Annotated in this window: 94 protein-coding genes and 1 riboswitch (2 of these 95 running past the window's edge); of the genes, 60 read left to right on the top strand and 34 right to left on the bottom strand. The window is 70.2% G+C overall.

Annotation, left to right across the window (positions count from 1 at the left end):
• On the bottom strand, window positions 1–534 hold the 5' portion of the coding sequence (locus ACFQ6X_RS11085; protein WP_383179274.1) for an Fpg/Nei family DNA glycosylase. Its footprint begins 273 nt before the window's first position; 534 of the gene's 807 nt are visible here — the first part of the coding sequence; it begins with the start codon at window positions 532–534; its stop codon lies beyond the left edge, outside the window.
• A gap of 151 nt (window positions 535–685) precedes the next feature.
• Window positions 686–5,374 (bottom strand): DEAD/DEAH box helicase, encoded by a 4,689-nt coding sequence (locus ACFQ6X_RS11080; protein WP_383179271.1) that lies wholly within the window; start codon window positions 5,372–5,374, stop codon window positions 686–688.
• Window positions 5,375–5,476: 102 nt separating this feature from the next.
• On the opposite strand from ACFQ6X_RS11080, the gene ACFQ6X_RS11075 reads away from it, so the two are divergent.
• The 3 genes from ACFQ6X_RS11075 to ACFQ6X_RS11065 are packed head-to-tail and all read left to right on the top strand — an operon-like array spanning window position 5,477 to window position 7,438.
• A complete protein-coding gene (locus tag ACFQ6X_RS11075; protein WP_383179268.1) occupies window positions 5,477–6,340 on the top strand; it encodes an AraC family transcriptional regulator in 864 nt (287 codons plus the stop codon).
• Window positions 6,341–6,350: 10 nt separating this feature from the next.
• Window positions 6,351–7,136, top strand: a complete 786-nt coding sequence (locus tag ACFQ6X_RS11070) for an AzlC family ABC transporter permease (protein WP_383179265.1) — start codon at window positions 6,351–6,353, stop codon at window positions 7,134–7,136.
• Window positions 7,133–7,438: an AzlD domain-containing protein gene (locus ACFQ6X_RS11065; RefSeq protein WP_351167777.1), complete on the top strand. Its 306-nt coding sequence runs from the start codon at window positions 7,133–7,135 to the stop codon at window positions 7,436–7,438. Before ACFQ6X_RS11070 ends, ACFQ6X_RS11065 begins: the two co-directional genes overlap by 4 nt.
• 15 nt (window positions 7,439–7,453) lie before the next feature.
• Here the strand turns inward: ACFQ6X_RS11065 and ACFQ6X_RS11060 are convergent, their stop codons facing one another.
• Window positions 7,454–8,368 carry a hypothetical protein gene (locus ACFQ6X_RS11060; RefSeq protein WP_383179262.1) on the bottom strand — a complete coding sequence of 305 codons (915 nt, stop codon included), beginning with the start codon at window positions 8,366–8,368 and terminating at the stop codon, window positions 7,454–7,456.
• A gap of 79 nt (window positions 8,369–8,447) precedes the next feature.
• On the opposite strand from ACFQ6X_RS11060, the gene ACFQ6X_RS11055 reads away from it, so the two are divergent.
• Together ACFQ6X_RS11055 and ACFQ6X_RS11050 are read left to right on the top strand one after the other, a co-directional pair.
• On the top strand, window positions 8,448–8,642 hold the full coding sequence (locus ACFQ6X_RS11055; RefSeq protein WP_329206772.1) for a DUF3046 domain-containing protein: 195 nt from the start codon (window positions 8,448–8,450) through the stop codon (window positions 8,640–8,642).
• A gap of 164 nt (window positions 8,643–8,806) precedes the next feature.
• The gene (locus ACFQ6X_RS11050) at window positions 8,807–9,928 is read left to right on the top strand and encodes an AI-2E family transporter (RefSeq protein ID WP_383179323.1); all 1,122 of its coding nucleotides are present in this window, start codon (window positions 8,807–8,809) and stop codon (window positions 9,926–9,928) included.
• A gap of 15 nt (window positions 9,929–9,943) precedes the next feature.
• Here ACFQ6X_RS11050 and ACFQ6X_RS11045 read toward each other — a convergent pair whose 3' ends face one another.
• Window positions 9,944–10,861, bottom strand: a complete 918-nt coding sequence (locus ACFQ6X_RS11045; protein WP_383179259.1) for an SDR family oxidoreductase — start codon at window positions 10,859–10,861, stop codon at window positions 9,944–9,946.
• Between the two features lie 268 nt (window positions 10,862–11,129).
• On the opposite strand from ACFQ6X_RS11045, the gene recA reads away from it, so the two are divergent.
• Window positions 11,130–12,263 (top strand): recombinase RecA, encoded by a 1,134-nt coding sequence (gene recA, locus ACFQ6X_RS11040; protein ID WP_383179255.1) that lies wholly within the window; start codon window positions 11,130–11,132, stop codon window positions 12,261–12,263.
• 3 nt (window positions 12,264–12,266) lie between these two features.
• Entirely contained in the window at window positions 12,267–12,959 is a 693-nt protein-coding gene (recX, locus tag ACFQ6X_RS11035) for a recombination regulator RecX (RefSeq protein WP_383179252.1), read from the top strand.
• A 150-nt stretch (window positions 12,960–13,109) separates the two neighbouring features.
• Here recX and ACFQ6X_RS11030 read toward each other — a convergent pair whose 3' ends face one another.
• The 9 genes from ACFQ6X_RS11030 to ACFQ6X_RS10990 form a co-directional block, all read right to left on the bottom strand.
• Complete coding sequence (locus ACFQ6X_RS11030; RefSeq protein WP_383179249.1) at window positions 13,110–13,745, bottom strand: hypothetical protein; 636 nt, start codon at window positions 13,743–13,745, stop codon at window positions 13,110–13,112.
• A 224-nt stretch (window positions 13,746–13,969) separates the two neighbouring features.
• Window positions 13,970–14,377, bottom strand: coding sequence for a rhodanese-like domain-containing protein (locus tag ACFQ6X_RS11025; protein ID WP_383179247.1), 408 nt, complete (start codon window positions 14,375–14,377; stop codon window positions 13,970–13,972).
• On the bottom strand, window positions 14,374–14,925 hold the full coding sequence (locus ACFQ6X_RS11020) for a cysteine dioxygenase (protein ID WP_383179244.1): 552 nt from the start codon (window positions 14,923–14,925) through the stop codon (window positions 14,374–14,376). The genes ACFQ6X_RS11025 and ACFQ6X_RS11020 overlap by 4 nt, the downstream gene beginning before the upstream one ends.
• Window positions 14,926–15,000: 75 nt before the next feature.
• The gene (locus ACFQ6X_RS11015; RefSeq protein WP_311605579.1) at window positions 15,001–15,087 is read right to left on the bottom strand and encodes a putative leader peptide; all 87 of its coding nucleotides are present in this window, start codon (window positions 15,085–15,087) and stop codon (window positions 15,001–15,003) included.
• A 32-nt stretch (window positions 15,088–15,119) separates the two neighbouring features.
• Window positions 15,120–16,754 carry an FAD-dependent monooxygenase gene (locus ACFQ6X_RS11010; protein WP_383179241.1) on the bottom strand — a complete coding sequence of 545 codons (1,635 nt, stop codon included), beginning with the start codon at window positions 16,752–16,754 and terminating at the stop codon, window positions 15,120–15,122.
• A 183-nt stretch (window positions 16,755–16,937) separates the two neighbouring features.
• A complete protein-coding gene (locus tag ACFQ6X_RS11005) occupies window positions 16,938–17,852 on the bottom strand; it encodes an amino acid ABC transporter permease (RefSeq protein WP_383179238.1) in 915 nt (304 codons plus the stop codon).
• Window positions 17,849–18,517, bottom strand: a complete 669-nt coding sequence (locus ACFQ6X_RS11000) for an amino acid ABC transporter permease (RefSeq protein ID WP_383179235.1) — start codon at window positions 18,515–18,517, stop codon at window positions 17,849–17,851. The genes ACFQ6X_RS11005 and ACFQ6X_RS11000 overlap by 4 nt, the downstream gene beginning before the upstream one ends.
• 98 nt (window positions 18,518–18,615) lie before the next feature.
• Window positions 18,616–19,458, bottom strand: a complete 843-nt coding sequence (locus ACFQ6X_RS10995) for a glutamate ABC transporter substrate-binding protein (RefSeq protein WP_383179232.1) — start codon at window positions 19,456–19,458, stop codon at window positions 18,616–18,618.
• Window positions 19,459–19,522: 64 nt separating this feature from the next.
• Window positions 19,523–20,308 (bottom strand): amino acid ABC transporter ATP-binding protein, encoded by a 786-nt coding sequence (locus ACFQ6X_RS10990; protein ID WP_329206762.1) that lies wholly within the window; start codon window positions 20,306–20,308, stop codon window positions 19,523–19,525.
• A 342-nt stretch (window positions 20,309–20,650) separates the two neighbouring features.
• Here ACFQ6X_RS10990 and ACFQ6X_RS10985 point away from each other — a divergent pair, with 342 nt between their 5' ends.
• Both ACFQ6X_RS10985 and ACFQ6X_RS10980 read left to right on the top strand, forming a co-directional pair.
• Window positions 20,651–21,343, top strand: a complete 693-nt coding sequence (locus ACFQ6X_RS10985; protein ID WP_383179228.1) for a response regulator transcription factor — start codon at window positions 20,651–20,653, stop codon at window positions 21,341–21,343.
• 15 nt (window positions 21,344–21,358) lie between these two features.
• Window positions 21,359–22,753, top strand: coding sequence for a sensor histidine kinase (locus tag ACFQ6X_RS10980; RefSeq protein ID WP_383179225.1), 1,395 nt, complete (start codon window positions 21,359–21,361; stop codon window positions 22,751–22,753).
• 10 nt (window positions 22,754–22,763) lie between these two features.
• Here ACFQ6X_RS10980 and ACFQ6X_RS10975 read toward each other — a convergent pair whose 3' ends face one another.
• The gene (locus tag ACFQ6X_RS10975) at window positions 22,764–23,762 is read right to left on the bottom strand and encodes a TAXI family TRAP transporter solute-binding subunit (RefSeq protein ID WP_383179222.1); all 999 of its coding nucleotides are present in this window, start codon (window positions 23,760–23,762) and stop codon (window positions 22,764–22,766) included.
• 99 nt (window positions 23,763–23,861) lie between these two features.
• Between ACFQ6X_RS10975 and miaB the strand changes: the two genes are divergently transcribed.
• Both miaB and ACFQ6X_RS10965 read left to right on the top strand, forming a co-directional pair.
• Complete coding sequence (gene miaB, locus ACFQ6X_RS10970) at window positions 23,862–25,382, top strand: tRNA (N6-isopentenyl adenosine(37)-C2)-methylthiotransferase MiaB (protein ID WP_383179219.1); 1,521 nt, start codon at window positions 23,862–23,864, stop codon at window positions 25,380–25,382.
• A 123-nt stretch (window positions 25,383–25,505) separates the two neighbouring features.
• On the top strand, window positions 25,506–26,225 hold the full coding sequence (locus ACFQ6X_RS10965) for a class III extradiol dioxygenase subunit B-like domain-containing protein (RefSeq protein ID WP_383179216.1): 720 nt from the start codon (window positions 25,506–25,508) through the stop codon (window positions 26,223–26,225).
• Between the two features lie 87 nt (window positions 26,226–26,312).
• On the opposite strand, the gene ACFQ6X_RS10960 is transcribed toward ACFQ6X_RS10965, so the two are convergent.
• On the bottom strand, window positions 26,313–26,567 hold the full coding sequence (locus tag ACFQ6X_RS10960) for an antitoxin (protein WP_383179213.1): 255 nt from the start codon (window positions 26,565–26,567) through the stop codon (window positions 26,313–26,315).
• A 163-nt stretch (window positions 26,568–26,730) separates the two neighbouring features.
• On the opposite strand from ACFQ6X_RS10960, the gene miaA reads away from it, so the two are divergent.
• From miaA to hflX, 6 genes are all read left to right on the top strand, one after another.
• Window positions 26,731–27,669, top strand: coding sequence for a tRNA (adenosine(37)-N6)-dimethylallyltransferase MiaA (miaA, locus tag ACFQ6X_RS10955; RefSeq protein ID WP_383179210.1), 939 nt, complete (start codon window positions 26,731–26,733; stop codon window positions 27,667–27,669).
• Between the two features lie 107 nt (window positions 27,670–27,776).
• Window positions 27,777–28,214: a hypothetical protein gene (locus ACFQ6X_RS10950; protein ID WP_329215016.1), complete on the top strand. Its 438-nt coding sequence runs from the start codon at window positions 27,777–27,779 to the stop codon at window positions 28,212–28,214.
• 104 nt (window positions 28,215–28,318) lie between these two features.
• The gene (gene dapF / locus ACFQ6X_RS10945) at window positions 28,319–29,191 is read left to right on the top strand and encodes a diaminopimelate epimerase (protein WP_383179207.1); all 873 of its coding nucleotides are present in this window, start codon (window positions 28,319–28,321) and stop codon (window positions 29,189–29,191) included.
• Between the two features lie 140 nt (window positions 29,192–29,331).
• Window positions 29,332–31,479: a RelA/SpoT family protein gene (locus ACFQ6X_RS10940; RefSeq protein WP_383179203.1), complete on the top strand. Its 2,148-nt coding sequence runs from the start codon at window positions 29,332–29,334 to the stop codon at window positions 31,477–31,479.
• Between the two features lie 179 nt (window positions 31,480–31,658).
• Window positions 31,659–33,149, top strand: coding sequence for a M1 family metallopeptidase (locus ACFQ6X_RS10935; RefSeq protein ID WP_383179200.1), 1,491 nt, complete (start codon window positions 31,659–31,661; stop codon window positions 33,147–33,149).
• A gap of 132 nt (window positions 33,150–33,281) precedes the next feature.
• A complete protein-coding gene (gene hflX / locus ACFQ6X_RS10930) occupies window positions 33,282–34,802 on the top strand; it encodes a GTPase HflX (protein WP_329206745.1) in 1,521 nt (506 codons plus the stop codon).
• A 118-nt stretch (window positions 34,803–34,920) separates the two neighbouring features.
• On the opposite strand, the gene ACFQ6X_RS10925 is transcribed toward hflX, so the two are convergent.
• Together ACFQ6X_RS10925 and ACFQ6X_RS10920 are read right to left on the bottom strand one after the other, a co-directional pair.
• On the bottom strand, window positions 34,921–36,096 hold the full coding sequence (locus tag ACFQ6X_RS10925; RefSeq protein WP_383179197.1) for a trypsin-like serine peptidase: 1,176 nt from the start codon (window positions 36,094–36,096) through the stop codon (window positions 34,921–34,923).
• Between the two features lie 228 nt (window positions 36,097–36,324).
• On the bottom strand, window positions 36,325–37,545 hold the full coding sequence (locus ACFQ6X_RS10920; protein WP_383179194.1) for a trypsin-like serine peptidase: 1,221 nt from the start codon (window positions 37,543–37,545) through the stop codon (window positions 36,325–36,327).
• Between the two features lie 341 nt (window positions 37,546–37,886).
• On the opposite strand from ACFQ6X_RS10920, the gene ACFQ6X_RS10915 reads away from it, so the two are divergent.
• Genes ACFQ6X_RS10915 through ACFQ6X_RS10895 form a run of 5 tightly spaced genes read left to right on the top strand, consistent with a single transcriptional unit; the run spans window position 37,887 to window position 45,961 of the window.
• Window positions 37,887–39,278, top strand: coding sequence for a diaminobutyrate--2-oxoglutarate transaminase family protein (locus tag ACFQ6X_RS10915; RefSeq protein ID WP_383179191.1), 1,392 nt, complete (start codon window positions 37,887–37,889; stop codon window positions 39,276–39,278).
• Window positions 39,279–39,307: 29 nt separating this feature from the next.
• A complete protein-coding gene (locus tag ACFQ6X_RS10910; protein ID WP_383179188.1) occupies window positions 39,308–41,257 on the top strand; it encodes an IucA/IucC family protein in 1,950 nt (649 codons plus the stop codon).
• A 40-nt stretch (window positions 41,258–41,297) separates the two neighbouring features.
• On the top strand, window positions 41,298–42,026 hold the full coding sequence (locus ACFQ6X_RS10905) for a GNAT family N-acetyltransferase (RefSeq protein WP_383179185.1): 729 nt from the start codon (window positions 41,298–41,300) through the stop codon (window positions 42,024–42,026).
• A 60-nt stretch (window positions 42,027–42,086) separates the two neighbouring features.
• Entirely contained in the window at window positions 42,087–43,943 is a 1,857-nt protein-coding gene (locus ACFQ6X_RS10900; protein ID WP_383179182.1) for an IucA/IucC family protein, read from the top strand.
• Between the two features lie 50 nt (window positions 43,944–43,993).
• Window positions 43,994–45,961: an ATP-dependent DNA helicase gene (locus ACFQ6X_RS10895; protein WP_383179179.1), complete on the top strand. Its 1,968-nt coding sequence runs from the start codon at window positions 43,994–43,996 to the stop codon at window positions 45,959–45,961.
• Between the two features lie 63 nt (window positions 45,962–46,024).
• Here the strand turns inward: ACFQ6X_RS10895 and lexA are convergent, their stop codons facing one another.
• Window positions 46,025–46,822: a transcriptional repressor LexA gene (gene lexA, locus ACFQ6X_RS10890; RefSeq protein ID WP_329206735.1), complete on the bottom strand. Its 798-nt coding sequence runs from the start codon at window positions 46,820–46,822 to the stop codon at window positions 46,025–46,027.
• Window positions 46,823–47,364: 542 nt separating this feature from the next.
• Here lexA and nrdR point away from each other — a divergent pair.
• Both nrdR and ACFQ6X_RS10880 read left to right on the top strand, forming a co-directional pair.
• Window positions 47,365–47,880: a transcriptional regulator NrdR gene (nrdR, locus tag ACFQ6X_RS10885; RefSeq protein WP_383179175.1), complete on the top strand. Its 516-nt coding sequence runs from the start codon at window positions 47,365–47,367 to the stop codon at window positions 47,878–47,880.
• 157 nt (window positions 47,881–48,037) lie between these two features.
• A complete protein-coding gene (locus ACFQ6X_RS10880; protein ID WP_329206731.1) occupies window positions 48,038–50,947 on the top strand; it encodes a vitamin B12-dependent ribonucleotide reductase in 2,910 nt (969 codons plus the stop codon).
• Window positions 50,948–51,164: 217 nt separating this feature from the next.
• On the opposite strand, the gene ACFQ6X_RS10875 is transcribed toward ACFQ6X_RS10880, so the two are convergent.
• Window positions 51,165–51,701 (bottom strand): TerD family protein, encoded by a 537-nt coding sequence (locus ACFQ6X_RS10875; RefSeq protein WP_383179172.1) that lies wholly within the window; start codon window positions 51,699–51,701, stop codon window positions 51,165–51,167.
• Window positions 51,702–51,903: 202 nt separating this feature from the next.
• Between ACFQ6X_RS10875 and ACFQ6X_RS10870 the strand changes: the two genes are divergently transcribed.
• The 4 genes from ACFQ6X_RS10870 to ACFQ6X_RS10855 all read left to right on the top strand — a co-directional run bounded on the left by ACFQ6X_RS10870 (window position 51,904) and on the right by ACFQ6X_RS10855 (window position 56,152).
• Entirely contained in the window at window positions 51,904–52,509 is a 606-nt protein-coding gene (locus tag ACFQ6X_RS10870; protein ID WP_383179170.1) for a YdbC family protein, read from the top strand.
• A 96-nt stretch (window positions 52,510–52,605) separates the two neighbouring features.
• A complete protein-coding gene (locus tag ACFQ6X_RS10865) occupies window positions 52,606–53,265 on the top strand; it encodes a histidine phosphatase family protein (protein WP_383179167.1) in 660 nt (219 codons plus the stop codon).
• 12 nt (window positions 53,266–53,277) lie between these two features.
• Window positions 53,278–54,186, top strand: coding sequence for an ADP-ribosylglycohydrolase family protein (locus tag ACFQ6X_RS10860; RefSeq protein ID WP_383179164.1), 909 nt, complete (start codon window positions 53,278–53,280; stop codon window positions 54,184–54,186).
• 193 nt (window positions 54,187–54,379) lie between these two features.
• Window positions 54,380–56,152: a DUF4153 domain-containing protein gene (locus ACFQ6X_RS10855; protein WP_383179161.1), complete on the top strand. Its 1,773-nt coding sequence runs from the start codon at window positions 54,380–54,382 to the stop codon at window positions 56,150–56,152.
• Window positions 56,153–56,234: 82 nt separating this feature from the next.
• Here ACFQ6X_RS10855 and ACFQ6X_RS10850 read toward each other — a convergent pair whose 3' ends face one another.
• Entirely contained in the window at window positions 56,235–57,788 is a 1,554-nt protein-coding gene (locus ACFQ6X_RS10850) for an MFS transporter (RefSeq protein ID WP_383179159.1), read from the bottom strand.
• A gap of 195 nt (window positions 57,789–57,983) precedes the next feature.
• Here ACFQ6X_RS10850 and ACFQ6X_RS10845 point away from each other — a divergent pair, with 195 nt between their 5' ends.
• The 3 genes from ACFQ6X_RS10845 (at window position 57,984) to ACFQ6X_RS10835 (ending at window position 60,177) form a co-directional block, all read left to right on the top strand.
• Window positions 57,984–58,601, top strand: a complete 618-nt coding sequence (locus ACFQ6X_RS10845; RefSeq protein ID WP_383179156.1) for a TetR/AcrR family transcriptional regulator — start codon at window positions 57,984–57,986, stop codon at window positions 58,599–58,601.
• A 126-nt stretch (window positions 58,602–58,727) separates the two neighbouring features.
• Complete coding sequence (locus ACFQ6X_RS10840) at window positions 58,728–59,438, top strand: ribonuclease HII (RefSeq protein ID WP_383179153.1); 711 nt, start codon at window positions 58,728–58,730, stop codon at window positions 59,436–59,438.
• Between the two features lie 49 nt (window positions 59,439–59,487).
• Window positions 59,488–60,177, top strand: coding sequence for a hypothetical protein (locus ACFQ6X_RS10835; RefSeq protein ID WP_383179320.1), 690 nt, complete (start codon window positions 59,488–59,490; stop codon window positions 60,175–60,177).
• A 58-nt stretch (window positions 60,178–60,235) separates the two neighbouring features.
• Here the strand turns inward: ACFQ6X_RS10835 and ACFQ6X_RS10830 are convergent, their stop codons facing one another.
• On the bottom strand, window positions 60,236–60,877 hold the full coding sequence (locus ACFQ6X_RS10830; protein ID WP_383179150.1) for a hypothetical protein: 642 nt from the start codon (window positions 60,875–60,877) through the stop codon (window positions 60,236–60,238).
• 216 nt (window positions 60,878–61,093) lie between these two features.
• Window positions 61,094–63,265, bottom strand: coding sequence for a RecQ family ATP-dependent DNA helicase (locus ACFQ6X_RS10825; RefSeq protein WP_329206714.1), 2,172 nt, complete (start codon window positions 63,263–63,265; stop codon window positions 61,094–61,096).
• Window positions 63,266–63,376: 111 nt separating this feature from the next.
• On the opposite strand from ACFQ6X_RS10825, the gene ACFQ6X_RS10820 reads away from it, so the two are divergent.
• The 6 genes from ACFQ6X_RS10820 (at window position 63,377) to ACFQ6X_RS10795 (ending at window position 71,476) form a co-directional block, all read left to right on the top strand.
• Window positions 63,377–64,714, top strand: coding sequence for a DUF4192 domain-containing protein (locus ACFQ6X_RS10820; RefSeq protein WP_383179147.1), 1,338 nt, complete (start codon window positions 63,377–63,379; stop codon window positions 64,712–64,714).
• A gap of 222 nt (window positions 64,715–64,936) precedes the next feature.
• Complete coding sequence (locus tag ACFQ6X_RS10815; RefSeq protein ID WP_383179144.1) at window positions 64,937–65,701, top strand: NUDIX domain-containing protein; 765 nt, start codon at window positions 64,937–64,939, stop codon at window positions 65,699–65,701.
• A gap of 135 nt (window positions 65,702–65,836) precedes the next feature.
• Window positions 65,837–67,591 carry an ATP-binding cassette domain-containing protein gene (locus ACFQ6X_RS10810; RefSeq protein WP_383179141.1) on the top strand — a complete coding sequence of 585 codons (1,755 nt, stop codon included), beginning with the start codon at window positions 65,837–65,839 and terminating at the stop codon, window positions 67,589–67,591.
• Between the two features lie 181 nt (window positions 67,592–67,772).
• Window positions 67,773–68,639, top strand: coding sequence for a FadR/GntR family transcriptional regulator (locus ACFQ6X_RS10805; protein ID WP_383179317.1), 867 nt, complete (start codon window positions 67,773–67,775; stop codon window positions 68,637–68,639).
• Window positions 68,640–68,963: 324 nt separating this feature from the next.
• On the top strand, window positions 68,964–70,511 hold the full coding sequence (locus tag ACFQ6X_RS10800; RefSeq protein ID WP_329206708.1) for an RNA polymerase sigma factor: 1,548 nt from the start codon (window positions 68,964–68,966) through the stop codon (window positions 70,509–70,511).
• Between the two features lie 131 nt (window positions 70,512–70,642).
• Window positions 70,643–71,476: a S1 family peptidase gene (locus ACFQ6X_RS10795; protein ID WP_383179138.1), complete on the top strand. Its 834-nt coding sequence runs from the start codon at window positions 70,643–70,645 to the stop codon at window positions 71,474–71,476.
• A gap of 106 nt (window positions 71,477–71,582) precedes the next feature.
• Here ACFQ6X_RS10795 and ACFQ6X_RS10790 read toward each other — a convergent pair whose 3' ends face one another.
• Entirely contained in the window at window positions 71,583–71,816 is a 234-nt protein-coding gene (locus tag ACFQ6X_RS10790; protein WP_014153643.1) for a hypothetical protein, read from the bottom strand.
• A 433-nt stretch (window positions 71,817–72,249) separates the two neighbouring features.
• Between ACFQ6X_RS10790 and ACFQ6X_RS10785 the strand changes: the two genes are divergently transcribed.
• The 6 genes from ACFQ6X_RS10785 to ACFQ6X_RS10760 all read left to right on the top strand — a co-directional run bounded on the left by ACFQ6X_RS10785 (window position 72,250) and on the right by ACFQ6X_RS10760 (window position 79,031).
• Window positions 72,250–74,376, top strand: a complete 2,127-nt coding sequence (locus ACFQ6X_RS10785; RefSeq protein ID WP_383179135.1) for a type IIA DNA topoisomerase subunit B — start codon at window positions 72,250–72,252, stop codon at window positions 74,374–74,376.
• A 138-nt stretch (window positions 74,377–74,514) separates the two neighbouring features.
• Window positions 74,515–75,042 carry a DUF1453 domain-containing protein gene (locus tag ACFQ6X_RS10780; protein WP_383179132.1) on the top strand — a complete coding sequence of 176 codons (528 nt, stop codon included), beginning with the start codon at window positions 74,515–74,517 and terminating at the stop codon, window positions 75,040–75,042.
• Window positions 75,039–76,202, top strand: a complete 1,164-nt coding sequence (locus ACFQ6X_RS10775; protein ID WP_383179129.1) for a sensor histidine kinase — start codon at window positions 75,039–75,041, stop codon at window positions 76,200–76,202. Before ACFQ6X_RS10780 ends, ACFQ6X_RS10775 begins: the two co-directional genes overlap by 4 nt.
• Entirely contained in the window at window positions 76,199–76,867 is a 669-nt protein-coding gene (locus tag ACFQ6X_RS10770) for a response regulator (protein WP_383179126.1), read from the top strand. The genes ACFQ6X_RS10775 and ACFQ6X_RS10770 overlap by 4 nt, the downstream gene beginning before the upstream one ends.
• 131 nt (window positions 76,868–76,998) lie before the next feature.
• Window positions 76,999–77,442 carry a DUF485 domain-containing protein gene (locus tag ACFQ6X_RS10765; protein ID WP_383179123.1) on the top strand — a complete coding sequence of 148 codons (444 nt, stop codon included), beginning with the start codon at window positions 76,999–77,001 and terminating at the stop codon, window positions 77,440–77,442.
• Window positions 77,439–79,031, top strand: a complete 1,593-nt coding sequence (locus ACFQ6X_RS10760; protein ID WP_383179120.1) for a cation acetate symporter — start codon at window positions 77,439–77,441, stop codon at window positions 79,029–79,031. Before ACFQ6X_RS10765 ends, ACFQ6X_RS10760 begins: the two co-directional genes overlap by 4 nt.
• Before the next feature lie 23 nt (window positions 79,032–79,054).
• On the opposite strand, the gene ACFQ6X_RS10755 is transcribed toward ACFQ6X_RS10760, so the two are convergent.
• The gene (locus tag ACFQ6X_RS10755) at window positions 79,055–79,732 is read right to left on the bottom strand and encodes a response regulator (RefSeq protein ID WP_383179117.1); all 678 of its coding nucleotides are present in this window, start codon (window positions 79,730–79,732) and stop codon (window positions 79,055–79,057) included.
• Complete coding sequence (locus ACFQ6X_RS10750) at window positions 79,729–81,402, bottom strand: ATP-binding protein (protein WP_383179114.1); 1,674 nt, start codon at window positions 81,400–81,402, stop codon at window positions 79,729–79,731. Before ACFQ6X_RS10750 ends, ACFQ6X_RS10755 begins: the two co-directional genes overlap by 4 nt.
• 186 nt (window positions 81,403–81,588) lie before the next feature.
• Between ACFQ6X_RS10750 and ACFQ6X_RS10745 the strand changes: the two genes are divergently transcribed.
• Window positions 81,589–82,608, top strand: coding sequence for a LacI family DNA-binding transcriptional regulator (locus tag ACFQ6X_RS10745; protein WP_383179111.1), 1,020 nt, complete (start codon window positions 81,589–81,591; stop codon window positions 82,606–82,608).
• Window positions 82,609–82,614: 6 nt separating this feature from the next.
• Here ACFQ6X_RS10745 and ACFQ6X_RS10740 read toward each other — a convergent pair whose 3' ends face one another.
• Window positions 82,615–83,967 carry a citrate/2-methylcitrate synthase gene (locus tag ACFQ6X_RS10740; RefSeq protein ID WP_383179108.1) on the bottom strand — a complete coding sequence of 451 codons (1,353 nt, stop codon included), beginning with the start codon at window positions 83,965–83,967 and terminating at the stop codon, window positions 82,615–82,617.
• Window positions 83,968–84,098: 131 nt separating this feature from the next.
• Here ACFQ6X_RS10740 and ACFQ6X_RS10735 point away from each other — a divergent pair, with 131 nt between their 5' ends.
• Window positions 84,099–85,262 carry a citrate/2-methylcitrate synthase gene (locus tag ACFQ6X_RS10735; protein WP_383179105.1) on the top strand — a complete coding sequence of 388 codons (1,164 nt, stop codon included), beginning with the start codon at window positions 84,099–84,101 and terminating at the stop codon, window positions 85,260–85,262.
• 22 nt (window positions 85,263–85,284) lie between these two features.
• Window positions 85,285–86,349, top strand: a complete 1,065-nt coding sequence (locus tag ACFQ6X_RS10730; protein ID WP_383179101.1) for a CobW family GTP-binding protein — start codon at window positions 85,285–85,287, stop codon at window positions 86,347–86,349.
• Between the two features lie 27 nt (window positions 86,350–86,376).
• On the opposite strand, the gene ACFQ6X_RS10725 is transcribed toward ACFQ6X_RS10730, so the two are convergent.
• Window positions 86,377–88,827: a DNA topoisomerase (ATP-hydrolyzing) subunit A gene (locus tag ACFQ6X_RS10725; RefSeq protein WP_383179098.1), complete on the bottom strand. Its 2,451-nt coding sequence runs from the start codon at window positions 88,825–88,827 to the stop codon at window positions 86,377–86,379.
• Between the two features lie 248 nt (window positions 88,828–89,075).
• On the opposite strand from ACFQ6X_RS10725, the gene ACFQ6X_RS10720 reads away from it, so the two are divergent.
• The 4 genes from ACFQ6X_RS10720 to ACFQ6X_RS10705 all read left to right on the top strand — a co-directional run bounded on the left by ACFQ6X_RS10720 (window position 89,076) and on the right by ACFQ6X_RS10705 (window position 93,938).
• Window positions 89,076–90,440 (top strand): pitrilysin family protein, encoded by a 1,365-nt coding sequence (locus ACFQ6X_RS10720; RefSeq protein ID WP_329206691.1) that lies wholly within the window; start codon window positions 89,076–89,078, stop codon window positions 90,438–90,440.
• Window positions 90,441–90,466: 26 nt separating this feature from the next.
• Complete coding sequence (locus tag ACFQ6X_RS10715; RefSeq protein WP_383179314.1) at window positions 90,467–91,849, top strand: M16 family metallopeptidase; 1,383 nt, start codon at window positions 90,467–90,469, stop codon at window positions 91,847–91,849.
• A gap of 192 nt (window positions 91,850–92,041) precedes the next feature.
• Window positions 92,042–92,210: riboswitch (cyclic di-AMP (ydaO/yuaA leader) on the top strand.
• Between the two features lie 12 nt (window positions 92,211–92,222).
• Window positions 92,223–93,011, top strand: a complete 789-nt coding sequence (locus tag ACFQ6X_RS10710) for a M23 family metallopeptidase (protein WP_383179094.1) — start codon at window positions 92,223–92,225, stop codon at window positions 93,009–93,011.
• Between the two features lie 222 nt (window positions 93,012–93,233).
• Complete coding sequence (locus tag ACFQ6X_RS10705) at window positions 93,234–93,938, top strand: GntR family transcriptional regulator (RefSeq protein WP_383179091.1); 705 nt, start codon at window positions 93,234–93,236, stop codon at window positions 93,936–93,938.
• A gap of 170 nt (window positions 93,939–94,108) precedes the next feature.
• Here the strand turns inward: ACFQ6X_RS10705 and ACFQ6X_RS10700 are convergent, their stop codons facing one another.
• Window positions 94,109–94,390 carry an HPr family phosphocarrier protein gene (locus ACFQ6X_RS10700; RefSeq protein WP_329206688.1) on the bottom strand — a complete coding sequence of 94 codons (282 nt, stop codon included), beginning with the start codon at window positions 94,388–94,390 and terminating at the stop codon, window positions 94,109–94,111.
• 161 nt (window positions 94,391–94,551) lie between these two features.
• On the opposite strand from ACFQ6X_RS10700, the gene ACFQ6X_RS10695 reads away from it, so the two are divergent.
• From ACFQ6X_RS10695 to ACFQ6X_RS10680, 4 genes are read left to right on the top strand one after another with little or no spacing between them, the layout of a single operon-like run.
• Window positions 94,552–97,554, top strand: coding sequence for a GNAT family N-acetyltransferase (locus ACFQ6X_RS10695; RefSeq protein WP_383179088.1), 3,003 nt, complete (start codon window positions 94,552–94,554; stop codon window positions 97,552–97,554).
• Window positions 97,555–97,614: 60 nt separating this feature from the next.
• Entirely contained in the window at window positions 97,615–98,211 is a 597-nt protein-coding gene (locus ACFQ6X_RS10690; RefSeq protein WP_329206686.1) for a DUF5998 family protein, read from the top strand.
• The gene (locus tag ACFQ6X_RS10685) at window positions 98,211–99,398 is read left to right on the top strand and encodes an alkaline phosphatase family protein (protein ID WP_383179084.1); all 1,188 of its coding nucleotides are present in this window, start codon (window positions 98,211–98,213) and stop codon (window positions 99,396–99,398) included. The genes ACFQ6X_RS10690 and ACFQ6X_RS10685 overlap by 1 nt, the downstream gene beginning before the upstream one ends.
• 48 nt (window positions 99,399–99,446) lie before the next feature.
• Window positions 99,447–100,097: a thymidine kinase gene (locus ACFQ6X_RS10680; protein ID WP_383179081.1), complete on the top strand. Its 651-nt coding sequence runs from the start codon at window positions 99,447–99,449 to the stop codon at window positions 100,095–100,097.
• Window positions 100,098–100,173: 76 nt separating this feature from the next.
• Here ACFQ6X_RS10680 and ACFQ6X_RS10675 read toward each other — a convergent pair whose 3' ends face one another.
• Complete coding sequence (locus ACFQ6X_RS10675; RefSeq protein ID WP_383179078.1) at window positions 100,174–103,962, bottom strand: S8 family serine peptidase; 3,789 nt, start codon at window positions 103,960–103,962, stop codon at window positions 100,174–100,176.
• Between the two features lie 628 nt (window positions 103,963–104,590).
• On the opposite strand from ACFQ6X_RS10675, the gene ACFQ6X_RS10670 reads away from it, so the two are divergent.
• Window positions 104,591–105,274 (top strand): hypothetical protein, encoded by a 684-nt coding sequence (locus ACFQ6X_RS10670; protein WP_383179075.1) that lies wholly within the window; start codon window positions 104,591–104,593, stop codon window positions 105,272–105,274.
• Between the two features lie 49 nt (window positions 105,275–105,323).
• Here the strand turns inward: ACFQ6X_RS10670 and ACFQ6X_RS10665 are convergent, their stop codons facing one another.
• Complete coding sequence (locus tag ACFQ6X_RS10665; protein WP_383179071.1) at window positions 105,324–106,100, bottom strand: VOC family protein; 777 nt, start codon at window positions 106,098–106,100, stop codon at window positions 105,324–105,326.
• Window positions 106,101–106,339: 239 nt separating this feature from the next.
• On the opposite strand from ACFQ6X_RS10665, the gene ACFQ6X_RS10660 reads away from it, so the two are divergent.
• Window positions 106,340–107,167 (top strand): sulfurtransferase, encoded by an 828-nt coding sequence (locus tag ACFQ6X_RS10660; RefSeq protein ID WP_383179068.1) that lies wholly within the window; start codon window positions 106,340–106,342, stop codon window positions 107,165–107,167.
• An 82-nt stretch (window positions 107,168–107,249) separates the two neighbouring features.
• Here ACFQ6X_RS10660 and sepH read toward each other — a convergent pair whose 3' ends face one another.
• Window positions 107,250–108,311 carry a septation protein SepH gene (gene sepH / locus ACFQ6X_RS10655; protein WP_383179065.1) on the bottom strand — a complete coding sequence of 354 codons (1,062 nt, stop codon included), beginning with the start codon at window positions 108,309–108,311 and terminating at the stop codon, window positions 107,250–107,252.
• Between the two features lie 497 nt (window positions 108,312–108,808).
• On the opposite strand from sepH, the gene ACFQ6X_RS10650 reads away from it, so the two are divergent.
• Complete coding sequence (locus tag ACFQ6X_RS10650) at window positions 108,809–109,795, top strand: hypothetical protein (protein WP_383179062.1); 987 nt, start codon at window positions 108,809–108,811, stop codon at window positions 109,793–109,795.
• 27 nt (window positions 109,796–109,822) lie between these two features.
• Here the strand turns inward: ACFQ6X_RS10650 and ACFQ6X_RS10645 are convergent, their stop codons facing one another.
• Window positions 109,823–111,145, bottom strand: coding sequence for a D-arabinono-1,4-lactone oxidase (locus ACFQ6X_RS10645; protein WP_383179059.1), 1,323 nt, complete (start codon window positions 111,143–111,145; stop codon window positions 109,823–109,825).
• Complete coding sequence (locus ACFQ6X_RS10640) at window positions 111,102–112,349, bottom strand: MFS transporter (protein WP_383179056.1); 1,248 nt, start codon at window positions 112,347–112,349, stop codon at window positions 111,102–111,104. The genes ACFQ6X_RS10645 and ACFQ6X_RS10640 overlap by 44 nt, the downstream gene beginning before the upstream one ends.
• Window positions 112,350–112,476: 127 nt before the next feature.
• Here ACFQ6X_RS10640 and ACFQ6X_RS10635 point away from each other — a divergent pair, with 127 nt between their 5' ends.
• Together ACFQ6X_RS10635 and ACFQ6X_RS10630 are read left to right on the top strand one after the other, a co-directional pair.
• On the top strand, window positions 112,477–113,604 hold the full coding sequence (locus tag ACFQ6X_RS10635; protein WP_383179053.1) for a ferrochelatase: 1,128 nt from the start codon (window positions 112,477–112,479) through the stop codon (window positions 113,602–113,604).
• Window positions 113,605–113,645: 41 nt separating this feature from the next.
• Window positions 113,646–114,446, top strand: coding sequence for an inositol monophosphatase family protein (locus ACFQ6X_RS10630; protein ID WP_383179050.1), 801 nt, complete (start codon window positions 113,646–113,648; stop codon window positions 114,444–114,446).
• Window positions 114,447–114,542: 96 nt separating this feature from the next.
• Here the strand turns inward: ACFQ6X_RS10630 and ACFQ6X_RS10625 are convergent, their stop codons facing one another.
• Window positions 114,543–114,716: a hypothetical protein gene (locus ACFQ6X_RS10625; RefSeq protein ID WP_383179047.1), complete on the bottom strand. Its 174-nt coding sequence runs from the start codon at window positions 114,714–114,716 to the stop codon at window positions 114,543–114,545.
• A 363-nt stretch (window positions 114,717–115,079) separates the two neighbouring features.
• On the opposite strand from ACFQ6X_RS10625, the gene ACFQ6X_RS10620 reads away from it, so the two are divergent.
• Window positions 115,080–115,343, top strand: partial view of a response regulator transcription factor gene (locus ACFQ6X_RS10620; RefSeq protein WP_329206664.1) — the beginning only. Its footprint extends 390 nt past the window's final position; 264 of the gene's 654 nt are visible here — the first part of the coding sequence; the start codon lies at window positions 115,080–115,082; the stop codon falls past the right edge of the window.

The following is a 115,343-nucleotide window of genomic DNA, read 5'->3' as shown; positions in this document are numbered from 1 at the left end:
GGTGACGCGGGCCAGGAAGCAGAGCTCGCACTTGTAGACATTGCCGATGCCGGCCAGGTTGCGCTGGTCCAGGAGCGCTTCCCCGAGGGGGCGTGCGGGGTCGCTGAGCAGATTGCGCAGAGCGGTGTGCGGTTCCCAGTCGGGCCCCAGCAGATCAGGGCCGAGATGGCCGACGACCTGCTCCTCGTCCCGGGTGCGGAGCAGCTCGAGGACGGGGAGCCGGTAGCCGACGGCGGTGTGCTCCGCGGTGGCGAGGACGGCGCGGATCTGGTGGGCGGGCCCGCCGCTCCAGCGTTCTCCCGCCTCGTAGACGCGCCATGCACCGTCCATCCGCAGATGGCTGTGAAGGGTGAGACCGTCTTCGATGCGGGTGAGGAGATGCTTGCCCCGCGCGGTGACATCGAGCACAGCACGGCCGGTCAGGTCCGCGGTGGCGAACCGGGGGACCCGTAGGTCGGAGCGGGTCAGCACATGACCTGCGAGCGCGGCGTCAAGACGCTTGGCGGTCTGCAGGACGGTGTCACCTTCGGGCATGTCTCCATGATGCGCGGCCCCCGGCATGGGCGGGAGCTGCCGACCGTCGCCGTCACCTGAGGCAGGCAGGCGGCGTCGCCGTCACCTGAGGCCGGAAGGCAGCGCCGCCGTCACCTGAGGCCGGAAGGCAGCGCCGCCGTCACCTGAGGTCTCAGGCGCGCAGACGCAGCCCTCTGGGTGTGGCGAGGAAGCCGGCTGCTTCCAGGGTGCGGCCCAGCGGGGAGGTGAGGGAGGAAGCACCGTTGGTGCGCTCCACCGTCACGGTGCCGAGGGTCCCGGCGCGGGCTGCCGACGCGAGCGCCTCGGCCGCCGCCAGAAGTGCGGGATCGGCGGGGTCGGTCGGCCACGCCAGCAGGGTCTTGCCGCCGCGCTCCATGTACAGCGTCAGCTCGCCGTCGACGATGACCACCAGAGCACCGGCCTTGCGGCCGGGCTTGTGCCCGGCGCCGTCCGGGGAATCGGGCCAGGGCAGGGCGGCGCCGTACGCGTTGGCCGGATCGGCCGCCGCGAGAACGAGCGCGCGGGGAGTCGCGCCGGGGTCCGTACGGTCACGGGCGGTCGACGTTGCCCTGAGCCGGTCCACGGCACCGTCCATCGCGAACTGGGCTGCTCCCAGGCCCTCGACGACATACCCGCGGCGTGCCTGGCCGCTGTCCTCGAACGCGGCCAGGATGCGGTACGTCGCGGAGAACCCGCCCTCGACACCTTCGGCCTGCACGGCGCCACGGGTCACCACACCGTGGCGGTCCAGGAGCGTGCGGGCCAGGGCGTGTGCGCGGTGGGTCGGTTCGGGCTCGGCCGGGGGCAGCAGGGACCAACGGCCCGAGACGGTCGGCGGACCGGTGCGGGACGCCGGACGAGCCGCGGCGCTCAACGAGCCGTAACGGCCGCGCGGGACACTGCGCTTCGCGCGGTGGGCGGTGGATCCCGCCGTGCGCCCCGAGCCCAGGAGCGAGCGCAGCGGGGCGAGGGTGTCGTTGGTGAGGCGGCCGGACCAGACAAGGTCCCACAGTGCGTCCGCCAGTTGCGGATCGGTGCAGTCGGGGTGGGTGGTGGCGCGGACCTGATCGGCGATCTGCCGGAAGAACAAGCCGTATCCGCCCACCAGGGCCGTGAGGACCGACTCGTGCAGCGCGGTCTGCTCCAGCGGGTGGGGCGGTGGCAGGAGCAGCGGCGCACTGTCCGCAGGGTAGAGGGAGAGCCAGCCGTCCTTCCCGGGCAGCGCGCCCGCTCCGGCCCAGACGACTTCGCCGGTGGTCGTGAGCTCGTCGAGCAGGGCGGGGGTGTATCCCGCGACGCGGCTCGGCAGGATCAGCTTCTCCAGAGCCGATGCGGGGACCGGGGCACCCTGCAACTGCTCGATGGCGCGGGCCAGTCCGTCGATCCCCCGCAGGCTGTTGTCGCCGAGGTGCTGCCACTGGGGGAGGAAGCCGGCCAGGGCGGCGGGTGGCACAGGCTCCAGCTCCTGGCGGAGCGCTGCCAGCGAGCGGCGGCGCAGGCGCCGCAGGACCGTGGCGTCGCACCACTCCTGTCCGATTCCTGCCGGGTGGAACTCGCCCTGGACGATCCGGCCGGACGCGGCGAGCCGTTGCAGCGCGCCGTCGGTGACAGCGCTGCCGAGACCGAAGCGGGCGGCGGCCCGTGTGGTGGTGAACGGGCCGTGGGTACGGGCATGGCGGGCCAGGAGGTCGCCGAGAGGATCCTTCACCGGCTCGGTGAAGGCCTCGGGAACCCCCACGGGCAACGCGGTCCCCAGGGCGTCCCGCAGCCGGCCCGCGTCCTCGATGGCCGCCCAGTGGGCGGATCCGCCGATGCGCACCTGGATCGCGCGCCGCGCCGAGGCGAGCTCGGGCGCCCATGCGGGCTCGGCACCGCGCGCGGCAAGTTCGTCGTCGGTGAGCGGACCGAGGACGCGCAGGAGATCGGCGACACCTTCGATGTCCTTGATCCTCCGGTCCTCCGTCAGCCACTGCAGCTCCCGCTCCAGTTCGTCGAGGACGTCGGCGTCGAGCAGCTCGCGCAGTTCCGCCTGGCCGAGCAGCTCGGCCAGGAGATGGGAGTCGAGCGAGAGTGCGGCGGCACGCCGCTCGGCGAGCGGGGAGTCACCCTCGTACAGGAACTGTGCGACGTAACCGAACAGGAGGGAGCGGGCGAACGGTGAAGGCTCGGTGGTCGTCACCTCGACCAGACGGATACGGCGCGCCTCCAGATCGCCCATCAGCTCTGTGAGACCCGGGACGTCGAAGACGTCCTGGAGGCACTCACGGACCGCTTCGAGAACGATCGGGAACGAGCCGAACTCGGAGGCCACCTGAAGCAACTGGGACGCTCTCTGACGCTGCTGCCAGAGCGGGGTGCGCTTTCCGGGGCTGCGGCGGGGCAACAGCAGGGCACGCGCCGCACATTCACGGAATCTGGACGCGAACAGGGCCGATCCGCCCACCTGGTCGGTGACGACCTGGCCGATCTCCCCCTTGTCGAAGACCACATCAGCGGCGGCGACGGGAGGCTGCTCACTGTCGTACCCGCCGCCACCCGGGAAGCCCGGGGCCACATCGTCCCGCCCGGAATCAGGTCCCGGCTGCTGTCCGGGACCCGCCTGCACCGGATCGAAGTCGAGGAGGTCGAGTCCCATCAGATCGGCGTCCGGAAGCCGCAGGACGATGCCGTCGTCCGCATGCATGATCTGGGCGTCCATGCCGTACCGCTCGGCGAGCCGGGCGGACAGGGCGAGCGCCCAGGGGGCGTGCACCTGGGCGCCGAACGGCGAATGCACCACGATGCGCCAGTCGCCGAGCTCGTCGCGGAACCTCTCGACGAGGATGGTCCGGTCGTCGGGGACATGACCGCAGGCGCGACGCTGCTCGTCCAGGTACGACAGGATGTTGTCCGCGGCCCACGTGTCGAGGCCCGCGGCGAGCAGCCGGTCCCGGGCGTCCTCGGGCGACAGCCCGCCGATCTCCCGGAGAAAAGCGCCCAGCGCACGGCCCAGCTCCAGTGGCCGACCCAACTGGTCGCCCTTCCAGAACGGCAGCCGTCCCGGTACGCCCGGGGCGGGCGAGACCAGGACCCGGTCCCTGGTGATGTCCTCGATCCGCCAGGACGTGGTGCCCAGGGTGAAGACGTCGCCGACCCGGGACTCGTACACCATCTCCTCGTCCAGCTCGCCGACCCGCCCGCCGCCCTTCTTGGGGTCCGCTCCGGCGAGGAAGACCCCGAAGAGCCCGCGGTCGGGGATGGTGCCGCCCGAGGTGACGGCGAGCCGCTGGGCACCGGGGCGGCCCGTGACCGTACCGGCGACGCGGTCCCAGACGACGCGCGGGCGCAACTCCGCGAAGGCGTCGGACGGATACCGCCCGGCCAGCATGTCGAGCACCGCGGTGAACGCGGACTCGGGGAGCGAGGCGAACGGGGCGGCCCGCCGGGCCAGTGCCAGCAGATCATCGGCCTGCCAGGTGTCGAGCGCGACCATGGCGACCAGCTGCTGGGCCAGCACGTCCAGAGGGTTGGACGGGATCCGGAGGGCCTCGATGGCACCCTGGCGCATCCGCTCGGTGACCACCGCCGCCTGCACCAGATCACCGCGGTACTTGGGGAAGACCACCCCTGTCGATACGGCACCCACCTGGTGACCGGCGCGGCCCACCCTCTGCAGCCCCGAGGCGACGGACGGCGGGGACTCGACCTGGATCACCAGATCGACCGCACCCATGTCGATACCGAGCTCCAGGCTCGAGGTGGCGACCACAGCGGGCAGCCGGCCTGCCTTGAGGTCCTCCTCGACCTGGGAGCGCTGCTCCTTGGACACCGAACCGTGGTGCGCACGAGCGAGCAGGGCGGGCGCGCCCTTGGCCGCCCCGGACTCGGCCATGATCTCGGCGGGGGAGTGGGCCTCGGGCATGGCTTCGCCCGTTGCCCGCTCGTAGGCGATCTCGTTGAGCCGGTTGCAGAGGCGCTCCGCCAGCCGCCGTGAGTTGGCGAAGACGATGGTGGAACGGTGGGACTGGACGAGATCCGCGATCCGCTCCTCGACATGCGGCCAGATCGACGGCTTCTCCGCCTGGTCCGCGCCGCCGTCCGTGGCGGGGGAGCCGCCCAGTTCACCGAGATCCTCGACCGGAACCACGACCGACAGGTCGAACTGCTTGGTGGACGGAGGCTGGACGATCTCCACCTTCCGCTGCGGCGACAGGAAGCGCGCCACCTCGCCCACCGGACGCACGGTCGCCGACAGCCCGATGCGACGCGCAGGCCGCGGCAGTAGCTCGTCCAGGCGTTCCAACGACACGGCGAGGTGGGCACCACGCTTCGTGCCCGCGACGGCATGCACCTCGTCCAGGATCACCGTCTCGACCCCCGCGAGCGCCTCCCGGGCCGATGAGGTGAGCATCAGGAACAGCGATTCGGGGGTGGTGATCAGGATGTCCGGCGGCTTGGTCGCCATCGACCGGCGCTCGGCCGGCGGGGTGTCGCCGGAACGGATCCCGACCCGCACTTCCGGCTCGGGAAGCCCCAGACGCACCGACTCCTGGCGGATCCCGGTCAGGGGCGAGCGCAGATTGCGCTCCACGTCGACCGCGAGGGCCTTCAGCGGCGACACGTACAGCACCCGGCAGCGCTTCTTCGCCTCGGCCGGCGGCGGGACCGCGGCCAGCCGGTCCAGCGAGGCGAGGAACGCGGCGAGCGTCTTGCCCGAACCGGTCGGCGCGACGACCAGGACGTCCGAACCCTCGCCGATGGCCCGCCAGGCACCCTCCTGCGCCGCGGTGGGCGCGTCGAAGGCACCCGAGAACCAGCTACGGGTCGCAGGTGAGAACGAATCGAGTGCGGAACCGGCCATGTCCCCCATCGTGCACCCCACCACTGACAACGGCCGCCGAGCCCGCCCGACGTCCACCGACCGGACCTGCGGGCACCGGCCCGGACCTGCGAGAATGCCAGCATGGCGGCTACGGGAGCAGCGAGGGAGTGGGCGAGGTACTGGCAGCACGCCGAGCTGCCCGAGCTCGATCTGCTGCGCGCCCGGTACGTCCGTCACACCTTCCCGCGCCACAGCCACGAGGGCTACGTCTTCGGCACGATCACCCGCGGGATCGAGGACGTCGGGCTGCCCGACGGCACCGTGCACGCCGGTCCGGGCACCGTGGTGATGATCAACCCTGAGGTGCCGCACACCGCCCGCGCCGGAGACCCAGAAGGCTGGGTGTACGCCACGCTCTACCCGTCCGCCCAGGTGGTCAACGACATCGCGGCCGACCTGACGAGCCTGCGCGGCACGGTCGGTTTCGCCGAGACCAGCACGGTGGACCCGGAGGCCGCCCGGCTGATCACGGAGGTCCACCGGGCGGCGGAGGAGAGCAACGCGCTGGCGGCCGACAGCCTGCTGAGGGTTCTGGTCGCCCGGCTGCTCGACCGCCACGGCCGGGTGCTGCCCACCCGCACGCCCCGCTCCGCGGGCGCCGGCGACGCAGCCCGTGCGCGGGCGGCACTGGAGGCGCGGATGGAGCGGCCACCCACCCTGGACGCGCTCGCCACCGAGCTCGGCACCAGCCCCTTCGCGCTGCTCCGGGCCTTCAAGAAGCAGTACGGGATGCCACCGCACACCTGGCTCACCGACGCCCGGGTCCGCCGGGCACGGCAGTTGCTGGACACGGGGGCCACGCCCGCCGATGCCGCCACGGCTGTCGGCTTCACCGACCAGCCCCACCTCAACCGCCACTTCACCCGGATCGTGGGAGTGCCCCCGGGCGCGTACCGGCGCGAGCGTGCAAGAACGTACAAGACCGGCGCGCATCTAGCCACGTAACGTTCCGGGCGTGGCAGAACAGACAGCACCCCCCGAAAGCAGCGGCGTCATAGCCGCAGACCCGCCCGCCGTCGAGGAGAAGACGGACGCGGCGGTCGTCCGCGACGCCCTCGGCGTGGGCGTCGCGGTAGGTCTCTCCGGCTTCGCGTTCGGGGTCACCTCGGCAGGCTCCGGGCTGACCCTCCTCCAGACCTGCGTCCTCAGCCTCCTCGTCTTCACCGGCGCCTCGCAGTTCGCCCTCGTGGGCGCGCTCGCGGCCGGCGGCAATCCCTACACCGCCGCGGCCGGAGCGTTCTTCCTCGGCGTACGCAACGCCTTCTACGGGCTGCGGCTGTCGCAGCTGCTCGCCCTGCCGCGCGCGGTACGGCCCTTCGCCGCACACTGGGTCATCGACGAGACGACCGCGGTCACTCTGCCCCAGCCCACCCGCCGGGCGGCGCGCATCGGCTTCACGGTCACCGGACTCACCCTCTACGTGCTGTGGAACCTGACCACGCTGGTGGGCGCACTCGGCGCGGAGGCGCTCGGCGACACGGACACCTGGGGGCTGGACGCCGCGAGTCCGGCGGTGTTCCTCGCCCTGCTCGCGCCGATGCTGAAGAGCACCACGGAGCGCGTCACGGCCGGCGTCGCCGTCCTGCTGGCCCTCGGACTGCTGCCGGTACTGCCCGCCGGCGTACCCGTACTGCTGTCCGCGCTGGCAGCCCCCGTAGTCCTCTTCCTGATGGGACGTGGGAAGACCGCACAGACCGACGCCGCCGCAGGCGACACGGACAAGCCCCAGGAGCGCCGATGAACGTCTGGATCGCCATCGGACTCACCGTGGCCGGCTGCTATCTCGCCAAGCTCGCGGGGCTGCTGGTTCCCGCCGGAGTACTGGAACGACCGGTCGTCCAACGACTGGCCGCGCTGCTGCCGGTGGCGCTGCTCGCGGCCCTCACCGCGCAGCAGACCTTCGGCGACGGACAGCAACTGGTCCTGGACGCCAGAGCGGCCGGACTGGCCGCGGCGGCCCTCGCCCTCGTTCTGCGGGCACCCTTCCTGGTCGTCGTCGGCGCCGCCGTCGTGGTCACCGCGGGGGTACGCGCCCTGGGTTAGGCGCCCGGCACCGGTTCAGCGGAGGCTGCGCCCGTGCGCCCGTAGGGTCTGCAGGGCCTTGAGCGTCACGATCGGGCGCCCCTCCAGAGCCGTGCCCGGTGCCCACTGCCGCCAGGTGACCGGCCAGCCGCCGTCCTCCTGCTGCCCGGCCTCCAGATGATCGAGCGAACGGTCCAGCTCGGCGTCGCTGAACCAGCGGCGCGCGAGCGACCCGGGCGTACGCACGTAGTCGTACGGGAAGTGGTGCTCACCCGGGGCGTATCCGGGAGCCACCGGGTGGTCCGCGGACCGCTGCGGATCCAGCACCACCAGCCGCTGCTCACGCACCAGCCGCCCCAGACGGTCGGCGGCGGCCTCGGCGCGCGCCCGGTCCGGGACACCGTCCAGGAAGGCGACGGCCGCCTCGATCTCGTAGGGGTGGGACTGCTCCAGCGCGTCCACGGCGGACCAGCAGAAATCGGTGGCCCGGAAGAGCCAGGCGTGCCACACCTGATTACGGTGCAGCAGCCCGACGACGGGGCCCGTGGCCAGCAGTTCGGCGGGCGGCTCGTCGACGACCGGGATGAACGGAGCGGCGGGATAGCCGCGCTGGGAGGGAAGCAGTGCCGGCAGCGCGCCCTCCTTGGTCGACACGTCGGTCAGATAGCGACAGATCCGTTCCACGCGCAGACCGCTGCAACGACCGATCGAATCGAGAACACTCAGCGCGTGGGCGGTGTGCAGCGGCTGGCTCACGGGCCCGCGAAGGTCGGGTTCGAGCGCGTGCCCGTAGCCGCCGTCCTCGTTCAGAAAGGCGGCGAGCGCGGTCTCGACCACATCCGCACCCCCGTCCAGGAAGTGATGGGCGAACCGCCGCTGCTCGAGGACACGTGCGGTGAGCCAGATGAACTGCTCGGCGCGGGCGAGGGAATTTGCTCCGGTTCCAGCCATGGACCGACCGTAGAGGGGAAAGCGCCGCCGGTAGGGCGTACCGGCTCGGCTGCACTCTCAGGAGCGGGATACTGAAGGCATGCGGTTGACGATTTTCTGGGAGCGGATGGCGGACCACTTCGGTGAGGGGTACGCGGATTCCTTCGCGCGCGACCACGTGATGGCCGAGCTCGGCGGCCGTACGGTGCACGAGGCGCTCGCCGCGGGCTGGGAGACCAAGGACGTCTGGCGCGGGGTCTGCTCGGCGGTCGGCATCCCCGCCGACAAGCGCTGACCCGGAAGGTCCGGCACCGGGGCGGGGCACCCGCTGTCACCGGAGTGAGCGAGACTTGTCCCGTGGCACCGACAGACGAGACCGCCGAGATCCAGCCGCCCGACTCACCACCCGTCCCGCCCGCCGAGCCACCGACCCCGCCGCCCGGCAGCGGTCCGGTCCGGATGCCTGCCTGGCTGCCGCGCGCGATGATCCTCGCCCTGGCGCTCTACGGGTGCTTCCAGCTCGGCAGCTGGGCGTTCGACCAGCTCATCGGGTTGCTGACCAACATCCTCATCGCCTTCTTCCTGGCGCTCGCCATCGAGCCGGCGGTCAGCCGCATGGCGACGCGCGGGATGCGCCGCGGACTCGCCACCTTCCTGGTCTCCCTCGGTGTGCTGATCTTCGGAGTCGGCTTCGTCGTCCTGCTCGGCTCCATGCTCGCGGGCCAGATCGTCGACATGGTCGAGGACTTCCCCCAGTACCTCGACTCGGTGATCAACTGGGTCAACGAGACCTTCCACACCTCGCTCTCGCGGGTCGAGGTGCAGGACAGCCTGCTCCACTCGGACTGGCTCCAGAAGTACGTACAGAACAGCGCGACCGGAGTACTCGATGTCTCCACGACGGTGCTCGGCGGGCTCTTCCGGCTGCTGACGATCTTCCTGTTCTCGTTCTACTTCGCGGCCGACGGCCCCCGGCTGAGGCGGGCGCTGTGTTCCGTACTGCCGCCCGCCCGGCAGGCCGAGGTGCTGCGCGCCTGGGAGATCGCGGTCGACAAGACCGGCGGCTACATCTACTCGCGCGGCCTGATGGCGCTGATCTCCGGAGTGGCGCACTACATCCTGCTGGTGATCCTCGGTGTGCCGTACGCTCCGGCGCTCGCGGTCTGGGTCGGTCTGGTCTCCCAGTTCATCCCGACGATCGGTACGTATCTCGCGGGTGCGCTGCCCATGCTGATCGCCTTCACCGTGAATCCCTGGTACGCGCTGTGGGTGCTCGGATTCGTCGTGGTCTACCAGCAGTTCGAGAACTACGTGCTGCAGCCCAAGGTCACCTCGAAGACGGTCGACATCCACCCCGCGGTCGCCTTCGGATCCGTGGTCGCGGGTACCGCTCTGATGGGCGCGGTCGGTGCGCTGATCGCCATTCCCGCGGTGGCGACGCTCCAGGCGTTCCTGGGCGCGTACGTGAAGCGCTACGCCGTGACGGACGACCCGAGGGTGGGCGGCGGCCACGGCCGACGCCGCGGTGAGCCGGTGCTGTCACGGATCCGCCGCGCTGTCAGGCGCCGCCGGGACCGGTGACGCGGGGCTGCCGGCTCAGCGGTAGCCGGAGACGTCGGCGGGCAACCCGGGGTCCTGGACCTCGGTGAGGTACCTCCAGGCGTCGGGCCGGCTGCCGTCGAGATCCGTGAAGCCGTAGACCTGCGCCAGCTGCCCGCTGGACAGCGAGTCCCCGTTCCAGCGAGCCACCTCGGGATCCTGGGCGAGCGCGGCCACGGCCCGCCCGACGAACGCCGGTGACTCCGAGATGGCGAAGTGGGGCGAGTGGGCGACCGCGTCACGCCAGTTCGCCTCGGTGACGCCGTGGGCCTGGAGCATGGCCTCGGACCTGAGCCAGCCCGGAGTGAGTGACACAGCGGTCGCCCCGTGCGGCTCCACCTCGTGCGCCAGGGCGAAGGCCATGCGGTTCACCGCGGCCTTCGCGAGGTCGTAGAAGAACGACACCCGGTAGTTGGTGGCGTTGTACTCGTCCGTGCCGTCCGTCACCTCGACCACGAGGCCGCCCGGTGTCGCGATGAGCAGCGGGATCGCGAAGTGGCTGGTGATCGCGTGGGTGTCCACGGCCAGGCGCAGCGTGTGCAGCCCGGTGTCCAGGGACGACTCCCACACGGTCTTGTCCCACTCGATCTCTGCGCCCCAGATGTCGTTCACCAGGACGTGCAGAGCCCCCTGCTCGCTCCGGATGCGTGCCACCAGCGCGCTGACCTGGGCGGGCACGAGATGGTCGACCCGGACGGGGATGCCGTGACCGCCCGCCTCGTCGACGAGCGCCGCGGTCTCCTCGATGGTCTCGGGGCGGTCCATCTCCGAGCGCTCGGAACCGCTGGTGCGTCCGGTGACGTACACGGTCGCTCCGGCCGCCCCCAGCTGTACGGCGATTCCTCGGCCCGCACCGCGCGTACCACCGGCGACAAGAGCGACTTTTCCTGACGGACCACTCGGAGGCATCTCCATGACGCCGGAACCTAGCATGGCTCCTGTCACTTTTCGTTGACTCGGTCGACCTCGACTGTTATAAGCCACTACGCTCGGCTGTGCCGGCCCGGCGTGGTGTGCTTGACACCAAAATCGAACATCCATTCTCATTGGATTCCGGCCGGGTTTTCCCGGGCACGACCGTGGAGTTGTCCACAGGTCGGGAGGACGTCGAGGCCCATTGTCAGTGGCAGGGGTTAGCGTCTTTGACGTGAAGCGATCGACTCAAGCAAATCGGGTGGAACCCATGGCAGGTAACGACCGCGAGAAGGCGTTGGACGCCGCACTCGCACAGATTGAGCGGCAATTCGGCAAGGGCGCGGTGATGCGCCTCGGTGAGCGGCCGAACGAGCCCATCGAGGTGATCCCCACCGGGTCGACGGCACTCGACGTCGCGCTCGGCGTCGGCGGCCTGCCGCGCGGCCGTGTGGTGGAGGTGTACGGACCGGAGTCCTCCGGTAAGACGACGCTGACGCTGCACGCCGTGGCGAACGCGCAGAAGCTCGGCGGCACGGTGGCCTTCATCGACGCCGAGCACGCCCTCGACCCCGAGTACGCGAAGAAGCTCGGCGTCGACATCGACAACCTCATCCTGTCCCAGCCGGACAACGGTGAGCAGGCTCTCGAGATCGTGGACATGCTGATCCGCTCGGGCGCCCTCGACCTGATCGTCATCGACTCCGTCGCGGCCCTGGTGCCCCGTGCGGAGATCGAGGGCGAGATGGGTGACTCGCACGTGGGTCTGCAGGCCCGCCTGATGAGCCAGGCGCTCCGGAAGATCACCAGCGCGCTCAACCAGTCCAAGACCACCGCGATCTTCATCAACCAGCTCCGCGAGAAGATCGGCGTGATGTTCGGCTCGCCGGAGACCACCACCGGTGGCCGCGCGCTCAAGTTCTACGCCTCGGTGCGCCTCGACATCCGGCGGATCGAGACGCTCAAGGACGGTACCGACGCCGTCGGCAACCGCACCCGCGTCAAGGTCGTCAAGAACAAGGTCGCGCCCCCCTTCAAGCAGGCCGAGTTCGACATCCTCTACGGCCAGGGCATCAGCCGCGAGGGCGGTCTGATCGACATGGGCGTGGACCACGGCTTCGTCCGCAAGGCCGGCGCCTGGTACACGTACGAGGGCGACCAGCTCGGCCAGGGCAAGGAGAACGCCCGCAACTTCCTCAAGGACAACCCCGATCTCGCCAACGAGATCGAGAAGAAGATCCTGGAGAAGCTCGGCATCGGTGTGCGGCCGAAGGACCCGGCGGCAGAGCCCGCAGCCGACGCGACGGCCACCGCGGGTGGTGTCGCGGCCGACGGGACGGCGAAGTCTGTGCCCGCTCCTGCGACCAAGGCGAAGCCCGCCAAGACCGCGGCGGCCAAGAGCTAGGCCGTGACGCGTCGCACGGAGTGGCAGGACAGCGCCGCCGGCGCGGGTCCCGGCCCCGAATTCGCCGCAGAGTCCGCAGACGGTCCCCCGGGTTCCGGCCCGGGGACCGGGTTCGGTGAGGGGGCGGGCCGTCGTTCCCGCTCCCGTTCCAGAAGCAGCGGTTCCCCCGCCCCGTCGAGGGCCGGGAAGGGGGAACCGCTCGACCCGGTCGAGCAGGCACGCAACATCTGCCTGAGGCTGCTCACCGGGACCCCGCGCACGCGCAAGCAGCTCGCCGACGCCCTGCGTAAACGGGAAGTCCCCGACGAGGCGGCCGAGGAAGTGCTGTCGCGCTTCGAGGATGTCGGGCTGATCAACGACGCGGCGTTCGCGGGCGCCTGGGTCGAATCCCGGCACCACGGCAGGGGGCTGGCCCGTCGTGCTCTCGTGCAGGAGCTGCGCACCAAGGGCGTGGACTCCGCGCTGATCGACGAGGCGGTCGGACAGCTCGATGCCGAGCAGGAGGAGGAGACCGCCAGGGAGCTTGTCGCGCGCAAGCTCCGGTCCACCCGAGGGCTGGACCGGGACAAGCGGCTGCGCCGGCTCGCGGGCATGCTCGCGCGCAAGGGGTACGGGGAGGGGATGGCCCTGCGCGTGGTCCGTCAGGCGATCGAGCAGGAGGGCGAGGACGTGGACGGGCTGGACGAGACCTACTGAGAGTGGTCGGCGGTAGCGGAGGGGGCTGTCGCCGGCCGGTGTCGGAGGGGATCGGCGTCCCACGTACCTGGTCCCGAGCCCCGCATGCGTGGGGTGCGGCAGGCTCGGAGTCCCGCAGGTTGCGGTGTGGGCAGGGGCCGGGGGGCCGACTCAGTGTCCGGCGAGGGAGGCCCGGCGGATCGTGGCGTCGAGCAGGGCCAGCGCATCGGAGGCGGTACGCCCGGGTTGGCGGTTCCACGGGCCGATCAGTCCGGTCCAGCCCTGTGAGCGCAGTTCGGTGATCAGCCAGGCGCCCGCCCGGTCCACGGTGCCGAGAGAGCCGTAGCCGAGCCTGTGCGCGGTCAGCATGGCCCCGCACACGCAGCGGGCACCACGGGCGTTGCGCAGACGGTACGGCGTGTTCTGCCAGCCCCACTCGGTCAGGATCTGCCGCGCGTAGCCGAGATGGGTGGAAGGGCGGACATCCGGCTGCCCGATGCGGCGCCACGCGTGCAGGCGCTCGGGCAGGACCGCACCCAGCCGCCCGGGGAGCGGGCGCTCGCGGGGGAGGGCCACGGGCATCGCCCGCAGCGATTCGTCGATGAGCTCGTCGACGGGTACGGACAGCAGATCCCGCCAGTCGGCCGGGGGCAGGGACGGTGCTGCGTGTGAAGGCGTGGGTGCCGGAAGGTCCGGCTCGGGGACGGTGCGCCCCCAGCCCGTGACGATCTGCTGCCACACCTGCGTGTCATGGAGCAGCGAGGCCTGGGCGTCGAGCTGGTCAGGGGTGAGGCGAGCGGTTTCCATCGGCGCGACATCTCCGTACATTCCGATCCTCAGTGATGAGGTGAATGTCCGTCGCGCGGGGCGAATGCTCCACCGGGGAGCGGCGTTCGGGTGGGGCGGGGCACCATTCGGTCCTGCGAGCGGCAACGCGGACTGCTCCGGCGTCCATCGGACCGGGACCGATGGTGGGGGCCTCCGGGCGGAGGCCCCGGCACCCGTACAGGTTCAGCTGCCAGGTCCGCGGGTCAGCGAGCGACCGGAAGCCCGGCGGAACGCCACGCCTGGAAACCGCCGACCAGGTCGGTGGCCCGGTGCAGTCCCAACTGCCGCAGGGAATCGACCGCGAGACTCGACGCGTACCCCTCGTTGCAGATCACCACGACCCGCAGATCGTGGCTCACGGCCTCCGGAGCGCGGTGGCTCCCCTGCGGATCGAGCCGCCACTCCAGCTCGTTGCGCTCGACGACCAGTGCCCCCGGGATCAGGCCGTCCGCCTCGCGCAGCGCCGCGTAGCGGATGTCGACCAGGAGCGCCCCGTCCGCCGCTGCGGCAGCGGCCTCCTCGGGGCCGATCCGCTCGTAGCCGGCCCGGACCCGCTCCAGCAGCTCGTCGATCCCGACCCGCTCCGCCCGCTGCTCCTGTGTGCCGCTCACTGCCAGTCCTCCGGGCGTTCGGTCTGCTCCAGACGGAGCACCGCACCCGTCCGGCTGAACCGGCGGATCTGCGGCAGGGGCGGGTAATAGGCGTGCACCGATACGGCGTGTTCGTTCTCGGACTCGTTGAGCACCTCGTGCACGTGGTGCCGGCCGAACGCCCTGCCCCGGCCCTTCGTCAGCTGTCGGATCCGGTCGATCCCGTCCGTCAGCTCAAGGGTCTTCCAGCCATCGGTGGGCAGCCGGGCGGCCAGCGAGTGCTCGGTGAGGGAGCCTGCGGCCAGGGTGAAAGCGCCGATCGACTCGGCGTGGTCGTGCCAGCCGGTGCCGGTACCCGGTGGCCAGCCGATCAGCCAGGCCTCACTGCCACCGGGACCGTCGAGCCGGAGCCAGGTGCGGCCCTCGGGATCGAGCGGGAGCGAAGCGATGAGCGCGGTGTCGTCCGCGGTACGGCGGACGAAGTCGAGGAGCTCCGTGGCCGTCGGCCCGGGGGTGCTGGTGCCGACGGCGGACGCGGGCGTGGGTACGGAGGGGGAAGGTGCAGACACGGTGACCGTCCTGAGAGTTCGCTTGGAGGCACGCGTCCGTACGGAAAGCAGCACGGCGCGGCATGACGAGGCGATTCAGCAGGACGGACGACACACGCAGCCCGCATAGCGGACGAGGTCCATATGGACCCTCCGCCACAGGCGCACATCGGTGTCGGTCATGATCTGGAGTACACCATGCGCGTGTGAGACGGTCAATTGACGTCCGCAGTCCGGTCGGAGGCCGCGGTCGCACGACCTGTGTCACCGTCGGCGGCTTCGACCGCACCGCCGCGCGCCGCGTCGGCCGCGGCGAAGAGCTCCGCGGACCGGACTCCGCTGAACGCGGCCACGAGGTGTCCGTCCGGCCTGACCAGCAGCACGGTGTGCGCCGTTGCCCCGGGATAGCTCTCGGTCACCAGGAGCTCGGCCTTCACCGGCAGCGCGTCCACGGCCTCGACGAGCCTGGGCATGACCCCGGCGGTCAGCCAGTGCCGCCGGTCCCACACCCCGGTGCCCGGCGCGACCAGGATCACCAGCAGATGCCCCTGCCCGAGCCGGTCGCGCAGCCGCACGGCCTTCCCGTCGGGCGCCGTCACCCGTGTGTCGGCGACCGGCGCACCGGGGGGCGTGCCGACGGCAGTGTGCGCCCCGGCGCGTTGAGGTGAAAGAGGGGACTGGGTGTAGGAGGGGGGCGCACCCAGGGGACCGCATCCCAGATGGCCATCGGCCAGCAGGGTGTCGTGCCCGCGTCCGCTGCCCGGTACCAGCGTCCGCAGGCCGGGCCCGCCACGCAGTATCGGCAACGACTGATCGGCGGCACGCAACCGGGAGGCGACGGCAGCCCGCCGTTCCGCCTGGTAGCTGTCGAGCAGCAGCTCGGAGGCGCCGTGGTGCCAGGCCTGGGCGAGCTTCCAGGCCAGGTTCTCGGCGTCCCGCAGGCCCTCGTCCAGCCCCTGGGTGCCGAGAGCCCCCAGCAGATGGGCGGCGTCGCCGGCCAGGAAGGCGCGCTTCGACCTCCAGCGCAGGGCCAGGCGGTGGTGCAGCGTGTACACGCCGGTGTCCAGCAGTTCGTAGGCCGGGGTCTCGCCGCACCAGCCCGCGAGGGTGTCTCGGATCCGGGTCACCAGGGCGTCAGGCGTGACGAGCTCACCACGCGGCGGCAGGAGCCAGTCCAGCCGCCAGACGCCGTCGGGCAGGGGCCGCGCGGTGACCTCCGCACCCCCGGTGCGCCACGGCGGCGCCCGGTGCAGCACGGCCTCGTCGGGCCACGGCAGTTCGGCTCGGAGCGCGGCCACGGCATGCCGTTCCACCGCCGTACGGCCGGGGAACCGGATGTCCAGGAGCTTGCGCACCGTGGACCTGGCCCCGTCGCAGCCGACCAGATAGCTGCCGCGCCACCATGTCGAACCGGGCTCCCTGGTGTGCACGGTGACACCGTGCGGGTCCTGTTCCAGAGTGTCGATCCTGCTGAACGGGACCATGCTGATCAGGCGCTGCGCGGCGGCAGCGGCCCGCAGACCCCGGGTGAGGGCGTGCTGGGGAAGGTGAACGGGCGAGGGCAGCGGAACAGGGCCTTCCGCGTCACCGAGCGGAACCGCGCGCACCAGCTGCTTGCGCCGCACCGAGCGCCACCCCGCCCAGCGCAGCCCCTCGTCGCGGAGGCTCTCGCACCCGAGCCGTCCGACCAGGTCCGCGGTGTCCTCGCGCAGAACCACGGTGCGGGCGGGGCGGGGTTCGTCCTTGCCCGGCCCTTCGTCCAGCACGACGGAGGGCACGCCCTGGGCGGCGAGGGCGAGCGACAGTGCCAGGCCGACCGGCCCGGCACCGACGACGATCACCGGGTCCACGGTGTGAACCCTCCGGCGCTGACGGTCGACGAAGTGGGGGAGGAAGGGGTGGCGGAGGCTCGGGGCGCGATCACAGAACGTATGCAACCCACTGCCGGTGCTTGCGTCAAGTGACAACGGAACGTGGCGGGGGGCGCGGCATCTGCGCCGGCGCCCCCCAGTGGTTCTTCGACCGACGATCCGTCAGGCCTGGTGCGTGCCGTCCGACTTGACCGGCGGTGCCTCGATGGTCTCCAGACCACCGTCCGGCGCGACGCCGACCACTGCGCCCGTGCTCTTCTTCGCGCGGCGCAGCCGGCCTTCGAGCCAGCTCGCGAACGAGGTGAGCGCGAAGTTCACCGCAATGAAGATCAGCGCGATGATCGTGAAGCACGCGATGGTGTTCGCGCCGTAGTTGGCGCTCATCGGACGGACCGACGCGAGCAGCTCGGGGAAGGTGAGCACCGCACCGCCGAGAGCGGTGTCCTTCACGATGACGACGATCTGGCTGACGATCGCGGGCAGCATGGCGGTGACCGACTGCGGCAGCAGCACGTACCGCATGGTCTGGCCCTTGCGCATGCCGATCGCCTTCGCGGCGTCGGTCTGCCCCTGCGGGAGGGACAGGATCCCGGCCCGCACGATCTCGGCGAGGACCGAGGCGTTGTACAGCACCAGACCCGTGACGACGGCGTACAGCGGACGCACGTCGCTGGCGATGTTGGTGAACTCCGAGTACGCGGCGTTCGCCGTGATCATCAGGATCAGGACGGGGATGGCGCGGAAGAACTCCACGACGATGCCGGACGGCATCCGCATCCAACGGTGGTCGGAGAGCCGGCCGATACCGAACAGCGCTCCGAGCGGCAGAGCGATCAGCAGGGCGAAGAACGCGGCCTTGAGCGTGTTCTGGAGCCCCGGCCAGAGATAGGTCTCCCACGGCTGGGAGCTCGTGAAGAACGGCTCCCACTTGACCCAGTCGAGCTGGTGCTTCTCGTCGAGGGCGCCGTAGACCCACCAGACCAGCGCGGCGAGAGCCACTACGAAGATGGCCGAGTACAGGACATTGCGCCGCTTGGCGCGGGGCCCCTGTGCGTCGAAGAGGACAGACGTCGTCATCGCTTCACCGCCACCTTCTTGCTCACCCAGCCGAGGAGGAGCCCGGTCGGGAGGGTGAGGCAGATGAATCCGAACGCAAAGATGGCGGAGATCAGAATCAGTTGAGCCTCTGCTTCGATCATGTCCTTCATCAGGTACGCCGCTTCGACCACGCCGATCGCCGCGGCGACGGTGGTGTTCTTGGTCAGCGCGATCAGCACGTTGGCCAGCGGGTTGACGACCGATCGGAAGGCCTGCGGGAGGATGATCAGGCGCAGGACCTGGGTGAAGCTCAGCCCGAGTGCCCGTGCCGCCTCGGCCTGGCCCGCCGGCACCGTGTTGATGCCCGAGCGCAGCGCCTCGCAGACGAAGGCGGCCGTGTAGAGGGCGAGCGCGAGTACCGCGAGCCGGAAGTTGATGACCTCGAAGTTGTCGCCGCCCCCGAGGGTGACCTGCAAGGTCTGGAAGAGGCCCAGCGACGCGAAGACGATGATCACGGTCAGCGGGATGTTGCGGACAATGTTCACATAAGCGGTGCCGAACCCGCGCATCAGGGGGACCGGGCCGACCCGCATACCGGCCAGCAGCGTTCCCCATATGAGGGAACCGAGGGCGGAGTAGACGGTGAGTTTCACCGTCACCCAGAAGGCCCCCAGTAGGTCGTAACCTTCAAGAAAGTCGAACACGATCTCCCGTGCTTCCAGGTGTGGGGAGGGCTCGGTGCGCCGCCTCGACGGCGGCGCACCTCATCAGCCCGGTTTCGGACCGCCCGGCGATGGGAGCCCTACTTGACGATGTTGCCGACCTTCGGCGCGGGCTCGTACTTGTAGTTGGCGGGACCGAAGTTGGCCTCGACCGCCTTCTCCCACGAGCCGTCCGTGACCATCTTGGTGAGCGCGGCGTCGATCTTCTTCTTGAGGTCGGCGTCGCCCTTCTTCAGGCCGATGCCGTAGTTCTCGTTGGTCATCTTGAAGCCGGCCAGCTTGAACTTGCCCTTGTGGGCGTCCTGCGCCGCGTATCCGGCGAGGATGGAGTCGTCCGTGGTCAGCGCGTCAACAGCCTCGTTCTCCAGGCCGGTGAGGCACTCGGAGTAGCCGCCGTAGTTCTGCAGCTGAGCCTTGGGGGCCAGCTTTTCCTTGACGTTCTTCGCGGAGGTCGAACCGGTGACGGAGCACAGCTTCTTGTCGTTGAGGTCCTCGGGCGACTTGATGGAGTCGTCGTCGGCACGGACGAGGACGTCCTGGTGAGCCAGGAGGTACGGGCCCGCGAAGTCGACCTTCTGCTGACGCTCGTCGTTGATGGAGTACGTCGCCGCGATGAACTTCACGTCGCCGCGCTCGATGGCGGTCTCGCGGTCGGCGCTCTTCGTCTCGACGAAGTTGATGTTCTTGGCGTCGTAGCCGAGTTCCTTGGCGATGTACGTGGCGACGTCGACGTCGAAGCCGGCGAACTTGCCGTCGGGCGTCTTCAGGCCCAGACCGGGCTGGTCGATCTTGATACCGATGGTGATCTTCCCGCCGCCGCCGGAACCCGCGGCGTCGTCCTTGTTGTCGGAACCACAAGCGGTGGCGGTGAGGGCGAGCGCGAGCACGGCGGCCGAGGCGGCGGTGACCTTACGAAGCTGCATGGTGAAATTCCCTGGGTTGACGCGATGTGAGTGTTCAGCTGGTCCGGAGAACAGTCGTGCGGGGTCAGTGGTGAAGGATCTTCGACAGGAAGTCCTTGGCCCGGTCACTGCGCGGGTTGCTGAAGAACTGGTCGGGCACTGCCTCTTCGACGATCTTTCCGTCCGCCATGAAGACGACGCGGTTGGCCGCGGAGCGGGCGAAGCCCATCTCGTGGGTGACGACGACCATGGTCATCCCGTCCCGGGCGAGCTGCTGCATGACCTCCAGCACCTCATTGATCATTTCCGGGTCGAGCGCGGACGTCGGCTCGTCGAACAGCATGACCTTGGGGTCCATCGCCAATGCGCGCGCGATGGCGACGCGTTGCTGCTGACCGCCGGAAAGCTGTGAAGGGTACTTGTCGGCCTGTGTTGCCACGCCCACCCGGTCGAGCAGCGAACGTGCCTTGTCCTCTGCGGCCGCCTTGTCCATCTTGCGGACCTTGAGCTGGCCCAGCATCACGTTCTCGAGCACCGTCTTGTGCGCGAAGAGATTGAACGACTGGAAGACCATGCCGACGTCGGCGCGCAGCCTGGCCAGCTCCTTGCCCTCCTGGGGCAGTGGCTTGCCGTCGATCGTGATCGCGCCCGAGTCGATCGTCTCCAAGCGGTTGATCGTGCGGCACAGCGTGGACTTCCCGGACCCGGAGGGTCCGATGACGACGACGACCTCGCCACGGGCGATGGTCAGGTCGATGTCCTGGAGCACATGCAGCGCGCCGAAGTGCTTGTTGACGTTGCTCAGTACGACAAGGTCGTCTCCCGCAGGTGCGGCATCCTCGGCGGCCTTGGTCACTGAAACTCCGCTCATCGGCTTTTTGCTCCGTCCTCCTCGGTTAGGGAAAGACCCTAGTGACGCAGTGCTACCAGCGTCATTACATCTGAGCGGAAATTGAGCATAACGATCCGGCCGCAACCGGACACACCGTGTGAACAGGGCGTCACGAGGCGCACGTCGGAGTACCGGGTGGGTAACGGAAACCCGGTGGTAACGGGCTGGGCCTTGACTGGCATACCCGTCATCGGAGTGGATGCCCTGGTACGGGATGGCGTGAATCGTCGCCGTACGAGAAGGTTCGCGGAGCGGAACAGCCGCGCAACATCACCCATAGTTTCAATCGTCCCGAAATGTCGGGAAGCGGAGAGGGGGGCCATGAGACTGCTGCTCGTCGAGGACGACGATCACGTCGCGGCGGCCCTGTCCGCCGTGCTCGCGCGGCACGGGTTCCGGGTCGTGCACGCCCGCAACGGCGAGGAGGCCCTGCAGGCGCTGCTGCCCGCGGACAAGGAGCCCTTCGGGGTGGTCCTCCTCGATCTCGGGCTGCCCGACCAGGACGGCTACGAGGTGTGCGGGAAGATCCGCAAGCGTTCCGCGATCCCGGTGATCATGGTGACGGCACGTGCCGACGTACGCTCACGGATCCACGGCCTCAACCTCGGCGCGGACGACTACGTCGTCAAGCCCTACGACACCGGCGAGCTCCTTGCCCGGATCCATGCGGTCGCCCGGCGCAGGACGGCCGGCGAGGACACCGGGCAGACCCCCCTCGCAGCTCTGCGGATCGGCCCGGTGAACATCGAGCTGCCCACCCGCAGGGTCAGCGTCGACGACCACGAGGTCCAGCTCACGCGCAAGGAGTTCGACCTCCTCGCGCTGCTCGCCCAGCGTCCGGGTGTCGTCTTCCGCCGGGAACAGATCATCAGTGAGGTGTGGCGGACCAGTTGGGAGGGGACGGGGCGCACCCTCGAGGTGCACGTCGCGTCGCTCCGTTCCAAGCTGCGTCTCCCCGCACTGATCGAGACCGTGCGGGGCGTCGGCTACCGGCTCGTCCCGCCGTCCGCGTAGGGGCGAACGTTCCAGGTGCGCACCCGTCTGCTTCCCCTGCTCATCGTTCTGATGGCCGCCGTTCTGCTCGCGCTGGGCTTCCCGCTGGCCGTGCGGGTGGCCGCCGCCGAACAGCAGCGGGTCGTCATCGACCGGATCGACGACACGGCGCGCTTCGCCGCACTCGCCCAGTTCGTCAGTGAGCCCGTCGGGGGCAACGACGAGCGGCAGCGGATACTCCAGACCGAACTCGAGGCCTACGACTCGGTGTACGGGATCCGGGCAGGGGTCTTCTACCGGGACGACAGGGCCCTCGCGAAGGCGCCCGCCTCCTGGAGCCTGCCCGTCGAGGGGGAGGGGCGTGAAGCGTTCAAGGAGGCACTCCTCGGCCGCCGTTCCCACGACCCGCCCCAGGTGTGGCCGTGGCAGAACGGCCGGATCGTCGTCGCTTCACCCGTGGTGCGCGACGGCGACGTGGTCGCTGTCGTCGTGACCGACTCGCCCACCGGTGAGATGCGGTCCCGCACCCTGCGCGGCTGGCTGCTGATCGCTCTCGGCGAGGCCGTGGCGATGCTGGTGGCGGTCGGCGCCGCGTTCCGGCTCACCGGGTGGGTGCTGCTGCCCGTACGGATCCTGGACGCGGCGACCCACGACATCGCCAGCGGCCGGATGAGGTCCCGGGTCGTCGCGTCCGGAGGCCCGCCCGAGCTCAGGCGCCTGGCACGCTCGTTCAACGAGATGGCCGACAACGTCGAGGACGTACTGGAACAGCAGCGCGCCTTCGTCGCCGACGCCTCGCACCAACTGCGCAACCCCCTGGCCGCGCTGCTGCTGCGTATCGAGCTCCTCGCACTCGAACTCCCCGAGGGCAACGAGGAGATCGCCTCGGTGCGCACGGAGGGCAAGCGCCTGGCCCACGTCCTGGACGATCTGCTGGACCTGGCACTGGCCGAACACGCCGCGGCGGATCTCCAGCTCACGGACATCGGGGCGCTCACCGCTGAACGCGTGGCCTCGTGGCGCCCGGTGGCCGAGGACAAGGGCGTACGGCTGGTGCTGGACGGTGCGTCCGCCGTGACCGGCTGGGCCGACCCCATCGCGCTCTCCAGCGCCCTGGACGCCGTCGTCGACAACGCGTTGAAGTTCACCCCGGAGGGCGAGGAGGTCCGGGTCACCGTCGCCTCCGACGGTGCGGTCGCCACGGTGGTCGTCGCCGACCGCGGGCCAGGGCTGACCGAGCAGGAACTCGAGCGCATCGGTGACCGCTTCTGGCGCAGCAACCGGCACCAGAACGTCAAGGGGTCGGGCCTCGGGCTCTCCATCGCCCGGGTGCTGCTCGCCGCGGGCGGCGGGACGGTCGGCTACGACAAGCACGAACCGCACGGTCTTCGGGTGACGGTCAGCGTGCCGCGCAACCTTCCGCACGCGTGATGCGGAGAGATCAGGGCTTGGCCGAGCGGTAGTAGCGCTTGGCGCCTTCGTGCAGCGGCAGCGGATCGGTGTAGATCGCGGTCCGCAGGTCCACCAGTTGCGCCGCGTGCACCTCGCGGCCTATCCGGTCCCGGCTGTCGATCACGGTCCGGGTGAAGGCCTCGGTCATCAGCGGATCCGTGCGATCCGTCGTGATCAGCAGATTGGCGACCGCGACGGTCTGCACGGCCTGACCCTGCTGCGCGTGCAGGTACGCGTCGGCGGGCATCACGGCCGAGCGGTAGTGGCGGGTGGACCCGCCGGCTGCCTGGAGCTCGGTGATCAGCGGGTCCTCCAGCGGCACCAGGCGGATGGCGAACCGCTCCGAGAGCTCCTGCACCGCGCCGGTCGGCAGACCTCCCGACCAGAAGAAGGCGTCCAGTCGGTCGTCCATCAGCCGGGCCGGCATCGTGTCGATACCGGCGGGGACCGCAGTGATGTCCCCGGCCGGGTCGACGCCCGCCGCCGTCATCAGCCGGTCGGCGACCAGGCGCACCCCCGACCCCTTCTGGCCCACGCCGACTCGCTTGCCGCGCAGATCGGCGACCTTCTGGATCTTCGAGCCCCTGGGCACGATCAGCTGGACGTAGTCGTCGTACAGCCGGACGCAGCCGCGCAGCCGTGCGCCACCGGGCTTGCCGCTCTGCAGATAGGTGGTCACGGCGTCGGCGGTGGCGATGGTGAAGTCCGCCTTCCCCATCGCGACCCGTTCGATGTTCTGCTGCGACCCCTCGCTGGTCTGCAGCGCTATCGACACCTTGGGCATGTCCTTGGCCAGCGCACCCTCGAGCCGCTGCCCGTAGCGCTGGTAGACGCCGCTTCGTACGCCGGTGGAGAAGGTCAGCGATCCGCTCGGCTCCGGCTCCCCGAGCGGGAGCACCCACCACAGCAGCAGCCCGAGAACGACAGCGGCGGCGGCGCCCCCCTGAAGGGTGCGTCGTCGGCCGAATCGGGACAGTGCGTGCAGCATGGCGCGATCCTGCCAGGCCGCCCCCCGTCCTGGCCAGGCCGGACGGCGGGCAGAGGCTCCGGCGGCGGGAGGGGCGTCGCCAGCGCCTACCCTTGTCCCATGAGCAGCGGCAACCGGAGCGAAGCAGTGGACGTCCAGAAGAGCTACGAGGTACGCACTTACGGGTGCCAGATGAACGTCCACGACTCCGAACGCTTGTCGGGGCTGCTCGAGGACGCCGGATACGTGCGCGCCCCGGAGGGCTCCGACGGTGACGCCGACGTCGTCGTCTTCAACACCTGCGCGGTACGTGAGAACGCCGACAACAAGCTCTACGGCAACCTCGGCCGGCTCGCCCCGATGAAGACCAAGCGCCCCGGGATGCAGATCGCCGTCGGTGGCTGCCTCGCGCAGAAGGACCGCGACACCATCGTGCGGCGGGCCCCCTGGGTGGACGTGGTCTTCGGTACGCACAACATCGGCAAGCTGCCGGTGCTCCTGGAGCGTGCGCGCATCCAGGAGGAGGCGCAGATCGAGATCGCCGAGTCCCTGGAGGCGTTCCCCTCCACGCTGCCCACCCGTCGCGAGTCCGCGTACGCCGCGTGGGTGTCGATCTCCGTGGGCTGCAACAACACCTGCACGTTCTGTATCGTCCCGGCGCTCCGGGGCAAGGAGAAGGACCGCCGTACCGGCGACATCCTGGCCGAGATCGAGGCGCTGGTCGCCGAGGGCGTCAGCGAGATCACGCTGCTCGGCCAGAACGTGAACGCCTACGGCTCCGACATCGGTGACCGCGAGGCCTTCTCCAAGCTGCTGCGCGCCTGCGGCGGCATCGACGGTCTGGAGCGTGTGCGGTTCACCTCGCCCCACCCGCGCGACTTCACCGACGACGTGATCGCGGCGATGGCCGAGACGCCGAACGTGATGCCGCAGCTCCACATGCCGATGCAGTCGGGCTCGGACACGATCCTGAAGGCGATGCGGCGCTCGTACCGTCAGGACCGTTTTCTCGGGATCATCGAGAAGGTGCGCGCCGCGATGCCGGACGCGGCCATCTCCACCGACATCATCGTGGGCTTCCCGGGTGAGACCGAGGAGGACTTCGAGCAGACGATGCACGCGGTGCGCGAGGCGCGTTTCGCGAACGCCTTCACCTTCCAGTACTCCAAGCGCCCCGGGACCCCGGCCGCCGACATGGAGGGGCAGATCCCCAAGGAGGTCGTCCAGGAGCGCTACATGCGCCTGTCCGCCCTCCAGGAGGAGATCTCCTGGGAGGAGAACAAGAAGCAGGTCGGCCGCACCCTGGAGGTCATGGTCGCCGAGGGCGAGGGGCGCAAGGACGGTGCCACGCACCGCCTCTCCGGCCGGGCACCGGACAACCGCCTGGTCCACTTCACCAAGCCGGAGCAGGAGGTGCGTCCCGGGGACGTGGTGACCGTCGAGATCTCCTACGCCGCTCCGCACCACCTCCTCGCCGAGGGTGCGCCCCTGGGCGTACGGCGGACCCGGTCGGGAGATGCCTGGGACAAGAGGGCCGGGGCGGCTGCCGCCCAGCCCGCCGGAGTGATGCTGGGCCTGCCCGGCATCGGCGCTCCCGCTCCGCTGCCCGCCGCCGCGGCCCCGGGATGCGGCCTCGGCTGACGTTCGTGGGCCGACCCGGGGCGTGACTGACCCGGGTGATGCCCGAATCGCCCCCCCCGGGGTGGCCGCGCGGGAATGCCGCCCGGGGCCGACGCCCGGGGCGGCAGCAGTACGCTGACCGGCATGCTTGTCGCCGCCGCCGTCTGTCCCTGTCCGCCGCTCCTGGTTCCCGAGGTAGCCGCCGGAGCCGCGCCCGAGCTCGACACCGCGAGGGCCGCGTGCGTCGGCGCACTGGGGGTACTGGCCGCCGCGCGGCCTGATCTGCTGATCGTGGTCGGCCCCGCGGGGCCGGAGGACCGTGGGCCCTTCCCCGCAGGCTCGTCAGGTTCCTTCGCCGGGTTCGGCGTCGACCTCACCGTGCGGCTGGGGGAGGCATCCGCAAAGGCCGCGGCTCCCGAACGCCCGCTTCCGCCGTCCCTTGCCGTCGGCGCCTGGCTGCTGGCCCGCGCCCGGTGGGCCGGGGCGCCCGTCGAAGCGCTCGGGGTGGGCGAGCCGCTGGCCGCCGACCGCTGCGCGCAGGCCGGACGGGACCTGGCCGGCAGGGCGGACAGGGTGGCCCTGCTGGTGATGGGCGACGGAAGCGCCTGCCGCACGGTCAAGGCGCCGGGCTACCTGGACGAGCGTGCGATCGACTTCGACACGGCGGTGGCCCGTGCGCTGGGTGCCGCGGACCTCGCCGCACTGGGCTCGCTGGACGAGGAGCTCGCGTACGAGCTGAAGGCGGCGGGCCGGGCGCCGTGGCAGGTGCTCGCGGGCGCCGCGCAGGGGGCCGGGCTCGGCGGGCAGCTCCTGTACGAGGACGCTCCATACGGCGTGGGTTATGCCGTTGCCGCGTGGTCGTGATCCGCGGGAAGGGCTGACAGCCGACGACACACTTGAGGCCCGTGGAGCGCTCACGCGCCACGGGCCTCAAGTGTGTTCACTCCCGGGTCAGGAAGCGGGCGGCGCGGGCGGCGCCGGAGGCGTACCACCGTCGTTCTTGTGACCCAGGCGGTCGACCGCGTCCTTGGCCTTCTGCGTGCCGGACACGATCTTGTCGCTGTACTTGCCCTTGGTCTTTTGGTCGACTGTCCGAGCGGCCTTGTCGAGGCCCTGGTCGATCTTGCCCCCGTGTTGCTGCGCGAGGTCACCGACCTTTTCCTTGGCCGGGGCCAGCTTGGCCTTCAGGCTGTCCAGGAAACCCATGGGTCACCTTCCGTGCTGGGGGACTGTCGTCACATTTTACTCGTGCGGGATGGAAAGTGCGTGACTCGGAGTGTCCGGTCGAGCCGACCGGGCGAGGAGTCCGCATCCGGTGTGTGAAGCGCACGTGTCCGGGAAGCGTCCCGGGGTTTGGGACACTGTCGCGGTGAGAAGATCAGGTCCCGTACCCCGCGTCATCACCGTCGTCGGTCCCACCGCAGCCGGAAAGTCCGATCTGGGAGTGTTCCTTGCCCAGCAGCTCGGTGGTGAAGTGGTCAATGCCGACTCCATGCAGCTCTACCGGGGGATGGACATCGGCACAGCGAAGCTGACGGTCCCCGAGCGCGGTGACATTCCCCACCATCTGCTGGACATCTGGGACGTCACCGAGGCCGCCAGTGTCGCCGAGTACCAGCGGCTCGCCCGTGCGGAGATCGACCGGCTGCTCGACCAAGGGCGTACGCCCGTCCTGGTGGGCGGTTCCGGTCTCTACGTGAAGGGCGCGATCGACGCCCTGGAATTCCCCGGTACGGATCCCGAGGTGCGCGGGCGGCTCGAACAGGAACTGACGGAACGTGGCTCAGGCGCGCTGCACGCCCGGCTCGCCGCTGCGGACCCCGACGCCGCGCGGGCCATTCTGGCCAGTAACGGACGCCGCATCGTCCGCGCCCTGGAAGTCATCGAGATCACGGGCAAACCCTTCACGGCCAACCTCCCGGGGGACGAGCCGGTCTACGACGCCGTCCAGATCGGTGTGGACGTCGAGCGCCCGGAACTCGACGCCAGGATCAGCGCCAGGGTGGACCGGATGTGGGAGGCCGGCCTCGTCGACGAGGTGCGCTCCCTGGAGGCCCTGGGGCTGCGTGAGGGGCGCACCGCCTCCCGGGCGCTCGGTTATCAGCAGGTGCTCGCGGCGCTCGCCGGGGAGTGCACCGAGGAAGAGGCGCGCGCCGAGACGGTACGCGCCACCAAACGCTTCGCGCGCCGCCAGGACTCATGGTTCAGGCGCGACCCGCGAGTCCACTGGCTGAGCGGCGCCGAGGAACGGCGCGGGGAACTCCCGGACCGGGCGCTGGCGTTGGTCGAACGAGCGGTTACAGCCTGATCACGTGATGGCATCGGGACGCTCAGCGCGTCATTTCGGTGCCCGGGAGCGTGCCATCATCGAGCATCGATCGACCAGTGGAGTCCGAGTTGGGAGGGCGCGTGGCGATGGAAGCCGGCCCTCGCGATACAGACCAGGACGCACCGGATACGCAGCACGAGGCAGGACGACTGAGCCCTGACGGGCCGGACGAGCACGACGTGACCCCCGAGGTCGAGGTCGAGCTGCGCCCCGCCCGCCGCATGCGGATCTGGCAGCTCGCACCGATCATCATGCTTGCCGCCCTCGGCTCCCTGATGTTCGCCTTCCCGCTCGCCTTCGAGTTCGGCGACGGTGGCGCGGTCGTGGCCATGCTGGGACTGCTCATCAGCTGCTGTGCCGCGGGCTGGGGCATGATGGCGGCCCGCCGTGTCGGCCATACCTGGCCCGGGCTGCCGTCCAGAGGATCGAGCGAGCGCCCCGACTGGCGGGTGATCGGCCTGTACGTCGCCGTGTGCGCCGGACTCGTCGCCCTGGCCGTCTGGCGCGTGGCGCGGCTCCGCTGACGGAGCGGCCCCGGTCCCGCTGAGGAGACCGGGTCCTGCCTGCGGGATCGGGCTCGGCCGACCCGGTTCTGCGGACTGTCGGCGAGGCCTCGTACAGTTGCTTCGTGAGCACTTCGCAGATCCCCTTCCTCAAGGGCCACGGCACGGAGAACGACTTCGTGATCGTTCCCGACCCCGACAACACCGTCGGCCTGCCGGCCTCCGTCGTCGCCCGGCTCTGTGACCGCCGGGCGGGCATCGGCGGCGACGGTCTGCTGCACGTCGTACGGTCCGCGGCGCACCCCGAGGCGCGAGGCATGGCGGACCGGGCCGAGTGGTTCATGGACTACCGCAACTCCGACGGCTCGATCGCCGAGATGTGCGGCAACGGCGTGCGCGTCTTCGCCAGCTATCTGCAGCGCGCCGGACTCGTCGCCGAGGGCGATCTGGCCGTCGCGACCCGGGGCGGTGTCAAGAAGGTGCACATCGCCAAGGACGGCGACGTCACGGTCTCCATGGGACGCGCCGTGCTTCCCGAGGACGGCGTCACGGTCTCGGTGGACGGCCGCAACTGGCCCGCCCGCAACGTGAACATGGGCAATCCGCACGCTGTCGCCTTCGTCGACGACCTGGCACACGCGGGGGAACTGCGCTCGGTGCCGCCGTTCAGCCCCGCTTCCGTCTACCCGGACGGCGTCAACATCGAGTTCGTCGTGGACCGCGGCCCGCGCCATGTCGCGATGCGCGTCCACGAACGCGGTTCGGGGGAGACCCGCTCCTGCGGTACGGGCGCCTGCGCCGTCGCCGTCGCCGCCGCCCGCAGGGACGGCGTGGACCCCGCGGAGACCGGTACCCCCGCCACGTACACGGTGGATCTCCCCGGCGGCACACTGGTGATCACCGAGCATCCGGACGGTGGCGTCGACATGACCGGGCCCGCCGTGATCGTCGCCGAAGGCATGATCGACCCGGCCTGGCTCGAAACGGTGATCGGGTAGAGCTTCGCTCGAATGGGTGATCCGTTTCACGCTGAGCGAGAGCTGGACTGCGCCGCGTGGTGGGGTCGGTAGCATCAAGCACCGGCCCGGAGGCGCAACCGCATCTCCTCACCGCCGGTCGACGTTGCCGGAGGTGCCCCATGAGCGCAGAGGCCACCAATCCAGGTGCTCCCCTTCGCAAGCGCAGTCGTCCGCGGATCGATCTGCGCAGGCTCGGCCGTGTCGCCCTGCTGGGGCCTGCCTCCCGCGGCCGTCTGCCGGACGCCATCGGACACGTTGCGGAGACCCACCGTGCCCATTACCCGGACGCGGACCTCAATAACCTCCGTCGGGCCTACGTGCTTGCCGAGTCGTCCCACCGCGGTCAGATGCGCAAGAGCGGCGAGCCGTACATCACGCATCCGCTGGCCGTGACGCTGATCCTCGCCGAACTCGGCGCCGAGACGACGACCCTGACCGCCTCTCTCCTCCACGACACCGTGGAGGACACCGAGGTGACCCTCGATCAGGTACGGGAGGAGTTCGGCGACGAGGTCTGCTACCTGGTCGACGGAGTTACCAAGCTGGAGAAGGTCGACTACGGCGCGGCGGCCGAACCCGAGACCTTCCGAAAAATGCTCGTCGCCACCGGAAACGACGTCCGGGTCATGTCGATCAAGCTGGCGGACCGGCTGCACAACATGCGGACCCTCGGTGTCATGCGTCCCGAGAAGCAGGAACGGATCGCCAAAGTCACCCGCGACGTACTCATCCCGCTCGCCGAACGGCTCGGCGTGCAAGCACTCAAGACCGAGCTCGAGGACCTTGTCTTCGCGATCCTCCATCCCGAGGAGTACGAGAACACCCGGGCCCTGATCACCGCTTCGGAAAACGCGCAGGACCCGCTCGCGGAGATCGCCGAAAGCGTCAGGTCCACCCTGAGAGACGCCGGCATCACCGCCGAAGTCCTCATCAGGCCGCGCCACTTCGTCTCCGTGCACCGGGTCAGGATCAAGCGGGGTGAGCTGCGCGGCACCGACTTCGGACGGCTGCTGGTCCTGGTCGGGGAGGACGCCGACTGCTATGCCGTCCTCGGTGAACTGCACACCTGTTTCACCCCGGTGATCTCCGAGTTCAAGGACTTCATCGCAGCGCCCAAGTTCAACCTCTACCAGTCGCTGCACACCGCTGTCGTGGGCCCCGAGGGCGCGGTCGCCGAAGTCCTCATCCGTACACACCAGATGCACAAGGTGGCCGAGGCGGGCGTCGTCGCGCTCGGCAACCCGTACACCCCCGACAACGCGACCGCCGTGCTGCAGGCCGAACCCGCCGACGGCGAGCGCGCCGACCCGACCAGGCCCGGCTGGCTCTCCCGGCTCCTGGACTGGCAGGAGTCCGCCACCGACCCCGACACCTTCTGGACCACGCTGCGGGCCGATCTTGCCCAGGACCGGGAGATCACGGTCTTCCGCACCGACGGCGGGACGCTCGGCCTGCCCGCGGGGGCCAGCTGCGTCGATGCCGCGTACGCGCAGTACGGCGAGGAGGCGCACGGGTGCATCGGCGCTCGCGTCAACGGCCGCCTGGCCACGCTCAGCACCGTTCTGAACGACGGCGACACCGTGCAGCTGCTGCTCGCCCAGGACGCCTCCTCCGGCCCCTCTCCCGAGTGGCTCGACCACGCCCGTACCCCCGGGGCACGGATCGCGATCACCGGCTGGCTCGAGGCCAACCCCGACGACGCGCAGGGACCTCACGGAAGCCGCCCGGCCTCCCCGAGGCCGCAGACCCAGCCGGCCGACGAACCGGCCAACGGCCGCGGCAAGGCGGGAGGCCGCGCCGCGAGCGTGGCAGTCGACGGGCCGGGCGCCCCGGTCCGTCTGGCCGGCTGCTGCACTCCTGTTCCCCCCGACGACATCATCGGTTTCACGGTGCGCGGCGGAGCCGTCACCGTGCACCGGCGTGAATGTCCCGCGGTGGCCCGGATGCGGTCGCTCGGCCGGGCAGCTGTCGGGGCCCGCTGGAACGACACGGGTGACTGGAGCGACGCGGCCGACTACCGGGTCACCCTCGTCGCCGAGTCCTTCGGACGCCCCCGGCTCCTCGCCGATCTCACCGAGGCCATCGCGACGGCGGACGCGGCCATCGTCGCGGCGACCGTCGAGCCGCCCAGCGAGCAGCGCGTCCGGCACACCTACACGCTGCAACTCCCGGACGCGGCAGGGCTGCCCGGCCTGATGCGGGCGATGCGCGACGTACCGGGTGTGTACGACGTGAGCCGGGCCCAGCAGCCCGCCGCCACGGCCTGACCCCGCTGCCCGCGACGGCCCTGCTGTCCCGTCACGCCACGTCCCGCGGGCGCCGGTCGTTTCATCGGACCACGCCGGACGTCCGGGCATCCAGCCGTGAGGATCCCTCTACGACCCCGTTCGGGTGGCGCGGCGCGCGGCACCCCCGCGTGGGGCGTTCCCGCTGGTAGCCGTAGTCCATGCCGCTCATCTCCCGTCGACTGCGGGCCGCTCTGCTGGTCACCGCGTCGGCCACCCTTGTCGCCGCGACCGCGCCCACGCCAGTACCGCTCGGCATCGGCGACCGCCTGTTCCCCCAGCTCGGAAACCCCGGGTACGACGTCCTCTCGTACGACATCTCGCTCACCTACCACGGCAGCAACACCAAGCCGCTCGATGCCGTCACCAGGATCGGGGCCCGGACCACCGCGCCACTGGAACAGATCAATCTCGACTTCGCCCGCGGCGACGTCCGGGCCGTGGAGGTCAACGGGCTGCGGTCCGAGTTCGCGCTCAAGGACGAGGACCTGATCGTCCGGGCCCCCGCCCGGCTCCCGGCCGGCGTACCCGTGAACATCACCGTCCGGCACACGAGCGATCCGTCCGGGGACACGGCCGACGGCGGTTGGGTCCGTACGGCCGACGGCCTCGCCATGGCCAATCAGGCCGACGCGGCGCACCGGGTCTTCCCGGGCAACGACCATCCGTCGGACAAGGCGTACTTCACCTTCCGGGTCACCGCCCCGAAGGACCTCACGGTCGTGGCGGGCGGGCTGCCCGGCGGAACGCGACGGCACGGAACCGCGACGACCTGGACGTACCGCACGGAGCACCCGATGGCCACCGAGCTGGCGCAGGTCTCCATCGGCCGCTCCGCCGTCCTGCGGCGGAGCGGCCCGGACGGGCTGCCCGTGCGCGACGTCGTCCCGGCGGCGGACCGGGAGAAGCTGGAGCCGTGGCTGCGCAAGACCCCGGGGCAGCTGGCCTGGATGGAGGCGCAGGTCGGCCCCTACCCGTTCGAGACGTACGGGCTGCTCGTGGCGGACGCGGAGACCGGCTTCGAGCTGGAGACCCAGACGCTGTCGCTCTTCGAGCGGTCGCTGTTCACCACGCCCGGGTACCCCGAGTGGTACGTCGACTCGATCATGGTGCACGAGCTGGCCCACCAGTGGTTCGGCAACAGTGTCTCCCCCCAGGCATGGTCCGACCTGTGGCTCAACGAAGGCCACGCCACCTGGTACGAGGCCCTCTATGCGCAGGAGCACGCACAGAAGCCGATGGAGCGGCGCATGCGCGAGGCCTACACCCGGTCCGACACATGGCGGGCCGCCGGCGGACCGCCGGCGCATCCCGACGCTCCGTCCCCGGAGAACAAGATCAGCCTGTTCAGGCCCGTGGTGTACGACGGCAGCGCGCTCGTCCTGTACGCGCTGCGCCAGGAGATCGGCGCGGAAGCCTTCGACCGGCTGGAGCGGACGTGGGTGCACAAGTACCGGGACGAGTCGGCGAGCACCGCGCACTTCACGACGCTCGCATCGAGGGTCGCGGGGCGGGACCTGACCGCGTTCTTCGACGGCTGGCTGTACGGGGAGAAGACCCCTCCGATGCCGGGGCACCCGGACTGGCGCAGCACGAAGCCCCGGGAAGCGGCGGGCCGGCAGGGTTCGGCACGTACAGCGAAACCCGAGTGACGCTTCCGGCGGGGACATGCCACTATCAGGGCGTCGGCACCGCGGCCGGCCGGGAAATCCATCTGTGGGAATCTTCCGGCAGGGTCACGCGTTGTGACTGACGTATCGGACTTCTATCGACGTAAGGATCCAATGACCTCCTCTTCTTCCCTTCCCCAGGACGCGCAGGACGCGCAGAGCGCCACGGAAAGCAACTCCGAGAGCCTCACCGAGAGCCTTCGGGCCGACGCCCTGATGGAAGAGGACGTCGCCTGGAGCCACGAAATCGACGGTGAGCGGGACGGCGATCAGCTCGACCGCTCCGAGCGTGCGGCCCTGCGTCGCGTGGTAGGACTCTCCACCGAGCTCGAGGACGTCACCGAGGTCGAGTACCGGCAGCTGCGCCTGGAGCGCGTCGTGCTGGTCGGTGTCTGGACCTCGGGGACGGTGCACGACGCCGAGATCTCACTCGCCGAGCTTGCGGCACTGGCCGAGACGGCGGGCGCCCAGGTGCTCGACGCGGTCTTCCAGCGGCGCGACAAGCCCGACCCGGCGACGTACATCGGCTCGGGCAAGGCGCTGGAACTGCGCGACATCGTTCTCGAATCCGGGGCCGACACCGTCGTGTGCGACGGTGAGCTCAGCCCGGGCCAGCTGATCCACCTGGAAGACGTCGTCAAGGTCAAGGTGGTCGACAGGACCGCCCTGATCCTCGACATCTTCGCCCAGCACGCCAAGTCCCGAGAGGGCAAGGCGCAGGTGTCGCTGGCACAGATGCAGTACATGCTGCCGCGACTGCGCGGCTGGGGTCAGTCGCTGTCCCGGCAGATGGGCGGTGGCGGATCCAGCGGCGGCGGCGGCATGGCGACCCGTGGTCCCGGTGAGACCAAGATCGAGACGGACCGGCGTCGTATCCGCGAGAAGATGGCGAAGATGCGCCGTGAGATCGCGGAGATGAAGACCGGCCGCGAGATCAAGCGCCAGGAACGCAAGCGCAACAAGGTGCCGTCGGTCGCGATCGCCGGATACACCAACGCCGGAAAGTCCTCGCTGCTCAACCGCCTCACCGGTGCGGGTGTCCTCGTGGAGAACTCGCTGTTCGCCACCCTCGACCCGACCGTGCGCCGGGCGGAGACCCCCAGCGGCCGGATCTACACCCTGGCCGACACCGTCGGCTTCGTGCGTCACCTTCCGCACCACCTCGTCGAGGCGTTCCGCTCCACCATGGAGGAGGTCGGCGAATCCGACCTGATCCTGCATGTGGTGGACGGCTCCCACCCGGTGCCGGAGGAGCAGCTCGCCGCCGTGCGTGAGGTGATCCGGGAGGTCGGCGCGGTCAACGTGCGCGAGGTCGTCGTGATCAACAAGGCGGACGCGGCGGACCCGCTCGTGCTCCAGCGGCTGCTGCGCACCGAGAAGCACGCGATCGCCGTGTCGGCCCGTACCGGTGCCGGCATCGACGAGCTGCTCGCTCTGATCGACGTGGAGCTGCCGCACCCGTCCGTCGAGATCGAGGCACTCGTGCCCTACATCCAGGGCGGACTCGTCTCCCGGGTCCATGCCGAGGGCGAGGTGATCTCCGAGGAGCACACCGCGGAGGGCACACTGCTCAAGGCGCGGGTGCACGAGGAGCTCGGAGCGGAACTCGCGATGTTCGTGCCGGTCACCGGCTGACGCCGCACGATCTGCTTCCCGGGACATGTCTCCCGGTGCAGCACCGCAGACCGAAGGCCCGGACCCTCTTCGGAGGGTCCGGGCCTTCGGCCGTGGCGCGTGAGCGGCTCCGGGCCGGCTACCGGCCCGCGAACTTCTCGCTCATCATGGTGAAGATGCCCCGCGCGCCCTCACCGAGCTGGGGACCTGCCAGCCAGCCCGAAGTGACCGGGCCGATGGAGGTGTTGGAGACCAGGACGGACTTGCCGTCGGGCCCCGCGACGAACCAGCCGCCGCCGGAGGAGCCACCGGTCATGGAGCAGCCGATGCGGTACATCGTCGGCGTCCCGGGGCTGACCGAGAGGCGGCCGGGGCGGTCGACGCACTTGTGCATGAGCAGTCCGTCGTACGGCGGACCCGCCGGGTAGCCCCAGGCGCCCATGCCGCTGATCTGCTGGATCTCGGGGGCGTCGAAGTCGACGGTGAGGGCGTTGCCCACGGTCTCCTCGAGCGACTTGGTGCCCTTCTCCGGCTTCACGTGCAGCACCGCGTAGTCGTACGGGGCTCCCGCGCCGCCCGTGTGGCCACCGTCGGCGATCCACTCGCCGGAGGACGCGGCCCAGTCCGCCCAGTACGCACCGTACGGAGCGATCTCCTGAGGCTGCGCGTTCTCCAGTGCGGCAGCGGACTTGCCCTGGTCGTTGTACGAGGGGACGAAGACGATGTTGCGGTACCAGCCGCCCTCCGAGCCGGCGTGGACGCAGTGTCCCGCGGTCCAGACGAGGTTGGACCTGCCCGGGTTCTCCGGGTCCTTCACCACGGTGCCCGAACACACCATGGAGCCCTCGGGGGAGTCGAAGAAGACCTTGCCGACCGGGGCCGCATGCTCGTGGTACGGCAGCTTCTCGGGCTCGGCCCGGACGGGGGCGGGCTCGGGGTCGCTCACGCCCTGGTCGCCCGAGAGGTCGCCGGCCGACATGGTTTTCGCCGGGTCCTTGGCCGTCTTCATCCGGTCGGGCTTCCACAGCCCCTCGATGACCGGGTTGACGAAGTCCTTGGCCTCACGCAGCCACTTGTCCTTGTCCCAGTTCTTCCATTCGCCCTTCTTCCACTTCTCCGGATCGACACCGTGCTTCTTGAGGGCGTCGGCCAGATCTGCGGGCGTGTCACCCGATGCGGAGCCCCCGGTGGATCCGGCGGAGTCGGCGGCAGGTTTGCCGGCGGCGTTGTCCTCGCCGGGGCCGCAGGCCGTGGCGGTGAGTGCGAGCGCCGCGACAAGGCCGGTGGCGGCCAGCAGCGGACGTATCGGTCGCATGGAAAAGATCCCCCTGAATGCTGTGCGAATTGCCATGAGCGCGTCATGTGGGTGCGCTGGTGCACCCGCTGACCATCCGTGGTGCGGGGCCCACCCTATGACGTGGCGGGCCGCTGATGACCGCCGCCGGACCCGCACCGGCACCCGGCCCCACGGGCCCCCGGCACGTCAACTGCCGTACCGGGGACCCGCCGTGCAGCCGCTCCTGCGCGCAGGAGCGGCCCCGACCTACTGGCCCGCGTACTTCTTGCTGACCGCCGTGTAGACGCCCTTGGCCTCCGAGCCGAGGCGGGGTCCGGCGAGCCAGCCCGCCGTGACCGGGCCGATGGAGGTGTTCGAGACCAGCGCGGGCTTACCGTCCTGCCCGGCCGCGACCCAGCCGCCACCGGAGGAACCACCGGTCATCGTGCACCCGATGCGGTACATCGTCGGCTCGCTCTCGGCGATGGAGAGGCGGCCCGGCTTGTCGGCGCACTGCAGCGCCTTCTGGCCGTCGAACGGCGGGGCCGCCGGATAGCCGGTCGCGGTCATGCTGTCGATCTCCGGGACGGCCGGGGCGTTGAAGTCGACCGGCAGCGCCGAACCGACGGTCTCCTCGAGGGACTTGCCCGTCGCACCCTTCTCCGGTGTGACCTGCAGGACCGCGAAGTCGTACGGAGCACCCTGTCCGCCCGTCGAGGCGCCCTGGGCGATCCACTGCTCGGAGGTCTGTGCCCACTGGCCCCACCACACGCCGTACGGAGCGATCTCCTCCTTGGTGGCGTCCTGCAGCTCGGCCACCGACATGCCGCTGTCGTTGTACGACGGCACGAAGGCGATGTTGCGGTACCAGCCACCGTTCTTGCCCGCGTGCACACAGTGCCCCGCGGTCCACACCATGTTGGACTTGCCGGGGTGGGCCGGGTCCTTCACCACGGTCGCCGAGCAGACCATCGAGCCCTCGGGCCCGTCGAAGAGGAGCTTCCCGGACTCGGGCGCGCTGCCGTGGTACGGCGTCTTCACGTCCGCGGCCCGGACCGGAACGGGAGTCGGATCCGTCACGCCCTCGTCGCCCGAGATGTCGTTGTCGACAGGCTTCTCCGGGGACTTGTCGGCATCCCGCATCCGGTCGGGGTTCCAGAGGTCCTCGATGATCGGGTTGACGTAGTCCTTGGCCTCACGCAGCCACTTGTCCTTGTCCCAGTTCTTCCACTCGCCGTCCCTCCACTGTTCGATGTCGATCCCGTGCTCCTTGAGCCGGTCCTTCAGATCGTCAGGGATGGTGACCTTGCCGTCGGACGGCTGCTCGGCGGCGGCGCTCGGCTCGCTGCTCGCCCCGTCCTCCTCCGGACCGCAGGCGGTTGTGGTGAGCGTCAGAACAGCGGCGAGGGCGGCTGCGGCAAACACGGGGGAGATGCGACGTGCGCTCCTCCCGCGGCGTGCGGTATCGATCTGGCGGATGGGTCGCATGTGGTGATCCCCCTGGGACTTCGTCACTTACTCCGGTACTGCACTGCGGACTGCTGGGTGCACGCGGCATTGCCTGGTGGTACGGCGGCGCGCACACCGAGGGCGTCGGAGCGGCAGCCCGTCCTGAGTGCGGCCTCCACTATGCCGGTGCCGTTGGGGACGGTACGCGGCAGGGCCACGGTTCCGTCTCCGCAAGGATCTTCCGATTTACCCGTGATCCCCGGCGTCCCGCGTCGTTGGTACGTACGGGGGACCCCCGGACAGCGTTCACCGACGCCGTCCGTTCCCGGGGCACCGTACTGACGTGCAACGCAACTGTGACAGCAGGAGGACGACCAGCCGTGGCCGTGACCGAACCAGCTCCGGTGGCACCGCCCGCTGCGCACGAGGGGATTCTGCGACGTCAGGCACTGCGTGAATCGGCGGCCCGTACGTACGCGCGCTCTCTGCCGATCGTGCCCGTGCGGGCGAGGGGTATGACCATCGAAGGTGCCGACGGGCGGCGCTATCTCGACTGTCTGTCCGGGGCGGGCACCCTGGCTCTCGGACACAACCACCCCGTGGTGCTCGAGGCCATCAGAAAGGTCATCGACTCCGGCGCACCCCTGCACGTGCTCGATCTCGCCACACCGGTCAAGGACGCCTTCACGACCGAGCTGTTCGCCACCCTGCCCCGGCAGTTCGCCGACAATGCGCGGATCCAGTTCTGCGGCCCGGCCGGAACGGACGCCGTGGAGGCGGCGTTCAAGCTCGTGCGCGCCGCGACCGGACGCAGTGAACTCCTCGCCTTCACCGGCGCGTACCACGGGATGACGGCCGGAGCGCTGGCGGCGTCGGGCGGAGCCCCGGACGTACGGGTGACGAGGCTGCCCTTCCCGCAGGACTACCGCTGCCCCTTCGGGGAGGGAGGGGTACGGGGCGCGGACATCGCCGCTCGCTGGACCGAGAGCCTCCTGGACGATCCCAAGGGCGGTGTTCCCGCTCCCGCCGGAATGATCCTGGAACCCGTCCAGGGCGAGGGCGGAGTCAATCCCGCTCCTGACGGCTGGCTGCGCCGGATGCGGGAGATCACCAAGTCCCGTTCCATCCCGCTCATCGCGGACGAGGTGCAGACCGGCGTCGGCAGGACCGGGACCTTCTGGGCGGTCGAGCACAGCGGCATCGTGCCCGACGTGATGGTGCTCTCCAAGGCCATCGGAGGCTCGTTGCCGCTCGCGGTGATCGTCTACCGCTCCGAACTCGACGTCTGGCAGCCGGGCGCACACGCGGGTACCTTCCGGGGCAACCAGCTCGCCATGGCCGCAGGCGCCGCCACCCTCGCCCACGTACGGGAGAACGGGCTCGCCCAGCGGGCCGCGACACTCGGGGCGCGCATGCTCGCCAGTCTCCGCGCGCTGAGCGCGGACCATCCCAGCATCGGCGACGTCCGCGGCCGTGGACTGATGATCGGGATCGAGCTCGTCGACCCCGAAGCCGCGCCGCTCACCCGCACCGCGGGGAACGCCTCGCCCCCGCCGCCGGACCCGGCGCTCGCCGCCGCGGTCCAGCAGGAATGCCTGCACCGGGGCCTCATCGTCGAACTCGGTGGGCGCCACGATGCCGTGGTCCGACTCCTTCCTCCGCTCACCCTCACCGACGAACAGGCGACGGCAGTGGTCGACCGCCTCGCCGACGCGCTGAGGGCCGCCGAGCGCTCGCCGTACCGTCGGGCCGCTGCCGGGCCGACCCGCTGATCCCGGACCTCTCACCAAGGAAGACCGCCGTGAACTCCACCCCTGCGCCCGAGGCCGACGGCCCTCTCACCAGCCAGCAGCGAGGACAGAACCTGCCGGACGGCCCTCTCGCCTTCGAATCGACGAGCGTGCCGCGGCAGAAGGTCGGGCCGCAGGGAAACCGGCGCACTGCGGCCCAAGTCCCCGCGGACGCGCTCCCGGAAGACCTCCTCGACGCCCCGGACGTCCAGAACAGCCTGGGCCGGCCCGATGCGCCCGGTCTGCTGGACCCCCTCGGACACCCGGACCCCCTCCAGGCCGCGGATGCCGCGGGCACGGAGAATCTGCTGCGCTGCTGGGTCAGGGAGAACGATTTGCCCCAGCCGAAGGGCAGCACCCTGCGCATCCCCCTCCCCGCCAGCGGCACGGCCCTCCTCGCCCCCGTCATCCACTGGTCCGCGACGGGATGGCACCGCTTCGGCACCCCCACGCTGGAGAACGCTCCCGGAGCCGCGAGCGCCGACGCCGTCACCGTGGCCGCGCTCATGGGACGCGAGACCTGCAGGAACGCCGGCGTGGACATGGTCGCCCGAGTGGCCGACTCCGTTAGGCGCACAGCCGACTTCATCGCGGACCGGCGCCGCGAACCCGCAGCCCACCCCGGGGCCGACCTCTTCCTCACGGCGGAGCAGTCACTCCTCCTCGGTCACCCGCTGCATCCCACGCCCAAGAGCCGTGAAGGCCTCTCGGATTCCGAAACGCGCCTCTACTCACCCGAGTTGCGCGGCTCCTTCCCCCTTCACTGGATGGCCGTGGACCGGTCCGTGCTGGCCACCGCCTCGTCCTGGACCCAGGGCGAGCGTCCGGTGTCCGCGGAGGAACTCCTGGCACCCCACTCCGAAGGGCTGCGCCTTCCCACCGGGACCACGGCGCTCCCGCTCCATCCCTGGCAGGCCGCGGAGCTCAAGCGCCGTCCCGAAGTCGCCGCACTGTGCGACAAGGGGCTGCTGCACGACCTCGGCCCGCACGGGGAGGAGTGGCACCCCACCTCCTCCGTACGCACCGTGCACCGGCCCGGCGCCGGGATCATGCTGAAGCTCTCCCTGGGCGTACGCATCACCAACTCCCGTCGTGAGAACCTCCGCAAGGAACTCCACCGCGGAGCAGAGGTCCACCGGCTGCTCAGCACCGGCCTGGGGGATCAGTGGCAGAGGGCCCACCCTGGGTTCGACATCGTCAGGGACCCCGCGTGGCTCGCCGTCGACGCCCCGGACGGCAGCCCCGTGCTGGGCATGGACGTCATGCTCCGCCACAATCCGTTCGGACCGGCGGACGACGCTGTCTGCATCGCCGGACTCACCGCACCGCGCCCCTGGCCGGGCCGTCCGGGCATGCACTCACGACTCGCGGAGATCGTGTCCCGCCTTGCCGCGCGGACCGGCAGGACGCCCGGAGCCGTCTGTGCCGAGTGGTTCCTTCGCTATCTCGACCGCGTCGTCCTCCCCGTCCTCTGGTTCGATGCCACCGCCGGTGTCGCCCTGGAGGCCCACCAGCAGAACACCCTCGTCCTCCTCGACCCGGACGGCTGGCCGGTCGGCGGCAGGTACCGCGACAATCAGGGCTACTACTTCCGTGAGTCCCACCGAGCCGCACTCGAGCAACGGCTCCCCGGTATCGGTGCCGTCAGCGACACCTTCGTCTCCGACGCCGTCACCGATGAGCGACTCGCCTACTACCTGGGCATCAACAACGTGTTCGGACTCATCGGAGCCTTCGGGTCCCAGCGGCTCGCCGAGGAACAGCTGCTCCTCGCCGCCTTCCGCCGGTTCCTGGAGGCTGCCGTGCCCCTGGGATCGCCACTGCCCGCGTATCTGCTCGGAACCTCGCAACTCCGCTGCAAGGCAAACCTGCTGACCCGGCTGCACGGTCTCGACGAACTCGTGGGTCCCGTCGACACCCAGTCCGTCTACGTCACCATCGCCAACCCCCTCCGCGCCTGACAGGCAGGACCGTCTGAAACCACGAGAGGAGAGCGTCACGGTGCCCCCCGCCGATGCGCACGCCGATGCCGGAACCGGTGCCGCCCCACCGGGTGTCACGAGTGTCGAGGACACCCTGGAGCTGCGGCTGACCGAAGAGCTTCTCGCCCTGCTCGGCGAGGACCCACCGGTAGCAGCCGTCCGGCCCTCCGACTCCTCCGATCTGCTCGGCAGCCCTGGCGCGTGGCACCCGGTCACCACCTCCGCCGGTGTGTTCCAGCTGGTTACCGTCCAGCCGGCGCGCGACCTCGCGATGATCAGCCGCTGGATGAACGACCCCGCGGTTGCCGAGTTCTGGGAACTTGCGGGACCGGAGTCGATCACCGCCGGTCATGTCCGTCGCCAGCTCGACGGAGACGGACGCAGCGTCCCCTGCCTCGGAGTGCTGGACGGCAGGCCCATGAGCTACTGGGAGATCTACCGCGCGGACCTGGACCCGCTGGCCCGTCACTACCCTGCCCGGCCCCACGACACAGGCATCCACCTCCTCATCGGCGGTGTGGACAACCGGGGCCGGGGCATCGGCGCCACCCTGCTCCGTGCCGTCTCCGACCTCGTACTCGACAACCGTCCTCTGTGCGCGCGCGTCGTCGCAGAGCCGGATCTGCGCAACACCCCCTCCGTCTCCGCCTTCCTGAGCGCTGGGTTCCGCTTCTCCGCCGAAGTGGAACTACCTGACAAGCGAGCTGCCCTGATGGTTCGCGACCGAGCCCACCGTGCACAGCTGTGAACAACTCGCTGCTTTACCTACACCGCTCGAACCCCATCGGTTCCCACCCGAGGAGTCCCCGTGCAGACATACCCTGCGAGCCACAACTCAGCGGAGCCTCACACGCTGCTCGACGCACCAGAACTGAACCGGGCACTCTGGGACCGGGCCGCAGTGCGGCTGCTGGCGAAGATGATCAGTGAGTTCGCCTACGAGGAAGTCATCGAGCCCGCGGCGCGGCCGGGAAACAGCGGCAGCTACGCCCTCCCGCTCGACGACGGCGGGGCACTGCACTTCCGCGCACGGCGCGGCGTCTACGGCAGCTGGCGCGTCGACCCGGACACGATCTGCGAGATGGCGCAGGAGGACACCCCGGCGGCCCAGGCAGGCAACGGCGGCGGCACACCGTTCCGTGACCCGCTGCAGTTCCTCGCCCGCGCCCGCCGCCTGCTCGGACTCGACGGCGCAACGCTCGGCCACCTCATTCGCGAGCTCACCACCACGCTCGCGGCCGATGCCCGGCTCGGTCACACCGCGCTCGGCGCGTCACAGCTGGCCGAACTCCCGTACGCGGAGCTGGAAGGACACCAGACCGGCCATCCCTGGCTCGTGGCCAACAAGGGACGCCTCGGATTCTCCGCCGCGGACGCGGCCCGCTTCACCCCCGAAGCGCGGTCCGCCACCAGGCTGCCGTGGATCGCGGTCAGCACACGCATCGCGGGCTACCGGGGCGTGAAGGCTCTCGCGACCCCAGAACATCTCTACGCCCAGGAACTGGATCCGTCCGTCCGGGACTCCTTCGCCGCCGTTCTGCGTGCCCGCGGTCTCGACCCCCAGGACTACCTGTACCTTCCGGTGCACCCGTGGCAGTGGGACGAGTGGATCGTCCCGCTCTTCGCGCCGGCGATCGCCGACGGTGCGATCGTGCCCCTGCACGCCGACGACGACCTGCGGCTGCCGCAGCAGTCCATCCGCACCTTCACCAACGTCGGACGACCCGACCGGCACACGGTCAAGCTGCCGCTGTCGATCCTCAACACGCTCGTCTGGCGAGGTCTGCCGACCGAGCGCACCCTCGCCGCGCCGGCAGTCACCGCATGGGTCCAGGGACTGTGCGACAGCGACCCCTTCCTGCGCGACACCTGCGGAGTCATCCTGCTCGGAGAGGTCGCGTCGGTGACGGTCGAGCACCCGCTCTACGACCACCTTCCCGAGGCGCCCTACCAGTTCAAGGAGATCCTCGGTGCGATCTGGCGAGAACCCCTGCAACCGAGGCTGGCACCGGGCGAGCGTGCGCGCACGCTCGCCTCTTTGCTGCACACGGACGCGGCGGGCCGTGCCTTCACCGCCGAGTTGGTCGCCCGCTCGGGGCTGACCCCGGCCACCTGGCTGACCAGGCTCTTCGCCGCGCTCCTGCCGCCGCTGCTGCACTTCCTGTACCGCTACGGCACGGTCTTCTCCCCGCACGGTGAGAACGCCATCGTCGTCTTCGACGAGAACGACGTGCCGGTACGCCTCGCGATCAAGGACTTCGTCGACGATGTGAACGTCAGCGCCCAGCCGCTGCCGGAGCAGGACCCGATGCCCCAGGACGTCCGCGGCATCCTGCTGACCGAGGACGCGTCCTTCCTCACCCAGTTCATCCACTCGGGGCTCTTCGTCGGCGTCTTCCGCTATCTGTCCCCGCTCTGCGAGGAACAGCTGGACGTACCGGAGAGTGAATTCTGGTCACTCGTCCGGGCCGAGATCCTCCGCCACCACGCACGGTTTCCCGAGCTGAAGGAGCGGTTCGAGATGTTCGACATGCTGACGCCGAGGATCGAGCGCCTCTGCCTCAACCGCAACCGTCTGCATCTGGACGGCTACCGAGACAGGCCGGAGCGCCCGCACGCAGCAGTCCACGGTTCGGTCCCCAACCCTCTCCACCTGTCCGTGTGAGGCCGGGAGTGAACGCCGGTGTCAGTGGTGCGCCGTAGGGTGGTCGGGCTATGACGAAGCCATCTCTCCCCGAGCTCCTGCACGCCGCCGTCACCGCCGTCGGCGGTACGGAGCGGCCCGGCCAGGCCAGCATGGCCTCGGCAGTCGCCGAGGCGGTCGACGACAATGCCCACCTCCTTGTCCAGGCCGGTACGGGCACGGGCAAGTCCCTCGGGTACCTCGTGCCCGCGCTCGCCCACGGGGAGCGGGTCGTGGTGGCCACCGCGACGCTCGCCCTCCAGCGCCAGCTGGTGGAGCGGGACCTTCCGCGTACGGTCGACGCGCTGCAGCCGCTGCTCCGGCGACGCCCGCAGTTCGCGATGCTCAAGGGCCGGTCGAACTATCTGTGCCTGCACCGTCTGCACGAGGGGGTGCCGCAGGAAGAGGAGGAGGGGCTCTTCGACCAGTTCGAGGCCGCTGCTCCGTCGAGCAAGCTGGGCCAGGACCTGTTGCGCATGCGTGACTGGGCGGACGAGACGGAGACCGGGGACCGCGACGACCTCACGCCGGGCGTCTCGGACCGGGCCTGGGGCCAGATCTCGGTGTCCTCGCGGGAATGCCTCGGTGCGACGAAGTGCGCGTACGGCGCGGAGTGCTTCGCGGAGATGGCCCGGGAGCGCGCCAAGCTCGCCGATGTCGTCGTCACGAACCACGCCCTGCTCGCCATCGACGCGATCGAGGGCGCGCCGGTGCTCCCGAAGCACGAGGTGCTGGTCGTCGACGAGGCCCACGAGCTGGTCTCGCGGGTCACCGGTGTGGCCACCGGCGAGCTCACTCCCGGCCAGGTGAACCGCGCGGTGCGCCGTGCGGCCAAGCTCGTCAACGAGAAGGCTGCCGACGCACTCCAGACCGCCTCGGAGGGCTTCGAGCGGGTGATGGAGCTGGCCCTGCCGGGACGTCTCGAGGAGGTCCCCGAGGACCTCGGCTACGCCTTGATGGCGCTGCGTGACGCCGCGCGCACCGTGATCTCCGCCCTCGGCTCCACCCGGGACAAGTCCGTGCAGGACGAGGACGCCGTCCGCAAGCAGGCCATGGCGTCCGTCGAGTCGGTCCACAGCGTCGCGGAGCGCATCACGCAGGGTTCCGAGTACGACGTCGTGTGGTACGAGCGGCATGACCGCTTCGGGGCGTCCGTACGCGTCGCTCCGCTCTCGGTGTCGGGGCTGCTGCGCGAGAAGCTCTTCACCGACCGGTCCGTGGTCCTGACGTCCGCGACGCTCAAGCTCGGCGGGGATTTCAACGGGGTGGGTGCGTCGCTGGGCCTCGCGCCCGAAGGCACCGCGGGCGAGGACGTCCCCCAGTGGAAGGGGCTGGACGTCGGATCGCCGTTCGACTACCCGAAGCAGGGCATTCTGTATGTCGCCCGGCATCTGGGGACCCCGGGGCGGGAAGGCTCCCGCACCGACATGCTGGACGAGCTCGCTGATCTGGTGGAGGCGGCGGGAGGCAGGACCCTGGGGCTGTTCTCCTCCATGCGGGCGGCTCAGGCCGCCGCCGAGGAGCTGCGCGGCCGGCAGGACCGGCCGATCCTGCTGCAGGGCGAGGAGACCCTCGGCGAGCTGATCAAGAACTTCGCCGCAGACCCGGATACCTGCCTCTTCGGAACGCTGTCGCTGTGGCAGGGCGTCGACGTGCCGGGTTCGAGCTGCCAGCTCGTGGTGATGGACCGGATCCCGTTTCCCAGGCCCGACGACCCGCTGATGAGCGCACGGCAGAAAGCGGTCGAGGAGGCCGGCGGCAACGGCTTCATGGCGGTCGCGGCGACGCACGCCGCCCTGCTGATGGCGCAGGGGGCGGGCCGGCTCGTCCGCGCGACGGGCGACAAGGGCGTCGTCGCGGTACTGGACCCACGCCTGGCCAACGCCCGGTACGGAAGCTACCTGCGTGCCTCGATGCCCGACTTCTGGTACACCACGGACCGGAACCAGGCACGGCGCTCGCTCGCGGCCATCGACGCCGCGGCCAAGCCGGCTCCGTAGCGGACATGGCAGGGCCCCGGGATCGGCGCAGTGGATCCCGGGGCCCGGTCCGAACCGGCGGATTCACACCCGCCGCAGCACCGCCACGACCTTGCCGAGAATGGTCGCCTCGTCACCGGGGATCGGCTGGTACGCGGAGTTGTGCGGGAGCAGCCAGACATGGCCGTCCTCGCGCTTGAAACGCTTGACCGTCGCCTCGCCGTCCAGCATGGCCGCCACGATGTCCCCGTTCTCCGCGACGGGCTGGCGCCGGACGGTGACCCAGTCACCGTCCATGATCGCCGCCTCGATCATCGAGTCACCGACGACCTTCAGCACGAAGAGCTCGCCGTCACCGACGAGCTGGCGGGGGAGCGGGAAGACGTCCTCGACGGACTCCTCGGCGAGGATCGGACCGCCGGCCGCGATCCGGCCGACCAGCGGGACGTACGAAGCCGCGGGCTTCCCCGTGGTGTCCGTCGGCTGGGTGCTGGGCTGATCCGAGCCCCGGACCTCGTACGCCCGGGGGCGATGAGGGTCTCGACGCAGGAAGCCCTTGCGCTCCAGGGCCATCAGCTGATGAGCGACGGACGACGTGCTGGACAGTCCCACCGCCTGACCGATCTCCCGCATCGACGGGGGATACCCCCGGCGCTGTACGGAGTCACGGATGACCTCGATGACCCGCCGCTGCCGGTCCGTGAGCCCCGAGCTGTCCGCCCGGATTCCTGGAGGTCGGCCGGGCAACGAGCGCGCGGGGCGTGTGGGCTCCGGCCCCTCCGTGTTTGTGCCTGAGTCATTCATCGCATGCACCGGCTCAAGTCGGCTCTGGGAGCGGTGGTCCTGGGCAGTGATGGTGGCACTGTCTGCGGTGGTGGTCACGTCGGCCCCTCTCGAATGGTCTCCCTAGTTGGACAACGGTAGTAGCTTTCGAAAGGTTGCGCCAAACACACGTTCGAGTGAAAAACAAATAAAGGGCTGCCGCGGGCTTGTCGTGAGGTGTATGAGCGGACTTCCTGGCGACGGGAACCCGGTCGGTCACGCTAGCGTCCGCGGGTCCGCCGACGGCGCCCGGGGGTCCCGCGAGGGGTGCCCTCGGAGCTCGTGAGGGGGTGCTTCGGAGCGTGTCCAGGAGTCCCGCGCCAGTCTGCCATCCGGCGCCCCCGGATCCGGGCAGTGGTGCGTTTCCCGTACCCTCGTGCCGGGTCCTAGGCTGCGCCAGGGGTGCCCGTCAGGCGCGACACGCGCCGGGGCGAAAATGGAGCCAAACCCTAGATCTAGTGGTTGGATTGACTTAGTCACCCAGAACTTGTGGTCCCGGTCCTTCGGGGCTGAGTCCATCGCCTATGCTTGTGGCTGCCTCGAAGGTCCGTGACGGACCTGAACAGGCCATTCAGTCGTGCTGTGAAGGAGGGTTGGGAGCCATGCACTGCCCCTTCTGCAGGCACCCCGACAGCCGGGTCGTCGACAGTCGCACCACGGACGACGGGACGTCGATCCGACGGCGTCGTCAGTGCCCCGACTGCTCCCGCCGTTTCACGACGGTGGAGACCTGCTCGCTGATGGTGGTGAAGCGCAGCGGCGTGACCGAGCCCTTCAGTCGTACCAAGGTCATCTCGGGCGTCCGCAAGGCATGCCAGGGGCGGCCCGTCACCGAGGACGCCCTCGCCAAGCTCGGCCAGCGGGTCGAGGAGGCGGTACGGGCGACCGGCAGCGCCGAGCTGACCACGCACGACGTGGGCCTGGCCATACTCGGCCCCCTGCAGGAACTCGACCTCGTCGCGTACCTGCGCTTCGCGTCCGTGTACCGGGCGTTCAATTCGCTCGAAGACTTCGAGGCCGCCATCGCGGAGCTCCGCGAACAACGGCCTCCCGCAGAGAAATGCGGGAGCGGCGAGATCATCGAGGTCCCCGCCCCCGCCGCTATCGCCGCAGATTGACCACAGCCGCCGACCGGCAGGAACGACGAGGTCGACGGCGGGCGGCACCAGACCTGCTCCCGGCGCCCCACGCGGCGTCCGGAGTATTCAGACACAGACTGTGCCCTGGGAAGAACTGGGCACTTCAGGGCGTTTTTGCCCACATATGGGAGGCGGCATGACAGAGACGGCGAGCGGCCCGGCACGAGGTTCCCGCACCAAGGGAGCCAAGTCGACTGCGACCAAGCAGGGTCTGCGCATCGAGCGCATCCACACGTCTCCCGGCGTGCATCCGTACGACGAGGTCGCGTGGGAGCGCCGTGACGTCGTCATGACCAACTGGCGCGACGGCTCGATCAACTTCGAGCAGCGTGGCGTCGAGTTCCCCGACTTCTGGTCGGTGAACGCGGTCAACATCGTCACCAGCAAGTACTTCCGGGGGGCCGTCGGCACGCCGCAGCGCGAGACCGGTCTGCGACAGCTGATCGACCGGATCGTGAAGACGTACCGGAAGGCCGGAGAGGACTACGACTACTTCGCCTCGCCCGCCGACGCGGAGATCTTCGAGCACGAGCTGGCGTACGCCCTCCTGCACCAGATCTTCAGCTTCAACTCGCCGGTCTGGTTCAACGTCGGCACGCCTCAGCCGCAGCAGGTCTCGGCCTGCTTCATCCTGGCCGTCGACGACTCCATGGAGTCGATCCTCGACTGGTACAAGGAAGAGGGAATGATCTTCAAGGGCGGCTCCGGTGCCGGCCTGAACCTCTCCCGCATCCGCTCCTCCAAGGAGCTCCTCTCCTCCGGCGGCAACGCTTCCGGCCCTGTCTCGTTCATGCGTGGCGCCGACGCGTCCGCCGGAACGATCAAGTCCGGTGGTGCGACCCGCCGCGCGGCCAAGATGGTCATTCTCGACGTCGACCACCCCGACATCGAGAACTTCATCGAGACCAAGGTGAAGGAGGAGGAGAAGATCCGCGCCCTGCGTGACGCGGGCTTCGACATGGACCTGGGCGGCGACGACATCACGTCCGTCCAGTACCAGAACGCCAACAACTCGGTCCGCGTGAACGACGAGTTCATGAAGGCCGTCGAGTCCGGCGGGAAGTTCGGCCTCCGCGCCCGTATGACCGGTGACGTCATCGAAGAGGTCGAGGCCAAGTCCCTCTTCCGCAAGATGGCCGAGGCGGCCTGGGCCTGCGCAGACCCGGGCATCCAGTACGACGACACCATCAACCAGTGGCACACCTGCCCGGAGTCCGGCCGGATCAACGGCTCGAACCCCTGCAGCGAGTACATGCACCTGGACAACACCTCGTGCAACCTGGCCTCGCTGAACCTCATGAAGTTCCTCAAGGACGACGGCGAGGGCAACCAGTCCTTCGAGGTCGAGCGCTTCGCCAAGGTCGTCGAGCTGGTCATCACCGCGATGGACATCTCGATCTGCTTCGCGGACTTCCCGACCCAGAAGATCGGCGAGAACACCCGCGCCTACCGCCAGCTGGGCATCGGCTACGCCAACCTCGGCGCCCTCCTGATGGCGACCGGCCACGCGTACGACAGCGACGGCGGCCGCGCGCTCGCCGGTGCGATCACCTCGCTGATGACCGGCACCTCCTACCGGCGCTCCGCCGAGCTGGCCGCGGTCGTCGGCCCGTACGACGGCTACGCCCGCAACGCCGAGCCGCACCAGCGCGTCATGAAGCAGCACTCCGACGCCAACGGCAAGGCCGTCCACGTGGACGACCTGGACTCGCCGATCTGGGCCGCCGCGACGGAGGCCTGGCAGGACGTGATCCGCATCGGTGCGAAGAACGGCTTCCGCAACGCGCAGGCCTCGGTCATCGCCCCCACCGGCACCATCGGTCTCGCGATGTCCTGCGACACCACCGGCCTGGAGCCCGACCTCGCCCTGGTCAAGTTCAAGAAGCTCGTCGGCGGCGGCTCGATGCAGATCGTCAACGGCACGGTGCCGCAGGCCCTGCGTCGCCTCGGCTACCAGCCGGAGCAGATCGAGGCGGTCGTCGCCCACATCGCCGAGAACGGCAATGTGATCGACGCCCCGGGTCTGAAGCCCGAGCACTACAGCGTCTTCGACTGCGCGATGGGCGAGCGTTCCATCTCGGCCATGGGCCACGTCCGGATGATGGCGGCGATCCAGCCGTGGATCTCCGGCGCGCTGTCCAAGACGGTGAACCTGCCGGAGACGGCCACCGTCGAGGACGTCGAAGAGGTCTACTTCGAGGCGTGGAAGATGGGCGTCAAGGCGCTCGCGATCTACCGCGACAACTGCAAGGTCGGCCAGCCCCTCTCCGCGAAGACCAAGGAGAAGGAGAAGGCGGCGGTCACCGCCAAGGCCGAGGACACCATCCGTACCGCGGTCGAGAAGGTCGTCGAGTACCGCCCGGTCCGCAAGCGTCTGCCCAAGGGCCGTCCCGGCATCACCACCTCCTTCACGGTGGGCGGCGCCGAGGGCTACATGACCGCCAACTCCTACCCGGACGACGGTCTCGGTGAGGTCTTCCTGAAGATGTCCAAGCAGGGTTCGACCCTCGCGGGCATGATGGACGCCTTCTCGATCGCCGTCTCGGTCGGTCTGCAGTACGGCGTGCCGCTGGAGACCTACGTCTCCAAGTTCACCAACATGCGCTTCGAGCCGGCCGGTATGACGGACGACCCGGACGTGCGGATGGCGCAGTCGATCGTCGACTACATCTTCCGTCGCCTGGCGCTCGACTTCCTGCCCTTCGAGACGCGTTCGGCACTCGGCATCCACTCGGCCGAGGAGCGCCAGCGTCACCTCGACACGGGTTCGTACGAGCCCTCCTTCGGGGACGACCAGCTGGACGTCGAGAGCCTGGCCCAGTCCGCCCCCGTACAGGTGGAGCCGCTGAAGGCGGTCGCGTCGCCCAAGGCGAGCGTTGCCGAGACGCCGGCTCCCAGGACGGCACACACCTCGGCCGAGCTGGTCGAGATGCAACTCGGCATCAGCGCGGACGCTCCGCTGTGCTTCTCCTGCGGTACGAAGATGCAGCGCGCCGGATCCTGCTACATCTGCGAGGGCTGCGGCTCGACCAGCGGGTGCAGCTGACATCGGCTGACTGAAGCGTGAAAGGGGAGGGGCACCGGCTGCTGAGCCGGTGCCCCTCCCCTCGTGCGTGTGAGGTCTCGCGCGCAGCGGGGGCGGGGCGCTCGTGGCGGAGGAGGGCGACTTTCCCTGGCCGAGGATCACCGGGCGGGGTGGACGCAGAGGAGGTACTCGTCGATCAGGTCCTACGGCACGAAAGAGGTGGCGGGACCGATCGGTCTCAGCTCCCGGGGAGGCGGTTTCCCATGACCGCCGCGAACGCGTCAGGGTCACCGTCGAATCCGCGAACGGCCGCGTGGAACCCCCAGGAGCCCGAAGCGTTCCGGGTGAATTCCGCGACGACCGCGGCCGTGGCCGCGGAGACTCCCGAGAAATCGTCCTCATCCAGATTCGTGTATCCCTCGCGGATCTGTACGGCCGTGTGCTCTATCTGGCCGAAGGTCTTCCGCCCGTCGCGCTGCTGGATGGCCACTCCGACGACGACCCTGGTGTACGCGTCCGAGAGCCGGTCCAGCTCCAGGGTCATGACCTCGTCGAAGCCGAAGCCCTGACCTGTCCGGCTGTCCCGGTTCAGGGTGATGGTGCCGTCCGGCGAGCGGCTGTCGAAGTGCACGAGATACGCGGGGCTGCCGTACGGCGCTTCCGACGCGTACGTGGCCGCGATGATGTCGAGGTCGTTGGCGGGCTCACCGGTCTCGCTCGGGTCCCATTTGACCCTCACTTCGACCTTCTCGATGTCCTTGTTGGGAGTGCTCATCGGACTTCCCTCCTTGCTGCTGGGCCGAAGGACCTCTGCCACCCCGATGATGTCCGTAACTGTCCGTGGATCCAACCACGTTGGGTTGGTACGGCGGATTCGGGCCATCGCCTGGCCGAGGATGTCCGGTGCCGCCGACGGCCGGCCGGACGACCGCCCCGGAGCGTGACCCGCGCCACCTCCGGCGCCGTACGATGGCCCCGTGCTGGTCAAGTGGATTCGTTGCACCGTGGTGGACCGTCGCGGTTTCGAACGGGGGCAGCGAAAGTGGGCGGGGCTGCTCGGTGAGCCGGGGTTCAGGGGGCAGAGCGGTGGGTGGAGCCGGGGGAAGCCCGATGTCGCCCATGTGTTCGCATTCTGGGAGAACCGGGTCTTCTACGACTCGTTCATGGCCCGGGAGCACGACCGGCTGGCTGCCGGCCAGTCCGGAATGTACAAGGACATGCAGGTCAAGCTCTTCGAGTGCCGGTTCGACGTGAAGACCGGTTTCGAGCCGCTCTTCACCGACGCGGACGTGCTGAGGGTGGCGCACAGCCGGGTGTACGAGGATCGCGTCGAGCACTTCGCGCTCACGCAGAAGCGGGTGTGGAACCCGGCGATGGCCGGTTCCCCCGGCATGCTCCGCGGCGTGTTCGGAGAAGCGCCGGGACACGAATTCCTGGTGCTGTCCATGTGGCAGTCGAGTGCCGAACGCGGAAAGTACCGGCCGGCGAGCCTCGCCCGGCTGTCCGCACTGGCACAGACGGAGACGGACGTCGAGGCGCTCACCGGGGACGTGGTCCAGCTCGAGGCGTCCTGGACGGTGTGACCGCCCCGCTTCGCGACCGGCGTTCCCTCGGTCACATACGCCGGATGGAGCCGGTACGACCGCTCGGTCACGCCGGACGGCAATTAGGGTCGTTACATGGCACGACCGCAACGCATAGTTCTCGTCCGGCACGGCGAGTCCGAGGGCAATGCCGACGACACGGTGTACGAACGCGAGCCCGACCATGCGCTGAGGCTCACGGCGACGGGTCTGCGCCAGGCACGGGAGACCGGCACGGGGCTGCGCGAGCTGTTCGGGGACGAGCAGGTCAGCGTCTATGTCTCGCCCTACCGGCGCACCCACGAGACGTTCCGGCTGCTCGGCCTCGATGTGCGGCAGGTGCGCATCAGGGAGGAACCACGACTGCGCGAGCAGGACTGGGGCAACTGGCAGGACCGGGACGACGTCAGGCTGCAGAAGGCCTACCGGGACGCGTACGGGCACTTCTTCTACCGCTTCGCGCAGGGCGAGTCCGGGGCCGACGTGTACGACCGGGTCGGAGCGTTCCTGGAGAGTCTGCACCGCAGCTTCGAGGACCCCGACCACCCGGAGAACGTCCTGCTGGTCACCCACGGACTGACCATGCGGCTCTTCTGCATGCGCTGGTTCCACTGGTCGGTCGCCGAATTCGAATCGCTGTCGAACCCGGGCAACGGCGAGACCCGCACCCTGCTGCTCGGCGAGAACGGCCGGTACACCCTGGACCGGCCCTTCGAACGGTGGCGCACCCCCGAGCCGTACGGCCGCACCGGATAGAGTGGCAGAGCGATGACCGTTGACTCCGCTTTTGACCGGCGCTTCGAACGCGCTCTGGCCAGCCTGCGTGGACTGTCCGTGGGAGATGCCCTCGGCTCCCAGTTCTTCGTCCCGGCCAATTACCCGCTCCTCAAGAGGCGAGCCCTGCCGCCGGGTCCCTGGCAGTGGACCGACGACACCGAGATGGCGTGCTCGGTGGTCGCCGTCCTGGCCGCACACCAGCGCATCGACCAGGACGCGCTCGCCCACTCCTTCGCCGAGCACCACGACTTCGACCGGGGCTACGGCCCCGCGGTGAACCGTCTGCTCAGACTGGTCCGGGAGGGCGGTGACTGGCGCGAGCTGGCTTCCGCGCTCTTCCAGGGCCAGGGGTCCTGGGGGAACGGGTCGGCCATGCGTATCGCGCCTCTCGGTGCCTGGTACGCCGACGACCCCGAGCAGGCCACCCACCAGGCCGAGATCTCCTCGTACACCACGCACCAGCACCGCGAGGCCGTCGTGGGTGCCATGGCTGTCGCGGCGGCTGCCTCGCTGGTCGCCTCGCCCGACGGGCCGCCGACGCCCGAGGGCCTGCTGGACGGCGTCGTCGCACTCGTTCCGCGCAGTGCGGTCGGTGCCGGGCTGCGCCGTGCACGCGACATGCTCGACTACCGGGACGCCGGGACGGTCGCGGCCGTCCTCGGCAACGGCCGCCGGACGAGTGCGCACGACACGGTTCCGTTCGCCCTCTGGTCGGCGGCACGCAGCCTCGGTGACTTCGAACAGGCTTTCTGGGTGACTGCTCAAGCAGGCGGCGACGTGGACACCACCTGCGCGATCGTCGGCGGTGTTGTCGCCTCGGGCGAGGCCGGCAGTCCTCCGGCCGAATGGCTGGCCCTCACGGAAGAGCCGCCGCACTGGCTGACCCGGGCGCACGTCTGACGGTCCGACCGGCCGCTTCCACTTGTCACGGTCCTGCCACAGCAGCCCCCCGGACGCCTGGAGTCGCCGGGACGGGGCTAATCTTTCGGCCACGCCGCTCTCATTGATCTTGAAGGGCGTGCGCCGATGAGACGTCGGGGCCGGCGCGCCGCCATGTGGCCGTGCGGAAGGACCCCGGTGGGGGAGGGGTCCCATGTCCGATCAACCGTCCGAGGCAGCCCGCCGGGCCGAGGCGTCACCGCCGCCCGAGGGTGTCCAGGCGTCCAGCACCGTGCCCGAGCCGGCCGACACGGGGTCTCCCGAGGACGCCGGCAGGCAGGAGGCGGCTCCCCGGGAGCGCGCGCAGACACCGGCAGCGGTGCCGGGCCAGGCTTCCGGCCAGGAACCGCCGGTGCGGCCGGCCTACCTCCAGCCGCCGCCCGCCGACCCCTGGCAGCGCCGCGCGCAGAAGCCGTCCCCCGGTGTGCTGTCCGGACTCCGGCCCTCGGCGCCGCCCGCGATCGGGGCCGCGACGTTCTGGTCGGTCCTGGCCACGGCCCTGCTCAGCGCATTGCTGCTCGGCGACGGCCTCGGGCTGAATCTTCTGCTGGTCGCCGTGCCCGCGACCCTGGCGGCGTTCTTCGCGGCGCGTGAGGCAGGCCGCAGGATTCGCCCGTGGACCGTCACGTGGGCGGTCGGAGGCCTGGCGCTCCTGGTGGTTCCGGCGCTCCGGGACGCCGGCTGGCCCACCTTCCTCGCCATGGTGTCGGCACTTGCCCTCGGCTCGCTCGCGCTGCACGGCAGCCGAAGCTGGCCGGGGGTCCTGCTCGGATCGACGGGGCTGTTCCACTCGGTCCCGGCCGGCCTGGGCTGGGGTCTGCGGGGCGTGCGCGACCGTGCCGACGATTCCAAGGGCCGTGTGCGCACGGCGGTACGCAGCGCTGCGGTGGCCATCGTTCTGCTCATCGTGTTCGGAGCGCTCTTCGCCAGCGCCGATGCCGCGTTCGCGGACCTCCTGGGCAACCTCCTGCCCGACGTGTCGATCGGTGAGGCGCCGTGGCGGGTCTTCCTGTTCGTGCTCGGGCTCGTCGGCGCCCTGGCCACCGCGTACACCGCGGCCGCCCCGGTGCGTTGGGACGGCATCACCGTCCGCCCGGGACCGGCCCGCAGCAGGGTCGAATGGGCGCTTCCCCTGATCGTGCTCAACCTCCTGTTCGCCGCCTTCATCGCGCTCCAGCTCGCGGTCCTGCTCGGCGGGTACGACAAGGTCTACGAGGAGACCGGGCTGTACCCGGCCCAGTACGCACGCCAGGGGTTCTGGCAGCTGCTCTGGGCCACGGTCCTCACTCTGGTCGTCATCGCGCTTGCGCTGCGCTGGGCTCCGAGGGGCGGATCGCGTGACCGGACCCTGGTCAGGGGCGTCCTCGGCGTCCTGTGCGTGCTCACGCTTGTCGTCGTGGCCTCGGCACTGCGCCGCATGGACCTCTACGTGGACGCCTTCGGCCTGACGCGGCTGCGGATCTCCGTCGCCGCGGTGGAACTCTGGCTCGGTGTGGTGCTGGTCCTCATCCTCGCGGCGGGAGTGTTCGGCGCCAAGCTGCTGCCGCGCGCGGTCGCCGTGAGTGCCGCTGTCGGTGTGCTCGCCTTCGGACTGCTCTCGCCCGACGGGCTGATCGCGGAACAGAACGTCCAGCGCCACGACAAGGGCAAGACCATCGACATCGACTACCTCGGAGGCCTCTCGGCCGACGCCGTACCGGCTCTGGACAAACTGCCGGAGCCACTGCGGTCCTGCTCACTGGTGAGGATCCAGCGCGACCTCGTCACCTCGGACACCCCCTGGTACGCGTCGAGCTGGGGCGAGGCGAGGGCCCGGGACATTCTCGAGGAGCGCGCGGTCCAGGACCGGGGCAACGAGTGTGACGAACTGGGCAGCGACACCAGTGACCGGGACTACGAGGAGGACGACTCCTACGACCCGTACTGACCGCGCTCGCACCGTGCGGGCCGTCTCCCTCGGGAGAGGCCCGCACGGTGCTTTCCGGGCCCCTTGGCGCCGTCGGGATCCGCTAGGCGCCGGGTCCTGCCGCTGCGGACTTCCCGCTGAGTGCTTCCAGGTCGCTCTTGCGTACCCGGATCACGAGCGCGGCGGTCAGCAGAGCGAGCGCGACCATGGCGACGGCCGCGGTGAAGGCCGTGGAGATGCCGTGGGTGAGCACGTCGTGCCCCCAGGGAGCGGGCAGTTCGTGCGTCCTGGCGAACTCCGCCTTCTGCTCGGGTGTCGCCTGCGCCATGAAGGACGGAAGCTGCTTCTCGGCCTCGTTGCGGCTCGCGGTGCCGAAGACCGTCACCAGGATGGACAGGCCCAGCGAACCTCCGACCTGCTGGCTCGCGTTGAGGAGACTGGAGGCAGCGCCGGCCTCGTGCTGAGCGACGCCGGAGACCGCGGTCAGGGTGAGGGTGACGAAGTTCAGCCCCATGCCGAATCCGAAGAGGAACATCGGTCCGAGCACCCCGCTCACGTACGAACTGTCCGGTGAGATGAGGGTCTGCCAGAAGAGTCCGATCCCGGTGATCGCCGACCCGGTGACCATGAACGGCTTCGGCCCCAGCACCGGGAGCAGCCGCTGGGAGAGCCCCGCGCCGATAATGATCGCGACCGTGACGGGCAGGAACGCCAGACCCGACTCGATCGGGCTGTAGTTCAGGACGTTCTGAACGAACAGCACGATGAAGAAGAACATGCCGAACATGGCCGCAGCCAGGCTGAGCATGATCATGTAGGTGCCGGAGCGGTTGCGGTCGGCGAACATCCGCAGCGGGGTGATCGGTTCCCTGGCACGCGACTCGATGAGCACGAACGCGGCGAGGAGCACCACGGCGGCACCGAAGGACGACAACGTGAGGGTGTCCCGCCAGCCCGCCTCCGAGGCGCGGATGAATCCGTAGACCAGCGAGGCCATGCCGAGTGTCGAGGTCAGGGCCCCGGAGATGTCGAAGCGCCCCGGGTGCTTCTCCGACTCGTTGATGTACATCGGTGCCAGGACCGCGATCAGCACACCGATGGGCACGTTGACGAAGAGGACCCAGCGCCAGTCGAGCCATTCGGTGAGCATGCCGCCGGTCAGCAGTCCGATCGCTCCGCCGCCCGCCGACACTGCGGCGAACACGCCGAACGCCCGGTTGCGTTCGGGCCCTTCGGGGAACGTGGTGGTGATCAGGGCGAGGGAGGTGGGCGACGCGATGGCGCCCCCGACGCCCTGCAGCGCGCGTGCGGCCAGCAACTGCCACGGCTCCTGGGCGAGTCCGCCGAGGAGCGAGGCAAGTGTGAAGAGCAGGATTCCGGCCATGAAGACCCTGCGGCGCCCCAGGATGTCGCCCGCCCTGCCGCCCAGCAGCAGCAGTCCGCCGAAGGTGAGCGTGTAGGAACTCAGCACCCAGGAGAGGTCGGTCGTGGAGAAGCTGAGCGCGTCCTGGATGTGCGGAAGCGCGATGTTGACGATCGTGGCATCCAGTACAACCATCAACTGACACGCGGCGATGACGGCGAGGGCGATCCCCGGACGCCCTGTCCTGCGTGCCGCGCCGGGTTTGCTCTGTGCTTCTAACTGAGATGTTGTCACTATGGATCCCCCACAAGTGAGTTAGTGAACGAACGCGTTCACTGTCTCGCCCACGGTAGTGAGTCCCCATTAGTGAACGCAAGCGTTCACTGACACTGCTGTCGGCGGGATGCGATCGGGGGTGCTCGTCCTCGGTACCGGGTCCGCTCAGGCCCGCGACGATGTGCGCTTCCCTGTTCCGATGGAGAACTGCTGATGACTTCTTCGCGTCCCACGGCCGCCGCTCGGCCCGGGCCGATGTCCCTGCGCCGCCGCGGGCCGGTGCTCGAACGGGCCATCCTCGATGCCGCGCTCGAGCAACTGAGCACGGTGGGATGGGGCGGTCTGACGATGGAAGGCGTCGCAGCCGGCGCCCGGACCGGCAAGGCCGCGGTGTACCGGCGGTGGCCCTCGAAGGAGGACCTGGTCGCGGATGCGCTGCGGGCCGGTCTGCCGACCCTCGACGAGGCACCCGACCGGGGAGGGGTCCGCGAGGACCTCTACGAGGTGTGCCGCAGGATGCGCGACGCGATGCTCTCAGGACCCGGCATCGCCCTGAGGTCGGTCCTGCACGAGTGCGACGTGAACGCTGCCGAGCGATTCCAGGCGGTGATCGTCAACGGCATGATCGAACCCTCCACCGAACTCTTCCGGAGAGTCGTTGCCCGTGGTGTCGCCCGGGGCGAGGTGCGACCGGATGCCATGAGCGGGATGGTCCTCGACGTGATTCCGGCGATGATGATGTACCGCACCAAGGTGAGTGGAAGCGAGTGGCCGGACGACGAGATCGCTCAGATGATCGACCAGGTCATGGTGCCTCTGTTCCGCGTCTGACGCCGCAGGCGGATGCCGGGTCGCGGCGTCCGCCCCGTACCGGCCCCGACCGGGTGCGGGTCCGCCCGTCGTCCGGTGGCCCCGGGGTGTTCTTGCCGTGCCCATCGGCGTACCCTGACAGGCGTCATGCCGTACGAACCGCCCACGCACACCGTCGAGCGCTCACTGCGCGCCACCTCCGGTGCCAGGACCGTCGCAGGTGTCGATGAGGTCGGACGCGGAGCGTGGGCCGGCCCCGTCACCGTGTGCGCGGCCGTCACCGGCCTCCGCAGACCCCCCGAGGGCCTCACCGACTCCAAGCTGATCAGCCCCAAGCGCCGGGCGGAGCTGGCCCCGCTGCTCGAGGGCTGGGTCACGGCCTACGGACTGGGCCACGCGTCGCCGCTGGAAATCGATGATCTCGGCATGACCGCGGCGCTCCGCCTCGCGGCGGTCAGGGCCCTGAATGAGCTGCCGGTGCGTCCGGATGCCGTGATTCTCGACGGCAAGCACGACTACCTCGGACAGCCCTGGAACGTCCGTACGGTGATCAAGGGCGACCAGTCCTGCATCGCTGTCGCCGCGGCGTCGGTGATCGCGAAGGTCCGCCGGGACACGATGATGGCCGAACTGGGAGCGGAATCGGGCGAGTACGCAGACTTCGCCTTCTCCGCCAACGCGGGCTATCCGTCACCGGTGCACCGGGCCGCACTGGAGGAGATGGGGCCCACGCCTCACCACCGCCTCAGCTGGTCCTACCTCGACGCGCTGCCGAGGTGGCAGCACCTGAAGAAGGTCCGACTCTCCGCCGAGGCGGCTGCACTGGAAAGCGGGGGCCAGCTCGGCTTCGACTTCTGATCGCGCAGGCGTAACTCCCCGGCACACCGCCGGTGTTCGACAGACAACCATTCAAGCGTCCTACCCCCTCCTTGAGGAGCCTCAGATTCCCGAGAGCGTCCAGGGTCCCCGCGTCACTCCGGCCGCCGGCCGTACCGCGCCGACCCCCCGTCCCGTACCTGGCCCGCGTTCCGCGGCCACGCCGCGTCCCGGACACCCGGGCCCCGGCCCTGCGCGGCCCGCGCCCCCGGCGCAGCGCCCGCTTCCCACACCCCCGCGTCCCGCTGCCCCGGCTCCCGCTTCGGCCACCGTCGCGGCTCCCGCCCCGGCCGAGCGCAAGCAGCCGGAGAATCGTTCCGCGGCTCAGCTCCAGCTGATCCCGGCCCCGGCCGGCGGTGCGCTCGACGCAGCCGACGAGGCCGTCGATCTGCTCCTGGACTCCGGGCGGGCACCCGGAGACATCCTGGTTCTCACCACAGGTGAGAACCACCCCTGGGCCACACACGAACTCTCCTTCGGAGAGACCGCGTACTGGGCACAGCAGGATGCCGGTGACGATGTCTTCTTCGCCCACACGGCGTCTGTCGACCGCTGTGCTTCCCGTCCCGTGGTCATCGTCGCCGCCAACGGGGACATCGATGACAGTGCCGCCCGTGCGCTGTCCGTCGCCCGGGACCGCGCGGGCGCGCTGCTGATCGTGTGCGGAGACCCGCAGAAGATCAACTCCGCGCTCGGTGCGGGCGTCGGAGTCGTCCGCTAGGTCGTACGTTCGTGGGTCCCGATGGTCCGAAAAGGACCCCCGGGACCCACGTTCCGTTTCACCGGGCGGCGGTCCGCCTCAGCGCCTCCGCCGCTCCGCCGCCCGTGCGCAACGGGACCGGATCATGATCGGTGGATGTGTCGGCGAGAGCTGACGGCTGGGACAGCGAGCTGGGACGGCGGCCGCCCCGGCCCTCACCCAGGACCTGCCAGCCTCCACGCGTCAGGGTGATGTAGGCCCCGCAGCGAAGCCCGTGCAGCGTGCAGGCATCCCTCAGCCCCCACATCCACGCCCCGTCCTCCTCCGTCCACCGTTCGTCACCCTCGCGGCAGTAGAGCAGCACTGCGGTACGCACCGGGGTGCGGCGCCGCAGATCGTGCGGGATCACCCGGCGCAGATGGGCGAGCACCGCGTTGCGGAACTCCCATCCGTCCGCCGTCACCGAGGTGCGGCGGGCGAACGACGCGCTGGCTGTGAGCCGTTCCTCATGATCGAGGACAGCGACCACGGCGGTGGCCGGGGTCGGCCGGTGCCGTGCGTGCAAGCCGCTGACGACCTCGCGCGGGCTGCGCAGCAGGGGTATGCCGGCCGCCGCCCACTCGGCCGGTTCGAGCATCCTGGCAAGGTGGTTGACGGAGTCTGCGGATACCGGGGACGCCGACAGCGATGTGGCTGCGGACGGAGCGAATCCGAAGGTCACGGTCCTCCCTTCGCTACGCGCCCACGGTGCGGGCAGGGTCGAATGAGGGCGCGCCGCGGCACAGCCCTTGCGGGCCCGCGAAAGGACCGTGCGGGGAGCGAGTTCAATTCTTCCTGTCGTATCGGCAGGCGGCAACGAGCAATTGGTGCGCCTGACGGGTATCGGCCGGAATGACACGGATATCCCTGCCCATACGGCGCCGGATGAAGCCTTGAGTCATGCCTGGATGGCGAGGACCAGCGGAAACACACCCTCTGCGCCGGCCCGGCGGAGCAGCCGAGCCGCTACGGCGAGCGTCCAGCCGGTGTCGGAGAGGTCGTCCACGAGCAGGACGGGCCCCTTCGCGGCTGCCAGGGCCTCGGCGAGGGAAGGTTCCACGACGAGGGCCTCGTGCAAGGCCTTCACCCGCTGTGCGCTGTTGGTCTGCGAGATGCGCAGGTCCTCGGCGCCGGGCGCGTAGGTCACGCTACCCAGCAGAGGCATCCTGCCGACCTCGGCGATACGGCTTCCGAGCGAGTGCACCAACTGCGGCCTGCGGCGCGAGGCGACCGTGACGACGCCGACCGGTCTGGCGGCGGCGTCCGGAGCCCCGGAAGCCCAACCACCCGGCCCCTTGGCCCAGTCGGTGATGACAGTGACCACCGCGTTCGACACATCGTCCGGAACGGTGGTGTCCGGGGCCTGAGCTGCGAGCATCGGGCGCAACCGGTTGCCCCAGCCGATGTCGGAGAGCCGACCGAGTGCGCGTCCGGTGAAGGACAGGTCGCCCGCGGGGATCCTGCCTTTGAGGTCGACCCCGACCGCCGCCAGTCCTGTGGGCCACATCTTGCGCGGCTCGACCTCCACGCCCGGCCGGCCGAGCTCGCCCCGCGCACCGTCGAGTGCCGCGGTGGAGACCTTGTCGTCGAAACGGGCGCCTGCGCAGTTGTCACAGCGTCCGCACGCCCTGGCCTCCTCGTCATCCAGCTGGCGCCGGAGGAACTCCATGCGGCAGCCGGTCCCCGAGGCGTAGTCGCGCATGGCCTGCTGCTCGGCGGACCGCTGCCTCGCGACCCAGGCGTAGCGCTCGGAATCGTAGATCCAGGGCTCGCCCGTGGAGATCCAGCCGCCCTTCACCCGCTTCACGGCACCGTCGACATCCAGCACCTTGAGCATGGTTTCCAGACGGGTGCGCCGCAGATCGACCAGGGGCTCCATGGCCGGCAACGAGAGAGGCCGGCCGGCCTGGGCGAGGACATCGAGCGTTCGTCGCACCTGCTCCTCGGGAGGGAAGGCGACCGAGGCGAAGTACTGCCAGATGGCTTCGTCCTCCTTGCCCGGGAGCAGCAGCACCTCGGCGTGCTCGACGCCGCGCCCCGCGCGACCCACCTGCTGGTAGTAGGCGATGGGGGAGGACGGCGAGCCCAGGTGCACGACGAAGCCGAGGTCGGGTTTGTCGAATCCCATACCGAGTGCCGAGGTGGCGACCAGGGCCTTTACCCGGTTGGCCAGCAGATCGTCTTCCGCCTGCTGCCGGTCGGCGTTCTCCGTACGGCCTGTGTACGACGCGACCGTGTGCCCTCCCTGGCGCAGGTACGCCGTGATCTCCTCGGCCGCCGCGACGGTGAGCGTGTAGATGATCCCGGAGCCGGGAAGCTCCCCGAGATGGTCGCCCAGCCATGCCAGGCGATGCGCGGCATTGGGCAGTTGGAGCACGCTGAGACTGAGGCTCTCCCGGTCCAGCGGGCCGCGCAGGACCAGCGCGTCCGTGCCCGCGCCCGTTCCGAGCTGCTCCGCGACGTCCGCGGTCACACGGGCATTGGCTGTGGCCGTGGTGGCGAGGACGGGGACGCCTGCGGGGAGGTCGGCGAGCATGGTCCGCAGGCGCCGGTAATCCGGCCGGAAATCGTGCCCCCAGTCGGAGATGCAGTGGGCCTCGTCCACCACCAGCAGGCCCGTCGCGGCGGCGAGCGCCGGCAGCACCTGGTCGCGGAAGTCGGGGTTGTTGAGCCGTTCGGGGCTGACGAGCAGCACATCCACCTCGCCCGCGGCGACCTCTGCCTGGACGGTCTCCCACTCCTCGGTGTTCGAGGAGTTGATCGTGCGGGCGCTGATGCCGGCCCTGGCGGCTGCGGCGACCTGGTTGCGCATCAGCGCGAGCAGGGGCGAGACGATCACCGTCGGGCCGCTGCCCTGCGCGCGCAGCAGCGAGGTCGCCACGAAATACACAGCGGATTTACCCCATCCCGTCCGCTGTACGACCAGGGCTCTGCGCTTGTCGGCGACGAGGGCCTCGATGGCCCGCCACTGGTCCTCGCGCAGGCGGGCAGCGCCGGTGGTGTCCCCGACGAGTCGGGCAAGTACGGAATCGGCCGAGGCTCTGAGCTCTGCGCGGTCTGCGTTGGTCATGCCCCCATGCAACCCGATGCCTGTGACAAACCGCGAACGGCCGTGCGGTGCCTGTGGATAAAGTTATCCACAGGGGTCGCGGAAATCGGCTGCCCGCGGGACGGTCGTGCCATGAACAAGCACCGCGAATCCACCGGACCGGCCGACGAGCAGCAGATCACCCTGCGCGGCCCCGCCGAACTTGCCGACGCCCTGCCGTACCTCATGGGCTTCCATCCGAACGACAGCGTGGTCATGGTGGCCCTCCACGGCGGGCGGGGCCGCTTCGGCGGGCGGCTCAGGCTCGGCATTCCGCAGTCGCCGACGGAGTGGGCGCCGGTCGCCGACCAGCTTGCGCAGTCCTTGATCTCCGGCAGCGAGCGGCGTGACACGCGTCCGGACGCGATCGTCGTCTTCCTCTGCCAGGACCCTGCCGACGGAGAGAGCGGCAACCAGACCATGGAGCGACTGAGGCCCCTCGCGCAGCGTCTGCGCAGGGCTTGCGGGGCACTCGACGTTCCGGTGCTGGAAGCGCTCTGCATCTCCGACGGCCGCTACTGGTCCTACTGCTGCCCCGATGAGCGGTGCTGTCCGGCCGAGGGGAATCCACTGGCACTTCCTGGTACGACCGTGATGGCAGCGGCAGCCGCCTACGCCGGTATCCAGGTGCGAGGTTCGCTGCGGGAGATGGAGGCGCGGCTCTCGCCCTGGGATTCCGCGGCTGCGGCCGCGGCGGAACAGGAGCGGGCCCTGGACTCCGCGGGAGCCGCGCTGATGTCCAGGCTCCTCGACGCCATGGGGCGGCGTGAGGTGGCCGGGGAGACTCTGACACTCGCGCGTTCTCTCATGAAGCGCCTCGGAAGTGCGCCGGTGCCCGCTCCGTCGGAAGCGGACAGTGGTGATGACCGTCTGATCAGCTCGGACGAGGCCGCCGCTGTGATTCTCGGGCTTCAGGACAGGGAGACGCGGGACAGGGCGGCGGAGTGGATGGAAGGCCGAGAGGCCGAAACCGCACTGCGGCTGTGGCGGGCACTGGCCCGTCGATGTGTCGGCCCGTACGTGGAGCATGCGGCTGCGCCGCTCTCGCTGGCGGGCTGGGTCTCCTGGTCCTCGGGTGATGAACCGGCCGCGAGGGTGGCGCTGGGGCTCGCGCTGCGGGCCGATCCGGACTACACCTTCGCTCAGCTGCTGCACCAGGCGTGCAACGAGGGCCTGGACCCGGAGACCCTGCGGCGGTGTCTTCGCAGCGAGCGCAGCATGCGCTCCGGGCGGGGCGGCGGCCGTGGCGCCGTTGGACATGTTGAGCGGCGTACGGCGGGGCGCACTCGGCCGCAGCAGGCGCGCACCTCGGCCGCACGGCGCAGGAGGGCGTCCCCCGGCTCCGCGCGCCCGGGACCGGCGGCGTCGTCGCGGCGGCGGGTCCGGGATCTCCAGCGGCAGGGCCGACGTGACACCAGGAGCGGCAGGTGACAGGAGGCACGCAGTCGGGCGAGGCGGTCCCGTCCGGAGCGGATACCGAGACCGACAAGTGCAGGAAGCCGGGTCGGTCCGGGAACCGGCCGAATGAACGTGAGCGCCGGTCCGGGCGAAGGCCGTGGAGGAGTAGCGGACGGAGGCCGTGGCGGAGTGGCGGACGGAGTCGGGCACGGCGAAGGGACTGTTTATCGTCAGGCAGACGACTATGATCTCGGCATGCCGCCCTACGACCCGTCGACCTTCCCGCCCTTCGCTGTCACCGTCGACCTGGTTGTGCTCACGGTGCGCCGTCACGCGCTCTGTGCGTTGGTGGTGCGCCGTGGAGAGCAGCCTTTCCAGGGCAGGTGGGCGCTACCGGGCGGATTCGTCAGAGCCGATGAGGATCTCGCTGCAGCGGCGGCGCGTGAACTCGTCGAGGAAACCGGTCTCTGCGCACACGATCCGGCCGTCCCCGCTGCCGGAAACGGCGCCCATCTCGAACAGCTCGCCACCTACGGAGATCCCGAGCGCGACCCCCGGATGAGGGTCGTCAGCGTCGCACACCTCGCACTGGCACCCGATCTTCCCGCACCTCGCGCCGGTGGTGACGCGAACAGTGCCCGCTGGGCGCCGGTCGAGGACCTGCTCGGCCCCGAAGGAGGTTTCGGCCGTGAGGGTGAGCAGTCCGAGCCGCTCGCCTTCGATCACGCACGGATTCTCGACGACGGGGTGGAGCGGGCCCGCTCCAAGATCGAATATTCCTCACTTGCCACGGCGTTCTGCCCGCCCGAGTTCACTGTCGGTGAGCTGCGCCGGGTCTACGAAGCGGTGTGGGGCGTCGTCCTGGATCCTCGCAACTTCCACCGGAAGGTCACCGGCACGCCCGGTTTCCTGGTTCCCTCCGGAGGGACGACCACCCGCCAGGGCGGGCGCCCCGCGCAGCTCTTCCGGGCGGGTGCGGCCACCGTGCTCAATCCTCCGATGCTGAGGCCCGAGGTCTGACGGCGCGGACGTGTGAAGTCCGGGCTGCGGAACGCCCGCCGCTTCAGTGATGCGCAAAAAGTCTGAAATGTCGCGTTATCTTGCTGGGGTACCCAACCCTGCCGCCGAGCGGTCTCACACTCCGCGAGAGAAGCGATGCTCCAGGCCATCGGACTCACCAGCACCCCCCGCCGCGACCTTTCCCCCGCTGTGGACGACCTGACCTTCGAAGCCCCGCCCGGCCGCGTCACCGCACTTCTCGGCGCTCCGGGTTCCGGTAAGACCACTGCTCTGCGTCTGATGCTCGAGCTCGACTCCGGGCGAGGAGTTACCTACTTCCGAGGTCGGCCCCTGCACCGCATCGGGCATCCCGCCCGCGAGGTCGGCGTGCTGCTCGGCGACGTACCGGGCCATCCCGCGCGGACCGCCCGCGGACAGCTCCGCATGCTCTGCGCCGCCGCCGGCGTCCCCGCGTCACGAGCCGACGACCTGCTCGAAGTCGTCGGTCTCGCCGGACTGGGGGATCAGCGCCTCGGCACCCTCTCGGTCGGAATGGACCGTCGCCTCGGCCTCGCGTCGGCACTGCTCGGCGACCCGCACACGCTCGTTCTCGACGACCCCGCCGAGGGACTCTCCCCTCGGGAGAGAAGCTGGTTGCACGGGCTGCTCCGCGCGCACGCGAGCGAGGGCGGCACCGTCCTGCACACCACCAGCGATCCGAAGGAGGCCGCCCGCACCGCCGACCGCGTCGTGACCATCGATGACGGGCGCCTCGTCGCCGACCAGGACGTCGCCGACTTCTCCCGCACCAGACTCCGCCCCCGCGTCGCTGTACGGACTCCGCATGCGGCCAGGCTGGCATCGGTGGTCAGGCGTGAGGCGAGGGCCGCTCAGCGTTCCGTCGAGGTGGTCGCCGAGGAGAGCAACCGACTGTCGGTGTACGGCAGCAGCTGTGCGGAGATCGGTGACACGGCTTACCGGCACGGCGTTCCCGTGCACCAACTCGCCGACGAGACCGGGGACACGGGTCCGGTGTCCGCTTCTGCCGCCGGTGCTGGCGCCGGTGTGCGAGCCGTACCGAGGCCCGCCTCGTCCGTGGCGATCTCGGAGCTCCCCCCGCCGATCCCCGTACGCCCCGCCCGGGGTCCCCTGCGTCCTCTGCGCTACGAACTGCGCCGCCTCCTGGGCGTCCGGACAACGACCATGATCATGGCGGCCGTTCTGGTTGCCTCCGTGGGGCTCTCCGTCCTGCTGGCCCGCTCGGGCCGGACGCCCCTGCCCGATCTGCTGGTTGCCTGGCCCGACCTGCTGCCTCTGCCTCCCGCCGCGTTCGGCGCGGGTCTGCTCGGTGCGCTGTCCTTCGGCGACGAGTTCCGCTACCCGGCACTCGCGGCGGGTCGCGGGACCGTCCCGCGCCGCCTCGGTCTCCTGGTCGCCAAGCTGGCTGTGTCCGCAGGCGTGGCGGTGTTTCTGGCCACGGCTTCCGTGCTCGCGGACGCCGAGGCCCTGCGTCTCGTCTACGGCGGCGACTTGGTCGAGGTCCCCGCAAACGCCGCGCAATTGGCAGCGAGTTGGGTGGGTCTGGCGGTCGGCTGCGCCTGGGCGGGGCTGCTGGCGGCCGGTGTCTTTCGACTGACGGGCGCCGGAGTTGCCGCGGTCCTCGCTGTCCCGGTCCTCGTCGTTCCCCTCGTGCAGTGGCTGCTCTCGGGTCCGTCCGCCCGTTCGATCGTCGGACTCCCGAGCAGGCTGCGGGAGCTCGCCTGGCTGCAATGGCCCTACGAAACGGACAGGTGGGCGATGGCCGCCGTGCGCGTGGTGACCCAGCCCGTGGGAGTAGCGCTTTCCTTGTCGTTGTCCGCCCTCATCTGCGCGTATGTGTTCACCAGCCTTCGAGGAAGGGCCCGTTGGTGATCGTGAAGATTCGTCCTGGAGGCAGGGCGTGGGCAACTCTCCCGAAAATGTGCGATTTCAGCCGATAAGGCGTCAATTGCGAGGTGGGTGCCGATCACCCTTTCGTGTGCTTTTCACCAAAGACCTCAAGGGTCGGCTGAGCCACGCCGACAAAGGATGCGTGAGTACCCTTGCGCACACCATGATGACCGCCGCCCGCTCCGCCGATTCCGGCCTCGCCGGCCCGGGCGAACTCGACCGATACCCCTACGGGGAGGCGCCGGCCGGCGAGCGCGCCGCGCTGCGTTCCTGGGGCGGTGCGGATTCCGAATTCGGGCGGGCGGGCCGGCGCGGCACGGCCAGCCGGGGCCGTGGGCTCCATGGCCAACTGGTCCAGCAGCTCGGCCAGATGATCGTTTCCGGCGACCTCGGTGCCGACCGGCCGCTTGTTCCGGAGGAGATCGGTCAGCGATTCGAGGTCTCCCGCACCGTTGTGAGGGAGTCCCTGCGCGTTCTCGAGGCCAAGGGGCTGGTCAGCGCCCGGCCCAATGTGGGCACCCGTGTCCGGCCGGTCAGCGACTGGAACCTTCTGGATCCCGACATCATCGAATGGCGGGCCTTCGGTCCTCAGCGCGACGACCAGCGCCGGGAGCTGGCCGAGCTCCGCTGGACGATCGAGCCGCTGGCCGCCCGGCTCGCCGCGGGGCATGGGCGTGAGGACATCCAGCAGCGGCTCGGCGACATGATCGAGATCATGGGGCACGCGATGGCGCAGGCGGACGCGATCACCTTCTCCCGGGCCGACGCGGAGTTCCATTCCCTGCTCATTCAGGCGGCGGGCAATCGCATGCTCGAGCACCTCTCCGGGATCGTCTCGGCGGCCCTGCAGGTCTCCGGCGGCCCCGTCACGGGCTGTGACCGGCCCGGTGAAGTGTCGCTCGGCCACCATGCGCGCATCGTCGAGGCGCTCGCGTCGGGTGACTCGGCCGGCGCCGAAGCCGCCATGCGGCAGCTGCTCGTCGTCCATCTGGACGTGGAGCGGGTGGTTCCCGCGCCGCGCGAGCACTGACCGCCGCACTGCCGGGGTATGAGAACCGTGTGCCGCCGGACCCTCATGGTCCGGCGGCATAATTATACGGAGATATGACCTCTGGCTACGTTTGTCGCTAATGAGGTGTGACTCGGGCCACGCGGATTGGGCGTAACACTCCTCGAAACAGTGCGATGACTTAAGAGGTGACCGCCGCGGAAGGAATACAGCAGCCACGTAGTGCGCTGTGCAGTTCTGAGGCCAAGCCCGCGCCGTCGGCAACATCCCCAGCCGCCGGTCGTCGGTTCCAGCTCTCTCCAGGGCCGGGCCGGAAGCCGTTTCCATCGTTCCGAGAGGTTGTTCGTGTCGGCCAGCACATCCCGTACGCTCCCGCCGGAGATCGCCGAGTCCGAGTCTGTGATGGCGCTCATCGAGCGGGGAAAGGCTGATGGGCAGATCGCCGGCGACGACGTGCGTCGGGCCTTCGAGGCTGACCAGATTCCGCCAACCCAGTGGAAGAATGTTCTGCGCAGCCTCAACCAGATCCTCGAGGAAGAGGGTGTGACGCTGATGGTCAGTGCCGCGGAGTCGCCGAAGCGCGCCCGCAAGAGCGTCGCAGCGAAGAGCCCGGTCAAGCGCACCGCCACCAAGACTGTCGCCGCCAAGACCGCCGTGACGCGGACCGTCGCGGCCACTGCCGCCCCGGCGGCCGAAGGCGTGGACCCGGCGGCTGACGACGCTGCCGCGGCCGCCCCTGCGAAGAAGACCGCCGCAAAGAAGACAGCGGCCAAGAAGACTGCCGCGAAGAAGACCGTGGCCAAGAAGACCGCGGCGAAGAAGGCCGGCAAGCAGGACGAGGAGCTCCTCGACGGCGACGAGGCGGCCGAGGAAGTCAAGGCTGCCAAGGGCGACGAAGAGGAGGGCGAGGGCGAGAACAAGGGCTTCGTCCTCTCCGACGACGACGAGGACGACGCACCTGCCCAGCAGGTCGCCGTCGCCGGCGCCACTGCCGACCCGGTCAAGGACTACCTGAAGCAGATCGGCAAGGTTCCCCTCCTCAACGCCGAGCAGGAGGTCGAGCTCGCCAAGCGCATCGAGGCCGGTCTGTTCGCCGAGGACAAGCTGGCGAACTCCGACAAGCTGGCGCCGAAGCTCAAGCGCGAGCTGGAGATCATCGCCGAGGACGGCCGCAGGGCCAAGAACCACCTGCTGGAGGCCAACCTCCGGCTCGTGGTCTCGCTGGCCAAGCGCTACACCGGCCGCGGCATGCTCTTCCTGGACCTCATCCAGGAGGGCAACCTCGGTCTGATCCGCGCGGTCGAGAAGTTCGACTACACCAAGGGCTACAAGTTCTCCACGTACGCCACCTGGTGGATCCGTCAGGCGATCACCCGCGCCATGGCCGACCAGGCCCGCACCATCCGTATCCCGGTGCACATGGTCGAGGTCATCAACAAGCTCGCGCGGGTGCAGCGCCAGATGCTCCAGGACCTGGGCCGTGAGCCCACCCCGGAGGAGCTGGCCAAGGAGCTCGACATGACCCCTGAGAAGGTCATCGAGGTCCAGAAGTACGGCCGTGAGCCGATCTCCCTCCACACCCCGCTGGGTGAGGACGGCGACAGCGAGTTCGGAGACCTGATCGAGGACTCCGAGGCGGTCGTGCCGGCCGACGCGGTCAGCTTCACGCTGCTCCAGGAGCAGCTGCACTCCGTGCTCGACACGCTCTCCGAGCGTGAGGCGGGCGTCGTGTCGATGCGCTTCGGTCTCACCGACGGTCAGCCGAAGACGCTGGACGAGATCGGCAAGGTCTACGGCGTGACGCGCGAGCGCATCCGTCAGATCGAGTCGAAGACGATGTCGAAGCTGCGTCACCCGTCGCGCTCCCAGGTGCTGCGCGACTACCTCGACTAGATCGCCGACAGACACGACGCGGGGCCCGGAACCTACTCAGGTTCCGGGCCCCGCGTCCGTGTGCGGGTGCGGACGGCTGCGGTGCGGATGACGCTGAGTGGGCAACGTTCACCCCGGAGTCAGGAGTCTTCATGCCCCGCTTTGTCGTCCGTGCCGTGCCCGTGGCGTTTGCCCTGGCGGCTGTTGCGGCGGTGATACCTCTCGCCCCCCAGGCCCCTGCCGTGGCGGACAGCATTGTTGTCGGCGGCCGTCCGGCCCGCATCGCGGACAGTCCCTGGACCGTGGCACTGTCCAGCCGTGACCGGTTCGGAGGAACCCGCGACGGTCAGTTCTGCGGTGCGGTGGCGATCGCGCCCGCGAAGGTGCTGACGGCCGCGCACTGCCTGAGGCAGGACGTCCTGAGCGTCGGCGTCTCCCAGGTCCGCGATCTGCGGATCATCGCTGGCCGGGACGAGCTGAGCGGACCCGGCGGCCAGGAGATCCCGGTGCGTACCGCATGGATCAATCCCGGCTACGACCCGCGCACGAACGCCGGCGATCTGGCAGTGCTGACTCTGGCGGGGAAGCTGCCGGCGAGCAGCGTCATCCCTATGGCCGGAGCCGGGAGCGCCGCATACGAGCCGGGAACCGGTGCGAAGGTGTACGGCTGGGGGGACACGACCGGCTACGGCGCCTACGCGTCGGTCCTGCACGCCGCCCAGGTACGTGTGCTGCCGGACAGTGCCTGCGCGCGCGCCTACCCCGGCGGCCTGCACGGCACGTACGACGCCTCATCGATGCTCTGCGCCGGTGATACGGCCGGCGGGCGGGATGCGTGCCAGGGCGACTCAGGAGGTCCGCTGGTGGCCCGTGGGCGGCTCATCGGCCTGGTCTCCTGGGGCAGCGGCTGCGGGAGCCCGGGGAGCCCCGGTGTGTACACGCGTGTCTCCGCGGCGATCCGGTGGATGGCCGCCGGTCAGGACTGACCGATCGAACACCCCGGACGTACGAGAACGGGCGGCTTCCCTCGTAGGGGAAGCCGCCCGTCGGCCGGTCCTGGACAGGCCCCTGGCTCGTCGTGGATGCGAGGTGTCAGTGTTGTTCCTCGTCGGCTGCACTTGCCTGTACGGCGGTGAGCCGATCTGTCTCATCCTGTATTTCCGCGGCGATCTTCTTGAGTTCCGGCTCGAACTTGCGTCCGTGGTGGGCGCAGAAGAGCAGTTCACCGCCGCTGATCAGGACGACGCGCAGATATGCCTGGGCGCCGCAACGGTCACAGCGGTCAGCTGCGGTCAGCGGGCTCGCGGGGGTCAGAACAGTAGTCACGTCGCCTCTTCTCTAGCTCGACGAGCTGTCGTACCAGGGTCAACATCCAACCAGGCCGAAAACGTTCCCGCTCGTGGCTTTTCTTCGAAACTTCTTCTCAAGATGGCTGTCTGTTGCCGGTTGGCGGCGAATGTGCCGTATTGCGGAGCGCTACGGTTTCGCGTTGCTTGCGGTGGGTGGGTCCGCCGGCTGGCTTGCCGGTTGTTCATGAGGACGTGCCCGGAGCCTAAATGGTTCATGCCTCGAAGGGAACGTGATGTGCATGTCACTCCAACGAGTGATCGAACGCGTATGCGAGGCTGGACTAGCATAATGATTCCCCCTGGGTGGCGTTACAACCGCTCTACCAGGCCTCGGTAGGCTCTCAGCGGCTACCGAGGCCGAGCCCGTTACCCACTGGGCCCCAAATGAAATTCAGCGAGGAGCGAACCGCGTGACCGCCGATTCCGTGCCGTCCACTGCGCTGCTGACCGGAGCAGGCGGCGCAGACAGGGACAGCTCCAACTACACCGCGCGGCACCTTCTCGTTCTTGAGGGGCTCGAAGCGGTCCGCAAGCGCCCCGGTATGTACATCGGGTCCACGGACAGTCGCGGACTCATGCACTGCCTCTGGGAGATCATCGACAACTCGGTCGACGAGGCTCTCGGCGGCTACTGCGACAGCATCGAGGTCATCCTCCACGACGACAGCTCCGTCGAGGTCCGCGACAACGGGCGGGGTATCCCCGTCGACGTCGAGCCCAAGACGGGGCTCTCCGGCATCGAGGTCGTCATGACCAAGCTCCATGCCGGCGGAAAGTTCGGCGGTGGCTCCTACGCGGCGTCGGGCGGCCTGCACGGCGTGGGCGCTTCGGTGGTCAACGCGCTCTCCGCGCGGCTCGACGTGGAGGTCGACCGCACCGGCTCGACCCACTCGATCAGCTTCCGGCGTGGCGTTCCGGGCATGTTCACGGAGCAGGGGCCGGACAGTCCCTTCGATCCGTCGAACGGGCTGCGCAAGGGGAAGCGGGTCCCGAAGAACCGCACCGGTACCCGGGTGAGGTACTGGGCGGACCGGCAGATCTTCCTCAAGGACGCCAAGCTCAACCTGGAGACGCTGTACCAGCGAGCACGGCAGACGGCCTTCCTGGTGCCGGGCCTGACCATCGTCGTACGGGACGAGCGCGGCATCGACGGCGAGGGAAAGACGGAGGAGACGTTCCGCTTCGACGGCGGAATCAGCGAGTTCTGTGAGTACCTGGCCCAGGACAAGGCGGTCTGCGACGTCCAGCGCCTGACCGGAACGGGGACGTTCAAGGAGACCGTGCCGGTCCTGGACGACCGCGGCCACATGACGGCGACAGAGGTCACCCGCGAGCTGGGCGTCGACATCGCGCTGCGCTGGGGCACCGGGTACGACACCAACGTCAAGTCGTTCGTCAACATCATTGCCACTCCCAAGGGCGGCACCCACGTGTCGGGCTTCGAGCGCTCCCTGACCAAGACGGTCAACGAGGTGCTCCGCTCCGCCAAGCTGCTGCGCGTGGCCGAGGACGACGTCGTCAAGGACGACGCCCTGGAGGGCCTCACGGCGGTCGTCACCGTACGGCTGGCGGAGCCGCAGTTCGAGGGTCAGACCAAGGAGGTGCTCGGCACCTCGGCGGCCAACCGGATCGTCGCCAATGTGGTGGCCAAGGAGCTCAAGGCATTCCTGACCTCCACGAAGCGTGACGACAAGGCCCAGGCCAGGTCGGTACTGGAGAAGGCGGTGGCAGCCGCCCGCACGCGGATCGCCGCCCGCCAGCACAAGGACGCACAGCGCCGTAAGACCGCACTGGAGTCCTCCTCCCTGCCGGCGAAGCTCGCCGACTGCCGCAGCGACGACGTCGAGCGCAGTGAGCTCTTCATCGTGGAGGGAGACTCGGCGCTGGGTACCGCCAAGCTCGCCCGGAACAGTGAGTTCCAGGCGCTGCTGCCGATCCGCGGAAAGATCCTCAACGTTCAGAAGTCGTCCGTCTCGGACATGCTCAAGAACGCCGAGTGCGGCGCCATCATCCAGGTCATAGGAGCGGGGTCCGGACGGACCTTCGACATCGACGCCGCGCGTTACGGCAAGATCGTCCTGCTGGTGGACGCCGATGTCGACGGTGCCCACATCCGGTGCCTGCTGCTCACGCTCTTCCAGCGCTACATGCGGCCCATGGTCGAGGCCGGGCGGGTCTTCGCGGCGGTGCCCCCGCTGCACCGGATCGAGCTCGTCCAGCCCAAGAAGGGCCAGGACAAGTACATCTACACGTACTCCGACAACGAGCTGCGGCAGACGCTGCTGGAGCTGCAGCGCAAGAACGTCCGGTACAAGGACTCGATCCAGCGCTACAAGGGCCTGGGTGAGATGGACGCGGACCAGCTGGCGGAGACCACGATGGATCCGCGCCACCGCACACTGCGCCGGATCAACATCGGTGACCTCGAATCCTCCGAGCAGGTCTTCGATCTGCTGATGGGCAACGAGGTCGCGCCCCGAAAGGAATTCATCACCAGCTCGGCGGCCACGCTCGACCGCTCGCGCATCGACGTCTGACCGGGTCCACGTCCGACCGGGTCCACCCGTGGGTGGAGACAGCTTCTCCACCCACGCTCAACCCCTGAGCCGATCCGCTGAACCGCGTGCTTCCGTAGCGTCGAAGGCCTCGAACCTTCCCGCCCGTCGGAGGCACTCATGTCCGCGCTCTTCCACGTTCTGGTGATCGCCGCGGTCGTCGCGCTCGTCGTCGTGCGCCAGTTCACGGCGCAGCGGATCGGCGACGACAAGCGGTGGTGGGTCCTGCCGGGGATCCTGCTGATCATCTCCGCACGCAACGACGGAGCCCTCGATCCGCACCACGAGGCACTGTCCGCACTGATCCTCGGAGCGGGGCTCGTGGTGGGGCTGGTCACCGGCGCCGGCTGGGGCTGGACGGCCCGGCTGTGGCGCGATCCGGACGGCTCCGTGTGGAGCAGGGGCACCAGGGGCACAGTCCTGGTGTGGGCGGGAGGCCTCACGATCCGCGCCGCACTGGCGGGTGCCGGGGTGCTGTTGGGCATACACCAGGGGGCAGCCGCTCTCACGATGTCGCTCGCGGCCATGCTGCTCGCGCGCAGCGGAGTGCTGAGCCTGCGGGCCCGGAGTCTGCGTGCGTCGCACGGTGGTCCGGCCGGCGCGATGCCGTGGCAGCCCGCACATGCCGCGTGGAAGGGGCACGCGTGAACCGCAGCACGTGGACGAGCTGGCCGTCCAAGGAGGCCCTCGCCAGAGCCGCGCACACACGCCCGCGGGCCGCCATCGGACTCCTCGTATGGACCGCTGTGCTCGTCGGCCTCCTCTGGCGCACTCTCGCCGAAGGAGGGTTCGCTCCCTGGCAGATCGCGGTCCTTCCGGTGGGAGTGGCCGGCTGCGCGGTGGCGGGCGTCGCATTCTTCCGGAGCACCCTGGCGCATCGTCTGTGGCCGTCCTTGGCACTCCTGGTGCTGCTCATGGCCGCGGCGTTCGGGGCGCAGGAGGCGGGCGCCGGAGCCCTTGCCGTTGTGCTGTGGTGCGGCTGCGCCATCACCGCTCTGGAGCGGCTCCCGCTCTCCGCCGCCGTTCCACTCACCGCTGTGGCTCTCGCCGCCTACGCGATCGTGGAGAGCGACGGTTGGCTGACCACGGTGATCACCACCGGAAGCCTGTGCCTGGGGGGATACGTCCTGCGACTCGATGCCGAGGCCCGGGGCAGCGCCAAGCGGCTCCTCGCCCAGGAGCGGGCGGCGAGGGTGGCTGAGGCCGGGACGGCCGCGCTGGCCGAGAGGTCCAGGATCGCCCGTGAGATCCACGATGTGCTCGCCCACAGCCTCTCCGCGCAACTGGTGCACCTGGAGGCGGCCCGGCTGCTGATCGAACGAGAGCCTGAGGGGGAGTTCCGCGACCTTGTGCTGGAGCGAGTCGTCGCAGCGCGCTCCATGGCGCGTGAGGGCCTCGCAGAGACGCGCCAGGCGCTGTCCGCACTGCGAGGGGAGATGACGCCGGTGGAGGACTTCCTGCGTCAGCTGGTGGCCGGCGAGGCTGCCGAGGTGCTCGTCGCGGGGGAGTGCAGACCATTGGCCGCGGATGCTTCCCAGACGGTGCGGAGGGTCGCGCAGGAGGCGATGACCAATGCCCGGAAGCACGCTCCGGGGGCTGCGGTCCTGGTCCGGCTCGAGTATCTGCCGGACTCCGTCGCCCTGGAGGTGCGGGACTCCGGCGGACGCAGCTCGGCGGGAGAGCTCGCTGTCAGTGGCTCCGGTTACGGTCTGCTGGGGATGAGGGAGCGTGCCGAACTGATCGGCGGGACGCTGGAGGCAGGGCCGGGCGAGGAGGGGTTCGTGGTGAATCTTTGGGTGCCTGCGTGAGCGCGCGGGTGGTGGTCGCCGATGATCAGGCAATCGTGCGCGAAGGCATCGTCATGCTGCTGGGGCTGTTGCCCGGCATCGAGGTGGTCGGTGCGGCGAAGGACGGGCACGAGGCGGTTGCGCTCGTCGCCGAGAAGGCGCCCGATGTGGTCCTGATGGATCTGCGGATGCCCCGCTGCGACGGCGTCGAGGCAACGCGCAGGATCCGCAAGGAATATCCGCGCACCCAGGTGGTGGTGCTCACGACCTTCGCCGACGACGACTCTCTGTTCACCGCGCTGCAGGCAGGCGCGCGAGGCTATCTGACCAAGGACGCGCGGGGTGAGGAGATCGTGCAGGCCATCGAGGCGGTGCTGTCCGGCGAGGCCGGACTCTCGCCGAAGGTTCAACGCCGGCTGCTGGAGCGCGTCACCGCGGAGACAGGGCCCCCGGTGCCCTCCGAGCTGCCCGACGGGCTCACCCCGCGGGAGGCCGAGGTGCTCGTCCTGATCGCCGGGGGACTGTCCAACGCGGAGATCGCACGCACGCTGCACATCTCCCAGGCCACGGTGAAGACCCACATCAACAACCTCTTCGCCAAGACCGGAGCGCGTGACCGGGCACAGGCCGTGCGCTATGCGTACGGGCGGGGACTCGCACACCCGCCCGGCACTTCCGTCACCTGAAATGGTGAAGCCGGGCGAATGAAGTGCCCGGGATCTTCCTGATCTGCCCATTCTTGGCTACGCGACCGAAAAGGCTCGTGGACAAGGGAGTTGTTCGGGTGGAGAAGGAAGCAGGGCCGAAAGTCGCATCAGTGCGGCTCGACGACCCGTGGTACGACGCGCTGGCTCCCGGATGGGGTGAGCTGGACGGTACGGGAGGCATTGCGCCCGACGGGCCGCCCGGGTCCGTGCCGCCACAGCACAACCACAGTGCTGCCGACATCTATCTCGAGGTGCAGCAGAGCGCGGCCTTCCGCGAAGTGCGCCGCCGCTACCGGAGGTTCGTGGTCCCCGCGGCGGTCGCCTTCCTCCTCTGGTACTTCGCCTACGTCGTTGCCGCGACCACGGCACACGACCTGATGGCGCGCCCGGTCGTCGGCGCGCTCAACGTGGCGATGGTCGCGGGGCTCGGTCAGTTCGTCACCACGTTCCTGCTCACCTGGGCGTACGCGCGACATGCCCGGCTGCGCCGGGACCGCGCCGCACTGGAACTGCGCTGGGACACCCAGGAGATGACGAGAGGGATCGACCGGTGAGCGGGGACCACCAGACGCTGGCGCTGCTGCTGTTCAGCGCGTTCATCGCCGTGACGCTCGGCATCACCACCTGGGTGAGCCGGAACAGGCAGGGATCGCCGGAGGAGTTCTATGCGGGCGGGCGGCTCTTCTCGCCCATGGAAAATGGATTCGCCATCGCCGGCGACTACATGTCCGCCGCCTCGTTCCTCGGGATCTCGGGGCTGATCGCCCTCTTCGGCTACGACGGCATGCTCTATTCGGTCGGCTTCCTCGTCGCCTGGCTGGTCGTCCTGCTCCTCGTCGCCGAACTCGTGCGCAACTGCGGACGGTTCACTCTCGCCGACGTGGTTGCCGCCCGCATGGCGGAGCGTCCGGTGCGCACAGCGCTCGGCACCTCGTCGGTCACCGTCTCGGTGCTGTACCTGGTGGCGCAGATGGTGGGTGCGGGCAGCCTCGTCGCGCTCCTGCTCGGGGGGACGAGCGACACCGCCCGGTCCTGGACCGTCGTCGGGGTCGGCGCGCTCATGGTGATCTACGTGTCGCTCGGCGGTATGCGCGCCACGACCTGGATCCAGATCGTCAAGGCCGTCCTGTTGATGGCCGGCGCTCTCGCGCTCACCGTGCTCGTCCTCGTGCACTTCCACGGCAACGTCAACACACTCCTCAACACGGCCGCCGACCGCAGCGGCCACGGCCGGGACTTCCTCTCGCCCGGACTCAAGTACGGCGGAAGCTGGACGGCACGCTTCGACTTCATGAGCCTGGGCCTGGCCCTCGTGCTCGGCACGGCCGGTCTGCCGCACATTCTGTCGCGCTTCTACACCGTGCCCACGGCCCGGGCGGCCCGGCGCTCCGTCGTCTGGTCCATCGGACTCATCGGCAGCTTCTACCTGATGACGATCGTGCTCGGGTTCGGAGCGGCCGCCCTGGTCGGCTCGGCGGACGTGCGGGCGTCGAACGCCTCGGGGAACACGGCGGTCCCGCTCCTGGCACTCGTTCTCGGAGGCGGCGAAGGATCCACCGGGGGCACGGTTCTGTTCGCCGTGGTCGCAGCCATCGCCTTCGCGACCATTCTCGCCGTCGTCGCCGGGATCACGCTGGCCTCCTCCGCCTCCGTCGCGCACGACCTCTACGCCTCGTTCCGGCGCCGGGGGTCCAAGCAGCGCAGTGAGGTGGCCGTGGCCAGGACGGCGGCAGCGGGCATCGGCGTCGTCGCGATCGCGCTGGGACTCCTCGCCCAGGATCTCAACGTCGCGTTCCTGGTGGGACTGGCCTTCGCGGTCGCGGCCTCGGCCAACCTTCCGGCGCTGCTCTACTCGCTGTTCTGGCGGAACTTCACCACGCGGGGGGCGGTCTGGGCCGTCTACGGCGGGCTGATTCCCGCGGTGCTGCTCGTCCTGCTCTCGCCGGTCGTCTCGGGGAGCCCGACCTCGCTCTTCCCGGGCGTGGACTTCCAGCTCTTCCCCCTGGACAACCCGGGGCTGGTGTCCATCCCGACCGGCTTCCTGGCCGGCTGGATCGGCACGGTCACCTCCACGGAGCCGCCCGACGCGGCCAAGCACGCGGAGGCCGAGGTCCGGTCGCTGACGGGCGCGGGAGCGGCCTGAGGCGTTCCGCTCCTGCCGCTGGTTCAGGTGCCCGAAGCCCAGGTGTACCGGTGTTCGGGGCGGCCCGTCTCGCCGTACTTCAGGGACAGCCGTACCCGTCCCGTTCGCTCCAGCAGTTTCAGATACCGCTGGGCGGTCTGCCGGCTCATTCCGGCGCTCTCCGCGATCTCCTGCGCGGAGAGGGGCCCGTCGGCGGTGCGCAGGGCCTGGCGGACCAGCTCGGCGGTCGTCGGCGAGTGCCCCTTGGGCAGGTCGGACTCCCCGGTGGCCCACAGGGCGCCGAAGAGCCGGTCCACCTCTGTCTGCTCGGCCTCGCCGCCGCCCTCGAAGCTGTGCCGCAGGGCCGCGTACGCCTCCAGCTTGGTGCGCAGCCCCGCGTACGCGAACGGCTTCACCAGGTACTGCAGGGCTCCGTGGCGCATCGCCGCCTGAACGGTCGCGACATCGCGTGCCGCCGTCACCATGATCACGTCGGTGTGATGGCCGAGCGCTCGCAGCTCCCGCACCAGGGTCAGACCGTTGCGGTCCGGCAGGTAGTGGTCGAGCAGGATCAGGTCGATGGGTGTCTCACCGATCCGGGCGAGAGCCTCGGTGGACGAGTGGGCCTGGCCTGCCACGTGGAAGCCGGGCACCTTGGAGACGTACGCCGCGTTGATCTGCGCGACCCTGATGTCGTCGTCCACGATCAGGACCTCGATCACGGGGTCTCTCCTGCCGTTGCCGGTCGCGCGGGTGTCGCCATGCCGTCCGGGGCCCGTTCCCCGAGTGCCTCGGGCAGGACGACCGTGAACACGGCCCCGCCCTCCGGGGAATCCGACACGGACACGCTGCCGCCCTGCCGTTCCGCCAGCCGCCGCACCAACGGCAGGCCCAGCCCGCGTTTGCCGTGGGCGGGGGGCTCCTTGGTGGACCAGCCCTCCATGAAGATCGAGTCATGGCTGCCCGGGGGAATGCCGGGTCCGCTGTCGTGCACGTGCAGGACCACCGTACGGCCGTCGGCCCGCAGGCCCACCTCGACCTGGGCGTCCACCGATCCGGCGGCGGCGTCCAGGGCGTTGTCGACGAGATTGCCGACGACCGTGACGAGACCGCGCGGGTCCACCAGCCGGTCCGGCAGGAGCGTGCCGGGTGCCATGCGCAGGGCGACGCCACGCTCCGCGGCCACCGTCGTCTTGCCGACGAGCAGCGCGGCCAGCAGCGGGTCGTGGACCTTCTCGGTGACCTGCTCGGCGGTTGCCCGGTGGACGCCGACGACTTCGGTGACGAACTCCATCGCGTCGTCGTGCATCTCCAGCTCCAGGAGCCCCAGGAGCGTGTGCAGCCGGTTCGCGTGTTCATGGTCCTGGGCGCGGAGGGCGTCGATCAGGCCGCGGGTGGAGTCGAGCTCACGGCCGAGGTTCTCGAGCTCGGTCCGGTCGCGGAGGGTGGCGACGGCCCCACCGTCGTCGGTCGGCATCCGGTTGGCGAGCAGCACACGGGTGCCGCGGACGGTCACCAGGTCGTGCCCGACCACCCGGCCCGCCAGCACGTCGGCGGTCCGCCCGGCTCCCAGGACCTCGTCGAGCGGCCGGCCGGCCGCATCGGGACCGAGGCCGAGGAGGCGCTGGGCCTCGTCGTTCAGCAGCCGGATGCGTCCCGTGCGGTCGAGGGCGACCACACCCTCACGGATGCTGTGCAGCATGGCTTCGCGCTCCGTCAGCAGTGCGGAGATGTCGGAGAACGCCAGGTCATGGGTCTGCCGCTGGAGGCGGCGCGAGATCAGGTAGGCGGCGAGCGCTCCCACGGCCAGCGCCCCGCCGGCATAGGCGAGCAGCCCCGGGATCGCGGCGAGCAGCCGGGCGCGGACGCTGTCGTAGGCGATGCCGACGGAGACGGCGCCCACGATCCGGTCCGCCCCGTCGCGGAGCGGCACCTTGCCGCGGGCGGAGCGGCCGAGTGTGCCGCTGTCGATCTCCATCACGGACCTGCCCGCGAGCGCCGTACTGGGGTCCGTGGAGACGACTTCGCCGATGCGGGCCGTGTCCGTGTGCGACCAGCGCACCCCGCGCCTGTCCATGACCACGACGTACTCGGCGCCCGTGGACCGCCTGATCCGTTCGGCCACGGTCTGGACGGGGCCGTCGGGGGCCGGGGCCGTGGTGAGCAGCGACGAGGCGACCTGGGGCTGTGCCGCCGTGCTCTGCGCGATGGCGAGGGCCCGGCGCATCGCCTGGTCGTCGAGCTGGTCGCTGAGCGGCGCCAGGAAGAGGCCGGTGACCAGCGCTGTGACACCGGTGATGATGGTCAGCTGCATCAGGAGGACCTGAGAGAAGACCCGCTTCGGCCAGCCGAACCGGCGGGGTCCCCGGACGGTGGTCGGTGGGGTGCTCATCGTATGAACGGTAGAGGGCATTCCGGTCCTTCCCGAAATCCCTTCCTGTTGATCTTCCGCCGGTGCACCGGAACGCTTGAGCCGGAGGGCTTGCCTCCAGGCGCTCGATCTGTGAGCGTGCAATGGGTTTCGGTGATTTCCACCGCAGCGCAATCTTCTTGCGGTTCTTGCGCTAATCTTGCGTTCATGACGCGACGACTTGCTCAGGTTGCCCAGAAGGTTGGAGTCAGCGAGGCCACGGTCAGCCGGGTGCTGAACGGCAAGCCGGGCGTCTCCGACGCCACGCGGCAAGCCGTCCTCTCCGCGCTGGACGTCCTCGGTTACGAGCGCCCCACCCAACTGCGCGGAGAGCGGGCCCGGCTCGTCGGACTCGTCCTTCCCGAGCTGCAGAACCCGATCTTCCCGGCCTTCGCCGAAGTGGTCGGGGGCGCGCTCGCCCAGCAGGGGCTGACTCCCGTGCTCTGCACCCAGACCAAGGGCGGCGTCTCCGAGGCCGACTACGTCGAGCTCCTGCTGCAGCAGCAGGTGTCCGGGGTCGTGTTCGCCGGTGGGCTCTACGCCCAGGCCGACGCCCCGCACGATCACTACAAGGTGCTCGCCGACCGCAAGATCCCCGTGGTCCTGATCAACGCGGCCATCGCCCATCTCGGATTCCCCGGGGTCTCGTGCGACGACTCCGTGGCTGTCGAGCAGGCGTGGCGCCACCTCGTCTCGCTCGGTCACGAACGGATCGGGTTCGTCCTCGGCCCGTCCGACCACGTGCCCTCGCAGCGCAAGCTCGCTGCCGCTCGCGCGCTCGCCGAGGAGGCGGGGACGACGGTGCCGGACGAGCGGGTGGCCAGGGCCATGTTCTCGCTCGAGGGCGGCCAGGCCGCGGCCATGCGGCTGCTGGACCAGGGAGTCACCGGCATCATCTGCGCCAGCGACCCGCTCGCCCTGGGCGCGGTGCGGGCGGCACGCCGCCGCGGACTGTCCGTGCCCGCGGACGTCTCGGTCGTCGGCTACGACGACTCGGCCTTCATGAACTGCACCGAGCCGCCGCTGACCACGGTCCGCCAGCCCATCGAGGCCATGGGCCGGGCAGCGGTGGAGCTGCTCTCGGTGCAGATCGCGGGCCGTGCGGTGCCGTCCGACGAGCTTCTCTTCGAGCCGGAACTCGTGGTGCGCGGCTCCACGGCCCAGCCGCCACGCGAAAATTCCCGCTGATTGTAGCTAATTTGCAGGATCGGCCCGGGGCAGCGGTGCGGGCCGCAGGACCGGCGCGGGCAGTGGCTGCGGCGGGCGAGGCCCTGTGTACTGCCCGCTGGGCCGCATCCGCAGGGGCCGCTCCGTGTACTCCTCCAGCGCGTGGGCGATCCAGCCCGCGGTGCGGGACACGGCGAACACCGTCTCGCCCGCCTCCGCGGGCATGCCGCAGGCGACCGACAGGACGGCGAGCGCCAGGTCGACATTGGCGTGCAGGGGAGTGTGGCGGGCGGTGGTGGCGACCACGTCGCGGGCCGCGGCCAGCGCCCGGGCAGCCTGTGGTACGTCCTCGAGCAGGTCGAACAGGACCTGGGCCCGTGGATCCTCACCCGTGTACAGGCGGTGTCCCAGCCCGGGCACGCGGCGGCCGGCGCGGAGATGGTCGGCGACGACCGGGGAGGCGCTGCCCCGTTCCACGACCTCGGACAGCATCCGGTGGGCCAGGCCGCTCGCGGCGCCGTGCAGAGGACCCTCCAGTACGCCCAGCCCCGCCGAGACCACCGCGTACGGATGGGCGTGCGCGGACGCGGCGACCCGCGCAGCCAGCGTCGACGCCGCCAGGTCGTGGTCGGTGAGCAGGGCCAGTGCGGTGTCGAGCACGGCCAGTGACGCCGCGTCGGCCGGCTGACCGGAGAGCCTCGGCCACAGCTGCCGGGCGAGGGGCGCGGAGGCGTCGCCCGTCACGTCGTGGCTGTCGGCATGCGGCTGTTCCCCGACCACGGGCAATGCGCCCACCAGGGTGGGGATCAGGCCGCGCGCGCTGCTGAGAACCCCCTGGGGGGAGAGATCGAACCGCAGCGGATCGGCTGCCGCGGCCGCCGTGACAGCGACCCGCAGCCGGTCGGTCGAGCCGCTGTGGGCCGGGAGGGCGGCGACTGTCCGCCGTGCCGCAGCGAGCGATTCCGGAGGCGCGGTGAAACGCACGCCCGGGCGGAGCTCGCCGGTCCAGATCCACTCCGCGACCTCCTCGTAGCCGTACATGCGGGCGAGCTCGGTGGCGTCGACCCCGCGGAAGTAGTACGCGTCGTGCTCGATGAGCGTGATGCCGGTACGGAAGACCAGCTCGCCCGCGGAGGGAACGGGCTCCCGGCGTCCGGTGCGCCGGACCAGGGCAGCGACCTCTGCGGCGTCGAACGTGCTGCCTCGTCCCCCGGGGGCCCGCCTGCTGCTGAGCTGTCCCCGGCTCACGTAGGCGTACACGGTCTCGGGCTTCACTCCCAGCAGTTCGGCCGTCTCCCGTGTGGTGAGCCTGCGCGCCTCCCCGGGATCTTCGCCCCCGGCGCCTTCCGTGCCGGCCTCGCGCGCTGCCTCATGCGTCATGGTGCCCACCGTATCCATATCCATCGGCATCCATCGAGACTCCATGTTGATTGGATCAATGTTGACATGAATTGAGTCAATCATAGACAGTCGAATCAATGTTCAATCGACTGTCGGAGGAGAGACCGGAAATGTCTGCCTTGAGGACTGGTACCGCCCCGCTCGACGTGCCCCGCGGCCTCGCCGGCGTGATCGTCACCGACACCGCGATCGGCGATGTGCGCGGGCGGGAGGGCTTCTACCACTACCGGCACTACTCGGCGATCGATCTGGCGCAGAGCCGCAGCTTCGAGGACGTCTGGTACCTGCTGTTCCACGGCGAACTGCCCGACCGTGCCGCAGGCGCCGACTTCGCGGCCCGCACGGCCGGTCTGCGCCGTCTGCCGGACGAGGTGCGCGAGGCGCTGCCGGCCATCGCCCGCGCGGGCGCGGTCTCCGGCCCGCTGGCCGGCCTGCGCACCGCGCTCTCACTGCTCGGGGCCTCTGCCGGATTCCGCCCGGTGTACGACATCGGCGCCGACCGCCGCCGCAGCGACGCGCTCGCCGTCTGCGCGGCCGTACCGACCGTGCTGACCGCCCTGTACCGGCTCGGCCAGGGACTCGAACCGGTCGAACCGCGTGAGGACCTGCCGTTCGCGGCGAACTACCTGTACATGCTCACCGGAGCCGAGCCGGACGCCGCACGGGTCAGGGCCGTCGAGCAGTACCTCATCTCCACCATCGATCACGGCTTCAACGCGTCGACGTTCACCGGCAGGGTGGTGGCGTCCACCGGCGCGGACGTGGCCGCCTGCCTGGTCGCGGCGGTCGGCGCGCTCTCCGGGCCGCTGCACGGCGGCGCGCCCAGCCGGGCTCTGGACACACTGGACGCCATCGGGACTCCGGACCGCATCGACGGATGGATCCGGGAACAGGTCCTCGCGGGAGGCCGGATCATGGGCTTCGGACACCCCGTCTACCGCACCGAGGACCCGCGCTCACGCATGCTGCGCTCGATCGCGCAGAGCTTCGGCGGCCCACTCGTCGACTTCGCCGTCGAGGTCGAACGGCAGGTGGAGCTCATCCTCGCCGAGCTCAAGCCGGGGCGTGAGCTGCACACCAACGTGGAGTTCTACGCCGGGGTCGTCATGGAGCTCTGCGGTCTGCCGCGCGAGATGTTCACCCCCACCTTCTGCGCCGCGCGTGTGGTCGGCTGGAGCGCCAATATCCTGGAGCAGGCGGAGGACTCGAAGATCATCCGCCCGGCGGCCCGCTATGTGGGAACGCCCCCGCCCCAGCCCGTACCGGCACCCTGACCGGCCCCGAGAAAGGCCCACGTTGACCCCGCCCCGCGCCCCACAGATCCCGGTCGTCGTCCTGGCGGGGTTCCTGGGATCAGGCAAGACGACCCTGCTCAACCATCTGCTCCGCAACCGGGCCGGCAACCGGATCGGTGTGATCGTCAACGACTTCGGTTCCATCGAGATCGACGCCATGGCCGTCGCGGGGCAGGTCGGGTCGACGGTCTCTCTGGGCAACGGCTGCCTGTGCTGCGCAGTCGACGCGAGCGAGCTCGACACCTTCCTGGAGACGCTGACCAGGCCTGCCGCCCGGCTCGATGTGATCGTCATCGAGGCGAGCGGTCTCGCCGAGCCCCAGGAGCTCGTACGGATGCTGCTGGCCAGCGACAATCCGCACATCCGGTACGGGGGACTGGTCGAGGTCGTCGACGCCGCCGAATTCATGTCCACGCGGGAGCGGCACCCGGAGATCGACCGCCATCTCGGGGTCGCCGACCTCGTCGTGCTGAACAAGACCGACAGGGTGGCACCGGCGGAACTGGACGCCGTGCGGGAGGCGGTGGCGACCGCCGGCAGCAGGGCGGCCGTCATCCACGCCGAGTTCGGGCGCATCGACCCCGAGCTGCTCGTCGATCCCGTGCTGCGGCCGGACGGTGAAGACACCGCACGTCAGCTGACGTTCGAGGACCTTCTCCTGGAGACGGACCACGAGCACGACAGCCATCTGCACGCGGCGTACGAGAGCGTCTCCTTCACCACCGACGTGCCGATGAATCCCCGGCGGTTCATCGAGTTCCTCGATTCCAGGCCCGAGGGCCTCTACCGGATCAAGGGGTACGTCGACTTCGGCGTGGGCGATCCGGGAAACAGGTACACCCTGCACTCCGTCGGCAGGTTTCTGCGCTTCGTCCCGCAGGCGTGGACGCGGGACGAGCCGAGGAGCACGCAACTGGTGCTCATCGGTTCCGGTATCGACGCGGAGGCGCTGGACAAGGGGCTCTCCGACTGCCGGGAGCCGGAGCAGGACGCCACCGGAGAACTCGAGCGCAGCATGTGGGGCATCCTGCGCTACGTACAGCGGCCGGACGACGACGAGGCCTGAGCGGCCCCGGCGTCGTCCGGCCGGGTGTTACAGCGGTCCGGCGATCACGGAGACCGGGCTCGTCAGCGGTGTGCCCGAGCCGTCGCGCCGCGGATCCGGGGCAGGCAGCTCTGCCGGTGTGCCGTTCCGCTGCGCGGCGCGGGCCGGAACGGCGCCTGCCCACGCGAACACCAGGACGTCCTCCCCCTTGAGGAAGCGCTGGCAGCGCACCCCACCGGTGGCCCTGCCCTTGCGCGGATACTGGTCGAACGGGGTGAGCTTCGAGGTCAGCTCCGAATCGTCCAGCGTGCCGTGCGAGCCGGCCACCGTGAACACCACGGCGTCGACCGCGGGATCCACCGCCGTGAACGAGAGCACCACGGCCCCCGCCGTGAGCTTGACGCCCGCCATGCCGCCCGCCGGGCGGCCCTGCGGGCGCACCTGCGCCGCCGGATAGCGAAGCAGCTGTGCGTCGGACGTGATGAAGACCAGGTCCTCCTCGCCCGTACGCAGCTCCGTCGCGCCGACGATGCGGTCGCCGTCCTTGAGCGTGATGACCTCCAGCTCGTCCTTGTTGGCCGGATAGTCGGGCACCACGCGCTTCACCACCCCCTGCAGGGTGCCGATCGCCAGGCCCGGCGACTCCTCGTCCAGTGTGGTGAGGCAGATCAACTCCTCGCCCGTCTCCAGCGTGAGGAACTCCGAGATCTGAGCCCCTCCCGAGAGGTTGGGAGCCGCGTGGGTGTCCGGCAACTGCGGCAGATCGATCACCGACAGCCGCAGCAGGCGCCCCGTGGACGTCACCGCACCGACATCACCCCGCGCCGTCGCGGGGACGGCCGAGACGACCACGTCGTGCTTCGTGCGCTTGGCGTCCTCGGCCGCCACGACCTGGTCGGCGTTGGCCGTACGGGCCAGCAGACCGGTCGACGAGAGGAGCACCCGGCACGGGTCGTCGGCGACCTCCAGCGGTACGGAGGCGACCTGCGAACCTGCCGACTCCAGCAGCACCGTGCGTCGGTCGGTGCCGAACTTCTTCGCCACCGCGGCCAGTTCGGCCGAGACGAGCTTGCGCAGCTCCGCGTCCGACTCCAGGATCGCCGTCAGCTTGTCGATCTCGTCGTTGAGCCGGTCGCGCTCGCTCTCCAGCTCGATGCGGTCGAACCGGGTGAGCCTGCGCAGCGGGGTGTCCAGGATGTACATCGTCTGGATCTCGCTCAGGGAGAAGCGCTCGATCAGCCGCTCCTTGGCCTGTGCCGAATTGTCGCTGTCCCGGATGATGCGGATGACCTCGTCGATGTCGAGCAGGGCGACGAGAAGCCCCTCGACCAGATGCAGCCGGTCCCGGCGCTTGGTCCTGCGGAACTCGCTGCGCCGGCGCACCACCTCGAAGCGGTGGTCGAGGTAGACCTCCAGGAGCTCCTTGAGCCCCAGGGTGAGCGGCTGCCCGTCGACCAGCGCCACGTTGTTGATGCCGAAGGACTCCTCCATCGGCGTCAGCTTGTAGAGCTGCTCCAGCACGGCCTCCGGCACGAAGCCGTTCTTGACCTCGATCACCAGCCGGAGCCCGTGCGACCGGTCGGTGAGGTCCTTGACGTCCGCGATGCCCTGGAGCTTCTTCGCGGACACGAGGTCCTTGATCTTGGCGATCACCTTCTCCGGGCCGACGGTGAAGGGCAGTTCGGTGACGACGAGGCCCTTGCGGCGCGGCGTGACGTCCTCTATCGCGACGGTCGCACGGATCTTGAACGTGCCGCGACCTGCGGCGTACGCGTCCTTGATGCCGCCGAGACCGACGATCCTGCCACCCGTCGGCAGGTCGGGGCCCGGGACGAAACGCATCAGGGTCTCGAGGTCGGCGTTCGGGTGCCTGATGAGATGGCGGGCGGCGGCGATCACCTCGCCGAGGTTGTGCGGCGGCATGTTCGTCGCCATGCCGACCGCGATCCCGGACGCCCCGTTGACCAGGAGGTTCGGGTACGCCGCCGGGAGGACGACAGGCTCCCGCTCCTGTCCGTCGTAGTTCGACTGGTAGTCGACGGTGTCCTCGTCGATCGACTCCGTCATCAGCGACGTGGCGTCGGCCATCCGGCACTCGGTGTACCGCATGGCGGCCGGCGGGTCGTCGTTGCCGAGCGAGCCGAAGTTGCCGTGTCCGTCGACGAGGGGCAGGCGCATCGAGAACGGCTGTGCCATGCGCACCAGTGCGTCATAGATCGACGCGTCGCCGTGCGGGTGCAACTTGCCCATCACTTCGCCGACGACACGGGCGCACTTCACGTAGCCGCGGTCGGGGCGCAGCCCCATCTCGTTCATCTGGGACACGATGCGGCGGTGCACGGGCTTCATGCCGTCGCGGGCGTCGGGCAGAGCCCTGGAGTAGATCACCGAGTACGCGTACTCGAGGAAGGAGCCCTGCATTTCGTCGACGACGTCGATGTCGAGGATCTTCTCCTCGAAGTCGTCCGGCGGCGGGGTCTTCGTGCTGCGGCGGGCCATCGCGGCTGCGACTCCTTCACAGATTCTGTCGGGCAACCTCAGGTTCTGACGCCGACCATTGTGGACCGCCGTACTGACAACGCCGACCTCGACCCGTCCGAAGTGGTCCCAGGGGCCCCTCAGGAGCCCCTGTTTACGGCACCATCTACGACAACATTCACCGATCGGGAACTTCGCCAGGTGCCGGTGCGCTTGCTTACAGTGGCAGGTCCGGCAGGAAATCCTGTATCGCGATCGAAGGGACGTACATGCCCATGGGTCACACGGCCACAGCCCAGGCCGGTTCCGGCGGCTTGACGGCGACCGAGCACCGCCTGGCCAACGGCCTGCGCGTGGTGCTCTCGGAGGACCATCTGACCCCGGTCGCCGCGGTCTGCCTCTGGTACGACGTCGGTTCCCGTCACGAGGTCAAGGGGCGCACAGGCCTGGCTCACCTCTTCGAGCACCTGATGTTCCAGGGCTCCGGCCAGGTCAAGGGGAACGGACACTTCGAGCTGGTGCAGGGGGCCGGCGGTTCCCTCAACGGCACCACCAGCTTCGAGCGCACCAACTACTTCGAGACGATGCCCACGCACCAGCTGGAGCTCGCCCTGTGGCTCGAGGCCGACCGGATGGGCTCGCTGCTCGCCGCGCTCGACGACGAGTCCATGGAGAACCAGCGCGACGTCGTGAAGAACGAGCGCCGCCAGCGCTACGACAACGTTCCGTACGGCACGGCGTTCGAGAAGCTCACGGCCCTCGCGTACCCGGAGGGCCACCCGTACCACCACACGCCGATCGGCTCGATGGCCGATCTGGACGCGGCGACGCTGGACGACGCGCAGGCGTTCTTCCGCACGTACTACGCGCCCAACAACGCCGTGCTCTCGGTGGTCGGTGACATCGACCCGGAGCAGACGCTGGCCTGGATCGAGAAGTACTTCGGCTCCATCCCCTCGCACGACGGCAAGCAGCCGCCGCGCGACGGCACGCTGCCCGGCACCATCGGTGAGCAGCTGCGCGAAGTGGTGCACGAGGAGGTCCCCGCGCGTGCGCTGATGGCCGCCTACCGGCTGCCGCACGACGGCACCCGCGAGTGCGACGCCGCGGACCTGGCGCTGACCGTCCTCGGCGGCGGCGAGTCGTCCCGGCTGCACAACCGCCTGGTCCGGCGCGACCGTACGGCGGTGGCCGCGGGATTCGGGCTGCTCAGGCTCTCCGGAGCGCCCTCCCTGGGCTGGCTGGACGTGAAGACGTCCGGTGGTGTCGAGGTGCCGCAGATCGAGACGGCCGTCGACGAGGAGCTGGCCCGCTTCGCGGCCGAGGGCCCCACGCCCGAGGAAATGGAGCGGGCGCAGGCCCAGTTGGAGCGCGAGTGGCTGGACAGGCTCGGCACGGTCGCGGGCCGCGCCGACGAACTGTGCAGGTACGCCGTGCTGTTCGGCGACCCCCAGCTCGCGCTCACCGCGGTGCAGCGGGTGCTCGACGTCACCGCGCAGGAGGTCCAGGCGGCCGCCCAGGCGCATCTGCGTCCCGACAACCGGGCGGTCCTGGTCTACGAGCCGGTCGAGCCGGCGGACGAGGCCGAGGATGCCGCAGGCAGCACCGACGACCACGAGGGGGCCGAGAAGTGACCGACGCCGCCGTGACTGGAGTAGCGATGGAGTACCACCCGCAGCCGACCGCAGGCGAGGCCAGGCCCTGGGCCTTTCCCGCGCCCGATCGCGGCGCTCTGCCCAATGGCCTGACCGTGCTGCGCTGCCACCGCCCCGGCCAGCAGGTCGTCGCCGTGGAGATCTTCCTGGACGCGCCGCTCGACGCCGAGCCCGAGGGTCTGGACGGTGTGGCCACGATCATGGCGCGCGCGCTGTCCGAGGGCACCGACAAGCATTCGGCGGAGGAGTTCGCCGCCGAGCTGGAGCGCTGCGGTGCCACGCTCGACGCGCACGCCGACCACCCCGGTGTCCGGGTCTCGCTGGAGGTCCCGGTCTCCCGGCTCTCCAAGGCGCTCGGCCTGGTCGCCGAAGCGCTGCGGGCGCCGGCCTTCACCGAGAGCGAGGTGGAGCGCCTGGTGGGCAACCGGCTCGACGAGATTCCGCACGAGCAGGCCAACCCGGCCCGGCGTGCCGCCAAGCAGCTCTCCAAGGAGCTGTTCCCCGCCACGGCGCGGATGTCCCGTCCGCGCCAGGGCACCGAGGAGACCGTGCGGCGGATCGACGCCGCGGGTGTGCGCGCCTTCTACGACGCCCATGTCCGCCCGTCCACCGCGACGGCTGTCATCGTCGGTGACCTCACCGGGGTCGATCTGGACACGCTGCTCGCGGACACCATCGGTGACTGGTCGGGCAACGCCGGCCAGGCGCGCCCGGTGCCGCCGATCACCGCGGACGACACCGGCCGGGTGGTGATCGTGGACCGTCCCGGAGCCGTGCAGACGCAGCTGCTGATCGGCCGGATCGGCGCCGACCGGCACGACAGCGTCTGGCCCGCCCAGGTCCTGGGCACGTACTGCCTGGGGGGCACCCTCACCTCCCGGCTGGACCGCGTCCTGCGCGAGGAGAAGGGCTACACCTACGGCGTCCGGGCCTTCGGCCAGGTGCTGCGCTCGACGGCACCCGGATCCGTCTCCGGGGCGACCGGCGCCGCGATGCTCGCCATCAGCGGCTCCGTGGACACGGAGTCCACCGGGCTGGCCCTGGACGACCTGTGGAAGGTCCTGCGCACCCTGGCGGCCGAGGGGCTCACGGACGCCGAGCGCGAGACCGCCGTGCAGAACCTCGTGGGGGTCGCCCCGCTGAAGTTCGAGACGGCGGCATCGGTCGCGGGCACCCTCGCCGACCAGGTGGAGCAGCACCTCCCGGACGACTACCAGGCCCAGCTGTACGCGCGCCTGGCGGAGACCGGCACGGTGGAGGCGACGGCCGCGGTCGTCAACGCGTTCCCCGTGGACCGGCTGGTCACGGTCCTCGTGGGAGACGCTTCGCAGATCGCGGAGCCCGTCAGGGCGCTGGGTATCGGCGAGGTGTCGGTCGTCACCGGCTGACAGAACAGAACAAAGCGAACCCCGGCGAGTGCCTTCTCGCCGGGGTTCTCCTTTTTGTCTGATTTGGTGAAGAACGTTCAGGTATGGCCTGTGGGATGTGCGACAAAGCGACCTGTCCGTTTGGTGATTGAAAGTCGCCCGGCCTAGCGTCGGCTCGGCTGTCCGCCAGACGTATGCCGCATCCGCGGCGCCGGGCAGTCATCGCCGAGTCCCCGTCAGGCGCGAGCCTGGGGAGCCGGGGACCCACGTAGTCCCTGGGGTGAATCGGATGTCCGCGTCTCGTACGAGGCGGGGGGATCCGTAGGAGACCTTCCTGCTCCGAACCCGTCAGCTAACCCGGTAGGCGAGAAGGAAGGAAAGGATCAGCCCCTCCATGGCGTTCACCCGTGCCACCGGGAAGCACCGTGCCCCGAGCCGCCTGACGCGCAGGAGCGCCAAGGTCGCCGGCATCGCGGCTCTGGCCACCACCGGCGTCATCGGCGGAATGGCCTCCCCGGCCCTCGCCGCGGACTCCGAGGCCCTCACCGTCACCGGTCTGACCCAGGCCGTTGCCCTCGACACCACTCTCGCCGCCCAGATCGACGCCCAGGCCGAGGCGCAGCAGCACCAGGCCGACGTCGCGGCGAAGGCGAAGGCCGAAGCGGCGGCCAAGGCGAAGGCCAAGGCCGAGGCGAAGCGCAAGGCCGAAGCCCGCGCCAAGGAGGTCCGTGAGGCCAAGGCGCGCGCCGCCCGCGCCGCCGAGCGCGCCCGGCTGAACTCCTTCCACCTCCCGGTCGCCGGCTCCTCCGTGACCACCGGCTACAAGTCCAGCGGTGCCCTCTGGTCCTCCGGCAGCCACTCCGGTGTCGACTTCCGCGCCGCGTCCGGCAGCTCCGTCGTCGCCGTCGGCGCCGGGACGGTCGTCGAGGCGGGCTGGGGCGGCGCGTACGGCAACAACATCGTGCTCCGGATGACGGACGGCACGTACACCCAGTACGGCCACCTCTCCTCGATCGGCGTGTCCGTCGGACAGAGCGTCGCCTCGGGGCAGCAGATAGGCCTGTCGGGCTCCACCGGCAACTCCACCGGACCGCACCTGCACTTCGAGGCGCGGACCACCCCGGAGTACGGATCCGACATGGACCCGGTCGCCTACCTCCGGGCGCACGGTCTCCAGGTCTGAGACCCTCCTGTCGCACAGCTTTCCGAAGGCCCCGGCACCCGCCGGGGCCTTCGTCGTGCCGCCCCGGGACCGCTCCGCCGCGAACCGCCGCAGAAGTACTCGTCGGCTGGAAGATATCCATGGATTCCGCTCCGCCATCGGAAATTGCGGCTGATTGCAATAGAGTCACAGAACAGGCGTCGATCGGCCGCGTTTCGCGGGGATTAAGGCGGAGGTTCGGACATGCGCATTCCCGCGCATTCGGTATGCACGGCAATCCGTGACGACATCGTCTCCGGTGTCTTCGAACGCGGCAGCCGCCTCACCGAGGAGGTGCTCGCACGTCGGTACGGGGTCTCCCGCGTCCCGGTGCGCGAGGCACTGCGCACCCTGGAGTCCGAGGGGTTCGTCGTCACCCGCAGGCACGCCGGCGCCTGTGTCGCCGAGCCCACGGAGCAGGAGGCCGCCGACCTCTTGGAGATCCGCATGCTCCTGGAACCACTGGGTGCCGCCCGCGCCGCCCAGCGTCGCACCGAGGCACACCTCAAGGTGCTCCGAGGGCTGGTCAGACTGGGACAGGAGCGGGTTCGCCGGGGCGAGGGCGAGGATCTGCGCTCGCTCGGCGGCTGGTTCCACGAGACGCTGGCACAGGCGTCGGGCAGCCCCGCCCTCATCTCGCTGCTCACCCAGCTCAGGCACAAGATCGCCTGGATGTACACGGTCGAGCATCCGGCCCGCCCCGCCGATTCCTGGGCCGAGCACGGCGCCATCGTGGACGCCGTGGCGCGCGGTGACGCGGAACGGGCCAGGGCGCTCGCGGCCCAGCATGCCGAGCGGGCCACCGCCGCCCACCGGCTGCGGCGCACGGACCGGCCCGGCCGCACGGCAGGTCCGGCCCGGGTGAGGACTTCGCAACATTCTGTAAACATCGCAGGTGTCCGGCATTAACAATGGCGCCGTATACAAAGAAGGGAATTCGGGAGGGCTTTCTTTTTGCTGCCCGAATTCAGGTCGTCCTCACCAACGTCGCGGACTTCCCGGAAACGACAAAGCCGCGGCTCCCGATGGGGATACCGCGGCTTTGCCGAGGAAGTAATTCCGGTCCGGAACGGGCGGAATCAGACGGTCTCCGGAAGCTCCTCGAGCCCCTCGGTGACCAGCTTCGCCAGACGGTCCAGGGCGGCTTCGGCGTCGTCCGCCTCGGACGCGAGCACGATCTCCTCGCCACCCTGGGCGCCCAGGCCGAGCACGGCGAGCATCGAGGCGGCGTTCACCGGGTTGCCGTCAGCCTTGGCGATCGTCACGGGGACGCCGGAGGCCGTGGCGGCACGGACGAAGATGGATGCGGGGCGGGCGTGCAGGCCCTCGGCCCAACCGACGTTGACGCGGCGCTCAGCCATGGTTCTGCCCTTCACGAATCAATGGTTGTCTAGACCAGTCTCTCATGCAGTGCGCACTGCTGTGTCCGACCTCCGGCCCGGCCGCCACCGTCGATCGGCTCCCTCAGACTGCCCGTGCCACGATCCGTCCGCGACCGGTGCGGCGGCCGTAGGCTTTGCCCATGGAGCCCACGCCGGAGCAGAGTCCGCATCACGCGTACCCCGACCACTGGGAGGCGGACGTGGTGCTCCGCGACGGTGGTACCGCCAGGATCAGGCCCATCACCACGGACGATGCCGAGCGGCTGGTCAGCTTCTACGAACAGGTCTCCGACGAGTCGAAGTACTACCGCTTCTTCGCCCCCTATCCACGTCTCTCCGCCAAGGACGTGCACCGCTTCACCCATCACGACTACGTCGACCGGGTGGGGCTGGCCGTCACGATCGGCGGAGAGTTCATCGCGACCGTCCGCTTCGACCGGATCAACGAACAGGGCAGACCGGCCTCCGCACCCGCCGACGAGGCCGAGGTCGCCTTCCTCGTCCAGGACGCCCACCAGGGCCGCGGTGTGGCATCGGCGCTCCTCGAACACATCGCGGCGGTTGCCCGTGAGCGCGGCATCGTGCGCTTCGCCGCCGAAGTGCTGCCCGCGAACAACAAGATGATCAAGGTGTTCCGGGACGCCGGCTACACCCAGCAGCGCAGCTTCGAGGACGGTTCCGTCCACCTCACGCTCGACCTCGAACCCACCGCGGCGTCCCTGGCGGTCCAGCGCGGCCGTGAACAGCGGGCCGAGGCGCGCTCCGTGCAGCGGCTGCTGGCCCCCGGCTCGATCGCCGTCGTCGGCGCCGGCCGCGCCGCGGGCGGAGTGGGCCGCACGGTGCTGCGCAACCTTCTCGGCTCGGGCTTCACCGGACGCACCTACGCGGTGAACCGGTCCTTCGCCGCCGAACAGGCCACGGTCGACGGTGTGCCCGCGCACCGCTCCGTGGCCGAGATCGGCGAACAGGTCGACCTCGCGATCGTCGCCGTCCCGGCCGAACGGGTACCGGAGGTCGTGGCCGACTGCGGAGAGCACGGGGTCCAGGGCCTCGTCGTCCTCTCCGCCGGTTACGCCGAGCGCGGCGCCGAAGGCCGGGAGCGCCAGCGCGAACTGGTCCGGCAGGCCCGCAGTTACGGAATGCGGATCATCGGTCCGAACGCCTTCGGCATCATCAACACCTCCGACGCCGTCAGGCTGAACGCCTCCCTCGCCCCCACGTCGCCCGCACCCGGACGCATCGGGCTGTTCACCCAGTCCGGCGCGATCGGGATCGCCCTGCTGTCCGGCCTGCACCGGCGCGGCGCGGGGCTGTCGACGTTCATCTCCGCGGGCAACCGGGCCGATGTCTCGGGCAACGACTTCCTGCAGTACTGGTTCGAGGACCAGGACACCGATGTGGCCCTCCTCTATCTCGAATCGCTCGGCAACCCGCGCAAGTTCACCCGGCTCGCCCGCCGTACCGCCGCCGTGAAACCCGTGGTCGTCGTCAAGGGCGCCCGGCACAGCGGCTCCACCCCGCCCGGCCACGCCGTCCCCGTCAGCCGGATCCCCGACGCGACGGTCTCCGCCCTGATGCGCCAGGCCGGCGTGATCCGCGTCGACACGGTCACGGAGATGGTCGACGCGGGCCTGCTGCTCGCCGATCAGCCCTTGCCGGCCGGTCCCCGGGTGGCGATCCTCGGCAACTCCGAATCCCTCGGCCTCCTCACCTACGACGCCTGCCTCGCCGAAGGGCTGCGCCCGCGCCCGCCGCGCGACCTGACGACGGCTGCCGGGCCGCAGGACTTCCGGGACGCCCTGGCCGAGGCGCTCACCGACCAGACCTGCGACGCCGTGATCGTGACCGCGATCCCCTGGGTGGGAGAGAACGGCGAAGCGGAGACGGGCGACGGCGAGGTGCTGGCCGCTGCCCTGCGCGAAGCGGCGGCCACGGGCCCGGCCAAGCCGGTCGCCGTGGTGCACGTCGAAATGGGCGGCCTGGCGGAGGCCCTGGCCGCGGCCGCGAGCACGGCCACCCCGGCCGGCGAATCCCGGCCGGGGGCGCCTTCCCCGTACGCGACAGGCGCCCCGGAGACCCCCGGGCGGGGGCAGGGCGAGCAGGAACCGGACGAGCCTCCGGCCGGTGCGCCACGACCGGACGCGTCACGGACCGGCACGGCGAACCGCGAGGGCACCGGCCGGGACGGCGCCGCCGGCCCCGGGACGAGCGGCACCGCGGAACGCGGCGAAGGGCCCGACGAGGCGCTCGGCCCGCAGCCCCGGACCGGGCGGATCCCCGCCTACCCGGCCGCCGAACGTGCCGTCCGTGCGCTCTCCGAGGCCGTGAAGTACGCGCAGTGGCGGCGGCAGGCGGCCGTGCCCGGGAAGATTCCCGAGTTCCTGGACGAGACCATCGACGAGCCGGGGGCGGCCACCCTGATCGAGGCGCTGCTCGGCCCCAGCCCCGACCCGAAGGGCCGTCCGCTCACCCACGACGAGGCAGCCGAACTGCTCGGCCGCTACGGCATCGCCGTACGGCCGGCCCTCCCGGCCCTCGACCCGCGGGCCGCCGTCGCCGCCGCCGCGCGACTCGGCTACCCGGTGGCACTCAAGACGACCGCCCCCCACCTCCGTCACCGCGCGGACCTCGGCGGTGTCCGGCTGGACCTCGCCAACGAGAGCGCCCTGAGCCGGGCCTACGGCGAACTGACCGAGCTGCTCGGCACGCCTGCCGAGCTGCGGCCCGTCGTCCAGGCCATGGCGCCGCGCGGTGTCGACACCGTCGTACGGGCCTCGATCGACGCCGCCGCGGGAGCCGTCCTCTCCTTCGGTCTGGCCGGCGCGCCCTCCGAGCTGCTCGGCGACGTGGCCCACCGCCTCGTCCCGGCCACCGACCGCGACGCCGCAGAGCTGATCCGGTCCATCAGGGCGGCGCCGGTGCTGTTCGGCTGGCGGGGCTCCGCGCCCGCGGACACCGCGGCGCTCGAAGAGCTCCTCCTGCGGGTGTCCCGTCTGGTCGACGACCATCCCGAGGTGGTGTCGGTCGCCCTGGAACCCGTCGTGGTCGCCACGCAGGGCCTGACCGTCCTGGGAGCGAGCGTCCGGCTCGCGCCGCCTCCGGCCCGTACCGATCTCGGTCCCCGCAGACTCCCCAGCTACTGACTGCCCCGGACCTCACCACGGCGTCCCCGGCAGCCACCGGCCCCCCGTAGGATGGTCCGTATGGCAAAGACCGGTACGACGACCCAGGGGCTGCGCGCGGCGATCGAGCGCAGCGGCTACTACCCGGCCCTCGTGGCCGAGGCGGTGGAGGCCGCCGTCGGCGGTGAGCCTGTCGCGTCGTACCTGGTGCACCAGGAGACCACCTTCGACTCCAACGAGGTGCGTCGCCATGTCACGGTCCTGGTCCTGACGGACACCCGCTTCATCGTCAGCCACACCGACGAGCAGGCCGCCGACACCAGTTCCCCGACGCCGTACGCCACCACGTCCACCGAGTCGGTCAAGCTCGACCGGATCTCCTCCGTCGTGGTCAGCCGTGTGGTCGCCGACCCCGAGAAGTACGTACCCGGCACCCTGCCCCGCGAGGTCGTCCTGACCATCGGCTGGGGCGCGGTCTCCCGGATCGACCTCGAGCCCGCCGCCTGCGGCGACCCCAACTGCGAGGCCGACCACGGCTACACCGGCAGTTCGACCGCCGACGACCTCAGCCTGCGGGTCAGCGAGGCCGGCGACGGGCCGGACACCGTGCGCCAGACCCTGGCCTTCGCCCAGGCCCTCTCCGAGGCCACGGCCGCGACCGCGGCGACCGGCCGCTGATGGCCCAGCCGGCCTGGCAGGACCCCGTTCTGCTCGCTCTCGACAGCGCTCCCGTTCCCGAGTACGGCAGCGGCTCGCTCGCGGACCTGCTCCCGACGATCGCCGCGGGGCAGGGCGTACCCGGCTTCGAGGCGACGCTCGCGGAGCTGACCCCCGCCGACCGGAACTGCGTCTTCCTCATCGACGGACTCGGCTGGGAGCAGATCAAGGCACACCCGGACGAGGCGCCCTTCCTGCACGCGCTGCTCCCCACGTCCCGCGGCGGCACGGGCCGCCCGATCACCTCGGGCTTCCCGTCCACCACGGCGACCTCGCTCGCCTCCGTCGGTACGGGGCTGGCGCCCGGCGAGCACGGCCTTCCCGGCTACACCGCGCGCAATCCGGAGACCGGCGAGCTGATGAACCAGCTCCGCTGGAAGCCCTGGACGGAGCCCAAGGTCTGGCAGCCGTACCCCACCGTCTTCCAGCGCGCCGACGCGGCAGGTGTGCGCACAGCACAGGTCTCCGCGCCCACGTTCGAGCAGACCCCGCTCACCAAGGTCGCGCTCAGTGGAGGCTCGTTCCTCGGCCGGCTCTCCGGCGAGGACCGGATGGACCTGGCCGCGGAGCGGCTCGCCGCCGGTGACAGGTCGCTCGTCTACACGTACTACAGCGAGGTCGACGGCAAGGGGCACCGCTTCGGCGTCGACTCCGACGCCTGGCGGGGCCAGCTGATGTATGTCGACGGGCTGGCCCGGCGCCTCGCCGAGCAGCTCCCGCCCCGCTCGGCGCTGTACATCACCGCCGACCACGGCATGATCGACATCCCGTTCGACGAGCAGTCCAGGATCGACTTCGACGAGGACTGGGAGCTCCGCGCCGGAGTCGCCCTGCTCGGCGGCGAAGGCCGGGCCCGTCATGTGTACGCGGTCCCCGGGGCGCAGAACGATGTCCTGACCGTCTGGCGCGAAGTGCTCGGCGAGCAGTTCTGGGTGGCGAGCCGGGACGAGGCGATCGCGGCCGGCTGGTTCGGCCCGCGGATCGACGAGCGGGTCCACGGCAGGATCGGAGACGTGGTGGCGGCCGCGCACGACGACGTGGTGATCACCGCGTCGGTCAACGAGCCCCATGAGTCCGTGATGGCCGGCATGCACGGTTCTCTGACCCCGGCGGAGCAGCTCGTCCCGCTCCTCGAAGTACGCTCGTAGCTCCCTCCCACCCCCACCACGCACGACCCGAAAGGCGCTCAACTTCTCATGCCCGAGCTTGTGTTCTTCTCCGGAACGATGGACTGCGGAAAGAGCACGCTCGCGCTGCAGATTGCGCACAACCGGTCGGCGAGAGGGCTGCAGGGCCTGAACTTCACCCGGGACGACCGTGCGGGGGAGGGGAAGCTCTCTTCCCGGCTCGGGCTGGTGACGGAGGCCGTCGAGGCGGTGGCGGGTATGAACCTGTACGCCTACGTCGTCGACCGGGTGTCGCAGGGCGGCAGGGTCGACTACTTGATCGTGGACGAGGCGCAGTTCCTGGAGCCGGAGCAGATCGACCAACTGGCGCGCATCGTCGATGACTTGGACCTGGACGTCTTTTCCTTCGGTATCACCACCGACTTCCGCACGAAGCTCTTCCCTGGCTCGCGGCGGCTGTTCGAGCTGGCGGACCGCGTGGAGACGCTGCAGGTGGAGGCGCTGTGCTGGTGCGGGGCGCGTGCTACGCACAATGCCCGCACGGTGGGCGGCGAGATGGTGGTGGAAGGTGAGCAGGTCGTTGTCGGTGACGTGAGCAGCCCTGCCGCGGAAGTCGGCTACGAGGTGTTGTGCCGGCGTCACCATCGTCGCCGTATGACGAGCGGCTCCGTCCACGCCGGCGCGCTCTCGCCGGACGTCCTGCCGGTGGGCTCCGACTGAACCCTGTCGACGGCCGCCCACGCAGAACGCTCGGCCGGGAAACCCCGGCCGAGCGCCTGCAGAACTGCTCGCGGGGTCAGTCCAGGGCGTACGCCCGCTTGACGGTCTGCGTCGTGCGGTTGCCCGCGTCGTCCCACACCTCGACGCGCAGGGCCACGAAGCCGTTGGTCTCCGCACGGCTCGGGTGGCGGACGCTCACGCGGTGGCTCCCTTCGTCGCCGACCCGTACGTCGGCGAGACGCCAGGTGGCGCCGTCGTCGTAGGAGACGGAGACCTTGGCACCGGCGATGTCCTCGTCCCCGGTGTATCCGGCCTGGCGGGAGGTGGTGAGCGTGAATCCGAACCGCTCGCCCGCATCGGCCCGGTTGAGCGCGTCCACCGGCACGTCGAAGCCGGTGAGGATCACCGGCAGGGTCGAGCAGTCCGTCGGGTTTCCGTACGCTGCCCGGCACTCATCGGACTGGACTCCCTTCGGCGCGGCCGAGCGGAACGTCCAGGCCGTCTTCTGCTCCGTGCCGAGCCGGACGCCGGAACCCAGGGCCCGGGTGACGTCGTACTCCATCCGGTAGGTGGCCTCCTCGGGAACGAGCAGCTCCGCGAGGTTGTCGATCTTCGTGTCGTCGCGGTAGTAGCGGGCCGTCATCGCCGTCGCGCCGTACATCCCCCAGTGGGACGACTCGGAGTCTCCGGCAGTCGTGTACGCGAAGGTGATCCGCTCCGGGGTGCGGCAGAAAGCGCACGCCGTGAGCTGCGGCGTCCCGGCATGCACGGGCCCGCGGTACCAGTCCCGCTCGCGCTTCTGACCGGCCTTGAAGGCGGCGACGGGCTCCCGCATCTCGGTGCCCGGCCGACCGGAGTGGACGGACTGCTGGTACGTCATGTCGGGCGCGTACACGTATTCCTGCCGGGTGGCGGGGGCGTTCATGTAGGCCCTGGTGCGGAAGGCATAGCCGCCCCACGGGTGCCAGGCGCTCATCGTCTCGTTGGCGAGACGCGGTTCCAGGTCGCTGTAGAAGTGGTTCTCCGTGACGGCGTACTGCTTCTTGTAGGTGGTCATGACGGGCCTGGCGGGCAGGGCGCCCTGGAAGGCGAGGGGGACGAGGTAGGTGAAGCGGCTCTCGGCCCGCGTGGCCACCTCCACCGTGACGGGCCTGCGGGACAGTTCGCGCAGCAGACGCAGGCTGGATGCCTGGGTGGTGGCGAAGACCGGGATCTTGCGGCCCTCGATGTCGGTGATCGCCCCGGAACCCGTTTCGGGACGGGCGATCAGCACCCCGGCCGCACCCTTGGCGACCGCCGTGTCGACGAGCTTCGACACGTCGACGGCCATGGTGGTGATCACAGCCAGCCGGCCGCGTACATCGCGTCCGGAGTAGTCGGCGTCCGAACCGCCACCGACCGGAACCGACTTGAGGTGGCGCGAGGTGTCCTTCCGCATGCCCAGCGCCGGGGTCACGATGCTGAGGCGGTCCGGGCCCGGCAGGTCCGCCTCGGCGGTGACCAGCGGGTCACGGAGTCCGGTGTCCCGGCCGAAGGTGAGCGTGCCCGTCTCGGCCGTCGACTCCGACGGGATGACGCCTTCGGTGACGACACGGTCGCCGGCGAGACCGTAGCTGGTCAGCGAGCCGACGAAGTTCCCCGGACGGGTGCGCGTCAGCGACGTCGAGTACCAGGAGTCGGCCGTCGGCCGCTTCTCGTCGGCCACACGCGCCCTCACGTCGACGGCCTTGCGGGCGTCGATGCTGACCTCCATGTCCTTGGCCAGGTCGATTTCGGGCTCGGCGTAGAAGTCCGAGGCGGACTCCGTGCCGTTCACGTCCGTACGGAGCCGTGCGATCACCGAGTAGCGGCCCTTGGGGACGGTGACGGAGTACGAGTCCTGGTTCTGCAGGGTCGCGCTGCGGAACACGACGTCGTCCGTGACCATGTCGAACACCTGGATCGTCGCCAGCGCGGGAGCCTTGCCGTTGCGATCGGCCAGGTGCACCGTGACATCCGCCTGTGGGGCCCACCTGATGTAACCGACCGCGGTGACGAGCCGGGCGCCGTCCGCTGTGGCGTGCACGAAGCCACTGTGGTGGCTGTACCCACCGAGGTACTGGTCGACGGAGAGCGTCACATCGGCGGTGCCGTGCGCGGGCACGGTGACGGTGCCCGAGGAGAGGCGGACCTCGTCCTCGACCGTGTCGACACCGCGGTCCATGTCGAGCCCGAGGGAGAGCGTGACGTCCTTGTCGCCGATGTTGGTGTAGGTGATGGTGCGGTTGAGGGGATCCGTCGGCGTATCGGAGGCGATGAACGTCCCGAAGTCTGCCTTGGCACTGGCGAAGACCGTCGACCTGATGCCGTTGGTGAGGTCGACGCGGCCCGCCCCCTCGTCGAAGGGGGTGACCACGGGGAGGTTCTTCGCGGTGCTGGCCAGGGCGTTCTTGAGCTGCTCGCCGTTCATGTCGGGGTGGATCTGCGCCATGATCGCGGCTGCACCGGCGACATGAGGGGTGGCCATCGAGGTGCCGCTGAGCGAGGTGTAGTTGTCGTCGACGGGCGTACCCAGGCTGGTGCCGTCCGCGCGCGCGGCGACGATGCCGACGCCCGGCGCGGAGATCTCGGGCTTCAGCGACCCGCCGCTGTTGCCGGGCCCCCGGCTGGAGAAGGGCGCCATCTTGTCGTCGCCGTCGACGGCGCCGACGGTCAGCGCCCTCGCTGCGAGGCCGGGCGATCTGACCGTGCCGGCGCCGGGTCCCGCGTTGCCGGCGGCGATGACGAACAGGGTGCCGTACTGCTCGCTGAGCCGGTTGACGGCCTGGCTGAGGACGTCGTTGGGGGTGCCGTCTCCGCCGAGGCTCATGCTGATGACATCGGCGCCCTGCGCGGCGGCCCACTCCATACCGGCGAGCACCCATGAGGAGTCACCGGAACCGCTGTTGCTGAGGACCTTCCCGACGATCAGGTCGGCGCCGGGGGCGACACCCTTGCGGAGCCCGCCGGAGGCGGCGCCCGAGCCGGCGATGGTCGCCGCGACGTGCGTGCCGTGCCCCTGCTTGTCAGGGACGGTCTCGGTCGGCACGAAGCTCTCCGAGGCGGAGATCCTGCCCGCCAGGTCGGGGTGGTCGAGGTCGGCCCCGGTGTCGAGGACGGCGACCTTCACCCCCTTGCCGTCGTATCCGGCGGCCCATGCGTCGGGTGCGCCGATCTGCGGCACGCTCTTCTCAAGGAGCGGCTTGACCTGCTGGTCGAGCCATACCTTCTTGATCTCGCGGGCGGCCTTCGCGGGCCGGTCGTCGCCGGTGCCGAGAGCGTCGAAGAACTCGTCCGTGTCCTTCTTGCCGAGCGAGGTGGCCGCCGCGTCGATGGAGGCCAGGGGGCGTGCGCTCGCGTCGGCGAGGCTCTCGGTCCGCATGTCGAGCGCGCGGGCGGAGGGCTCGTCCTTGTAACTGACGATGACGGGGATGGTGGCGCGGTGGGCGTCGTCGTACCCGGCGGCTATCAGCCCCGTGACATTGAAGAGTTCACGGTCGAGCTTGCCGGAGGCGATGCCTCCGAGCGCGCTGTCCGGGTAGACGTACACGTCACCGTCGGGCGTCGTCTCGCTCTGGAACGACGCGGCCTGTCGGTCTCCGGGGGCGGCCGTCACCGACGTACGGCCGCCTGCCGTGGTGACGTTGACGGTGTCGCCGGTGAGCAGGGTGACGGCGGCCGTGGTCGACCCGGCGGCAGCGGCGGGCTTTCGGGCCGCGTCGTCGGCACGCCCCGTGGACTCGGCCGCGGCGGGTGCCACCGGGCTGATCGCCGAGACCACGATGGTGGCGGCGACCGCGGTACTGCCAAGCGCCGCGCGCACCGGTCTTCTACGTGTGGGTCGCATGATGGGGTTCTCTCCGGTTCGGTTGCAGTCGTGACCGGGATGCTTGCGTATGCCACGGCCACGGGCGACGGTTCCGGGTGGCCGGATCATGCCAATGACACACATTCGCCAGGCCGCCTGCGCCCGGGCTCCGGTGACCGCGCCTGTGACACGTCTGCTCCCACCTGCCGTCGCGGACGTGAAGGGCTTTACTCGGCGATCCGGTGGAACCAGCCCTGCATGGTTGCCACTCCAGGGCCAAGTCGCCTTTGTGTACTCCCAGTTCGCGTAGCCTGAGAAGGACAGGACCCGTTACCCGTGGGCGCGATCGGCAGTTGTCCGGTTACCGGCCAATCGGACCAATCCGTAGGGCATTTGGATCCGAACAGCTAGGGGAGGGGACAGGTCCGGCGCCATGTGCCGGACCTCTTCGGCGCGCGCGTGGCGCGGACCCCGGCAACGGAAGAGCCCTGCCGGCGAGCGGTCCGGCAGACAGACACAGGTGGAGACTTACGTGGGCATACGCAGCGCGACAGTGAACGACGCACGGAGCATACGGGGCGACAGGACCACGGTCGACGAAACGCACAGCCGTCAGGGCGCGAGCCCTCGATGCGACGGCGGTGCGAAAAGAGTCAGGGACTCGGCAGTGAACGGCAGGGCATCCGCCGTCGCCGCAGTCGGGGACGGCTCGGACTCCCGCACCGTTGCACCGCCCACCCGGCCGGTCTTCGTCGACAGCAGCGGGAAACGCAGCCGAACCTGGCGCCGTGCGGGGACCATCACCGCGCTCTGCTGCACTTGCTACGCCACGACCGTGGTCGCCGCGCTGTTAGGGGGCGACTCCAGTGCGCCCTTCTTCCAACTGCCCAGGGCGATGGGCCTGGAGCGCGAGGTGGGAGAGCGGCCGGCCGAGTCCGAGGACGAGAACGGTGCGGCCTCGGCAACCGAAGCCGCGCTCGGCACGCCCGGTCCGGTGGCACCCGATCAGGCACACCTGGTGGTCGCCGCGCCGCCCGCCGTTCAGCGGCCGCTCGAAGCGTCCTTCGGCCCCGCGAGCATCCCCGCCGTGGACGTGGGGCCCGCCGCGCCCACGGCAGGACCCAAGACACCCGACCCCGCATCCGGCGGGAACACGCAGACCGGTGGGGGCGGCGAAGAATCCCCGAGCGAGCCGTCGGCGCCCGCTCCGGAGACCGGAAACGGCTCCGGGACCGACACGCCGGCCGGCGGTGGTGACGACACTCAGGGCCCGGAGGCCGAGGCCCCGTCCGGAGGGCCGCTCGGAGATCTGCTCGGAGGACTGCTCGGCGGGCTGCTGGGAGGCGCCTGACCGGCCGGGGACGCCGTGGCGCGGGACGACCGGCGTGGCCCGGCCGGGCTCAGCGGCCCGCCGACCGCACGATCGTGAACACCGCGCCCTCCGGATCCGCGACCGTGGCGAGCCGCCCGCTCGATCCCTCCCGCGGCGGCTGCAGGATATGTCCGCCGAGCTCCACCACACGCGCGGCGGCGTCGTCCGTGTCGGACACCTCGAAATAGGTCATCCAGTGCGGTCCCCGGTCGCGCGGCAGCGCATGGCCCACCCCGTGGAGAGCCGCCACGGGGCGGCCTTCCAGATGCAGGGTCTGGTAGTCGAAGTCGGCCGAGACGACCGCCTCCAACTCGAACCCGAACACAGCCTGGTAGAACTTGGCGACCGAGGACGTCTCGCGTGTCACCAGCTCGTTCCAGACAGGGGTTCCGGGTTCGCCCGCCAGGGCCGTACCGACGTGCTCGGCGGCCTGCCAGATACCGAAGACCGCTCCGCTCGGGTCGGAGGCGATGGCGAGGCGGCCCGCACTCCCGGCGACGATCGGCCCGACGGCGACCGTGCCGCCGCAGGCGCGGATCACCTCCGCGGTGAGATCGGCGTCCTCGGTGGCGAGATAGGTGGTCCAGGCGATCGGCAGGTGGCGGTCTGGGGGAAGCTGGCCGATGCCCGCGACTTCCTTCCCGTGAAGCAGCGCGCGGACGTACGGCCCGAGCTCTTCGGGTCCCGGCCGGAACTCCCAGCCGAACAGATTGCCGTAGAACTCCTGGGTCGCGGTCAGGCCGTGCACGATCAGACTCACCCAGCAAGGTGCTCCGGGCGTGCGCCGGGCGGCAGCCTCGGTCATCTTCTTATCTCTCCTCGGACCATCGTCGTGGCCGTACGGGGGGAACGGGGCCGGTACGCCGTCCAGCGGTACGGATACGGGTGTGTACGCTCCGTGCAGATGCTCGCACCACCGAGCTCCGCAGGCACCCCGGCCGCGCCGCATTTTCCGGGTTCTGAAGGTGCGAAGACCGATTTGATGCGGTACGTCCATTTTGGCGTCACCCTATGCGGGACGCCGTCTGCGCGAAGATGGCACCTATGAAGCCCATCATCACCGCATCCGAATATGCGAGCGAGTCGGCAGGGCCACGTCCGCCGGTGCTCCTGGACATCCGCTGGCAGCTGGGCGGTCCGCACGGCCGCCCCGATTACGAAGCCGGGCACATCCCCGGCGCGGTGTTCGTCGACCTCGATGCGGAGCTCGCCGGTCCGGCGGGCAGCGGCGGTCGCCACCCGCTGCCCCGCCCGGAAACCTTCGGGGCGGCCATGCGGCGGGCCGGCGTCTCCCACGGCACACCGGTGGTGGTCTACGACGGCGGCCTGGGCTGGGCGGCGGCCCGCGCCTGGTGGCTCCTGCGCTGGGCGGGACACCCCGACGTCCGGGTTCTGGACGGCGGTCTCGCGGCGTGGACCGGAGAGCTCTCGACGAAGATTCCGACGCCCGACGAGGGCGATTTCCGGCCCGAACCGGGTGCGCTCCCCCTGCTGGACGCGGACGCAGCCGCGGCACTCGCCCGCTCGGGACTGCTGCTCGACGCACGGGCGGCGGAGCGCTACCGGGGCGATGTGGAGCCGATCGACCGGGTGGGCGGCCATATCCCCGGCGCGGTATCGGCCCCGACCGTACAGAACGTGGCCGAGGACGGGCGATTCCTCCCCGCCGGTTCGCTGGCTTCCCGTTTCGCCGCCCTGGGGGCCGGCGCGGGCACCGAGGTCGGTGTCTACTGCGGCTCGGGTGTCTCGGGCGCCCATGAGGTGCTGGCGCTGGAGATCGCCGGTCACCGGGCGGCGCTGTACGCGGGTTCCTGGTCCGAGTGGTCCTCGGACGAGTCCCGCCCCGTCGCGACCGGGCCGGACCCCAGCTGACGCGGCCCGTCTCCGGACAGAGCGAGGGCCCGTACGCAGCGGCGTACGGGCCCTCGTCATGCTACGGACATCCGGATGGCCCTCAGTCCTGCTTCTTCCGGCGCGTGCCGAAGACGATCTCGTCCCAGCTGGGCACCGCGGCCCGGCGACCCGGACGGACTCCGTCCGCCTCCGCCTGCCGGTCCGTCGTCCCGGTCAGCCGGTCGCGGTGGCCGGCCACCGCGCGCGGCATCAGCACGTCCGCGTAGGCGGAACCCGCACCCGCGGATGCGGCAGCCGCCGGCGGCTCGTCGGCCTCCGGCTCCTGGACGGCGGGTTCGATCGCCGGCGGTTCGGGCTGCTGGGGACGCTCCGGGACGACCATGTCGCCACGGAAGCTGGGGACCGCCTCCAACAGGCTGGTCAGCGAGTCGCGCTCGCCGGCCGACACACCGCTGATGCGCTCCTCCGGCTCCGGTGCCGGGGGAGTGGGGCGCTCGATCTGACGGTCGAGCGCACGGTCCAGCGGCCGGTCGCGCGGCAGCCGTGCGATCCGCGGCACGAACGGGAAGCTGGGCTCCGGCGCAGCGACGTCGTCCGTCTCGCCGATCAGCGAGCGTGCTTCGTCGTCCACCGCCTGGACCAGCCGGCGCGGCGGGTCGTACGTCCAGCTCGCCGAGTGCGGTTCGCCCGCGACCCGGTACACCAGGAGGACCTCCCAGGTGCCGTCGTCCCGGCGCCAGGAGTCCCACTGGACGGTTTCCTTGTCGGCTCCGCGCATCAGGAGGCGCTCCTGCACCGCCTCGCCGAGCTGGGGGCCGGTGTTCTCGCCGGGACGGCGCACAGGAGTCTTCCGGGCCCGCTCGGCCATGAAGGCGCGCTCGGCGAGGACGGGGCCCTCGAAGCGGCGCACACGGTCGACGGGGATTCCGGCGAACTGGGCGACTTCCTCCGCGGAGGCACCGGCTCGTATCCGTGCCTGGATGTCGCGGGGGCGGAGGTGGCTCTCCACCTCGATCTCGATCTGGCCGAGCCTGGCGCGGTCATTGCGCACGGCGGCACGCAGCCGCTCATCGATCGGAAGCGTGTACTCCGTGCTGTCCGCAGCCTTGAGCACCAGTCGTGTGCCGTCGTTTGAGACGGCCACGACACGCAGTTCGGGCATGGGAACCTCCCGGGTGGTGCCTGCCGACGTCACGTGCGTCGCTGCTTCCGCTAGTCGAGTGTGGCCTGCCCGGGTGCAGCCTGCCACAACCTTGCCAAGTTACCCGGCGTGTCGGGCGTTGGCCCTGGATCGCCACCATGGCACGGTTACCTGTTTGCGACACATAGTGACCATTTGGTCGCTCTGTGTTGCAGGCGCCCGTGCGATGCCGCGGCGCCGCCGGTTCGAGTGCCGTCTTCGGCCCCCTCCCGCAGGTCCCGGATACCCATGTGGGAGTCCGGCCCCAGGGCTCGCCACAGTACTCCATTCGGGCCACGGGGGTGGACCGGCGCGCCGCCGAAGTTCTCGCCGGGCACGGGAGTTGGGCTACCCAGTTGTCGGCACTATGCCCTCAATGCGTGTGCTGCTTCACACAATCTCCAGAATCGGAACTATTCCCTTCGCTCATATGTCCATTCTTGGTGCAGGGTGGGGTAGTTGTCGAGCAAGGGCTGGTAATGGATCAGAAGCCGCAAAGGGATGCGGAACCCGGGCAGAAGCGCATAGATCTGAGCCTGCCGCAGGTCGCGGGCAGCGCGGTCGCCGCGGTCGCCGCGGCGGTGATGGCTTCGCAGCTGGGTGTGTACGGGACGATCGCCGGCGCCGGCGTGATGAGTGTCGTCGCCACCTGCGGGGGGTCGGTCTTCCAGCACTTCTTCCGTCGCACGGGTGAGCAGATCCGCGAAGTCACCGTCCAGGCGAAGCATCCGGCCGGCCGTCAGGTGGCCGTACTCATCCGGGAGACGGCCCCGGCGGAGCCGGCACGACTCCCGGGTGACGATGCGACGAGGGTCCTGCGGCCGGCACGGCTCCCGGGCGACGACGCGACGACGGTCCTGCGCACGGTGGAGTCCGACCCGGAGCGTACGCAGCTGCTGAGAGCCGACGCGGACGCGACGCAGCTGCTCGGCCGGGTCCGGCCCGACGCGTACTCGGACGCCCGTACCCACGGCACCCGGATCCGGGGCGCACGGCGCTCGGCGCTCGCGGCGGTCGCCGTCTTCGCCCTTTCGATGGCCGGTATCACCGCCTACGAACTGGTCTCCGGCAACGACCTCAGCGGCGGCGGAGGGACGACCGTCGGTTCCGTCGTGCACGGCGAACGGGACACGGGAACGACCGCTCCGGAGCCTTCGGGCAGCACCGGCGAGGAGCGGGACGGCGACCACGACAGCGATCCGGGCAGCGGGGCCGGCACCACGCCCGGGACGGACGCGGACGACGGGCGGAGCACGGCTCCGGACCCGGTTCCGGACCGGAGCGGCGGCTCGTCGGCCGATCCCGGAACCACACCTTCCGCCCCCGGCGGAGACCCGGCCCCGGATCCCACCGCCACTCCGACGGCGCCCGGCGACGGAGCTCCGGCGTCACCGGACCCGACCGGAGCCGGTGACGCCCCGGAGCCGAGCGACGGGGCCACAGGGGGGACGGACGCCGGCCGGTGACCGGCCGTCCGCGCGGCACCGCAGGGTTCAGTCGCCCAGAACGCGCCGCAGGTAGTCGTTGGCGAACAGCCGGTCCGGGTCGAGCCGGTCGCGTACGGCGGTGAACTCGCCGAACTTCGGGTACGCCCCGGCCAGATACTCGGCGTCCCGGGTGTGGATCTTTCCCCAGTGCGGGCGTCCGGCATAGCCCGTCATGATCCGTTCGACGGCCGTGAAGTACGCCTGGTGCGGGGTGCCGCGGTACAGGTGCACGGCGATGTACGCGCTCTCGCGGCCGTGGGCCGTGGAGAGCGTGATGTCGTCCGCGGGCGCCGTCCGGACCTCCACCGGGAAGCCGACCCGCAGCGGTGAGCGCTCGACCATGGCCTTGACCTCGCGCAGCGCCTCGACCGCGGCCTCGCGCGGCAGGGCGTACTCCATCTCGACGAAGCGCACCCGCCGGGGACTGGTGAACACCTTGTAGGGAACGTCGGTGTACGTACGGGCCGACAGGGCACGGCTGGAGAGCTTCGCGAGGGAGGGGATGGTCCCCGGGACCGCCCGGCCGACCGAACAGGCGACCTGGAAGATCCCGTTGGAGAGGAGCTCGTCCTCGATCCAGCCGCTGATCCGGCCGGGCGGATCGGCGGGGCCCGCGCTGCGGTTGTTGCGCTTGGTGTTGCAGTTGCCGGTGTGAGGGAACCAATAGAACTCGAAGTGCTCGTTCTCGGCGACCAGCTGATCGAAGTCGGCGGTGACCCGGTCGAAGGTCATCGGTTCCTCGCGTGCCCTGAGCAGGAAGACCGGCTCCACCGCGAACGTGACCGCGGTGACCACACCGAGTGCGCCGAGCCCGATCCGGGCGGCCGCGAAGACATCGGAGTTCTCGCTCTTCGAACAGCGCAGTACCGTGCCACCCGCGGTGACCAGTTCCAGCGCGCGTATCTGCGCGGAGATGGAAGCCGAGTCGCGGCCGGTGCCGTGGGTACCGGTGGAGGTGGCCCCGGCAACCGTCTGCTCCATGATGTCGCCCATGTTGGTGAGCGAGAGCCCCTCGCGGGCAAGCACCGTGTTGAGACGCTTCAGCGGGGTGCCCGCCTCGACGGTCACCGTCATCGCCGTACGGTCGATCTCCCGGATCCCGGTGAGCAGACCGGGGCGGATCAGCACACCGTCGGTCGCCGCGGCCGCGGTGAACGAGTGACCGGTGCCGACCGGCTTCACCGTCAGGCCGTCCTCGGAGGCCCTGCGGAGCACCTCGGCGAGCTCGTCGACGGAGGCGGGGGACACGGTCCGTACCGGCCGGGCGGTGACGTTTCCCGCCCAGTTACGCCACGTGCTCGTCGTCGTCCGTGCGTAGGTGTCGGTCATCTTCCCCGCGCCCTCCCGTAGGAACCGGCTCGGCGAGCCGGCGATACCCCAGGAACGCCACCGCGGCCGCGAGCGCTCCCGCCACGGCGGGCACCGCGTACCCCGCCTCGGCCCCCGAGGCGTCGACCACCCAGCCGGCGGCGGAGGAGCCGAGCGCCACTCCGACAGCGAGCCCGGTACTGGTCCAGGTCATGCCCTCGGTCAGCTGGGTGCGCGGTACGTGCTGTTCGACGAGGGCCATGGTGGTGACCATCGTCGGTGCGATGGCGAGACCCGCGACAAAGAGCGCCACGGCCAGGAACGGCAGGCTCCCGGCCAATTGGAGGGGGATCATACTCACGGCCATCGCGCAGACCCCCACCAGCCACCTCGTGGACGACTTCCCCCTGAGGTGCAGCAGGCCGAAGACGGCTCCCGCGAGACACGACCCCAGGGCGTAGACCGCCAGGACGAGGCTGGCCGCCGCCTTGTGGCCGCGCTCCTCCGCGAAGGCCACCGTCACCACGTCGACCGCACCGAAGATCGCGCCCGTGGCGACGAAAGTGACCACCAGGACCTGCAGACCGGTCGAGCGGAGCGCCGAACCGCCCGAGTGGTGCTCCTTGGGGTGCGGTCGCGGCTCGGTGGCACGCTGGGCGGTCAGCCAGAAGACGCCGATCACCAGGAACACGGCCGCGAGCAGCGGCCCGGCCTCCGGGAACCACGCCGTGGACAGGCCGATGGAGATGATCGGCCCGAAGATGAAGCACACCTCGTCGACGATCGACTCCCAGGCGTACGCGGTGTGCAGCTGACGGCCGGAACCCCGGTAGATCTCGGCCCAGCGTGCCCTGACCATCGAACCCACGCTCGGGACGCAGCCGGCCCCCGCGGCGAAGACGAAGAGGGTCCAGTCCGGCAGCCGCTGCTGGGCGCAGATCAGGAGCCCCGCGACCGCCGCGACGGAGACCAGGGTGACCGGGCGCAGGACACGGCGCTGCCCGTACCGGTCGACCAGCCGGGAGATCTGCGGCCCCACGACGGCCGCGGCCATGGCGAGCGTCGCCGAGAGCGCACCGGCGAGCCCGTAGCGGCCGGTGATCTGGGACACCATCGTCACCACGCCGATCCCCATCATGGAGAGGGGCATCCGGCCGAAGAATCCTGCCGCCGAGAAACCCCTGGTGCCGGGGGCGGCGAAGATGGCGCGGTAGGGGCTGGGCAAGAGGAGCTCCGGGGAAGCCTGTCAGGCGTATAGATGGCTGATACAGCTTACGGGCGGTCGCGGTCCCCGGGGACCGCGACCGATGTCGGCTGTCGCACGGGCGGAGGCGGGTGGCAGGATCGGGTTCATGTCCGATCTGCGCGATCCCGCTCTCTACGACGCCCTGCTGCTGCTCTCCTTCGGCGGCCCCGAAGGCCCGGACGACGTGGTCCCGTTCCTGGCGAACGTGACACGGGGCAGGGGTATCCCCGAAGAACGGCTCAAGGAAGTCGGCAAGCACTACTTCCTGTTCGGCGGCGTCAGCCCGATCAACGCGCAGAACAGGTCGCTGCTCGACGCCCTGCGCAAGGACTTCGCCGACCACGGCCTCGATCTGCCGGTGTACTGGGGCAACCGCAACTGGGCGCCGTACCTCACCGACACCCTCCGGGACATGGTCGCGGACGGCCATCGCCGCATCGCCGTCCTCGCCACCAGCGCCTACGCCTCGTACTCGGGCTGCCGCCAGTACCGCGAGAACCTCGCCGAGTCGCTGGCAGTGCTGGAGGCCGAGGGACTGCCGGTGCCGCGCGTGGACAAGCTCCGGCACTACTTCAACCACCCCGGCTTCGTACGCCCCATGGTGGACGGTGTGCTGGCCTCGCTGGCGGACCTCCCCGACGACGTCAGGCCAGGCGCGCACCTCGCGTTCACCACGCACTCCATCCCGACCTCCGCCGCCGACGCCTCGGGTCCCGTGTCGACGCACGGGGACGGCGGCTCCTACGTGGCGGAGCACCTCGACGTGGCCCGGGTGATCGTCGACGCGGTGCGCGAGGAGACCGGGACCGACCACCCGTGGCAGCTCGTCTACCAGTCGCGCAGCGGCGCCCCGCACATCCCGTGGCTGGAGCCCGACATCTGCGACCACCTGGAGACGCTCCACGGCGCCGGTGTCCCCGCGGTCGTCATGGCCCCCATCGGCTTCGTCTCGGACCACATGGAGGTCCTGTACGACCTCGACACGGAAGCCACCGCGAAGGCCGCCGAGCTGGGACTGCCGGTCCGCAGGTCCGCGACGGTCGGTGCGGACCCCAGGTTCGCGGCGGCCGTGCGTGAGCTCCTCCTGGAGCGCACCGCCGCCGAAGAGGGCCGCCCGGTGGACCGGTGCGCCCTGGGCGCTCTCGGCGCCTCCCACGACCTCTGCCCGGCCGGGTGCTGTCCGGCCAGGGCCGTCAGGCCCGCAGCCGCGGGTGCCGACAGCCCGTACGCCTGAAACCCCGGCATGCAAGCCGGCCGGAACACCCCTGGAGCGTTGTGACCGACCCCTTCCTGTCCGAACTGCTCGACCTCGCCCTGGAGGCGGCCCGCCGGGCCGGAGCCCTGCTGCGTGACGGCCGCCCGGCCGACCTGGGGGTGGCCGCGACGAAGTCCAGCCCCATCGACGTCGTCACCGAGATGGACATCCGGGCGGAGAAGCTCATCACGGGCTTCCTCTCCGGGAACCGCCCCCGCGACGGCTTCCTCGGCGAGGAGGGCGCCAGCGCCGAGGGCAGCAGCGGGATCCGGTGGGTCATCGATCCGCTCGACGGCACGGTGAACTACCTCTACGGGCTGCCCACCTGGGCCGTCTCCATCGCCGCCGAGCGCGACGGCGAGCGGGTCGTCGGCGTGGTCGAGGCCCCGATGCGCCGCGAGACGTTCCACGCGGTGCTCGGCGGCGGCGCGTACCTGAACGGCGAGGCCCTGACCTGCCGCCCCGCCCCGCCCTTCGGCGAGGCCCTCGTGTCGACCGGCTTCAACTACGTCACCGAAGTACGCACCCACCAGGCCGCCGTCGCCCAGCAGCTGATCCCGAAGCTGCGCGACATCCGGCGCGGCGGATCCGCCGCGGTCGACCTCTGCGACGTCGCGGCGGGCCGGCTCGACGGCTACTACGAACGCGGACTGCACCCCTGGGACCTGGCGGCCGGCGACCTCATCGCCCGCGAGGCCGGAGCGCTCACCGGAGGCCGGCCGGGTCTCCCGGCGGACGGCGACCTGACCGTCGCCGCGACCCCGGGCGTCTTCGAGCCGCTGCAGGTGCTCCTGGAGGAGCTGGGGGCCTGGCACGACTGATGCCGTGCCCGGGGCCCTGGCGGCACCCCGGACGGGCCTGGACGTACGAGAGGGCCCCGGGTGCCGTTATCGGCTCCGGGGCCCTCTCGTGGCGGCTCAGACGCTTGTGGCGCTGATTTCGACGCCGTGCTCGGCGGCGAGGCGGTGCAGGTCGTCCAGCTCTCCCTGCTCGACATCCGCGAGGAAGTCGTCGCCCGTCTCGCGAGCCCTCGTGAGATCGGTCTCGGTGGTCTTGATTCGTTGCAGCAGACCTGCGGTGAAAGCGTCCATGGAGCGCCCCCTCATCGTGGGTCGGTGGCACGGGGGTGTGCCCGGGATTCCCCCGGCCAGCGGTCGGGGGGCGGGTGATCACGCAGGCCCTCCGGGGAGAAGGGCGGGCTGTGGAACGCCACGTGCATGGCGTGATCGCGGGTGTGAAATCGTCCTCCCCGGGCCGCATGCCAGAGAAACCTCAACTGGCCCGGGAATCCGATGAATTCCCGGGAGGCGTAGCCCGGGCCGCGTCGTCTTACCGCCGGTTTATGCGCGTTACGGGCAGGATGGACGCGCACAGTCGGTGCCGCTGACGTGCAGCGAGCGGCCGGAACGAGGGCCGCTCGCCGTATTTCTGAAGATCTAGGGAAGGACTGCGCCGTGCGCGTACTCGTCGTCGAGGACGAGCAGCTGCTCGCCGATGCGGTGGCCACCGGACTGCGCCGGGAGGCCATGGCCGTCGACGTCGTCTACGACGGAGCGGCGGCCCTGGAGCGCGTCGGGGTCAACGACTACGACGTCGTGGTGCTGGACCGGGACCTCCCGCTGGTGCACGGGGACGACGTCTGCCGCAGGATCGTCGAGCTCGGCATGCCCACCAGGATCCTCATGCTCACCGCGTCCGGGGACGTCAGCGACCGGGTC

Source organism: Streptomyces sp. NPDC056452, from assembly GCF_042796085.1.
GTDB lineage: Bacteria > Actinomycetota > Actinomycetes > Streptomycetales > Streptomycetaceae > Streptomyces.
This window is presented reverse-complemented; position numbering and strand designations above follow the sequence as displayed.

Bases quoted from the DNA above. Each gene is read 5' to 3' on its own strand.
- ACFQ6X_RS11080 (WP_383179271.1), bottom strand. From the start codon at position 5,374: ATGGCCGGTTCCGCACTCGATTCGTTCTCACCTGCGACCCGTAGCTGG.
- ACFQ6X_RS11075 (WP_383179268.1), top strand. From the start codon at position 5,477: ATGGCGGCTACGGGAGCAGCGAGGGAGTGGGCGAGGTACTGGCAGCAC.
- ACFQ6X_RS11065 (WP_351167777.1), top strand. From the start codon at position 7,133: ATGAACGTCTGGATCGCCATCGGACTCACCGTGGCCGGCTGCTATCTC.
- ACFQ6X_RS11060 (WP_383179262.1), bottom strand. From the start codon at position 8,368: ATGGCTGGAACCGGAGCAAATTCCCTCGCCCGCGCCGAGCAGTTCATC.
- ACFQ6X_RS11055 (WP_329206772.1), top strand. From the start codon at position 8,448: ATGCGGTTGACGATTTTCTGGGAGCGGATGGCGGACCACTTCGGTGAG.
- ACFQ6X_RS11050 (WP_383179323.1), top strand. From the start codon at position 8,807: ATGCCTGCCTGGCTGCCGCGCGCGATGATCCTCGCCCTGGCGCTCTAC.
- ACFQ6X_RS11045 (WP_383179259.1), bottom strand. From the start codon at position 10,861: ATGGAGATGCCTCCGAGTGGTCCGTCAGGAAAAGTCGCTCTTGTCGCC.
- recA (WP_383179255.1), top strand. From the start codon at position 11,130: ATGGCAGGTAACGACCGCGAGAAGGCGTTGGACGCCGCACTCGCACAG.
- ACFQ6X_RS11030 (WP_383179249.1), bottom strand. From the start codon at position 13,745: ATGGAAACCGCTCGCCTCACCCCTGACCAGCTCGACGCCCAGGCCTCG.
- ACFQ6X_RS11015 (WP_311605579.1), bottom strand. From the start codon at position 15,087: ATGACCGACACCGATGTGCGCCTGTGGCGGAGGGTCCATATGGACCTC.
- ACFQ6X_RS11005 (WP_383179238.1), bottom strand. From the start codon at position 17,852: ATGACGACGTCTGTCCTCTTCGACGCACAGGGGCCCCGCGCCAAGCGG.
- ACFQ6X_RS10995 (WP_383179232.1), bottom strand. From the start codon at position 19,458: ATGCAGCTTCGTAAGGTCACCGCCGCCTCGGCCGCCGTGCTCGCGCTC.
- ACFQ6X_RS10990 (WP_329206762.1), bottom strand. From the start codon at position 20,308: ATGAGCGGAGTTTCAGTGACCAAGGCCGCCGAGGATGCCGCACCTGCG.
- ACFQ6X_RS10985 (WP_383179228.1), top strand. From the start codon at position 20,651: ATGAGACTGCTGCTCGTCGAGGACGACGATCACGTCGCGGCGGCCCTG.
- ACFQ6X_RS10975 (WP_383179222.1), bottom strand. From the start codon at position 23,762: ATGCTGCACGCACTGTCCCGATTCGGCCGACGACGCACCCTTCAGGGG.
- miaB (WP_383179219.1), top strand. From the start codon at position 23,862: ATGAGCAGCGGCAACCGGAGCGAAGCAGTGGACGTCCAGAAGAGCTAC.
- ACFQ6X_RS10965 (WP_383179216.1), top strand. From the start codon at position 25,506: ATGCTTGTCGCCGCCGCCGTCTGTCCCTGTCCGCCGCTCCTGGTTCCC.
- ACFQ6X_RS10960 (WP_383179213.1), bottom strand. From the start codon at position 26,567: ATGGGTTTCCTGGACAGCCTGAAGGCCAAGCTGGCCCCGGCCAAGGAA.
- ACFQ6X_RS10950 (WP_329215016.1), top strand. From the start codon at position 27,777: ATGGAAGCCGGCCCTCGCGATACAGACCAGGACGCACCGGATACGCAG.
- ACFQ6X_RS10940 (WP_383179203.1), top strand. From the start codon at position 29,332: ATGAGCGCAGAGGCCACCAATCCAGGTGCTCCCCTTCGCAAGCGCAGT.
- ACFQ6X_RS10935 (WP_383179200.1), top strand. From the start codon at position 31,659: ATGCCGCTCATCTCCCGTCGACTGCGGGCCGCTCTGCTGGTCACCGCG.
- hflX (WP_329206745.1), top strand. From the start codon at position 33,282: ATGACCTCCTCTTCTTCCCTTCCCCAGGACGCGCAGGACGCGCAGAGC.
- ACFQ6X_RS10925 (WP_383179197.1), bottom strand. From the start codon at position 36,096: ATGCGACCGATACGTCCGCTGCTGGCCGCCACCGGCCTTGTCGCGGCG.
- ACFQ6X_RS10920 (WP_383179194.1), bottom strand. From the start codon at position 37,545: ATGCGACCCATCCGCCAGATCGATACCGCACGCCGCGGGAGGAGCGCA.
- ACFQ6X_RS10895 (WP_383179179.1), top strand. From the start codon at position 43,994: ATGACGAAGCCATCTCTCCCCGAGCTCCTGCACGCCGCCGTCACCGCC.
- nrdR (WP_383179175.1), top strand. From the start codon at position 47,365: ATGCACTGCCCCTTCTGCAGGCACCCCGACAGCCGGGTCGTCGACAGT.
- ACFQ6X_RS10880 (WP_329206731.1), top strand. From the start codon at position 48,038: ATGACAGAGACGGCGAGCGGCCCGGCACGAGGTTCCCGCACCAAGGGA.
- ACFQ6X_RS10875 (WP_383179172.1), bottom strand. From the start codon at position 51,701: ATGAGCACTCCCAACAAGGACATCGAGAAGGTCGAAGTGAGGGTCAAA.
- ACFQ6X_RS10865 (WP_383179167.1), top strand. From the start codon at position 52,606: ATGGCACGACCGCAACGCATAGTTCTCGTCCGGCACGGCGAGTCCGAG.
- ACFQ6X_RS10860 (WP_383179164.1), top strand. From the start codon at position 53,278: ATGACCGTTGACTCCGCTTTTGACCGGCGCTTCGAACGCGCTCTGGCC.
- ACFQ6X_RS10855 (WP_383179161.1), top strand. From the start codon at position 54,380: ATGTCCGATCAACCGTCCGAGGCAGCCCGCCGGGCCGAGGCGTCACCG.
- ACFQ6X_RS10845 (WP_383179156.1), top strand. From the start codon at position 57,984: ATGACTTCTTCGCGTCCCACGGCCGCCGCTCGGCCCGGGCCGATGTCC.
- ACFQ6X_RS10840 (WP_383179153.1), top strand. From the start codon at position 58,728: ATGCCGTACGAACCGCCCACGCACACCGTCGAGCGCTCACTGCGCGCC.
- ACFQ6X_RS10825 (WP_329206714.1), bottom strand. From the start codon at position 63,265: ATGACCAACGCAGACCGCGCAGAGCTCAGAGCCTCGGCCGATTCCGTA.
- ACFQ6X_RS10820 (WP_383179147.1), top strand. From the start codon at position 63,377: ATGAACAAGCACCGCGAATCCACCGGACCGGCCGACGAGCAGCAGATC.
- ACFQ6X_RS10815 (WP_383179144.1), top strand. From the start codon at position 64,937: ATGCCGCCCTACGACCCGTCGACCTTCCCGCCCTTCGCTGTCACCGTC.
- ACFQ6X_RS10810 (WP_383179141.1), top strand. From the start codon at position 65,837: ATGCTCCAGGCCATCGGACTCACCAGCACCCCCCGCCGCGACCTTTCC.
- ACFQ6X_RS10805 (WP_383179317.1), top strand. From the start codon at position 67,773: ATGATGACCGCCGCCCGCTCCGCCGATTCCGGCCTCGCCGGCCCGGGC.
- ACFQ6X_RS10795 (WP_383179138.1), top strand. From the start codon at position 70,643: ATGCCCCGCTTTGTCGTCCGTGCCGTGCCCGTGGCGTTTGCCCTGGCG.
- ACFQ6X_RS10780 (WP_383179132.1), top strand. From the start codon at position 74,515: ATGTCCGCGCTCTTCCACGTTCTGGTGATCGCCGCGGTCGTCGCGCTC.
- ACFQ6X_RS10750 (WP_383179114.1), bottom strand. From the start codon at position 81,402: ATGAGCACCCCACCGACCACCGTCCGGGGACCCCGCCGGTTCGGCTGG.
- ACFQ6X_RS10745 (WP_383179111.1), top strand. From the start codon at position 81,589: ATGACGCGACGACTTGCTCAGGTTGCCCAGAAGGTTGGAGTCAGCGAG.
- ACFQ6X_RS10740 (WP_383179108.1), bottom strand. From the start codon at position 83,967: ATGACGCATGAGGCAGCGCGCGAGGCCGGCACGGAAGGCGCCGGGGGC.
- ACFQ6X_RS10735 (WP_383179105.1), top strand. From the start codon at position 84,099: ATGTCTGCCTTGAGGACTGGTACCGCCCCGCTCGACGTGCCCCGCGGC.
- ACFQ6X_RS10725 (WP_383179098.1), bottom strand. From the start codon at position 88,827: ATGGCCCGCCGCAGCACGAAGACCCCGCCGCCGGACGACTTCGAGGAG.
- ACFQ6X_RS10720 (WP_329206691.1), top strand. From the start codon at position 89,076: ATGCCCATGGGTCACACGGCCACAGCCCAGGCCGGTTCCGGCGGCTTG.
- ACFQ6X_RS10715 (WP_383179314.1), top strand. From the start codon at position 90,467: ATGGAGTACCACCCGCAGCCGACCGCAGGCGAGGCCAGGCCCTGGGCC.
- ACFQ6X_RS10710 (WP_383179094.1), top strand. From the start codon at position 92,223: ATGGCGTTCACCCGTGCCACCGGGAAGCACCGTGCCCCGAGCCGCCTG.
- ACFQ6X_RS10705 (WP_383179091.1), top strand. From the start codon at position 93,234: ATGCGCATTCCCGCGCATTCGGTATGCACGGCAATCCGTGACGACATC.
- ACFQ6X_RS10700 (WP_329206688.1), bottom strand. From the start codon at position 94,390: ATGGCTGAGCGCCGCGTCAACGTCGGTTGGGCCGAGGGCCTGCACGCC.
- ACFQ6X_RS10695 (WP_383179088.1), top strand. From the start codon at position 94,552: ATGGAGCCCACGCCGGAGCAGAGTCCGCATCACGCGTACCCCGACCAC.
- ACFQ6X_RS10690 (WP_329206686.1), top strand. From the start codon at position 97,615: ATGGCAAAGACCGGTACGACGACCCAGGGGCTGCGCGCGGCGATCGAG.
- ACFQ6X_RS10685 (WP_383179084.1), top strand. From the start codon at position 98,211: ATGGCCCAGCCGGCCTGGCAGGACCCCGTTCTGCTCGCTCTCGACAGC.
- ACFQ6X_RS10680 (WP_383179081.1), top strand. From the start codon at position 99,447: ATGCCCGAGCTTGTGTTCTTCTCCGGAACGATGGACTGCGGAAAGAGC.
- ACFQ6X_RS10675 (WP_383179078.1), bottom strand. From the start codon at position 103,962: ATGCGACCCACACGTAGAAGACCGGTGCGCGCGGCGCTTGGCAGTACC.
- ACFQ6X_RS10665 (WP_383179071.1), bottom strand. From the start codon at position 106,100: ATGACCGAGGCTGCCGCCCGGCGCACGCCCGGAGCACCTTGCTGGGTG.
- ACFQ6X_RS10660 (WP_383179068.1), top strand. From the start codon at position 106,340: ATGAAGCCCATCATCACCGCATCCGAATATGCGAGCGAGTCGGCAGGG.
- sepH (WP_383179065.1), bottom strand. From the start codon at position 108,311: ATGCCCGAACTGCGTGTCGTGGCCGTCTCAAACGACGGCACACGACTG.
- ACFQ6X_RS10650 (WP_383179062.1), top strand. From the start codon at position 108,809: ATGGATCAGAAGCCGCAAAGGGATGCGGAACCCGGGCAGAAGCGCATA.
- ACFQ6X_RS10645 (WP_383179059.1), bottom strand. From the start codon at position 111,145: ATGACCGACACCTACGCACGGACGACGACGAGCACGTGGCGTAACTGG.
- ACFQ6X_RS10635 (WP_383179053.1), top strand. From the start codon at position 112,477: ATGTCCGATCTGCGCGATCCCGCTCTCTACGACGCCCTGCTGCTGCTC.
- ACFQ6X_RS10625 (WP_383179047.1), bottom strand. From the start codon at position 114,716: ATGGACGCTTTCACCGCAGGTCTGCTGCAACGAATCAAGACCACCGAG.